Genomic DNA, 115,343 nt, shown 5'->3' on the forward strand with positions numbered 1-115,343 from the left:
CAGTTGCTTGTTGGTCGGGAGACCAACAAGGGCTTCTCACTTTCACACACACAACACGCCTTCGTTGGTCTCCCGACCAACGAATCTACCAATCCGCAGTATGTGTCAAAAAACCAAAGACATCAACGCCCGTCTGATAAAATACTGCTGAAGAATAATGATATTGCTCAGGTAAAGAACATAACCCCGCCTTAACAGGATTCTGATGAATATAATTGAGTTTCTGATCGAATACGTGTTTCGATCTTAATTCAATAGATAAAGGATTGCGTTGCCATAACTGGTATTTGCGATCGGCTTTACCTACCCTGAGTTTTTTCAGAAAAAGCGGATTATTAATTGTCAGATCTTTCTGCATCTGACGTGCTGTATACTTTAAAAAGTCCCGTTGTACGGCATTATGACTATGCCCTGGCAGTATTTGCCAGATCAGGTGAATATGATTTGACATTATTACAAATGCAAAAAGGCGGATGCGCTGCTTTGCACAAAGAAATCGCAGGCTGTTGAGTACAATGTCTTTGTATTGACAGTTGGCGAACAGAAACTGGTGTTTCCAAACAGATGCTGTAAAAAAACAGGGGTATTCTGTAATGATAGCTGGCATAACGTCAAGGTAAAGACGTGCCAACTTTGAGCAATGAGTTTTAAACGGTGGGATAAAGTGATTATTCCCTTGTTGGCCTTAAGACCAACAAGCGTCCGGTTTCTTTGATAGGTTAGGTCATCTTCGTACGTAACTCAAGGATGAGCAGGTCCGTTGGTCTGGAGACCAACGGTGGCGTGGTGCCGGATTGACAGGTTGTAAAATCTTCCGAACAGATGTGGCCTTCACAATGTATTTATGCACGCTCCTTACAATTGCTTGTTGGTCTCCACCATGTTGGTCTGGAGACCAACATGGGCTTGTTTTAAAAATCCTATCAAAACCCATATTGCAAACCCAACGACAGTCCAACCTGATGCAGCCGTTTGCGCTCGAGCATGTCGCTTGTCTGCGTTGGCATTATGCTGTACCGGATAGCCGGCTCAGCAAACACACGCAACCGCGACCGCGGATGCAGCATCAACCGCATGCCCGCATGCAGATCAAGTCCCTGCGCAACAGCAGCGCTGCTACGCTTACCTGCATTATCCGTATTAAATTCGCCAACAATATTGTTCTGGTATCTCCGCGCTATATGCACAACCGTCCCACCCTGTAATTGCAAGGACACTCCCCGTTTATCCATCAACCGGTATCCCGCCATTAGCGGTATGCTCCAGGTCTGATACCGGTTCAACGCCGCTATTTGTCTTGTGCCATATTCATAACTTTCTACCGTGTCATTCACCAGCACCGGCCCGCCAGGCTGACTGACCATTCGCTGTACGATGTTATAGTGCGTAATGACCTCACGACCTTCCATCGATATTTTTTCACTGAAGGTTGAGTATTGCACACCCGTCATCAATTGCCAGCGTGCGTTAAGTTGTTTTCCTACATTGATTCCTCCGCTCCAACCCATTTGCGGTTTCGAGTGAATACGGGAGGAGACGAACTCCTGTTTCATCAGCGGTGTTTCCTGCACACGGCTTACTTTATTTTGTGTCACCTGCTGAAACGGTAAAAAAGGTGAAACGTATAACTCGGCGAAATAAGTCTGACGACGCTTTGCCGCAACCGCGGCTGCAAGGTTTTCCGGTTGCAGATATACGGAGTCAATTGTCCATTCTTTGATTACAGCGGCTTCCGGCATGTTTATCGTCGCAACATCCTGCCCAATACGCTCTTCCGGTATTTTTTGAATCGAAACAGTATCGCTGTTATTGCCTTTATCTTCGGGAGGAAGCGCTGTTTGCGCTTTTTCAGCTGCATCTGTTGTTTCTTTGAGCGGCGCTTTTAAGATAATCGCGGGCTCAGTTGTTTTATAACTTCCAATCGGGTTTACCAATGTCTTTTGAATCGTCTTTTTGCCCGCTTTTTTTCCTTTTACAAATTCGCCGGATACGGCTGTTGCTATATCTCTTTCGCTATGATCATTGTCAGAGCTTTGTGCCGGCTGTTTTTCAAGTGTTGCCTGTTGTTGGTTAACCGTCACTGCTGGTTTGTCCTGCAAGCCGGTTGTGCCCGCTTCTTGTTTATCATTATTTTCTTTGTCTGCCGCCGCAATTTGTTTATTCCCCCTGGTTATCCCTGTATAACGCCAGGTACCGTAACCCAGCACCATTATCCCCGCCGCCAGCGGAATCCACCACCAGATCAAAAAGCGTCGCCGCTTCTTTTTCCTGCCGGTAATCTTTTCCCACGCATCGGCAGGCACAGGCGCCTCATGGGCTCCGGCCTTTTGCCGCATCCATTCATCAAAGGATTCGTGCTTCATACTTTGACACAATTCATTTGGTTACTAATAAGCGATTGCAACAGGCGTCTCGCTTTCAACAGTTGCGATCTTGAGGTGGAGGGTTGTATCGACAACAACTCTCCGATTTCTTCGTGACTATACCCTTCTATCACATGCAGGTTGAACACCAGCCGGTATCCTTCCGGCAGTTTACAAATGAGCCGGTGTATTTCTTCTTCCGAAATTTTGGACCACACCGCCGGATCTTCCACCGGCTGCTGCGCGGCGGGTATCGACGATTCATCCAGGTGCCATTTGCGTTTGCTGATCTCGCGTATCGCCACTCTTGCCACCAACCTGCGCATCCATCCTTCCAGGCTTCCCTCACCGCGGTACTGGTGCAGGTATTCGAATATGCGGATGAATCCCAGTTGTAAAAAGTCCTGCGCCTCCTCATAGTCCCGCGCATAACGCTGACACAGGGACATCAGTTTTCCTGCATACCTGTCAAACAGCATCCGCTGGCAGTCAGACCGCCCGCGGATGCACCCTTTTATTATATTTTCTTCTGTCAAGGACTCGGTTAGGATCTTGGTTAAACAGTTGGTTTTGGTTTCGGCGGCAACTTAGTTATTTCTTCTTACACGGAACTGGCAGTTCACGTTATACGGTGCACCACTCACAAAATCAAACATCTGGCCGCTGAAGCTACCGCTGATAAATCCACCCACGTTCCCGTATTCAGTTATATTGACCGACAAAGGCACCGTGGCAATGGCTCTTTCACCCGCAAATCCTTTGCAGAATACTTCCGTTATGTAGTGAGCGCTACCAATAGCTGTACCGCCATTAAATTGAAAACTGAAATCACGGTCAGGCGATATGCCGTGAACCAAAATCTGTGTCCAGTCGCTCGAAGTAGGCACAAGCAGGTATCCGGCCGGCTGTAAGGAAGGCTCGCTGGCCGTATAACTAACGCCATCAATTTCGTAAGTAAGGGTAGCGATGCTGCTTATCGCGCAGGCACTAAGCGTACCGAGATTCTGCTGACCGGTAAGCGTAATTGTTTGTGGCTCGCTCTGGCGTAAAGCTGCACGATCTACCACCACATAACTGGTTGTCGTATTTACACAAGCTACGCCGGAAAAACTGAAGCTGCCATTGTATATCGGAACGCGATGATTAAATCCTCCATCATAGAATTGAATGTAGCCATCGGTAACGGGGTTGTTGGCGCAATTCACTACCGTGCCCTGCACTGTCACCGCTCCCTGCCCCAGGTTGCCCTGGATGTCGCCAAGATCAACGTTGGCTGTAGTGGTGGTAACCGGAATAGAATATAATGAAGTAGCGCAACGCGTGGCCACATCGATTACCAGGTTGGATGATGCAGGCACCACCGCATTGATGTAGCCGGCGGCATCGGTATAACCAAATCGCCCGTAACCCGCCATCCAGGGCACACCTGTCGGCGTAACGATTACCGGCGTGTTGACGAGCGGCTGCGCAGCAGTGTTGACCACCCGTGCCCTGAGCATCACCACCGGCAAACCGGTAGCGGCTTCCCAGAAACTGAAGTGACTTACTTTGCCTGTATAGCTATTGCCGGTTTTGGTTGCCGTGAATTCTTCTTTCCAGAATCCATTCTTTTCATCCAGTGACCAGAGGCTTACATTTGCCGGAGCACGACTCTGCAGAGACGATATGATTGGAATAGTGATCGTGGCTTCTTTGCCGCTTGCGACCTGCAACAACTGACCTGCATCGCCGTGCAATTCTACCACCAGCATTCCCAGCGATGAAGTAAAACGCAACTTGTTGTCTTTGTTCAATCCTCGTGCATCGCCAGGCATGGCCGCCATTAATCCGGGATCGGCAGATGGATTGATCCATTTGGCGGATACGGACACTGCGCCTGTATAAGCAACGCCGGTGGCGGCAACAACCACGCCCTGCGCCGGCAGTTCCACACGCGCGCCGTCTGCGGTAGTTACGGCGCCGCCGGTACCCGCACTGATCGTACCGGTAACCGTGCGCTTCATCAGTTTCACTTCCACAAATCCATTGTCCGTAAGGCTGAATGCACGACTGGCATTATAGTAACCTGTGCGGGTAACACGGATAGCACTGCCCGAGACCGGAAGCAAAACATTGTTGAACTGGTAGAAGCCATACTGGTCGGTGGTGGTGGTATTGTCATCGGCCCATACCTGCACACCGGATACAGGCAAATTATTTTCATCCAATACAAAACCTTGTACGGAAGCCCTGGAACGGCTTATATAGTCTACAATCGTATCGTTTGGATGCGGATCGGGTTGATAATTTTCGTCGGAAAAGCCTTTGTGACAGCTGTTTAGCGACAGCATCAGCAAAGAAAAACAAAGGGTTACGGTTAAAAGCCTGAATAGGGTCATAAGTGTTGGTTTCCGGTAAGAGACCGGCGGAAGACGCGGCGTTGCCTCAATCCGCTATTTTTTTTCTCCGCACGTTAAACGTTGCTTTCTTTTTGCCTTCTATTAGCCGGAAGCCGGACGAACCGCATAAACCGGCACCAGGCTGACATCATTTTAAACTACAAAAAATCAACCATGGAAACAAAACGACTCCTCGCCGGCCGGCTCTGCCTTGCCATCGGCGCCACACTGCTTCTCTTTACTTCCTGTAAAAAAAACAACGATTCCGATAACGAAATAACCCAGGACGACGCCGCTGATGTAATGGTGCAGGCCGTAGCAGGCGACAGTGGCGGCTTTGCTTTACAAACCGAAACATCCGCACGCGTGGCAGGACGCACACCCCTCACCTGCGGACAAACCCGCGATACCACTTTCAGCGGTCAAAGTCTTCCCGGCGCACTCATCACCTGGAGTTACGATATACAAATGAGCCGCAGCCTTACCTGCGACAATGGCGTGCCGCAACAATTCACATTCAACTATACGGGACATAATACCTATGATGCTCCACGTATGTCGTCCAGCGACAACAATACCGTGAACCTCATTATTACCGGTCTGCAGCCAGCAGCTACCGGATGGATCATCAACCAGCAATATGTACGCAACGGCACACAACAGTCAAAGATCCGTCAGCGCCGTTCCTTCTCCAGCACGCTGACCATCACGGGCAGCAATATCGTCGTCAATAAAACAACGGAGAAAATCGTTTCGGGTACGGCCACGCTTCAATTTGTTGGACAGTCAAGCACCGGGCGCTCTGTACAGTACGGCGCAACCCTCACTTTCCATGGCAATAATACCGGCACGCTGGTATTTAATAACGGACATACGGTGCAGTTGCAATGGTAGGAAATAAGGCTTAAGGCGTAAGGTGAAAGGTGTATGGTGGAAGGTGTATCGCCGATTAGGCTCTCGAGGGGAACAGCCGTTGTAAGTTATAAGTTTTAAGTAATAAGTGAATTGCCCCTATTTCCACCCTGGTTCGTGTATACACGAACCAGGGTGGAAAACAAAAACAGCCGTGATGAGCGCTCTGCTCGTCGCGGCTGTTTTATTCACTATTGACCATTCACTTATTAACGATTTAACAAAACCGAAGGCATATCCGAATATCCACCACTGTATCTTTAAGATCACAGATCAATCAATGACCAACAGCGCGGCAGTTTTTTCAGGCGACATGCACTACACTACGACCACGATTTGCTTCTTTATCCATTAACATATGCCGTATGAAAAGAAATGTACTTATCCTTCATTTTTTACTCGCCACTTTTTGCACCACCTTCTTTTTTTCCTGTAAAAAAGATAAAGACGATCGCTTATCGGGCAGGTCGGCAGATATATTGGAATTGATCAAACGTTCCACTGCCAGCAATAGCGGAGGCTTTATTCACCTTGTTGAAGAAATGGCAATGCTTGCCAGCGTATCGCAGCTCGATTGTAATCACTATTCCGATACCACCCTGCATGGCGACAATGGCAATCCTTCACTCACTCCTTTTACTTATGATGTATTGGTGAGACGTGAAATGCTTTGCACGAGTGGTACACCAACACGGATCAGCTTTGCCGTACAGGGTAATCATGATTTTGAAACCATACGATTGAAAGATGAGAGCAGCGTAAATATGTCCAACATCATCGAACGTCTGACCAACGCTGATGCGGACTGGCAGTTCACGATCGTCTACGGACGCTCCGGAACAATTAAATCGAGGATGCGCGACTTAACCATCCGCAACAACTTCAGGATAAGCTCCGGTGACATCACCATCGATAAAACTTCTTTACGCATTAGCGGCGGCACCGCCCGCATAGATGTAATGTGGGAAGAAGGGGATCAGCCATCCCTTGTTTTTTCCGCCAACATCACCTTCCACGGCAAGAACCGGGCAACCCTTCAGTTTGAAGGCAACAACCATCAGCTACATTGGTAAATCAGCCAATGGCCTGTAGTGCATGTTCCGTGCTCCACAAGCTGGCGGCACCTACCAGGGTAGCATCTTCGCCAAGCCATGTCTTGCGGATTTCCGGATAAAGATTACGCCCGGCCAATTCATTGTTGAGCGGCGTGGCAAACAACTCAAATGCCCGGGCAATATTGCCACCGATCACCAGCAGCGTACCGGATATTTCCTGTATCAACGGGGCCAGGAATTGGCCGAGGCCCGTACCCATTTCAACAAAACATTGCCGCGCCTGGTAGTGGTCAACTGCCAGCGCAGCCAGTTCGCGAACGTTCGGTACGCTGACTCCGGTTAAATCTTTATAACGATTTAAAAGACCACGGTGTGAAAAGGATTCTTCCGCTATTTTACCAGCAAAAGGCTGTTGCCACAGGTTTGCATCCCAAACCTGATCCGCTGCCGCAATGGCACTTCCGAATCCGGTACCCAATGTGATGCCCACTACCTGACGATGGTTACGGGCAACGCCGCCGAACAATTCTCCCTGGAGAAAACACGCGGCATCATTGGTGAAGCGGATATTATCCGGTTCAAGGCCAACGGAGGCAGCTAAAAGCTGGCGGACATTCTCGCCATAAAGCGCCGCAAATTTGCCCTGGTCTCTCATCTGCGAAATACCTTGTTCATAATCGAATGGACCAGGCATTGCTACGCCTATCCTGCAAGGCGCTACCTGCGCCTTGCTAAAACATTCTTTGATAACCGTAGACCATTGGTCAATAATGGTTTCTTTGTCCGCACCGGCATCGATGCCTGCACGGTGCATACTGCCGGCCACAACGGTTCTTGAAGCCAGGTTCACCAATGATACTGTAATGTGAGATCCGCCGATATCAACACCGGCTACAATTGTTTCCATGGATCAGGTTTTTTCTTCTCGTAATTCGGTTTAACAGGCCCGTCACTTTTGAGGCGCGGACATGGAATAAGGCGCAGCAGCCTGCGATGTGCCGCGCTTAAGATCGGGTTGTGCCTGCATAATAAAATCAAGACGCATTCCTTTCATCAATGCGGCATGACTCAGCCAATTATTTGTATGTAACCGGCCGTTGGCTTTCAGCGACTGCACATATAAATTATTTTCATTGACAGCAGGTGCATTGATCTCAACCTGCTTTCCATTTTCCAGTTGCAAACGGATTTTCTTAAATAACGGCGCACCGATCACATATTGATCCGTACCGGGACATACCGGATAAAATCCCATGGCGGAAAACACATACCAGGACGAAGTCTGTCCGTTGTCTTCATCACCGCAATAACCATCCGGTTGCGGGAGGTATAATTTATTCATTACCTCTCTTACCCAATACTGTGTTTTCCAGGGTTCTCCGGCGTAATTGTAGAGATAGATCATGTGCTGGATGGGTTGATTGCCGTGCGCATATTGTCCCATGTTCATCACCTGCATCTCGCGTATTTCGTGAATCACTTTTTTATAATAGCTCTCATCAAATACAGGAGGCATTTTGAACACGGAATCCAGCATTTGTATAAATGATTTTCTGCCGCCCATCAGGTCAATCAGGCCCTGTATATCGTGAAATACACTCCATGTGTAATGCCAGCTATTCCCTTCTGTAAATGCATCACCCCATTTAAACGGATTGAAAGGAGTTTGAAAATTCCCGTCCTTGTTTTTACCACGCATTAGTTTGGTGGAGGGATCGTAGAGATGACGGTAGTTCTGGCTTCTTTTGGCAAACAGGTCTATTTCTGCCTGCGGGCGTTTCAATACTTTTGCCAATTGCCAGATGGTGAAATCGTCGTATGCATATTCCAAGGTACGCGCCGCATTTTCATTGATATTGACATCATAGGGAACGTAACCGAGTTCATTGTAAAATGAAACGCCTTTGCGTCCCACCGCTGTCAGCGGCCCTTCATTATTTGTGCTTTTGAGGATGCCTTCATAGAGTGTCTGAATATCATAGCCGCGTAAACCTTTGAGATAGGCATCCGCCACAACGGAAGCTGAATTATTACCGATCATGCTGTTGCGGTAACCGGGACTGCTCCATTCCGGCAGCCACCCTCCTTCTTTGTAAGCATTTACCAATCCTTCCTGCATCTCCGCATTAACCGACGGATAAAGCAAATTCAGCAATGGATAAAGTGAGCGGAACGTATCCCAAAAACCCGTGCCCGCATAGAGATAACCGGGAAGTGTTTTTCCATTGTAAGGACTGTAATGCACGGGCTTGCCGGACGCATCCAGTTCATAATGTTTTTGGGGAAATAACACACTGCGGTAAAGGCAGGAGTAGAATGTGCGCAGTTGATCCACGGAGCCACCTTCTACATCCACTTTCCCCAACACTTCATTCCATCTTGCTTTGGCCGTTGTTTTTATCTCGTCAAAGCTTTTGCTGCCGATCTCGCGCTGCAGATTGAGTGCCGCCTGCTCCGGGCTGATGAAGGAAGAAGACACACGCGCCTGCAACTGCTGACCGCGCATGGTTTTGAAACTGATAACGGCTCCCGTATGTTTGGCCTGCTTTTCTCCCGCACCCGGTACCAGCTTACCATCCTGGTAGATCCAGGAGGCGGAGAAAGGTTGATCAAGCTGAATAACGAAATAGTTTTTAAAATCATCGGGTACGCCACCGCGGTTGCGGGTGGTATAACCTTCGATCCGGCGTTGTTCCGGTAAAATCCGGATGAATGATCCTTTATCCAGCGCATCGATCACCAGGAAAGCACTATCCGTTTGCTGATAGGTAAAACGGAAAAATGCTGCGCGCTCGGTTGGCGTTATCTCCGTTACCACATCATGATCGGCGAGATATACCTTGTAGTAATAAGGTCGGGATTCTTCTGCTTTGTGCGAGAACCAGCTTGCACGATCGGTTTCTTTAAAAACCAACTTACCCGTAGCCGGCATCAGGGCAAACTGGCCGTAATCGTTGATCCAGGGTGAAGGCTGGTGCGTTTGTTTGAAACCAACGATCCTGCTCGAATCATAGGTATAAGCCCAACCATTACCCATTGGTCCGGTCTGCGGTGTCCAGAAGTTCATGCCCCATGGCAGGGCTATCGCCGGATAGGTATTGCCATTGGAGAACTCATGTTTCGATGCTGTTCCCATTAAGGGATTAACATGATCTACTACATTTTTCGTGCGGCTCACCTGCGCATTTAAGAGGGAGGGCAGCAGGCAAAACAGAAACAGGGTTTTCTTCATCTTTATTATTTTTTTACCGGCACCAGCAGAACTGCATCCGCCACAATGGTGCCATTGGCATTTTTATTTGTCACCGTAACGGTGGCTTTATCTCCGGCCGGCAATTGCCAGGTTCCCAGTGATACCCACTCACCATTGGTTTGTCCGTTTACGATCACATCGGCCAGGCGGATCGTGATTTCTTTTTTATTTTTTCCATCAAATATTTCCCAGTTGGTGACCGCAGAAGCTTTGGATATTTTGGGTAAGACGTAAGTGTATATTGTGTACTCTCCTGCCTTCGCGACAGCAGGTGTAAAGGTAACAGACCTTGGCTGATCCTGCACCGATGCGTACAAGGCATCCGGACCATAAGTGCCTCCCTTTTTTACCGACCAGCGTCCGTTTACTTTTATGCGCGACGAATCTGTATTATCGACCAGTATCTCCGGTTGTGTGCCATTGGATAAAGGATCCGTTCTTAATTGTTGTTGCAATTGTGCTACGTCCACCGATTGTACATCCGTTTTTTTATTGATGGCCTGAACGGCAGCCAGCGCAGCCGATTGCCCCAGCACCATGAACACAGGTTCCATGCGGATCGATCCGTAACTGATATGACTGGCAGAGAGACAGACCGGCACCAGCAGGTTGGTACACTGCGTACGTTTGGGCACCAGCGATCGGTAGGAGATCGGGTAAGGAGACAAACCGCCTTCTTCCACGTCACCTTCGTTTTTCACCATCCCGTTTATTACGAGCCGCTGTGTGTTGTGAGAATCCATACCGTAAGCGGCCATTCCGATCCCATCATTCACCACCACTTTTGATTGGCAGTTGGCCTGTGTCATCACATACTCACCAATCATGCGCCGTGCTTCGCGCACATACATCTGCGGACTCCAGTGACCGTTGTCGGTGTATTCATCTTTGGGATAGCCCCAGTCAAGCATGAAATGGCGGATGGGCGCGGGTATTCTCGGATCATGCCCGATAAAATACAGCAGCCCTTTGTTATACAATTCATGCTCTTTTTGAATGCGTGCACGCGTAGCATAATCACCATCCGGATAAGCCCAGTTCATACCGATCATATCGGTAGAAAAGCCGCCACCGTTGTTGATATCCGTCTTGTGATTGGGCATCAGGTCGAACTTGAGTATTTCGCGGATATCGTCCTGCACGGTAAGACGGGCGATATAGCGCGGTAAAATTTCATACCGGCTGGAATCATAACCCGGCGGTTTGGTAATAGGAATGCGGTTAGCGGGATCGTTGGTGAGGCAAATACGAAAATTATACGCCTGTACATGATTGTCGCCACTGCCGATCGGTGCCAGCACCGTGTCGCTGATACCCCACAACAATCCGCTTGAAGGGTCACCGGGAATTTTATACGGATCCACACCGTCAGGGATCTGGTTGCCGCGCTGCGGTGTTTTCGAGGGCTGCACTTGCACACCGTTGAAAGATTCATTATAAATGCTGCCGGCCTCGCGGCCCACGATATACGAAACGCCTGCCCTCGCCATCAGATCACCTTCATAACTGCAATCGATGAACACGCGGGCACTAATTGTTTTATTGGTAACAGGAGATACCGTTACATTCTCCAGAATGATCGATCTTATCTGTGTTCCTTCTTTACTGGCGGATACAATACGATGCTGATACAACACTTCCACATTCGCTTCGCGGATATATTGGTGGAATGTTTTCTCCGCAACAGATGGTTCAAATATCCATGATTCGAACTGTCCGTAATGTTTTCCCAACCGCCGGTAAAAGTCAATTCCCAGTCCCGTTACAGCATATTTGTTACCAATATCGGTATAACCCAACCCGCCGGAGGAAAGGCCACCGAGCCGATTACCGGGTTCTATCAGCAGCACCGTCTTGCCCTGTTTCTTCGCGGTGTACGCCGCTATCACACCGGCTGAGGTACCGCCGTAAATACAGATATCATATACTTTCTGGGCCGTTGCATTGAATACAACAACCAGCAGGCAAATCAAAAAAATGCTTCTTTTCATGTGATGCTTTTATTCTGTATAATTCAGGTCGCGGGTAAAGGTTTCTTCCATTTTCCACAGAGCCGACAGAGCCAGTAATATGGCAACGCCTCCGATCAATCCGGCGGAACCCAGCCGCCCGAAATGTTGTGCGCCCAACAGGAACAACGGTGTGAATACATTGACGCTGCCACGGACGAAATTGGGAACAGTGGTAGCAACCGTTGCACGAAGATTGGTACCGAACTGCTCCGCCGCGATGGTCACGAACAAGGCCCAATAACCAATGGCGTATCCCAGCAGGAGACAAAGGCCATAAAAAACAGTTGTGCTCGGCGAGCGTTGGCATAAATAAATAGCCATGGCCGCAGAAGTGAGCAACACAAAGATCAATACTGTTTTCCGGCGGCTCTTTAAGTACTGGCTTAACAATCCGCTGCTCATGTCACCGAGCGAAAGACCGATATAAGCAAACATGACAGCTTTGCCTGCATCCACAGGTGTAGTAAGCCCGATAGCCTGTGCAAACTCGGGCGAAAAAGTAATGAGAATGCCGATCACAAACCAGATAGGTAAACCGATCAGGATGCAGCGCAGGTATTTCATAAATCTCTTCCGTGAAGTAAACAACGAAAAGAAGTTGCCACGCTGTGTCGACCGCTCTTTTACTTCCTTGAAAATTCCGGATTCAAACACATTGAATCGCAAGATCAGCAGCAGCAATCCCAGGCCGCCGCCGATGAAATAAGCAATGCGCCAATCGTACATATCTGCTACGAAATAGGCCAGTACCGCACCCAGTACACCCACAGACGCCACAATGGTGGTACCATACCCGCGGATATTTTTCGGAAGTATTTCCGCAACCAGTGTGATGCCTGCACCCAATTCACCTGCGAGGCCGATACCCGCAATAAACCGGAGCAGCGCATATTGATTGATCGTGGTAACAAAACCATTGGCGATGTTTGCGAGGGAATACAATAAGATAGAACCGAACAAAACAGAAAGCCTTCCTTTTTTATCACCCAGCACGCCCCAGAACACGCCACCAATCAGCATGCCCAGCATTTGCATATTGATCAGGAACACACCCTGGTCCAGCAACTGATCTTCTGCAACATTCAATGACCGCAGGCTGGGGATACGGACAATACTGAACAAGAGCAGATCATAAATATCCACGAAGTAACCGAGGGCTGCCACGATAACAGGAACGGACAATAACTGACGGAGTGTTGATTTTTTTTCCATAAAATTTAAAGCCCTTCTTAGCTGAGTAGTTTTTGAAGATAAGCGGGATAACTTTCCTTGTCTGTACTGCCGTCACCCTTGGTGATGCTGTCGCCCAGGCAAACAATTTTACCGGCATTCAGGTTTTGACAAATAAGGTATTGACTAACGGCCAGTGCCAGGAACCGGTAACCGTTGCGCGTAGGATGCACGCCGTCGGGCTTCTGGCTATTGGCTTCGTTGCGCAACAGGCTGTCTTCTTCGGTTCCGATTTTGCCGACTTTTTCAAAAGGCATTCCGATATCAAAGAAATAAGCTTTGCGTGCCGCTGCCACCGAGCGGATCGTATCATTGACAGCTTTTCTTCTGCCCGACGGTCCTTCGGGTTGAAAGAACTCCGCCGGATGTCGGCTCAGCAAATAGGGCTCATAAAAAGGAAGAATCGTCATCAGCAGCAGTTTGCTGCCGGCACCCTGGATCTGTTCTGCCAGTTTCTCCAGGTTTGTTTTGTACTGCGGCAGGGGCACATGCTTGCCATTGTTCATGTCGTTGGTGCCGACCATCAGAATGGTGAGTGCGGGCTTGTGTGCAAGGCAATCCGTGTCTACCCGCTGCAGCAGATTTTTGGTATTGTTGCCATTAACGCCGGCGTTGATGATGGTAACGGGTTCGGCAGGCTGCTCATTGGAAAAATGATCGCCGGCTTTTGCCCATCCTGCAGGTGCCAGCGCGGCGGCCAGCAGGGCCGTTTGTCGGATAAAATTTTTACGATCCATGTTTATAATTCAAAAGGTGAATAGTGAATGGTCAATGGTGAATGGTCAATGGTGAATGGTGAATCGTCAATCGCCAATAAGGCTATTTTAACTATTACTTATTACTTACTACTTATTACTTACTACCTTACACCTTACGCCTTACACCTCCTACCTTCCCTCCGTGGACATCGACGGCGGCGCATCCTGCGGACGGGTGCCCCACTTTTTATCGGGCGTGGCGCTCATCTCCAACTCCAGTTTACCCCCTTTAATCAATTCTTCATGATAAAACCAGGGAGCGCTTAATTTGCGGCCATTCAACCGGGCTGAGCGGATATACCTGTTTTTATCCGAAACATTTTTCGCTTCGATCACGAATGTTTTGCCGGGATAATATTTTTCATCAAGGTGGATAGTGATCTTCCTGAATATCGGACTTCCTATTTCGTAGATGGGTTTAGTGGACCCACCACCATCCATCTGAAAAAGACCGATCGCGCTCATCACCAGCCAGGCGCCGCCTTGTCCTTCATCCTCATCGCCGGGCCATCCGTGTTGCGGGGTGAGGCCGTAATATTTGTTGATAATTTCCCGCACCCAATATTGCGTCAACCAGGGTTTACCGGAATAGTTATATAAATAGGCAGATTGCATACCCGGCTGATTACCGTGGTTGACGGCGGGCATGGGACTTCCATGCTGACGGAAATTCATCGTGGCTCCGTATTCAAAACCACGTGCCAGCCGCGCATTGAACGAATCACGACCCACCATGGCTATCAAGCCGTTCACATCATGCGGCAGGAAGAAGGAATATTGAAAAGCATTTCCTTCTACAAACCCCATCCAGGAATACCGCGGTTTCTCTACGTCGCGCATCGCGAGATAAAAATCCAGCCATTTACCATTGATATCTTTTCTCCGGAAATATTTAATCGTGCTATCGAATACGTTTTTGTAGTTATAAGCCCTTTTGATAAAATAATTATAGTCTTCCTCCTTGCCCAATGCTTTGGCCATTTGCGCCACATTCCAGTCGTCATACGCGTAATCGATGGTGTTAGATGTTGGTCCTTCGTCCGGTGAGCCAAATACTTTAAAGCGTGACCAGTTACTGCCATCGGGTACATACCCGAGCTGCTTGTAAAGATCGAGTTGCCGGTTGCCGACGAGTCCTCCGCAGGGATGTACTTCACCCTGTACATCCTGGTTTTTGCGCATGGCCTCGTATGCTTTCTGCGCATCAAAATCGCGGATGCCTTTCTGGTAAGCACTGTTGATGAGCGTCATCTCATGATGCCCCACCATGATGTCACAATATTCAAGACCGATCGGTCCGTTGGGCAGCCATCCGCCTTTATCATACATCTCCAGGAATGACCGCACCCAATTGGCCGTTACGCGCGGAGTAACCAGCGACCAGAGTTGATTGAGGTTCCACTGGGCACCCCAGAATGCGTCCGAGCCCAGCATGGGAGACGAGGGATCATTCAGTTGACGGATTTGTTCGCACATATCTACCCACTTGCCCGAAGCGTCACTGAAAGTGGTACGGGAACAATAAGCACGATAAAAGTTTGTATAGAATTTTCTCCTTTCGTCTTCTGTTCCGCCCTCCACTTCTATTTTGTTTACGATCTGCGCCCATTCGCTGCGTGCTTTGTTACGCACTGCTTCAAAGTCCCATCCGAAAGGATCGGATTCTGCCGCCAGGTTTTTGCGCGCTTCCTCCATGCTCACAAACGAAATACCTGTTTTCAATTGTATCTGCTCGCCTTCGGTAGTATGAAAACCAATGAACGCTCCTACATCACCATGTCCCCAGTTATAATTGTTGATGGTGTCGATGTCCTGGTTCACCCAGGTACCGAAGGAACGCATGGGTTTGTCGACCCTTGCCACAAAATAGATCGTGTAATCGTTGGACAAACTGGCAAACCAGTTAAATAGTTGTTGTTTGGAAAATCCTTCAATCTCATAATCGTTTACCTTCTTAATCGAAGCCCAGTCTACTTCGTAAGGATATTCGGTCGGAATTTTCAGGTCGAATAAAATACGGGAGGTGGAAGAGGCGGGAAACGTGTAACGTTGAAAACCGGTGCGGCAGGTGCTCGTGAGTTCCGCTTTTATTCCATAATCTTTCAGCAATACGCTGTAATAGCCGACAGATGCTCTTTCATCCGCATGGTCAAATCTTGAACGGTAGCCTGAATCGGGCTGATCGATCTTTCCGGGTTGTACTTTCAGCGGGCCGTTGGTGGGCATGGTCAGCAAACCTGCCATTGCCCAGCTATGGATATGACTGAAACCGGCAATATTGTTCGTGGCATAATTGTAACCGGCATGTGTGCCATCTTCTTTGTTATCTGGACTCAGCTTCACCATGCTGAAAGGTGTGGATGGTCCGGGGTATTGCATCCACCGTACCTCGGTAGTGCCGATCATGGGATCGATATAGTCCACCGCTTCACGGGGTTGTTGTGCATCAGCAGCGAAAGAGGTGATAATAAAAAACAGGCAAATGAAAATCTGGCGCATCGTTGATTATTTGGATGAACGCGATAATTTTTGTTCGTAGATGTATTGCAATACTTCGGCTTTCTTATGTTGACCGGCTTTAAAGCGTTTGTTCAGCAGAAGACCGGATCGTTTGCTCCAATCACTCAGTTCCTTTGAAGAAACCGCGTCATCCGGTTTGGCTTCCCACGCCGGCAGGTAACCGTTGAGCCCTGCAAATTGAATGGCACGGAACTGTGGATGACTGGTGGTAACGTCGCGGTAATAGATCAGGATTGATTGTTGATTGATGAGTTCTTCCTGGATCGCTTTTACGGGTAATTGCTGTACAGGTATTTTTTTATCGATTTGTTGCGACGCGGCAACACCCGCGGCCTGTCCGAGCGCCATCCAGCAAGGCTCCATGCGTAAGGTGGCGAGGCCCAGATGCGTAGCAGATGCCGGCACAGGCGCCAGCAGATTTGTGATACCAGGCGGAACGATCACGCCATACGGAACAGTATAGGGTGCGGTGGAATAACTTAAAAAACCATCCAGTGCGGTTCTTCCTTTTTCCCGTTTACGATTCGCATGGGAATCGATGCCGTAGTGACTGGCCGTAAGGCTTGTTGCATGAACAGGCGGGCGGCTGGTCTTATCAACCGGTGTGGCGTCCGAGGTACGGAAGAGATAAAGTCCTTTCATGCGGCGACCTTCGCGCACATATACCTGCCGCGGAAAATTATTGTTGTCGGTAAACTCGTCGGCCGCCAATCCCCATTGCAGGCATTCGTTGCGAAACCATTCCGGTAATTCAGAATCTGTTTGTCCGAAATACAATAATCCCAGTGTATAATTTTTCAGGCGTTCGGCAAAGCGGTCGCGCCATTCCCAGGAAGAAGTGGCCCAGGGCCAGTTTTCTTCGGGAAGATCGGTGGACACAAATGCACGGTGCTGATTATTGGCATCTGTTTTTCCGTTTGGTACGATCACTTTGTTTACCAGGCGTTGCATGCCCTGCGGCCTAAACTTTCCCTCCGGCGGTAATCCCTGGGAGCTGCGCCAACGGTTTGAATCACGTTGTTCGGTAGACATCTTTGCCCACTCCACACCGGCATGTTCACCGGTACGCACATCGCTGATGATTGAAACATATTCATCACGATTGTAGACGGCAGGTTTGGGAATAGCAATGCGTTTTGCGGGATCGTTGGTCAGGCACAACCGGTAATTGTAAGCCTGGATGGCGTTGTCGGCAAGATTGGTAGAGCCCGGCTCCTGCCCTTCGGCTCCCCACAATTTATATACCTGTCCGGCATAAGGTTCGTTGTACTCCGCTATTCCTTCGCGTCCTGTGGCGAAAGGAACGCCTGCTGCTGCGATAAGGTCGCCTTCATAGGTAGCGTCGATAAATACCTTACCATGATAAGTTTCGCGTTTATTAGTGGTGCGATTAAAGATATGAATGCTGCGGATGGTTTGTTTCTCCATCACCAGGTTGGCGGGATCGGCATCGAACTGCCGGCTGGTGAGTACGGTTACCGTTTTGGCTTCGGCGAGCATATCGAGCAGTATTTTTTCACCGACAGATGGTTCGAAATGATAACCATTGGTACAGTCTTTTACCTGCTGTGAATTGGCGCCGTAGGTACGGACATAATGGTTTTTGATGCGTGTGATGAACTCAAGAAATAATCCACCGGTTGCGCCACGTGTGATCAGATCTGTAGCGCCGAGGCCGTTCGCCACCAAACCACCAGGGTGGGAAGTGCGCTCGAGTACCAAAGCTGTTTTGCCGAGCCGTGATGCAGCAATGGCGGCCATGATGCCGGAAGGTGTGCCACTTACTACAATCAGGTCGTATTGTTGTGGCGTGTTCTGCGCATGCATGGATAATGCGGATGCGAGGAGTGCAAAAAGCAAAATATATTTTCTCATTATTGCTAATTCGTTTTAGCCATTGTTGAAAGAGTTTCTTTTTATGTCCTTACCGGCCGTTCTATGCAGAATCCCGCCGTACGATGCTTGTCTGGATTTTCACCTGCTTGCGTGCAGATTTTTTTGCCACCCCCATTTCTCCCATCAATATTTTCACGGCACCGCGGGCCATCGATTCGATCGGCTGACGGATGGCGGTAATGGCCGGTGTGCAAAGATCAAATACCTCGTTATCATCGAAGCAGACCACCGCCAGATCATCCGGTACATTCAACTGCAGATTCTTGATGGCCCGCAACCCAAGTATACCTACGTAGTTAGTGGCAAACAGCACCGCTTGGGGCTTTTCCTTTTCCAGGTAGGCCTGTATCCGTTCTACAGCATCTTCGCGCACCGAACTGTACGGCAGTTCGAGTAGTTGTTTTTTATTTTTGAAAAGTCCGTGTGCCGTCATTGTTTCCACAAAACCCAGCTTACGTTCTTTCATTTGTATCATATCGAGATCGACGGTCACAAAAGAAATCCGCGTATATTTTTTTTTCAGCAGAAATTCCACACCACTCACCACACCCTGGTGGTTGTCCACCATTACGTAGGGGCAATCGAGTCCGGGCAGGTAACGGTCGATCTGTACTACGGGAATATCCCGTTTCAGCAAAGCCGTCATCCGTTCTTCCATGCTGGCGTCCGGCGTAATGAGGTAGCCATCTACCTGCTGGCGTTGCAGCATGTTGATGAGTTCATCTCCTTTACCGGCCATGTTTTCCGTGCTGCAATACACCACGCGGTAACCAAAGCGGCTGGCTTCGTCTTCGATCGTTTTAGCGAGATTGGAGAAAAAGTGATTGGCAATGTCCTCCACGATGAGGCCGATAATTTTGGTCTGTCCGGTGCGGAGTGCCACGGCAATATTATTGGGTTGGTATCCCAGTTGTTTGGCTGCTTCCAATATCCGTTCAGTGAGTTCTTCACTGATGCGCATTTCCCGGCTGCGGCCGTTCAATGCAAATGACACGGTTGTGGGCGATACACCTACCAGTTTTGCCAGATCTTTCAGAGATGCCATACTCGTTTTTACAATTTCTCTTTGATTACTTTCTGTGTCTGCTCCGGGTTATGTTCCATTCGGATGCGCCACAACAATTCCTCAATATTAACTACAGTTGCCGTGTTATCCAATTTATCCACGCACCACTTAACGGGTTCCGCTCCTCTTGTGGCGGGCGGGGTTGCGTCTTTGCTGAATTTCGACCAGGCATGCACGATTGTCCAGTCGAAGCGTATTTTCTTATCTTCCGGTTGATTGATCAACGATGCAACAGTTGCCGGATCGCCCGAGCCTTTCTTTGTAAGATTGGCCCATAGCTGGTAATGCGCGGTAACGACCGGTATCTCTACCCCTTTTTTATTTTTTACCCAATATATTTTACCCTGGCCGCCATTGTATGGCGAATACTGCACGGCGATCATCCCGGTAAGTCCTTCTATCTCCTCCGCATACAATTGATAAGCGCGCTGTGCATCTTTGCTGTTCACATTTTTACAAATAAAACCAAATACCGTGGTACCTGTGCTTTTCATGCGGCTATTTATCCTTGCCGCATATTCCCGCAACAGGCTGTCGCGGCCAGGCCGGTCAATCGCAAACAGATCCGGATAATAATAACCGCCTCCGTATTCTACTACAGTTGAATGCGGTTGTTGCGTTCTTCTCAGCTCTTCATACACATCCGGCGCCGCTTGTGTAAGATTCAATACACAGGAGGTAAACGACAACCGGGTTGATGATACAGTCGGATTGGACCAATATTCTTTGTCATCGAGAAAATGTCCCATTGTCCACTGCATGTTGTCACCGTCGCTCATCACAAAGGAATGAAACCGGCCGGTATCTTTCCAGTTAATTGTGGCAGGATCCAATTTGACCAGTTGCTTTGGTGTAAACTTATCCGCATCAATTGAAAGCACCGCGAGATTCATGCACCAGTCGGATGCGGTATTGATCAACCCTTCGCGCGTGCAGGGAGCAATTTGTTTGAATTCATCGCCTTTGTTCCAGCCAATAACCGGTGAAAGCGGGCGGATCCGTTTGAGGACACGGTTAAATAAACTGTCCACACCATAGTATACCATAGCGCGATGCGCAATGGCATAATCGCGGTTGTTGGGATAGCCCGGTTGCGCAATGACGATCAGTGAATCATTCAGCCGGGGCGACAACTGATCATACAGGCTGTCTGTCCAGTTGAGTTTGCGCGCATCCTGTAATAGGGAAAGACCCGCTGCTTTTGCTTTTGCTTCCTGTTTTACATCGATCAATACGCCGTGCAGCAAAGAAGCATATACGGTAGCCACGTTGATATGATTATCCGCCTGCTGGATATCATACAAAATATACCCTTGCACGATTCCCTGTTTGCGGAATCGTTTCACCAGATCCCAGGTAGACAGCGAAGCCGTTTGTTTAAGGCCGGTACGCTTCAGCAGTTGCCGATAATAGGTTTCATACAGACCCCGTTCATGTTTTATCCATACGGCTTCTCCTTTTTTGCCTTCGTTGAGCGATAGCGCGGCGAGGCCCGCCAATGACTGCGCCAGGTTCATATCACGCACATGTCCGGCCGGTTCACATACCACGATGGCACGCGGCTTTGCCTGCACAGGCCACCATGTATCAATCTGTTGCTGCGCATTTGTTGCAATACCTGTAAAAAGGTACACGCTTAACAACAGTGTATGAAGAAAAAGCTGTTGCGATCTCATTTGCGCTTTTTAGGTTTTTCCAGGTCTTCCAATGTTTTGAGATCCGATTCCAGGTTTGCACCATATTTGAGTAATAATTGCCCTAATGCTTTTGCATCCACCTCCTGCACGGCTTTCTTTTCTTTAATAGCCATGGCTGCCGCAGCACCGGCCGCTTCGCCCATGATCATGTACTGCGGTTCCATACGGAGGCTGGAATACACCACATGGCTGGTGGATACGCAAACCGTTACCAGCAGGTTCGATATTTCTTTGCGCTTTGGTGTAAGAATCCGGTAGGGAATCTGGTAAGGGATATGTTTCATGCGCTCCTGTTCGGTGCGTTGCACACCTCCTTCATATTTAAGAATGCCTTTCTCATCGGCATAAGCCTGCACCCGATGCACATCCAGGCCGTAAGAACCGAGACCAACAGGATCGGGTTTCTGCATATCGGAAACCACGTCTTTTTGAATCATGACAAAATCTCCGCGCATGCGGCGTGCTTCGCGCACATACAACTCATAAGGCCAGTTGTTGTTGTCGGTAAATTCATCCTTCGACAACCCCCAATTGCTTACATAAGCTCTGAATGCATCGGGCAGGCGCGGATCATTGGCTAAAAAATAAATATAACCAGCTACATAGTCGATATGATCCTGCCATATTTCCGCACGCCGTTTGTAAGAGCCATCCGGGTAATCCCAGTTGCCGCCTACATAGTCAGCAATATTGAGGTCTGTTTTATCATTCGGAATTTTGCCGCTGATCGAAAATATCTGTTCGGCTGCTTTCTCCGCTCCTACCCGGTTGATCGTTTCCATCGTGCTGCGAAACAAATCGAGGTAGCGCGCGGGATCATAGCCGGCCGGTTTGCGGAAAGCCACCTGGTTGTTTTTGTTGCTCGTCAGTGAAAGACGGAAATTATAAGCCTGTGTTTTTTTATCGCCGTCGCCTATGGCTCCTGGTGATTTGGGTAATACATTCGGTAAAAGTTTTCCCTGCTCGTCATAGGCGCTGTGTCTTCCGTATCCTTCACGGATGCCCGCCGAATATTCATTGAAATCTTTCTGTGCTTCACGGCCCACGATGTAAGACACACCGGCAAAAGCCATGAGATCACCTTCATAACTGGCATCAATAAAAACTTTTCCGGCAAAAGCAGCACCGTTCTCCATCACGATCTCGGTGATCCGTCCGTTTTTCTTTTTTACACCACCCTTTTCTTTCAAACGGTGTTGATAGAATACCTGTATATTATTTTCTTTGATCAGATCGTTGAGGATCTTTTCGGCTACGTGCGGCTCAGGAAACCAGTACATGGTGTCTTTGTCTTTTCGGTAGATAGCGCTGGTGCGCACATATAATTCTTTCGCCAATCCACCGATCACCTCTCTCCGACCAATGTCAGTGCGGGACAAACCACCGGTTACCATTCCGCCGATATGATTTTTGGGTTCAAGAATCGCTACACGCTGGCCTTCACGCGCCGCACTCACGGCAGCCATTACGCCGGAGGCGGTACCGCCGTAGATCACTACATCAAATTCTGCCGGAGGATTGCCTGCGCGGCCGGCAACAGCTACAAGGACTAATATCGGTAAAAGAAAAAATCGTGACACAGATCGGAATATGTTTTGCATAATCAGGATTTATAACCGGTTATTGTTTTAATAATTCGGGTTCTGTTTGAATTCAGCTTTGTTGGTGGAAAGATCCAGTTCCGACTGCGGGATCGGGAACAGGTAATGTTTACTGGCATTGAAACTGGTACTCGTGTTAACGATTGTGGTAAAAGAAGCCGACCGTGTCAGTTCGAGGAAATACTCAAATTTTCCTGTACGCGCCAGGTCATACCAGCGTTGGAATTCGAAACAAAGTTCACGTGCCCTTTCCATTAAAATTTCATTGATGTTGATATCCGAAGCCACATAGTTTTTAAAGGTCGGCGTGGCTGATTCGGGAATAGGATTGCCGCCGGCATCCAGTCCACGGGCGCGCTGACGCACACGGTTGATGGCATCGAGACCTTCCTGCGAAATGGTACCGTTCTTCTTATAGTCGGCTTCGGCAAACATGAGCAGTACATCGGCAAACCGCAGTACGATCACGTTGTTCGGTGCATTGGAATACAGGTAAGGAGAAGTTTCCCTCCAGGAATTACCCCAACGGTATTTCGTCACGCCGCAACGTCCGAGCACGGTCTGGTTGTAACTGTCGGGTGAAAAAGTGGTACCCCAGATAAAAGTGAGCGTGGAAGGAACATTGTTCACCACGTTAACCAGCGAATCGCTGAGATTCCATACCCGGCGTTTGTCATAATCAACCGAGCGGACCGTAGGTTTATAATATTTGTAAAACTTGGGGACGTATACCAGGTTGCACTGACCGATCAGCGAATTGGTATAATAGGCAGGATTACCGTTGATACTGCCGCTGGCGATCATGCCATACTCTTTTGTCCATTGCGTACCATAAGGTACTACTGTGCTGAACTGCAGCTCGAAGATCGATTCCGCGTTGACGTTCTTGTTCTCGATCTTGAACACATCGCCATATACAGGCAGCAGGGCAGCTCCGCTGTTATCTTTCACATCTTTCAAAGTCGTCCAGGCCAGTGAATACAATTCATTGGTGGTTTGGGTTATGCCCGCATAGCCCGGAACTTTTGCCGCTTCTTTCGAAGAAGCCATGGTAAGGTATACTTTTCCCAACAGGGATTGGGCGGCCCAATGATTGGCATGTCCGTTGTTTGTTTTCTGTCTTGTAAGCACACCGGTTTCGGTTGTGTATTGCAGGTCGGCCACAATAAAATCATATACCTCCGCTATCGGCCGGCGCGGCAAGCCATAATCAAATGCACCGGTGATCGGTTCATCGATAATGGGTAATTCGCCGAAGGCCTGCACCAGGCGGAAATAAACATAGGCGCGCAGGAAACGGGCCTCACCGATGATCGTCTTGCGGTCTGCATCGCTGATGCTGGTCACTTTGTTCGCCGCGGCAATGATGGCGTTGGCGCGTGCGGCTATTTGAAAATGGCGGGTCCAGTACTCATAGATAGCGCCCTCACTGGGCGTAAACGTGTGACGGTCGAAATTGTATCGAACGCCGCTCGTGCCTTTGAACATCCCCTCATCGGTTCCAAGTTCGGTCATGAAAAGAGGTGTATTGGTATAAACGCCAAACAGATCTTTTACTGATGAATACATACCGACTACACCGGCATCAAGCGTGGTTTTATTCACGAAGAAATTATCGGCCGTATACTGTGTTTCCGGTTTTTCTTCCAGGAATTTGCTACAGGAAACCGTACCCATCAGCAACATACCTAATGCGGGAAGAAGCGGATATTTTTTAAAATGTTTCATATGCATCCGGTTTTTAGCAATGTTAGAATTGAAGTTTAAGTCCCACTGAATACACTTTGGAGCGCGGATAGGACGAGAAGTCGAGCGAAGGCATCAGGTCTCCAAAGCCTCCCTGGCGTGTGTTCACTTCGGGATCGTAGCCGGAGTAATTGGTTGCGATCAGCAGGTTCTTACCACTTACGAATAAGCCGAGTGAAGTGGCGCCGATGCGTTTCAGCGGCTTGCCGGTGATCGTATAGGAAAGTGTAACATCGGCCAGCCGGATATACGAAGCGTCTTCGATCCAGTCGGACAGCATCAGCAGTTCGCCGGGGCCGCCGGGCATGCGGTATTTATTGTTGGGATTACCTGCTTCTACCTGCGCGCCGGTAGTCATGTCGTACAGCGGTGGTCTCCATGAATCAGCCAGCACGGCGCTCATGTTGGTAGGGTTACGTCCCTGCTCTAATGTTACGCGGTTGGCATTGTATACTTTATTGCCATAGCTGTATTGAATCACCATGTTCAGGTTAAAACCCATGTACCCTATACTATTGGTAAAACCACCGGTGAACAAGGGTTGTCCCAAACCAAGTATCACACGGTCGTCGGCATTGATGATGCCATCGCCATTCTGATCGATGAAGCGGCGCGTACCCGGACGCACATCTGCCACAGGCTGGCCGTTGATAGAAGTAAGTCCTGATGACATGATCTCTTCACGTGTCTGGTAAATACCATCGGTTTTGTAACCATACCATTGTCCGATGGGCTGACCATTGCGGATGATGGCGGATGTACCCACACCGGATACCACACCCGGATCGATGCCGAGTTCTGCGCCAATCTCTATGGCTTTGGAACGGTTGACACCAATATTCGCATCCACCGACCAGTTGAAGAATTTTTTACGGAGAATAATAGCCCCGATATTCATTTCCACACCGCTGTTCTGAATAGAACCAAGATTGGTCCAGGTAGAACGGAATCCTGTATAACCGGGTGTTACTTTTTGAATCAACAGATCTTTTGTGCGTTTGAGATAACCTTCAATGGTAATGCTGATCTTGTCTTCAAACAAACCGAGGTCGAGACCGAGGTTGGTTTGGGTGGTAGTTTCCCATTTGAGGGAAAGGTTCTCCGGTCTTTCCACCACCACACCGTAATTCGGCGTATTGCCATTCATGGGTGAAAAATAAGTACCGATGGTTGACAAGGTCAGGTAAGAAGGAATGGCGGTATTGCCGCTCTGACCGATGGTAGCGCGAAGCTTCAGGTTTGAAACTGTTTTTGAACTGCGGAGAAAATTCTCATCCGATATACGCCAGGCAAATGCTCCCGAAGGGAAGTATCCCCATTTGTTGGTGCGGCTGAAACGCGAAGAGCCATCGGCGCGGAAGGTAACAGTAAACAAATACCGTCCTTTGTAACTGTATTCACCACGGGCAAGGAAAGAGGCCATCGACCATTTGGTGATGTTGTACGTAGGAATGATGGGAACGGTACCGTTCTGCAAACCGTATACGCCTAAAACCTCTACATCATAGTTTTGGTTCTCGGCAGTTATCTGGTTGACTTTGCTTGTTTCAAAAATGGCACCGGCAGTACCGTTGAACTGATGATCTCTTCCGATGCGGCCCCTGTAGTAAAGCAGGTTTTCATTCATAAAGCGGTTGCTGGTGGCGCGTGACAGCACCGCGCGGCCATTGAAGCGTGAACCTGCTGAAGTGAACTTCGGATAATAAGCATCGTTGTTGGTACCGATGGTAGTATAGTTACCGCTGACGCGGAAAGTGAAATTGTTGGTGATATTCCAGTCGATGGCGATACGCGTGATCCAGTCGCTGGTCTGGCGGGTATTGGTCACGTGTTTCGCCAATGTGTAAGGGTTGTTGCTGATGTAGCCGTCCACGTCTTCATTATCTTCCACGTCCGTTTGCGTAAGCGGATTGACGGGAGGTTTGGCAAGCATGCTTGCTACAACGGCATTGGAAGAAATACCGCCGTTGAATGAACCGGCAATATAACCGTCAGTGACGGTACGGCTTGCCGCAATATTGCTGGTAAGCGTAACTACTTTCGAAAGTTTTTGCTGCAGGTTGAAACGTCCGTTGTAACGTTTATAATTACTGAAGATCACCAATCCTCCCTGATCGAGATAACCGCCCAGGAAAGAGAACTTGGTATCTTTTGAGCCACCTGTTACACCCACGCGGTATTCCTGTACCATGCTGTTCTGGAACATGGCGCCCTGCCAGTCGGTGTTCACAGAATCGGGGCTGTTGTATTTATCCCAATCATGGTAAGTAGCATCGAGCGCCACGCCCCAGAAACCGCCGGGTGTGCCAAAAGGTGTATCGCGGAAATAAGTCAATCCGCCCTGGGTAGTTGCAGGAATATCCGGATTGGCAGTACTGGGCGGAGAATAAACGTAGGAAGAAGCGAGGTAGCGCGCGCGGGCATACTGACTTGAATTCATCAGGTCATACATCTTACCGGGACGCTGGAAGGCAACGTTGGTGTAAAGGTCGACACGTGTTTTACCGGCCTTTCCCATTTTTGTGGTAACAAGGATTACACCGTTTGCTCCGCGTGCTCCATACATAGCGGTACCCGAAGCGTCTTTAAGAATTTCTACGGATTCGATGTCACCCGGGCTGAGGGTATTGATATCGTCCTGCAGTACGCCGTCCACTACAAAAAGCGGGGCGCTGCTGGCACTGATGGAACTCGCACCGCGAATGCGGATCGTGTTTTCAGAACCCGGTGTACCATCGTTCTGAATGATCTGTACACCGGCCGCTTTGCCTTTCATGGCATCTGCCAGGGAAAACAACGTACGGTCCGTTAAGGCGTCTTTGGAAATGGATGAAACCGAAGCGGTGAGGTCTTTTCTTTTGGTAGAATTGTAACCGATGATCACTACATCATCAAGATCGCCGGGTTTGACGGTCATGGTTACATCTATCACGCGGCGTGTGCGCACACGTTCTATCACGGTTTCCATTCCCACATAGGTAAAAACAAGTGAAGAAGTGTCGGAGGTTACCGGTATGCTATAGCTGCCGGAAACGGAGGTAAGCGTGCGGTTATTAGTGGCATAACGCTCTCTGACGGTAGCGCCCTGCACCGGCGTGCCGTTTGATTCGCGGACGACACCGGTAACAATGATGGACTGCGCTTCGGCTGCTCCTTCGATGGCGAGGCTGGTGGCTGCTGCCAGCAGGAGGCGAAATACAAAAGCAGTTCTTTTTTTCATAAATGGCATTTAGAGAATAAGCAGATCGGTTGATGTCGGAGCGGATAAGGTGGAGTAAGTAAACAATCAATCTGCAGGCGGGGAAATGCCAGGAACAACAGGCAATAATACGTTAGACATGTGACAAGCAGTTTTGAGTAAAAAATACGTTGCTAATTCGTTTTAGCAAACCAAACTTAACAGAATTCATTAAATAAAAAAAGATTTTTTCTTTCTTTTTTTGAATCGCTGCCTGTTAACGGCCGCACGCATTCACCCAACACATTAAAAAAGAGAACCTTGTTGCGCTGCGGGAATTTTCGTTTTGCGCATTTTTTCCGCGGTTAGTAATGACCGCGTTTTAGTAAATGATGGAGTAATATGCCACAGCTCCGATTCCTGATAGCGCGATGCGACATAAATATTGGTAGTGCCCGCTTTTTCTTTGAACAAGCGTTCCACCAGTTGCGGATCGTTGTTGTTGCGGGACAAATGTGAAAGAATTAAATGACTTACCCCTTCCCCATGACGACAGAACAGATCAAGCGCCTGTGCATTGGATAAATGTCCCTGTCCGCCGCGGATGCGTTGTTTTAAAAACCAGGGATACTTTCCTTTTTCCAGCATGTCTTCGCAGTAGTTAGACTCCAGGAAAACCGCATTGCATTGTTTGAAATGAGTAATCACCTGTTCGCAGCAATGACCGATATCGGTGAAAACGCCCACGTTCACTTCTCCCGCTGTTATTACAAAACTGTAAGGATCGGCAGCATCGTGATGTTTGGAGAAAGGCAATACACGCAGGTGTCCGAAATCGATGGATTGTCCTGATACGAATGATCGCACCAATTCAGTTTCCAATGGTACGCGTGCCGAGCTGAGTGTAGGTTGTGTAATATATACCGGCCAGCGGTATTTCCGGGAAAGGCCGGGCAGGCCCGTGACGTGATCGGAATGTTCATGTGAAATAAAAAGGGCCTGCACCTTGTCCATTGAAAGTCCGAGCCGCGTCATGCGCTTTTCGGTTTCGCGGCACGACAATCCCGCGTCGATCAGCACCGCGCTTTCGGCGGTACCGACGTAATAACAATTGGCGTTGCTGCCGGAATTGAGTGAAGCTATGAACAATGACATGGAAGGACAAAATTAAGCATTCCGTCGTCCGGGACCGCTTACTCTGTCAAGCGGTTTTTTCCACATTGGTTTGGTGAACATCGCGCGTAAATAGTGCGCATTGAACAAAAGGATAGAAAATCCAATGATCGAATAAGCAATCAACTGCATTGCCGTTACCTTTTCCCCGAAATAAAAAATAGCCAATGCAAAATTGATCAAAGGATTGATATAAAGCAGAATGCCGACCGTGGAAGAATTAGCGCCCTGCAGCGCGTAAAGGTTTAGCATCAGCGGAATAATGGTGAAACATATAGCGATCAGCGAGGTCATGCCCAGGAAAAAGCCGTCCCAACCGGGATTGTGTCCCCATACCGGATAAAAGGGCAGCAGGCACAAAGCGGAAAAGGCCATTTGTATGGTGAGCAGAACAAATTTGTCTACCGGTCCTGCCCTTCGCTGGATAATCAGGTATAATGCGTAGGAAATAGCCACGATGAGGCTGAACGCCGTATCTGCGAAATGCCCGAGTGCGAGCATTACACAACTGACAAGGCTGAGTGCTACCGCTATCCATTGCTGCCAGCGTAATTTTTCCTTTAAAATAAAAAAGGCCAGTACTGTTGTGAGGATAGGACAAATGAGGTAGGAAAAAGAAGCCACCTTCACGCTTACGTGGTTCATCACGTAGATGAAGAAAAACCAGTTAGCGGTGAGCAAAGCGCCACCTCCGGCGGTAACAAGCCACCAGTTGCGCCGTTCCGCGGGTGTCATTTTGCGGAATAACTGAATGGTTTCTTTCCAGGCGGTGCGGCGGGCGAAGACACCGATCACCATCATGAGCGTGACACTGATAAACACACGGAAAAACAGGATGTCGAGGGAAGCATAGCCCGCCAGCGGGCGGATAGCCAGACTAAAGAATCCCCAGATAATAAAAGCCAGTAAAGCAGCGGCGAGATAGCGGAATGATTTCATGAAACAACCGGACAACCTCGTCCGGACCTCTGCGGCAAAGGTAGTGGTGAATCGGCAATCGTCAATCGTGAATGGTCAATCGTGAATCGTCAATGGCAATAACGAGATATACTTCACTCATTGATTATTCGCGATCCACTTCCCGGGTGTCGAAGGCCTCAACAGTCATTCACGATTGACGATTCACGATTCACGATATCTATCTCTTCGCCACATCCAGCTTACGCATAATCGCCTTCACAGTGCTATTGATCTCTTTGCTGCTGATATTACGGCTATCAAGTTGTTCAGTAGCCCAACCCTGCCAAACGGTTTTATCCGTATTAGCATCGATCATTGTGATGGTGATCGTTCCTTCTCTTGTAGGAACATTATAACTATCGTAGCCTACGAATTGCGAAGGATAGTAGACATTGATAAACCGGCGTGAATAGGGGCTGTAAAAGGTACGCGTGAACGGACGGGTATAAACGGGATCAGACTCCTGGCGAACCGAACGTTCGACCAATACGTCGTAACTCAGTACAATATCCGGATTGGTCGTGGACTCACGCCATCCTGTTTTTTGTAATTCCTGGTTTACGGCTTTGCGGATGCGCTGCTCGGTGAGATCGCTGGTTTTATTTCCCTTATCGTCTTTATCCAGCCAGGCAAATGTTTTGTAACGGCTGAAATCAGCGTTATCGTCTTTTTCTATATGTGCTGTGGGACCACAACCGGCCGCCAAAAAGACAAAGGCCAAACATGTACTCCACAGTTTAAAGTTGCGTAACATGTATTTTCTCCTTTTTTGTTAATAGAAGAGTAAGTTCTTCTTACTTATTAACGGAAAAAATAATGCCGCGGTTATTAAAGAGATGTGAAAATAGCAACCCGGCCAAACCGCCCTATGGCAAGCCAATTTCATAGTGACGCTCAGGTATCTGTACATTGGTGAAGCCTTTTCGCAACAGCTTCCTTTTAAACTCCTCCTGCACCTCGTATTCCCCATGCACGAGGAATAATTGCCTCACTTCTTTCGGATCCTGGCAGCTGAGCCATTGGCTCATATCTTCGTAGTCGCCGTGTGCACTCATGCTTCTGATCTGTCCGATGGTGGCATTTACCTGGTGCTCTACGCCAAAAATGCTGACCTCTTTTGCACCGTCGAGCAGCCGGCCACCTAAGGAGCGCGGTTCGCAATAACCCGTGAAAAGGATCGTGTTGCGGCCATTCTCGATATTGTTACTGATGTGGTGTTTTACTCGTCCCGCATCGGCCATGCCACTCGCCGAAATGATCACCATCGGCCCGTTCTGAAAGTTCAGCATCTTCGATTGCTCAACGGACTTGATATACTTAAGTCCTTTAAAGCTGAACGGATCATCGTCTGATTGCAGAATCTTTTGAATCTGCCGGTTGAAATATTGAGGGAAACGTTTCACTACTTCCGTGGCTTCAATACTTAAAGGGCTATCGACATAGTAAGGAAGATCGGGCAAACAGTTTTCCAATTCGAGCTGATTCAGCGCAAACAATAATTCCTGTGTACGTCCCACGCTGAAAGCGGGCATGATCAGTTTGCCTCTTTGCTCGATGCAGGCCTTCCTGATCCACTCGAGGAGAAGGTCGGGGGTTGTTACGGCAGGGTCATGGAGGCTGTTGCCATAAGTCGATTCCATGATGATATAATCGGCTTGCGGAAAAGTGTCGGGTGAGCGCAGGATCACATCGCGGTAGCGGCCGATATCACCGCTGAAGGTGATGGCGGTTTCTTTGCCATTCTCCGTTACTTTCAGGTGCACGCAGGCACTGCCAATGATGTGACCTGCATCGGAGAACATGGCTTTCACGCCATCGGTAACGTCGAACCATTCGCCGTATTCGACCGTATGAAAAAACTCCAATGCTTTTTGGGCATCGGCTAATGTATAAAGCGGCCGCAGATAAGGAATGTCTTCCGCTGCTCGTTTTTTATTCTGAAACTTCACCTCGCCCTCCTGGATTTCCGCAGAATCTTCGAGTAAAATATGTGCGAGGTCGCGCGTGGCGGGTGTACAGAAGATTTTTCCGTGAAAACCATCGCCCACGAGTTTGGGTATAAGACCGGAGTGATCGATATGTGCGTGTGAAAGAATGAGCACATCTACTTCGGAAGCGGTAAATCCGAAATCGCGGTTCAATGCGTCCGTATCTCTTCCCATGCCCTGGTACATGCCGCAATCGAGTAAAACTTTTTTACCATTTTTCAAGGTCAGCAAATGTTTGGAGCCGGTAACGGTACGCGCGGCGCCATGAAAAGCAATCTTCATACGTCTTGTTTAATTCGGTGAAACAATCGTGGTCTCTTTCTGGCGAAAAGACCAGGTGATATGAAAGCGGGCGAGCTCTTCGCCGGCAGCGTTGCGGCCGACAGATTCGGCACGAACGGTGCGTGATTCGCCCGTAGCGATCGCTTCTTCGATCGCCTGGCGGATCAATTCGCCATCGCTGCAGGTGAAAATGGAAATCCCTTTGGCTTTGCGGGTATAAGCCGCTTCGAGCCCTGTCACGAGCATGGAAACAGCCGGACGTCTGCCGTAACACTGTGCCATGGCCAATACGCCGGTGCTCATTTCCGCTGCCATGGCCAGACAGGCAAAATAAGTAGAGCGAAAAGGGTTCCTGGTAAACCATTTATACGGCACCGACACTGCGCAACGATCGTTATCGACCGTACGGATGCGTACCCCGGAGAAAAAAGCCGCGGGCAGGCGGGTCAGCAAAAACCAACGATACTTGAGCGGATGGCGGATAATGGCCAGAAACCGGTTGGTGCCAGTATGCATAGGCAAAAATTATTTCCCTTTATACGAAGCAGGATCGAGTGCGGCCACTGTCCAGGCTTTCAGGAATGCCAGGACTTTAGCTTTACCATAACCTGTTCCATCTTCCAGGTATTCGGAATTTTGTGTGTGCAAAAGATTTCCTTTTCCATCCAGGATGAGGAATACCGGAAAGCCGAAGCGCTGCGGAAATTTATACTTTGCGAGAATAGCTTCGTTGGTGTTTTCCTTACTGTAATTAAGGTGATAAACGACAAAAGATGATTTGATCAGCGAGTCGATGGTGGGATCAGTTGTGGTAAAATGATTGAACCGGCGGCACCAGATGCACCAGTTGCCGCCTACCTGCACGAGTACATGTTTATTTTCCTTACCCGCCTGTGAAATAATCTTGCCGAGCGCCTCCTCTGCATTTTCGTTGGGCCGGTAAAGTTCCTTATCCTGCGCGGAAACGGTTATACTAAAAAAGAGCGCAAGAAAGGAACAGATATAAATACGCATTATTTTTGCATTTGTTTGTTACAAAATTGTCGTCCGGTGACGGTTAGCAGCGGCAATTTAAACATTTTACCCCTCTTTCCAACCATTGTCTATCAGTCTGGTAGAACGGCTATCCTTTTTTGGCATCTGTATTGCTAATTTTAATAAAACGTAAAACATGAAGAGAATTTATCTCCTGGCAGTTCTGGTAATGGCGGTAACGCTTTGGTCTTGCTCCAGCACCAAGAAGCTGCAAAAAGGCACATTGAAAGGTAACTGGACGGTAACCTCAGCGAGAATCGAGGGTGTTACGGGAAATGCCCAGCTGAAGACGACCGCATTTGACGATGTGCCGGTTGAATGTTTCAATGGCAGCCAGTGGAGTTTGCCCAATAACGGGTTTGGCACCTATAATATCACCTCGGCCGGCAATGGCTGTATGGCGGGTGAGCGCCGGATTGTATGGTCGGTACGTACGATCAACGGCATCGATTATTTCAACTTCAAGAAAATGGATGGTGTAAAAAACAGTAAGGCCCATCAGGTAGAGGATGGTTATTCACTGGAAGTAACCTCTGTCGGAGATGGAGCATTTACGGCGCGTTCACCGATCGCGTTTGAAGGACGTACGATCTATATTGTTTACAACTTCGTGAAGCAATAACACCTAAACATAAAAGAAGAAAGGTCGCCCGCTGGCGGCCTTTTTTTATTGGGATACGGAAATGTTTTTTTCGGGTAGTACAACTTAAATACTTATCTCCCGGCTATCGGCGCCTCGTGACAGTAGCTTTGGGAAAAGGAGGAGAAGATGAAGATATTGATAGGTGTATTAACAGGCATATTGATCATGACAGGAGTTATTTGGTGTTTCCGTCAGGCAGAACAGCGCCAGGCCACAGAGATAGGGCATGCATACAAATCGAGAAGTAGTGAAGAGCTTTATCAGGAGAAGATTGCTGCACTCAACAAACGGCTGGATGACATCCTGATTTTCGGAGGAGTTATCGTCACACTATTACTTGCTATAAATGCAGGTGTATTTGTGAATGCAGAGCGACAGGTGGAGAGCTTTATGCAGAAGAACTTTCACCATTATCATGACCAGATCAAGATCACTGTTGGAAAAGCTGAAAGGATGCTTGAAGAGGCTGAAGACAAATTGAACGGTTAAATGCCGGATGAAAAACTGGCTTAAAAAAAATCAGATTATGAAGAAAAGAGTAACAGTTCCTGAAATGACCAATGAAGATTTGGATATTCTCTATCAAAGGATAGAAAAAAACCATGCGCGTCCCGAAGAATATGAAATACTTGATCAATTCGTTTCCGCAATAGGCCATGAAGGACACCTTCAAAAGAAAATGAAAAAATTTGGCATTTATGACTATAAAGAATTGATCGAGCGACGAAAGCTGGGATATGAGAGTGAAACTAACAGGATGACGGGTGCTGCACAAGGTGTAGTGAGGTCTTTTAAAAGGTATAACAATCGTCGTCTACACGCAAAGTGTTCGTTTGCATGCATGAAAATACAGCCGGTAAAACCTGTACCACTAATTTAATACTTCGTAATAACCGATACGTAATTGACCAAGTCATTGTTGCCGGGTTATCGCGCAGTTCAGCACTTATCGCAAAACAGACAGCCGCATTCCTGCGGCTGTCATTAATCATTCTTGTAGAAATAAGTTTATTGCTTGTCAAATGCCACGACCGTTGCGGCCAGTTCGGCATCGCCTTCTGCTGCCTGTAGCGCAATGCGCCCATCCGCTACGCTGCCATACCGCGCGGCACGCGATTGTTTGCCTTGTAACGCAGCATTCACTTTATCAGCATAAGTAGAGCCGGGTGCCGAAGCGATAGATTTATTCAGCGCGTTATAATCCAGTTCCTTTTTACTAACCACAATGGCGATGTAATCACGATTGCCGATCGTGTCGGCCTCCATCGATTGCCCTTTTGGAAAAAGACGATACCCCGTAATGCCACAGTAGGCCGAGTGCTTCGATTTTGTTTGCCCCTGCGCCAGGTAAGGAAACAATACATAAGAACTTCCGTCCTGCTCCTGGCCGAAGATGTAGATGTAACATTCGGTCGTATTCTGTACTTCCATTTTGAATCGTGTTCCCGGACGGATCGGTGTTACGGTGCTGAAGCTGTTTCCATTTTCCGCACGCAGGCGGATGTATTGCTTCGTTTCGTTGTTCACCAATCCTATTTTGCATTCCAGGGGAATGGCCGCCACATTCGCGCTTTGGGGAAGCGGATCTATGCCATAAGCCTCCCGCGCATAGGTTTTGAAATCACCGTATCGCACCCAGGCGATACCATCTTTACCCCAGTTACCGCCCCAGCTATTCATGATTTCAAACGCACCGCCAAACTTCCGGTCGTCGTACCCGATGATGCACATGGCATGTCCGCCCATTCCCACCTGCGACGCATCCATTCCCTGTGGTGTCCACAGTTCTTTTCCCATCATGTCCTGCATAAAACTCTGGCCTACCATCATTCCGATCACCACCGGCGCATCTCCGGCCAGGTGTTCTTTGATGGAACGGATATTGATCGATTGCGTATTTCCGTTTGTCAGCCGTGTAAATCCATGGATCGTATTGCTTCTTCCATTTGAAAACTGACCGCTGGGATCGCGGTTGCAATCATCATCACGATAAGGATACTGGCTTAACGGAACGCCGCCATTTTTTTGCATCGCCTCCATAGCCAGTTGGATGTAAGATCCCTGGCAACCATCGAGTTTGATCTGGTTGTACAGGTAGGATGGGCTGAATACGATCTGGTCGGGTTCCTGGTGCGTAGCGGCAGAGGTGAGAATCGTTTGTGCGGCGTAGGCACTGCTCCAGGCAACGCAGCTTCCCTGCTGTCCCTGGTCGCCTCTGGCAGGTGCAAACCGGCGCAGCGACACCGCTTCAGGCAGCGGATTTTTATTGGCATCGTCCTCCAGTCCTTCGTATACCGAAGCTTTATTAAACTGATCCGGACTGAAACTATAGCCACTTTTGGAAAATAATGTTTGTGCCTGCTGGGCCAGCTCACCGAGATTGCAGTTGCCACGTCCGAGCAGGAAATAAGCACCGGCGGCCAGTGCGAGAAGAAGAATAATGCCTTTTCCCTTAAAAAGCCCTAACAGCAGCGGCAGCAATGCGCCCAGTCCGCCGCCCGGCCCCGATGGCCCACGGCCTCCTCCACCCCCATTGTCGTCATTATAATCATTTTGGTTCTGATCCTGTGGATCGTCGGTCATTCTTATCGGCATAAACGGGTATTTGTGATAAATGTAACAAGTTCGTCCGATATGCAAAACAGCCGGAAAAAAGAAGGATCTGTCTTTTTTTCGTCACGCTTGCATCTTTTTCGCGGAAGTTTCGTCAAATTTGAACTATGAGCATGCACCCTTTCCTCAAATCATCCCTGGCGCTTGTACTGGGACTCGGCCTGTCACAGGCTGCTGATGCACAACAACAGGCACAAAAAGTGACCGGCAAACTGCAATTCGAGCCGGGTCGTACTATCCAGATAAAAGTGGATCAGACCAGTACCATGACGCAGGACGCGATGGGTCAGACAATCGATTTCAAAACCAGCGGCGTTACCATTCACAGTTATAAAGTCACCAATGCTACCGAAGATAACAGCACGCTGCATCACTCGGTGCAACGCCTGGCTTTTAATTTCGAAGGTATGGGTGCCAAACGCAGTTTTGACTCGGATAACAAAAAAGATATGTCGGGCGAATTTGGAAAGCCCATAGCCGATGTATTGAACAAATCTTACGACGTAATCATTGACAAGAGCGGTAAAACATTGATGGCCCGCCCCGAAAAATTTGAAGCCCCCGCTTCCGACGACCGGTCAGCCGTTATCCTCAACCAGGTGCGCGACATGACGGATGTAGTGAACCCTCCGGCACGCGGCAGCAACAGTTTTTTCAAAGTGCTCCCCGACAAAGAAACGGGTATCGGCGACAGTTGGAGAGACACTACCCTTACTCCCTCTGAATCTGCTCTCACTGTCTATACCTTATCAGCCATCACCGACTCAACTATTATTGTTGACTTCAAACGTTCTGCGGCCATCAACATGACTTTGCAGATCATGGGCTCCGAGGCGCTTAATAAGCAGAACCAGGTTTCCACCGGACAGATCATTCTCGATCGCGCAACCGGATTGATGAAAGAAAAAACGATCAACACCGATTCAAACGGCACCACCGAAGTAATGGGAGCATCCCTTCCCGGCAGCGGCAAGATGACGATCCGCATGACGGTAGAGTACTTGTAGAAAAGTCAAAAGTATTAAGTATTAAGTGGCGACCACGGCTATTGAGGATCGCTCTGAAAAACATCAGCCGCAGCGAAGTATGAACTTGCTGCGGCTGTTTACTTATAACTTATTACTTACAACTTAATACTTATTCAAGTCCGGCACGTTTCGCTATGTCGCGCCAGTCATAATAATGAAACACGCGGCCATTACTCATCGCCACAAATACCCCTTTGGGAAATTTATCATTGAGCGGAATACTCGTTACCTCTGATCCATCACTCTCATTTGCCAATACCGGCACTTCGGCAACCAGGTCATGCTGATGAGGATTGGTCTTACTGCCCTCACGCGGATAAATCATGAAACTGTTCGACTGCTGGTTCGATACCAGGATATAACCCGTGGCCGGCCCGGTTTTGTAAATCGAAATTCCTTCGTGATCTGATTTGAACCCGGTGGTACCAAACACACCGAGTTCATTGTTATTATTCGCTGCAGGATCGGCGATGTATTTGTGCACACCATACCGCTCATCTGAATAATAAACATAGCCGAGTTCATTGTCCACGGCAATGGATTCAATTTCCTTGAGGCCGCTGTAGCGGCCAAATTCACGTACTTTCTTCAACGCTACTTTCCCTTTATCATCCACCAACTGGTATTGCCAGAGATAGCCTTCGGCAGGACCCGTCTTGCGACCGGCGATCACAAATATGGCCTTATCCGAAGGACGCGTGTAAAACGCAACCCCCATCGGATCTCTTTGTTTTTCTCCGGCAAATACATCGATACCGATGTTGTTATCCAACGGGGCCAGATCGGGTAAGGAAAAAAAACGGAGCTTATTTGTTTCTCTTTCTGTTACGACAGCGATATCTACCGGTTTACCCGCAAGCAGAAAACCATAAGCGATATCAATATTATTCGGGCGCTGCAATCCCACCACTTTACGAACGATACGTCCGTTGAGATCGAATGCATAAATGCCACCATTGGTTTCCTTATCGGTGCCAACGATGAGGCTTGCGGCAGGATCGGCCGGATTGATCCAGATAGCGGGGTCATCTGTATCAAACACTACTTTTTCCGTCACCACTACCGGCCTCACTACATCGGCCGCAGGCATTTGCTTAGCGCCGTTACAAGCAGCCAGCACCGCAATAGCTGCGATGCCGGCGATCTTATTGATCAGTTGTTGCATATGAGATAATATTAACGGCTTAAGTCAAATTTAAGACCGAGGTTATAACGCGGACCGTAGTATTCCAATTGCGCCGTGCGGTCTTTGGCTCCCTGGTAGTAACGCAGCGGCTGATTCGTCAGGTTGTTAGCCTCGGCGAACAAACGCAGTTTGCCCGTGATGGCATAAGATGCGTTTGCATCCAGGAAAAATTGTTTATCGTAGTAACGATCGTTGAAAGCATCCGCGTTGTAACCGGCGTCATCACTGTCATCCACATAGGCAGAAGTGAAATTGCCGGAAACACGTACCACTACTTTTTTATTTTCATAAGAAAGCGAAGCATTGAAAATGTGCGGAGCAGCGCCAGGGAGTTTTACATCGCTGCGAATCTTTTCCCCGTCAACATAAATTCCTTCGGTGGTTGAATGGGTGTAGGTATAGTTCAGGTAAATACCGAATCCTTTCCACAAACCCGGCAGGAAGTCGAACTGCCTTTGCAACGCAATTTCAGCACCCCATACCTGCGCACCGGTTCCGTTGCGGCGTTGTGCAAAGTCCCAGTTTTCACCCACTGCGATCGGGTTGCTCACGCCGGGAAAATCAGCCGCAAATTTTGACTGTGTATACTGATTGTCGATATACGAATAGAAGAATTTGTCGATGCTTTTGTAGAACACACCGGCAGAGATCAGCCCCACAGAGCGGAAATACTGCTCCGCCATCAGATCAAAGTTGGTTGCTCTTACCGGCTCCAATGAAGGATTACCGGCAGACAGTTCCAGGTCATTCGGATTGATGTTGAAATAAGGAACCAGGTCGTAGTACTTGGGACGAGCCAGTGAGTTGGTCCATGCACCTTTCAGGATAAGGTTGTTGTTGACGCGGTACTTGAGGTTGATGGAAGGCAATACATCGGTGTAATTGTTTTTCAGTGTAGCGGTGCCTTTCAGGTCTTCTTCGTCTTCAACGATGTTACCGGTGTAATTGATCGACGTGTGTTCAACCCGTACACCCAGGTTCACAGAAAACTTCGCTGTAATGTCATGTTTCAATCCAACATATCCTGCAGTGATGGTTTCTTTTGCGCGGTAGTTACCGGCGAGGTATTCGGCGGGCTCGTCTGTTTCATCAAACAGTGAACGATCGCGGAAATTGAGACCACCGAGGAAACGCGGGTCAACAAATTCGCCGGCCACATATTTGTTGCCGGGATAGAAATTGTAGCTGGACCGGTCTACCAGCGGCAGCAGGGAAATGTTGGCAAACTGAGCGGCATTGGCGCCCAGGGCTTCATAGGAATAAAATGTATTGTTGCGCTCTTTGGTCTTCGTACGCAGACGGCCACCGAAATACAACTGACCAGAGCGGTTGGTGATCAAAGAAACAGGCAGTTCGAATTTCAATTTGGCATTCAGGTCTTGCTCAAACTGGTCCTGGAACTGGTTGGTTAATTCATTCAGACGGGTATAGTTCTGCATTGCGGTGAGGTCCGTGAGTACGGGTGTTTCCGGATCACTGATGTTTTGTGACACGGTAATGCTGCGGCGACCGAGGGAAATATAACGTTCTTCCGGACGTTTTTCCGAAGCCTTCGCATATTGCACACTCCACTTTGCGGCCAGTTTGCCCCAGAGGTGTTCGCCACGGATAGCGGCCGTACGTACGCGCTGGTCTTCGAGGCGGCGGCCATCGTTGCGGCCGCTGTTGATACCTCCTTTGGTCTGACGCAATACTTCGCCATTGCGGTAGCCTGTGATATCACCATCGGAATTATAGATGAGGTCGGCGGGATTGGGATTTTCCGCATCGCCTCTGTAACGGTGACGGAGACGGAAACGATTTTCCTTGTCGTCACGCCAATTGTAAGTACCGGTAAGATAGATGGTATTGAGCGCGTTGATACGATAATCCACTGTTGCAGAAAGGTTGCGGCGGATACGTGTTACATCGTATACACGAACATCATGATCGCTCACGAAAAGTTTGCCATTGGCATCTTTGCTCCATACGGCTTCCACGTTATCGGAACCGTATACATTTTTATTGATCGTACCGTTCACTACAAATCCAAGTTGCTGGTTGCGTGTGCGGCTGCCAATGAGCAGGCCGGCCGTGCCGATAAAACCATTGCGGATGCTGTTGTAGCCGCCGGCGATGGTTCCTGCGATACGCAGGCCGTTGGGTGTAGCGCGGGTGATGAGGTTGACAGAACCACCGATCGCGTCGGCGTCCATATCGGCTGTGAGTGTTTTGCTTACTTCGATGGTTTGCACCATGTCGGCAGGAATGAGGTCCATCTGCACGCGGCGGTTATCGCCTTCAGCAGAAGGAACACGCTCACCGTTCAGCGTTACGGCGTTGAATTCAGGTCCCATACCACGCACGATGATATTACGTGCTTCACCCTGGTCGTTTTGCATGGTGATACCGGGAACACGTTTAACGGCATCGCCGATATTGGCATCGGGGAAACGGCCGATCTGATCGGCGCTTACGATGTTGGTGATATTGTCGCTGTTCTTTTGCTGGTTGAGTGCGCGGGCCTGTCCCCTGAGACGGTCGCCCATTACGATTACTTCCTTATCGGTGGTAACGCCGGGGCTCAATTTTTCAACGAGCTCCATGGTCGTACCGGAGAGTTTTACGTTTTTTTCCAGGGTAGCAAAACCGATATAAGAAATAGTGAGGTGATAATCGCCTGCGGGTAAAGCTGCGAAAGTAACTTCTCCGTTGCTGTTGGTATAACCACCGTTATTGCCGGGAGAAAGTGTAATAGACGCGCCTGGTAAAGCGAGATTTTGTTCGTCGCTAACGCGAATGCGAACCGAAGTTTTTTGAGCCTTTGCATTGAACGCAAACAGGCATGCCAGTACAGGCAGAAGCCGGAGGATATTTCTCATACCGCTTGTTGGTTGATTTGCGGCGAAAGTAGCTGGCTTGTGTAATGGTAATGTTAGCGGAGTGTGATGGATTTGTTAAGGAGGGAGTGAAGCAGCCGTATTAAGTATTAAGTAATAAGTAGTAAGTAATAAGTAGTAAGTTTTGGTGAAAGGCGTAAGGAGTGAGGCCATTCACGATTGACGATTCACCATTGACGATTCACTCCCGAGGCTTCGGGATGACGATTCACTATTGACCATTCACTATTGACCATTGACGAACGCCTCAGGGAGCGCTCAATTTACCTATGGTGCTAGCGGCACCTGCCCCCGTAACAAATCTTCAAAATTGCTTCGCTCGCGTATCAGTTTAACTTCATCCCCGTTCACCATTACTTCAGCCGGTTTGTAACGTGAATTGAAGCTGGAAGACATTTCAAAGCCGTATGCACCGGCGTTGAGGAATACCAGCAGGTCTCCTTCTCTTACCTCGGGAAGTTCCCGGTCCCAGGCAAAAGTGTCTGTCTCGCAGATATTGCCGACCACGGCGTAATTTTTCGCCGGTCCCTGCGGGTTGGAGATATTGATGATACGGTGGAATGAATCATAGAACATGGGACGGATCAGGTGATTGAATCCGCTGTTGACGCTTACGAATATAGCGGCGGCCGTTTCTTTTATCACGTTAACGGATGTAATAAAGTAACCGCATTCGCTTACAATAAATTTACCCGGCTCGAACCAGATCTGCAGCGCTTGCGCAACAGGATGCGCACCGAAAGCTTCTTTCACTTTTTGCGCCAGCAAAGGAATATCGGTTGCACCATCACCTTCTTTGTAAGGCACTTTGAACCCGCCGCCCAAATCGATCGAACGCAGTTCGGGAAAATGATGTAGGATATCGAACAACACACCGATGCCTTTTACAAACACTTCCACGTCTTTAATCTCACTGCCGGTGTGTATGTGCAGGTTGGTGATGTGTAAATTATGTTCGCGGATAAGGGCCAGCAATTCTTCGAGCTGCTCTACCGGTATACCGAATTTACTTTTATCATGCCCCGTTGATATTTTCAGATTTCCGCCGGCCATGATATTCGGACGAAGCCGCAGGCCAACCGGATAATTATGCCCGAACCGCTTTCCGAATTTTGCCAGGTTCGAAAGGCTGTCGATATTGATATTGACGCCGAGCGAAACGGCCTCTTCTATTTCGTCGAAACTGATACCGTTACTGGTATACAAAACACGCTGCGCAGGAAACCCTGCATGCAGTGCGAGTTTCACTTCATTGATGGAGCTGCAGTCTACATTAGCGCCAAGGTCGCGCACAAAGCGCAGGATGTGAATGTTCGTAAGCGCCTTACAGGCATAGAAGAAAACAACGTTGCTTCCATTGAATGCTGTGGTTAGTTGCTTGTATTGTTCACGGATTTTATCGGCGTGATAAACATACAAGGGCGTACCAAATTGTGCAGCGAGTTGTGTCAGTTGTTCCGGAGCTAATTGAGCCATAGCTGGCGAAGATAAAAAAAGCGCGGCTCTGTTTCATCAGCGCCGCGCAGGAAAAACTATTTATGAACAAACGTTTAGTTGTCGTCTTCGTTTTCTTTCGCAATCAGTTCGCCGTTTTCTGTAACGGAGAGCAGCGTATCATCTTCGGTTTCTGCATCGGGGTTGGCGGTATGTTCTTCTTCTCCGTCGAAATGTTCAGCATCTGCCTGCATATCTTTCATGATGGTGGGCTCTACCATTTGTTCGGCGAGGACTTCTTTGATTTTTGGCAGATCATCTGCGGTATTGATACCGAAATAATCCATGAAAGTTTTAGAAGTAGCGTATACCAATGGATGACCGGGCATTGATTCGTTGCGGCCGGTGATGATGATGAGTTCTTTTTCGAGGAGTTTCTGCACGGCATAATCCGAGCTTACACCACGGATCGCTTCGATCTCGCCTTTGGTCACCGGTTGTTTGTAGGCGATGATGGCCAGGGTTTCGAGTGCCGCGGCAGAAAGACGTTTCAGGAATTTATCACCGTTGAGCTGCGCAATGGTTTTGTGATAGTCCTTTTTGGTAAGGAACTGCCAGCCGCCACCACTCTGGCGTAATTCAAACGGATAAAATTCTGATTTGTATTTTTCGGTTACACCATCGATGCCTGCTTCGATCTGGTCGAGGGTCAGTTTATCTTCCATGAAGCCGAAAGCATTGTTGAGCAATTCGGTCAGTTCAAGCGAAGTCAGGGGTTTGTCACTCGCGAAGATCAGCGCTTCAATATGGGGTATCAGGTTTGTTATTTCCATGTCACCTATCGTGTTTTCAAAATCCAACCGGTTGCCCGGTATATTCACTATATCGAACGGCCAAAATAGGCATTATGGTGTAATGCATCAAAGAAGGTTACTGACATTTTGCAACCTGTGCTGTGGATTAAAATAACGAAGCAGTCTCGTCCCGGATTAACCTTGCAGGGCAGCGGCGCCGCTCACAATCTCGGTCAGTTCCGTGGTGATCGCAGCCTGTCTTGCTCTGTTATAGGAGATCTTCAGGTTGCGGAGCATTTCGTTGGCGTTTTCGCTCGCTTTGTCCATCGCTGTCATACGGGCACCATGCTCGGAAGCATTGGAGTCCAGTACGGCTTTGTATAATTGTGTGTTGAGGATCTTCGGCATCAGTTCGGCTACCAGTTCCGCTTCGGATGGATCGAAAATGAAGTTGGCTTTTTTATTATCGCCTTCTTTTTTCTCCACGCGGGGAATAGGCAGGAAGCGTTCTGTGACAAAACGCTGTGTAGCGGCATTCTTGAATTGGCTGTACACAATTTCCACTACATCATATTCTTTCTCTTCAAAAGCTTTCATAGCCGCTTGTGCAGCTTTTTGTACACCTTCGAAAGTGAGGTTGAGGAAAATATCTTTATAAGTGGCATCTGCACGGTAACCGTTCTTCAGGAAGTGTTCGTAACCTTTTTTACCGATGTTCCAGATGGTCACATTGCCTTTGCGGTATTGCTCTGTATACTTTTCGTTGATCAGGGCTTTGGTCATTTTGATCACGTTGGTATTGAAAGCCCCTGCCAGGCCGCGGTCGCTGGTGATGGCGATCAGCAGTACTTTTTCAACAGGACGTTCGGAAGCGAGTTTCATTTCCACATCACCTTCGCTGTTGCTCACGATATTGCTGAGCATATCCTGCAATTTGTTGGCGTAGGGACGCATCTGTATGATGGCATCCTGGGCACGGCGCAATTTGGCCGCACTCACCATTTTCATTGCCTTAGTGATCTGTTGTGTGCTTTGAACGGACTTTATTCTGTTGCGTACTTCTTTTAATTGACCAGCCATGGTAATCAGTAATTTTTAGAAGGACTTATCGGCCCTTTCGTTTCGGCGGCAAAAGTACGGGTTAGGAGGCATATTTTATATATCCGGCCGTAATTTACTTACCCATGATGTGGATAACAGGTCAGAAATTCCAGGTGAGCCCGGCATGCCCTGCTCCGGCGGTGAGCTCTACCCCGCTGAGCTTCTTATCCAGCCAGCGGCCGTGTTTGGATTGTATGTGATACATAATGCCGTCAAACAGCAGCAGTGCGCCCCCCTGGAGGATCAGGCTGTTGCCATATCCGCGGAACTGGTCGCGTTTTTTGCCGGTATGGCGGTTGGCCCGCTCGTGGAGGTATAAGCCGCCGAGCATATAAACGCCGTCGAATCCCGCGTTGAAAAGAAAGGTTTTTTCAATGCCGTTCTGGGTGCGTACAGAGCCGGCAAATGTCATCTTTTTTCCCTCATTTTTCCTTGATTCCCAATAACTTAATTGCCCCAGCGTCAGGTTTACCACGTTGAAATAGGCATTCATTTTATGAAAATATTTTGCTTCACCGCTGGTGGTACTGCCCAACACCAGTCCGCCGGCAATATTGGCTGCAGCCCAACTGCTGAGCACCAGCATGCCGTGCTGCAGCTTTTTCTCCCGTTTCAGGTTGAATGAGTCGAGGGAGTTTTTTTGTGCAAAAGCCCACGTGGAAAGGAGGCAGAGGCTGAGGATAAGTAGTTTACGCATATGTGTCAGTTGTGAATGGTGAATCGTCATCCTGAAGTGTCGGGAGTGAATAGGTCAATAAGTGAATAAACAGCCTCGCTGTTTACTTATTACTTACCCCTTATTACCTTAAACCTTACACCTTAAGCCTTATACCTTAAGCCTTCCTCCTTCCTTTCTCACCTTAGCAAAAATTCCCGCTTCAGCCGGTAATTAAGGTACAATGCACCGCCTTCCGGCGTGGTGTCCTTTAAGTTACGTTTTATATCCGTGCTCAGATCTAAATAAACCGGGCCTTTTTTTAATACTGTCAGTTCCTCCGCCGGCACCACAATTCTGCCCTGCTTCACCTTTTCGATGCGCTCGATGCCATTTCCCCGGAAAGAGGTATCCGTCATCATCAGATGCAGCCGCTCCCCCTCTTCCAATCCACCTATTTCCAGCACCAGATCTTTCCCCGCAGACATACTGTCAGGAAGCAATCCCAGCTGAAAAGGGGTATAGGTAAATTGTTCCGTGTATTTTTTTCCCGCCGGACCGGTAAAAACAATTTCATGTTTCCCCGCAAAGGAATCAGTGGCGATGTCGGCTTCGTAATAGGCTCCGTTGAAGCGGGAACTGTCAACGTTCAGCATTTTCCCGTCCAGCGTTACCCGGCTGGGATCTTCGAGTACCAGCGTGGTGCCGCCGGATCCGGCAAAACGATACTGTAAACGGACCGTGGTGCGCCCTGTGGCTTCGTCTCCCGAAATCCGGTAATCAAAATAAATCGTCTCCGGATTTACATCTTTTGCTTTCCCGATCTCTTCGTTGTTACAGGCCGCCATCCCCACAATCGCAGATACAACCATTAATACTATCAGCTTTTTCATATTTACCATTTTTTAACGCAACCCAGGCGTGTTTATCAACACTGTTCTTATAGTCAACTACCGTACTAAGTCGTATCTTTGCTCCCTTGTGGATAATCCACTGGCTGTCAAATTGGCTCATGGGAAGCCATAGCACCCTTTTTGACAACACAAATATTCACAAATAACGTTATTTAGCAATACCCAATAACACTTAATCATGTTTGGTTTTATCTCGAAATTACTGGGGGGGAGCAAGTCCGAAAAAGACGTAAAAAAAATACAGCCGATGGTGGGCAAAACCAACGAGTATTTTGCTTCTTACCAATCTCTTTCCAACGATCAGCTTCGCAACAAAACACAGGAATTCCGCACCCGCATCAAGGAGCATCTGACTTCCATCGACCAGGAAATTGCTGCCCGCAACGAAGAGGCTGCCGGACTTCCGTTCAACGATCTGACAGGCAAAGACAATATCTACCAGGCGGTAGACAAACTGAAAAAAGACCGGGATAAAAAAATTGAAGAAATATTGGAGCAAATCCTGCCCGAAGCTTTCGCCGTTGTAAAGGAAGCTTCCCGCCGCTTCAAAGAAAATACCCAGCTGGCTTCCACTGCCACGCCACTCGACCGCGAGCTGAGCGTGAAAAAACCTTATATCCGCATTGAAGGTGATCAATCCTTTTTTGCCAATACCTGGACTGCAGCAGGTGGCGAAGTGACCTGGAACATGGTTCACTACGACGTGCAGCTGATCGGTGGTGCCGTACTGCACTCCGGCAAGATCTCCGAGATGGCAACCGGTGAAGGTAAAACGCTCGTGTCCACTTTACCCGCCTACCTCAATGCACTGGCCGGTGAAGGGGTGCACATTGTAACCGTGAACGATTACCTGGCCCGCCGTGACCAGGAATGGAACGGCCCGCTTTTCGAATGGCTCGGCCTCCGGGTAGATTGTATCGACAAACACCAGCCCAACAGCGAAGAACGCCGCCAGGCCTACCTCGCCGATATCACCTACGGTACCAACAACGAATTCGGTTTCGACTACCTGCGGGATAACATGGTGCATTCCGCCAATGAAATGGTGCAACGCAAACATCATTTTGCCATGGTGGATGAGGTTGACTCCGTACTGATCGACGATGCCCGTACACCACTCATCATTTCCGGCCCCGTTGCCAAAGGCGATGACCAGCAATACCATATTCACAAACCACGCGTACAGCAACTCTTCCAGGAACAGGAACGCATCGTTCGTGCCTCACTCAACGAAGCAAAAAAACTGTTCGAGAAAGGCGAAGACGATCCCAAAACAGGTGGTCTCCATCTTTACCGCGCTTACCGAGGCCTGCCGAAATACGGCCCGCTGATCAAATTCCTCAGCGAACCCGGTATCAAAGTAAAAATGCAGAAGGCCGAGAACTTCTACCTGCAGGATCAGCAACGCAACATGCACGTGGTAGATTCAGAACTTCTTTTCCATATCGACGAAAAACAAAATTCCGTAGACCTCACCGAAAAAGGACTCAACACCATCACACGCTCCGGTGAAGACCCCGAATTTTTCGTGCTTCCCGACATCGCGGTGAAACTGGCCGAAGTGGAAAAGGGCGCTGACAGTCCCGACGAAAAATTACAGCAGAAAGAAGCCCTGCTCAACGAATATTCACAGAAAGCCGACCGTATCCATACCGTACAACAATTACTGAAGTCCTACGCCTTATTTGAAAAAGACGTAGAGTACGTGGTAATGGACGGCCAGATCAAGATCGTAGACGAACAAACCGGCCGTATTCTCGATGGACGTCGTTATTCCGACGGTCTGCACCAGGCACTGGAAGCAAAAGAAAACGTGAAGATCGAAGCAGCTACACAGACCTATGCAACCATCACGCTGCAGAACTACTTCCGTATGTACCACAAACTTGCCGGTATGACCGGTACCGCAGAAACAGAAGCGGCAGAGTTGTGGAGCATTTACAAACTGGATGTGGTAACCATTCCTACCAACAGAGCATTGATCCGCCAGGACAAGCAGGATCTTGTTTATAAAACAAAACGCGAAAAGTATAAAGCGGTGATCGATGAAGTGGAAGCGCTGCGCAATGCCGGTCGCCCGGTGCTGGTAGGTACCACTTCGGTTGAGATCAGTGAATTGCTAAGCCGTATGCTGCAGCAAAAGAAGATTCCGCACAACGTACTGAACGCAAAACAGCACGCACGTGAGGCGCAGATAGTAGTGGAAGCCGGTCTGGCCGGAGCCGTTACCATCGCCACCAACATGGCCGGTCGTGGTACCGACATCAAACTCGGCCCGAATGTGAAAGAAGCGGGTGGTCTGGCCATCATCGGTACAGAACGTCACGAAAGCCGCCGTGTAGACCGCCAGTTGCGTGGTCGTGCCGGCCGCCAGGGTGACCCCGGCAGCTCTCAGTTTTACGTTTCACTGGAAGATGACCTGATGCGTATGTTCGGCAGCGAACGTATCGCCAGCATGATGGACCGCCTGGGTTACAAAGAAGGTGATGTGATCCAGCACAGCATGATCAGCAACAGCATCCAGCGTGCACAGAAGAAAGTAGAAGAAAACAACTTCGGTATCCGTAAGCGCCTGCTCGAATATGATGACGTGATGAACAAACAGCGGAACGCCATTTATGGCAAACGCCAGCACGCCTTGTTCGGTGACCGTCTTTCACTCGATATCGACAACGCCTTTGCCGTAGTAGCCGAAGGACTGGTAACCAGCTTCCGCGAACAGGCCGACTATGAAGGCTTCAAACTGGCCGTAATCGTACACTTTGGCATTGAAACAGCCATTACGGAGGAGCAATTCCTGAAAACCAGCCAGGATGAGCTGATCTCACAATTATATAACGAGTCTGCAGGACGCTATAACGACCACAAACAGACATTGAAGCAGCAGGCGGTGCCGGTGTTCAAAAACATCCGTCAGACACAGGGGGCACATATTGAAAATGTAGTGGTTCCCTTCAGCGACGGCCGCAAGCAACTGAACGTGGTGGCGTCACTCGATAAAACCCTGGAAACCGAAGGAGAGGAACTCAGCGCGTCATTGGAAAAAACCATCAGCCTGGTGGTGATCGACGATGCCTGGAAAGAGCACCTCCGCGCCATGGACGACCTCAAGCAGAGCGTACAAACCGCTTACCTGGAACAGAAAGATCCCCTGGTAATATATAAGGTAGAAGCATTCCGCCAGTTTAAGAACATGGACGCTGAAGTAAACAAGGACATCGTTTCCTTCCTCTCCCACTCCAACATCCCGGTACAGGAGCAGAATGCACCGGTCCGCGAAGCCCGCATAGAAAAGACCGATTACAGCAAAATGCGCGCAAACAAAGACGAGATCGACGCCGCTGGCCAGGATTATGCCGCCAATGAACGTGATATCCTGGACAACAACGGACCGGCCGTAAAACAGGAACCCGTGAAAGTAGCACCCAAGATCGGACGCAATGAACTTTGCCCCTGCGGAAGTGGTAAAAAATACAAACACTGCCACGGAAAAGACGAATAACAGCCCTTTTTTAGGTTGATAAATATCATGAAATCAGGCCCGTAGAAAAAAAATCTGCGGGCCTTTCTTATGCTATATTATTGGTTTTCACCTAGTTTTCAGAAAAGTGATTTTACGGACTGAGACGAAGCGTAGTTTTACTATTTGGAAATAGTAAATCCTGCAATACATTTGCCTCATCTTACGATTTACGGCTGCGAAAAACGCAGGAAATACTTCGGAAAAGATGCGGAAAATCCGACGCAAAAACAGGATAAAAACGATCTCAACCCTAACTGAAAACGATATGAAACAAATTTCTACCCTTTTTACTTTAGTTGCTTTAAGTGTTTCCTCTTTCTTTGCCCAAAAGGCATCTGCACAAACTGTTTACGTCAACAATGGTAGTTCTACTAACTACAATCTGCTCCCCGGCGACAGCCTTTGCATCAAATCCGGAACTTACACAGGTAATATTACGAGCTGGAATGCCGGCGCAAAAATCTCTGTTGAGCAGGGTGCTACTTTCAGACCCAACAGCCTCCAGAACTACGTTTTCAAACTGATCGTACGTGGTAATGCCACACTGCCTAACTTCAGCACCCTGAACGGCTTCAGCCTGGAGAACTACGGCAATATTACCGTTACCGGTTCTGCCCAGATGGCGCAAAGCGCTCAGACCTTCAATAACTACTTCGGTGCTACCATCACCTTCAATGGCGACTTCGCCATGAACATCAGCGGTGGTCACTTCATCAACCAGGGTGATATGGTTGTTAACGGTAACTTCAGCATCAACTCTGCCGCTACCTTCGCCAACCGCCGCAGCATTGTGGTAAATGGTAATATCAATGTAAACGGTGGTACCCTGACCAACCTCGGCCGCTTTTATGCTACCGGCAAAATGACTTTCGCTTCCAGCAGCGTATTTCAGAACAACTGCCGCGCTATTGCCGATAATGGAATTGAAATCTCTAACTCATCTGCAACTGTTTATAATAACGGTCTGCTGTGGTCAACCGTAAGCAAGAACAACTCTTACTTTACCAACAGCGGTACATTCATCTCTACTGCAAATGCTTATGTGAAAGCAGCTAACCTGACCAACTGGGGTACGATCCGCGGTGCTGGTTACTTCTACTTCACTGGCACTACCATCGGTGGTGGTAACATTGGTACGGCAGGTAATACATCAGATACCATCCGTGTATACGACGTAACCCGCTCCAACCCCAACACCATTTTCGATTCTCATAATTCAAATGTTTATCCTAATGTTAAATACCAGGTATTTAACGCTCCTGATACCCTGAATGCATCAATCGGTGCTTGTGCTCCTGAAACTGCTACATTGCCCCTTGCTGTTAAGTGGAACTACTTCCTCGTTAACCTGAGCAACAATGTACCGGTGCTGGAATGGTCTGCACAACTGGACAACTCTACCAACTTTGAAGTTCAGCGCAGCTATGACGGCAACAATTTCTCTACTATCGCAGTGGTACTGTCTTCTGAGGAAATGCAGAAATACCAGTATGCCGATCAGCAGGTAAACACACAGGTTAAAGTTGTCTACTATCGCATCCGCGCAGTAGAACCCAGCGGCTACGTGAAGTTCTCTGATGTTCGCAGTGTGCGTTTCGCCAATACTACCAACACCACCGTACAGGTTACTCCTAACCCTTTTACAAGCCAGTTTAGTATCGGTTACACTGCAGCAGCCCGTGAAAATGTACAGATTCGTGTCATTAACCTGTCTGGTCAGGTAATGGTTACACGTTCAGCCACCATGAACGCAGGTTTCAACAGCCTGACCATTACTGAAGCTTCTTCATTGACAAAAGGCATGTATCTGGTACAGATCGTGAGTGAAAATCGCGTAGTCGCTTCTGAGAAACTTCTGAAACAATAATAAACGAATTCAGCTTTGGACGGTTGAGAACAAAACGCCCCCGGTTTATCCGGGGGCGTTTTAATGTGTAAATATGCAAATGTGCCGCCTTCGGCGGGGCATGTGGAAATGGTTTTAGCTGCGCTCCTCCTTCTCCGGAGCTCGATTGGTATCAACGAGCATTCACTAATCATTGTCGTTAACTAAAACGCTATATACTACCCCGGTTATTACAAACTTTGGTCACTTATTCTTTCATTTACACACTTTCACATTTACACATTTAAAAAGCTCCGTTTCCGGAGCTTTTTAAAATCACTTTATCCCATACTTCTTCTTATACCTTTCATACAACTGTGTCTGCTTGTTTTCCAGGCTTACTTTACGGCCCTGGATAAACACATCCGTTACAAGACTGGTGCGCATATCCAGCAGATCACCCGCGCTGATCACAATGTTGGCGTCTTTCCCTACTTCAAGAGTGCCCGTACGATCTGCAATGCCTAATATTTTGGCCGGGTTCAATGTCACCGACTGCAGCGCTTCTTCTTTCGTAAGACCATAAGCCGCTGCCGTTCCGGCATTGAAAGGAAGATTACGGTAGCGCGATTCACCATGATCATCGTTGATCGCAAATAAAACACCCGCTTTCTGGAGGATCGCCGGCGTTTTATAAGGCTGATCTACGTCGTCGTCTTCCAGCGTAGGCAGGTTGTGCATGGGCGACAGGATCACGGCAATGTTGTTTTCGCGCAGCAGATCGGCGATCTGGTAGCTTTCACTACCGCCAACGATTACCACATCCACGCCAAATTCTTTCGCGAAATCAATAGCCACCAGCATTTCCTTTACAATGCCCGCGTGCACAAACAGCTTTTGTTTTTTCTCAAACAACGGACGCAGCGATTCAAACCGCAGGTTTGTTTCGGCATGCGTTTTTTCCGCCAGGTAAGCTTTCGCTTCGCGGAAAAATTGTTTTACGGCTTCTACACGGGCCAGTGCCTCTTTAATCGGATCATTTTGCCCCTGCATTCCACCGCCACCGAAACGTCCTCTGCGCTGCAACAAGGAAGGAAAATTGAGGTGAAGCGCACCATCCAGTTGGTAAGCGGCGTCTTCCCAGTTCCAGGCATCGAGTTGTACCACGCTCGAAGTGCCCGTCAGCAATCCACCCTGCGGACTTACTGAAGCCAGCAGAATTCCGTTTGCTTTTAAGGTATTGATGATACGCGAATCCGTGTTATAAGCCACAATCGAGCGCACGCTCGTGTTCCAGTCGCCCAATTCGCGGAAGTCGTTGGAACCGCGCACACCACTGCTGATTTCTTTTAAACCAAGATCCGTGTCCGGCAGGATCATACCGGGATAAACCTGTTTACCCGCAGCATTGTACACGCGTACATCGTCCACCGGAATGGGAATATTGGTCCCTACCTGCTCTATTTTTCCATTGTTGATTTTGATCGTGCCGTTGTTGATCACCTGTCCGTTGCCTACGTGAATAGTGGCGTTGGTGATAAAACTGAGTCCTTTGTATTCCGGAGCGGGATATACATCGTCCTGTGCCGACGCTACTCCACCGGCCAGCAGCAAGGCGATGATCGCTGTTATATTTTTTTTCATCCTTGTTTTTTTTATTGGTGATTTGCCTCGTTTTCTTCGTGTTCGTCTGTTTCCAGTAAGCCCACACGATGATCGTATTCTTCGCAGTGCAGTACAACCTGCGGTGTTGGTCTTGCAGGACCTGCCGTGCCGGAGCTGCGTCCTTCAGCGATCATTTTTTGCACCAGCCTGTTTTTCTCGGCTGCAATACGCACGCGTGCTGCTTCGTCTTTCTGACGATCGAAATACACCGTTCCGTCCACGATCGTGTAAAGTGCTTTGGCATAAATGCTCAGCGGATGATCGCTCCACAATACGAGATCAGCATCTTTTCCTTCACGGATACTACCCACCCATTTGTCGATATGCAGTGCTTTGGCAGGATTGAGCGTCACCATTTTCAAAGCATCCTCTTCACTCACACCACCATATTTAATAGCTTTCGCTGCTTCCTGGTTGAGGCGGCGGGCCATTTCCGCATCATCGGAATTAATACACACGTTCAGGCCCACTTTGTGCATGATAGCGGCGTTGTAGGCGATCGCATCCTGTACTTCCATTTTATAAGCCCACCAATCGGAGAAGGTAGAAGCATTTGCGCCACGCTCTTTCATTTTGTCTGCCACTTTATACCCTTCAAGGATATGGGTAAACGTATTCACCTTGAAGCCATATTTATCGGCCACGCGCAACAGCGCAGTGATCTCGCTTTGTACATAAGAGTGGCAGGTAATGAAGCGTTTGTTTTCCATGATCTCTACCAGTGCATCGAGTTCGAGATCGCGGCGGCGGAGATTTTTTGCGGTCTTGTCGTCGCGGTAATCGCGTGCACGCTGGAAGGCATCGGCCAATACTTCTTCTACGCCCATGCGGGTATCGGGGAAGCGGCTGTTGCCTTGTGTGGCAGCAGTGCGTTTTACGTTTTCGCCTAAGGCAAATTTGATAAACGGATCGGCTCCTTTGAATTTCAGTCCTTCATCATCGGCACCCCAGCGCAGTTTGATGAGTTGGGTCTGGCCGCCGATCGTATTGGCAGAACCGTGCAGGATATGCGAAGTGGTTACACCACCGCTCAACTGACGATAGATATTCACGTCGTCGGGATTGAGGTTATCACCAATGCGCACTTCTGAGGTTACCGATTGTGCGCCCTCGTTGATGGAGAATGCGGCGATATGTGAGTGTTCGTCGATCACACCTGCTGTCAGGTGTTTGCCGCTGCCGTCGATCACGGTTGCGCCTGCTTCGGAGAGATTGCGGCCGACTTTGGCAATTTTACCATTGCGTACAACCACATCAACGCCTTCGAGCTTACCATCCTTTTCATTGGTCCATACCGTTGCGTTGCGGATCAGCAGGGATTGCGCTACCGGAATGGTGTCGTTTCCGTAGCTGCCAAACGGATAGGTTACATGTGCCATGGCTGATGGCGTTCGTTTGCGGCCCGTATCAGGTGCCGGTGTGCCGGCCTGCTGGTAAACGGCTGTCCAGGAGATTGTTTTACCCAGTGTGTCTACACCGGTTCCCTGCCAGCCGTTGCCGATACGGGCACCGCTGAGGCGGATACCGGATGCATTGCCTGCTGCTCCGGGCCTGCCCGCACCACGGCCGCTGCTCCTGGGCGACAGTGTGAGGGATACCAGTCCGGCATTATAGGCAAACTTGGCCGTCAGTGTGTCTTTGCTCCATACGGTTGCGCTGGAAGCTGATTTGATATCGAGATTATATTCGGTGGTGCCGCCTGCACCGCGCAGGGTAAGTTTGTAAAGGCCTTGTATTTCCCATCCTTCGGGACGTACGTTGTAGCGCTCGCCCTGCACCCAGTTCTCCACTATCTGGGTTCTTTCCTGGAAAATATTTCCGGTAGTGATGAGGAAGTTGGCGAGTTTGCCGGCGTCCAGGCTTCCTACTTTATCATATACACCGAGCAACATGGCGGGTGTGCGCGTCAGGGCGTCCATGGCACGTGATTCGGAAAGTCCGTACTGAATGGCTTTGCGCAGGTTGGGCCAGAATTGTTTGGCGTCGCGGAGATCGGAGGTGGTGAGAGCAAAGCTGATTCCTGCTTTTTCCAATGCCGCGGCATTGCCGGCTGCCAGTTCCCAATGCTGCAGGTCACCGAGTGACACAAAACGTGCATCCGCAGGATCTTCTACATTCTGCGCTTCGGGATAGTTCAGGGAAATGATGAAGTTTGCTTTGGTAGCGGCGATCTCTTTGATGCGCTGGTATTCGTTGCTGCCACCTTTGATGATGTATTGCACACCAAACTCATCACCGATGCGGTCGGCACGGATCTCGCTCCATTTATCGCCGGCCTCAAATATCTGCGGCAGTGTCTGGCTCGCGTTCCATGCGTCGAGACTCAGGTTAAGGCCTTCGCTTGCGGGACGGTTGCGGTACCAGGCTGCATCGATATAGGTCTGACGCAACAGGGCCACCGCCCCCATGATAGAACCGGGATAGCTCTGGGAGGAAGTGCCTTTGCTGAAGGAATAATGTGCCGAAGCTTTTTCTTTGACCACTACTTTGTTGTCGCGGATGGCAGCAAGCGTTACCACGGCACCTGTGCCGCGTGCGATACCATCTTTCTGATGGGTAAGCACGGTGCCGAAACCGATATCGCGCAACGGCTTTGCTTTGCTGTCGTCTACTGAAAAAAGATCGATGCCATTTACCTCACTGCGGATGGCCTGGTTCCAACCCACGGCGCCTTTGGTAGAAGAGGTAAATTGTTGCGGAGCAAAAAAACCTCTTTCTCCCGGCTGGCGTTGCGGCGTGGCAATACCATAATCGCTGTAGATGTCGATCAGGGAAGGGTAGATGAATTTGCCGCTGCAGTCGAGTACGACGGCGTCTTTGGGAAGGGATACACCTTTGCCTGCGGCAACAATGCGTCCGTCGCGGATCAGCAGGGTTGCCTCCGTGACGGTTGTTTGTCCGTCTTTGACAAGTGTGGCGTTGGTGAAAGCGTAGCAGCCGCTGCGCGGGTCAGCCAATCCGTTGACCGGAAAGGTGGTTGTCTGGGCATTCAGCAGGCGCGTACAGGATAGAACAAGAAAAAGCAGACCTGCGCGTAGCAGGCATTCTGGTTTGGTCATCGCCATTTGTTTTAATGTTAGAAAAGCTTCCGTAGCGGTGTGTGCAGTCGATCGTGGTGCCAATTTAAAGCAATTAGCGCATAAATCGAAAGCCGTTCAACACAAGAACCCAAAACAAGGGTTTCTGCCCGGTTTACTTATCTTTGGAACTTTCTAAACTGAATGATCTATGGCTGCTGCCAGTTCACAAACGATGCTTCCCGACTTCTCGCTCTCTCCCCGGATCGACCAGGTGGGCGTGGAAGAAAGAGCTGCACGCTTTACTACACGTAGTATAAAAAAAGAAAGCAAGCTCAACGGCCTGAAGCTTATCCTCAACATGATCGACCTTACCACCCTCGAAGGCAAGGATACCGATGGAAAAGTAAAACAGCTTTGTTATAAAGCCATGCACCTGCACGATGCCGTACCCGGACTACCCACGGTAGCGGCAGTATGTGTATATCCGTCGATGGTGAAAGTAGCCCGCAAGGCGTTGGAAGGTTCGGGTATCAAAGTAGCGTCGGTATCGACAGCCTTCCCGAGTGGACAAGCCCCGCGCGATATCAAACTGCGCGATACGCGTTTCGCCGTCAGCGAAGGTGCGGATGAGATCGACATGGTCATCAGCCGCGGACGTTTTCATGCAGGAGAATACAATTTTGTATTTGATGAAATAGCCGCAATCAAAGAAGCCTGTGGTGATGCACGCCTGAAAGTGATCCTGGAAACAGGTGAACTCGGCACTTACGACAAAGTCAGAAGAGCCAGTGACATCGCAATGTATGCAGGCGCTGATTTTATCAAAACATCAACCGGTAAAATTCAACCGGCCGCTACGATGCCCGTAACACTCGTGATGCTCGAAGCCATCCGTGATTTTTATTATAAAACAGGAAAAATGATCGGCATGAAACCTGCCGGCGGCATTTCCAAATCAAAACTCGCACTGCATTACCTGGTAATGCTGAAAGAAGTGCTGGGCGAAGACTGGCTGACGAATGAATGGTTCCGTTTCGGTGCCAGCAGTCTCGCCAATGATGTGCTGATGCAGATTGTTAAGGAACACACGGGTGTTTATCAGAGTGCGAATTATTTTTCCGTGGATTAGGAATAAGGTAGAAGGTGGAAGGCGTAAGGTATAGGGTAGTAAGTAGTAAGTAATAAGTAGTAAGTAGTAAGTAATAAGTATTAAGTATTAAGTAATAAGTATTAAGTAAACAGCCATTGACGATTGACGATTCACCATTCACTATTCACCATTCACGATTGACGATTCACGATTGACTATTCACGATTTTTGACCCTTCGATAAACTCAGGGTAACACTTTTTGAATTTACCTCATGGCAGTAACGCGTAAAAAAGCCGCTCCTAAAAAAAGCAGCACCAAAAAAAGCAATACAGTAAAACTGAAGTTTGACACCGGCTGGTCGTATGATCCGGCACCGGAAAGCCGCTCTGCGGCTACCATCAAACCACAGTATGATCTTTTCATCAACGGCCAGTGGCAGAAGCCTTCAGGCAAAAAATACTTTGCCACCACCAATCCCGCTACGGAAGAAAAGCTCAGCGAAGTAGCCGACGCCAACGCCGCAGATGTCAATAAAGCCGTGAGCGCCGCCAGAACAGCCTACGATAAAGTATGGAGTAAAATGCCGGCGCGCGAACGGGCTAAATATATTTTCCGCATCTCCCGCATGGTGCAGGAAAAAGCACGCGAACTGGCCGTGATCGAAACGCTCGACGGCGGCAAACCGATCCGCGAAAGCCGCGACTTCGACGTGCCAACCGCCGCCAATCATTTTTTCTATTATGCCGGCTGGGCCGACAAACTCGAATACGCTTTTCCCAATCGCCAGGTAGCACCACTCGGTGTAGCCGGACAAATCATTCCGTGGAATTTCCCGCTGCTGATGGCCGCGTGGAAAATTGCACCGGCACTGGCAACAGGCAATACCGTTGTACTGAAACCCGCCGAAACTACTCCCCTCACCGCGCTGAAACTGGCCGAGATCATCCAGGAAGCCGACCTTCCCCCGGGCGTGGTAAACATTATTACCGGTGCAGGTGCCACAGGTGCCGCCATCGTCAGTCATCCCGATGTAAACAAAATCGCTTTTACCGGCAGTACGGATGTAGGCAAACTGATCCAGCGTTCCATCGCCGGCACCAATAAAAAAGCCACACTCGAGCTCGGTGGCAAAGCCGCTAATATCATTTTTGAAGATGCACCGCTCGACCAGGCCGTGGAAGGAGTGATCAATGGTATTTATTTCAACCAGGGGCATGTGTGCTGCGCAGGTTCACGCCTTTATGTACAGGAGTCAGTAGCCAAAACAGTTATCCGCAAACTCAAGGACCGCATCGAAACGCTCATCGTGGGCGACCCGATGGATAAGAACACCGACATTGGCGCCATCAACAGCAAGCAACAACTCGAAACCATTCACCGCTATCTCGATATCGGGCGCCGCGAAGGTGCTGAAATGTGGGAAAGCAGTTGCCCGCTGCCGCGGAAAGGTTACTTCTGCCGACCCACCTTGTTCACCAATGTGGCGCAAAGCAACCGCATTGCCCAGGAAGAAATTTTCGGCCCCGTGTTATCCATTCTCACCTTCCGCACGGATGACGAAGTGATCGAGAAAGCCAACAATTCACCATTTGGCCTGAGCGCCGGCGTATGGACAGATAAAGGCTCTAAAATTTTCAACCTTACGCGCCGCATGCGCGCGGGTGTGGTTTGGGCCAATACATTTAACAAATTCGATCCGAGCTCACCTTTTGGTGGTTATAAAGAGAGCGGCTTCGGCCGCGAAGGCGGGCTGCACGGATTGATGCCGTATGTGGACATAAAGTAAACGTGAATCGTCAATCGTCAATCGTGAATGGTCAATCGGTGAATAGTGAATGGTCAATTGTGAAAATGAATGAATGGCTTTTCAAATTTTCAAATCATCAAATTATCAAATTAACATGCGCCTGGAAGTTTTGAAAACATATAAACTCTACATCGGAGGTCAATATCCACGTACGGAATCAGGCCGCTATTATATTGCCCGCAACAAAGCCGGCGCGCAACTGGCCAATGTATGCCTGGGTTCCCGCAAAGACTTCCGCAATGCCCAGGTGGCTGCACGTGGCGCTGTGGCCGGATGGAGCGGTCGCGCCGCTTTCAACCGCGGACAAATCCTCTACCGCATTGCCGAAATGCTCGAAAGCCGCCGCGCCCAGTTCATCGACGAACTGTTGTTGCAGGATCTTTCGCAGGCAGCCGCCGAAGCCGAGGTGAACACCAGTATCGACCGCCTTATTTACTATGCGGGCTGGTGCGACAAATTCCAGCAGCTTTTCAGCGCGGTGAATCCCGTAGCCGGTTCCTTTTTTAACTTCTCGGTACCCGAGCCCACCGGCGTGGTTTCCATTATCGCTCCGCAAAACAGTCCCCTGCTGGGCCTGGTGTCCGTTATTGCACCGGTCATTGCCGGAGGCAATACCTGCATCGTGCTGGCTTCCGAGCAAAAACCGCTGAGCGCCATCACTTTTGCCGAAGTACTGGGCACGTCCGATCTGCCCGGCGGTGTGGTCAATATCCTTACCGGTTCGGTAAAAGAACTGGTTTCCTGGTTCTCCGACCACATGGACGTAAATGCAACCATTTATTGCGAAAATGATTCTTCTGTGCAGTCATCCATCCGCGAAAAATCGGCGCTCAACCTGAAACGCGTGTTCTTTTATGATAAAAAAGACTGGAACAGCGAAGAGGGACAATCGCCTTATTTTATCCTGGATACACAGGAGATCAAGACTACCTGGCATCCGATCGAAAACATCGCGGGAGCCGGCGGCGGATATTGATCCGCAAAAACTGGTAAGAAATTTGCCTAAAAACGAACTATGAAAAAAGTCATCATTGGTTGTTTCCTCCTGCTGCTTACCTGTTTTGCCGCACAGGCACAAACGGAAATCGCGTCCGACAGCAATACCGTAGTCATACACAAAGACCCGCGTATCGATCTGCTGGTAAAAAAGCAGGCGCAGATCAATGAATATACCACCCGCGATTCCCGCCGCACGGCCAAAGGGTTCCGCCTGCTCGTGATCAGCACCAACAGCCGCGATGAGGCCATTGCTGCCAAAACAAAAGTCTATACTTATTTCCCCGATATGAAGACCTACATGTGGCATCAGTCTCCGTACTACCGCGTGAAGGCCGGCAACTTCAAAGACCGTAAAGAAGCGGAAGACTACCGCAAGAAACTGCTGGAATATTTTCCCAAAGGCGTATTTATTATGAACGATGTGGTAGAAGTGAAGCCCGAAAAAACGTTTGACGACGCTGAATACTAGTTCCTCCCTGTTACCGGATTATCAGCTATTTTTGCGTCATGATCGCGAAAATCAAGGAACTGGCGGCGGCCTATGCGCCTGAGTTTATTGCCGTCCGGCACCATCTGCATGCTCACCCTGAATTAAGTTACCAGGAATACGAAACATCCGCTTTTGTACAATCCAAACTGCGCGAACTGGGCATCCCGTTCGAAGTGAAGGCGGAGACCGGCGTCATCGGCCTGCTCGAAGGCCGCAATCCGGGCAGCCGGGTGATTGCGCTGCGTGCCGATATGGACGCGCTCCCGATCCAGGAAGAAAACGATGTGCCTTACCGCTCCTTAAATGATGGAGTGATGCACGCCTGCGGCCATGACGTGCACACTACCTGCCTGCTTGGCGCTGCCAAGATCCTGCACTCACTGCGCGATGAATGGGAAGGAACCGTGAAACTCATTTTCCAACCCGGCGAAGAAAAAAATCCCGGCGGCGCCAGTCTGCTGATCAAGGAGAACGCATTGGAAAATCCCGTTCCTTCCGCCATCTTCGGATTACACGTACATCCCGGCCTGCCGGTGGGAAGATTGAGTTTCCGCGGCGGCAAAGTGATGGCCAGCGCCGATGAATTGTATATTACCGTTAAAGGAAAAGGCGGACATGCCGCGGCCCCACACCTGTGTGTCGATCCGATCCTGATCGCCTCGCACCTGGTGGTGGCACTGCAACAGGTTGTCAGCCGCCGCAACGATCCGCATAATCCTACCGTTTTATCCATCACCGCTTTTAATGGAGGCACCACCACCAACGTGGTACCCAATGAAGTGAAGCTGAAAGGCACTTTCCGCGCGATGGACGAAACCTGGCGCTTTAAAGCACACGAACTGATCCGCAGTGTAGCACATGGTGTTGTAGAAGGAATGGGTGGTGAACTGGACCTGCTCATCGACGTGGGGTATCCCTGCGTATATAACAATGAACAACTGAATGAGCTGGCGCGGCAGAAAGCCATGGAATTTGCAGGGGAAGACAAAGTGGAGGAAACGGAAAAACGCATGGGGGCCGAAGACTTCGGTTATTATTCCCAACTCATCCCCGGTTGTTTCTACCGTCTCGGGGTGATGAACCAGGAAAAAGGCATCACAGCCGGTGTACACACGCCCACTTTCAATATCGACGAAAGCGCTATTGAGATCGGCATGGGCATGATGGCCTGGCTCGGAAGCAGCGTTGAATTTGACCAGTAAACCGGCGCGCCGGCGGTTAGTTATTTTATAACTACCTTGCACCCCGCTTTTACTAACGAACGATTGCCAATAAACTACTTTTATGACCAAAGATGAACTTCGCAGACAGCAGGCCCTGGAATATCACGCGAAAGGAAGGCCTGGGAAAATAGAGGTGATCCCAACCAAAGAAGCTAAAACCCAGCGCGACCTGTCGCTGGCTTACTCTCCCGGTGTGGCCGTGCCCTGCCTGGAAATTGCCGCCAACAAAGAGAACGTTTACAAATACACCGCCAAGGGCAACCTGGTAGCCGTTATCAGCAATGGCACCGCAGTGCTCGGTCTCGGCGACATCGGCCCCGAAGCCGGTAAACCCGTGATGGAGGGAAAAGGTGTACTCTTCAAAATATTTGCCGACATCGACGTGTTCGATATCGAGATCGATGAAAAAGACCCCGAGAAATTCGTACAGATCGTAAAGGCATTGCAACCGACTTTCGGTGGCATCAACCTCGAAGACATCAAAGCGCCGGAATGTTTCTACATCGAACGTGAACTGAAGAAACAAATGGATATTCCGGTAATGCACGACGATCAGCACGGAACGGCCATCATCAGTGCCGCCGCGTTGCTCAACGCCCTGGAAATTCAAAAGAAAAAGATCGAAAAGATCAGGATCGTGGTGAATGGTGCCGGCGCTGCCGCCATGGCCTGCGTACTGCTTTATGTTGCCCTGGGTGCCAGGCCGGAAAACTTCATGATGTTTGACCGCAAAGGTGTGCTGCATAAAAACCGCCAGGACCTGGACGAGTTTAAACAACCTTTTGCCAATGCCAAAGGAGAAATGACGCTCGACGAAGCCATGAAAGGTGCCGACGTATTCATCGGACTGAGTGCCGGTAATACCGTAAGCAAGGACATGGTGAAAAACATGGCGAAAAATCCGATCGTATTTGCCATGGCCAACCCGGACCCCGAGATCAGCTGGGAAGATGCCACGGATGTGCGCAAAGACGTGATCATGGCTACCGGCCGCAGCGACTACCCCAACCAGGTAAACAACGTACTCGGTTTCCCTTATATCTTCCGCGGTGCACTCGACGTGCGCGCCCGTCAGATCAATGAGGAAATGAAACTGGCCGCCGTCAAAGCGCTGGCCGAGCTCGCCAAAACGCCCGTTCCCGATATCGTGAACATGGCCTACAATGAAAAAGCCATTGTATTCGGCCCCAACTATATTATTCCCAAACCGCTCGATCCACGCCTGCTCGCAACCGTTGCACCAGCAGTGGCCCGCGCCGCCATGGAAAGCGGAGTGGCACAACATGCTATCGTCGATTGGGATGGCTACGCAGAGCAACTCAACAAACGCCTCGGTATCGACAACCACGTATTGCGTGTGATCGGTAACCGCGCCCGCCGCGATCCCAAGCGTATCGTGTTTGCCGAAGCCGACAATATCAAGATTCTCAAAGCGGCTCAAACCATCTACGACGAGGGCATCGGGTATCCGATCCTGCTGGGTGAATACAACCGCATCAAAGCAATTGCCGACTCCGCCAATATCGATATCGCCGATATGCCGGTCTTCGATCCGCGTTCGGATGAAATGGAGGAGAAACGCAACCAATACGGCGAACTATTTTTCCAGAAGCGCGGCCGCAAAGGGTACAACGCCTATGAAGCACGCAAGGTGATGAAAGACCGCAACCACTTCGGTTGTATGATGGTGGAATTCGGTGATGCCGATTGCATGATTTCCGGGCTTACCAAAAACTATCCCGATACTATCCGTCCGGCTTTGCAGATTATCGGCACCGAAGAGGGAGTGGACAAGATCGCAGGCATGTACCTGATGATGACCAAAAAAGGGCCGATGTTCCTTGCCGATACCACGGTTAATTTCAACCCTACCGCACAGGAACTGGCCGAAATCATCCTGCTTACGGCGAAAGCTGTCCGCAACTTCAACATCATTCCGCGCATTGCCTTACTTAGTTATTCCAACTTTGGCAGCAGCAATTCTCCGGAAGCCCGATTGGTAGCGAAGGCGCGCGAGATCGTAAAAGAACGCATGCCCTCACTGCTGGTGGATGGTGAAATGCAGGCCAACCTCGCATTTAACAAAGAACTGCTCAAGGAAAACTACCCGTTCAGCGAACTGGTGGACAAAGATGTCAACACTTTGATCTTCCCCAACCTGGCCGCGGGGAATATTACCTACAATATTCTGAAGGAAATAGGCGCCGCCGATGCTATTGGTCCCATTCTGCTGGGTCTCAAGAAACCGGTACACGTTTTGCAACTTGGTAGTTCTGTGCACAATATCGTGAACATGGCGCTGATAGCCGTAGCCGATGCGCAGATCAAATGCAAACACTTTTCCACCGACGAGGAAGTAAAAAAATCAAAGTGGTGGAAGAAGTTTAAGAAAGTGAGTAAGGATATGTAATGAGAGGTAGAAGGTCTAAGGCATGGGGCATAAGGTGACAGTAAAACAGCCGCCCGATACTTCGGGCATAAGTTTTAAGTAATAAGTTATAAGTAAAACAGCCTTTACAGGGGTGATAGCAAACCCGTCACTTTGGCTCATGTATGTACAAACCGAGGCGACCCATTCACCATTGACGATTCACCATTGACGATTCACGATTCACGAATTTGACTTTTGAATTAAATAAAAAACCAGACCCTGAATCTCTTCACTAACATAGGCCGGTATTTTCTGATGTTCCGCGGTATGTTCGCACGCCCGGAAAATGGAAAGATGTATTGGAAAGAATTCATGCATCAATGCAATGATATCGGCATCGGTTCGCTGGGTATCGTCACCATCATTTCCGTGTTTATCGGTGCGGTGAGTACGATCCAGACGGCTTATCAACTGGTAAGTCCGTTGCTCCCGAAAACCATCATTGCGCAGATTGTGCGTGATACGGTAATTCTCGAATTTGCCCCTACCCTTACCTGTATCGTACTCGCCGGTGTAATCGGCAGTAAGATCGCAAGTGAATTGGGCAACATGCGCGTAAGCGAACAGATCGACGCACTCGAGATCATGGGCATCAACACCAAAGCCTACCTCATAGCTCCCAAGATAGTGGCAGGTGTATTGATGATCCCTTTGCTGATCATTATTTCCATGACGCTGGGCATCTGGGGCGGTCGCCTGGCCGGCGTTGCGGCAGGTATTCTCTCCGGAGAAACCTATGATCGCGGCCTGCTTGACGGTTTCAAAGCCTACAACGTATTTTTCGCGTTAGCTAAAAGTTTTGTATTTGCCTTTATCATCTGCAGCATACCCGCGTTTTACGGATATTATGTAAAAGGCGGTGCGCTGGAGATCGGCCGGTCGAGTACCAAGGCCGTGGTAGTGAGTTGCGTATTGCTGCTTATTGCCGACTATGTACTCTCCGCATTGCTCCTGTAAGCGTGCCTTACCGATATGATCGAACTGAAAAACATACAGAAAAGTTTTGGCGACAAGCCCGTCATCAAAGATGTAAGCGCCACCATGAAAGCTGGTCAGTGCAACCTGATCATCGGCTCGAGCGGTAGCGGCAAAACCGTATTGATGAAATGTATGGTAGGTTTGTTCGAACCCGATGGCGGCCAGGTGTTATACGACGGAAAGGATTTCTTTTCGTTGAATCTCGATGAGAAAAAAGAGATCCGCAAAGAAATCGGCATGCTGTTTCAGGGGTCTGCACTTTTCGACAGCCAGACCGTACAGCAGAATGTAATGTTTCCGCTGGATATGTTCACCAACGACTCGCATGCAACCAAGCTCAAGCGCGCCAATGAAGTGCTGGATCGCGTGAACCTGAAGGATGCCAATAAAAAATTCCCAGCCGAGCTCAGCGGTGGTATGAAAAAGCGTGTAGCGCTTGCCCGTGCCATCGTACTCAATCCGAAATACCTCTTCTGCGACGAGCCCAACTCGGGCCTTGATCCGCTTACTTCCATGGTCATCGACAAACTCATCCAGGAAATCACCAAGGAATACAATATTACCACGGTCGTCAATACCCACGACATGAACAGCCTGATGGAGATAGGTGACTACATTCTTTACATGCACCAGGGAAATAAAGAATGGGAAGGAAGTAACAAAGAAATAATCTTCAGTAAAAATGAGCGGCTCAACGAGTTCATTTTCGCTTCCGAGTTCCTCAAAGATGCCAAGGAAATGCGGATGCTGGAGGAAACCGGCAAACTGCCGGATGAAATACGGGAGAAACCCGCAGAATAGCCTTCTATTCTTCGCTTTACGGGGCCATTATTTTACCACATTTTCCCGTACTTTTGCCCCACTTTTTCACCCAAATACTATTTCGCCATGAGCGTACTTGTAAACAAGAGTTCGAAGATACTGGTGCAGGGTTTTACCGGCACTGAAGGCACTTTCCATGCTACCCAGATGATCGAATACGGCACCAACGTGGTAGGCGGTGTTACCCCCAACAAAGGTGGCACTACACACCTGGACCGTCCGGTGTTCAATACCGTAGCGGATTGCGTGAAAGCTACCGGTGCTGATGTAAGCATCATCTTCGTTCCCCCGGCATTTGCTGCCGACGCTATCATGGAAGCCGCCGACGCAGGTGTTGGCCTGGTGGTTTGTATCACCGAAGGCATTCCTGTACAGGACATGGTACGTGTGAAAAGTTTCCTGCAGAGCACAAAAACACGCCTGATTGGCCCCAACTGCCCTGGCGTGATCACTGCCGGTGAATGTAAAGTAGGTATCATGCCTGGTTTCGTATTCAAAACCGGCCGCATTGGTATCGTTTCCAAATCCGGTACCCTTACTTACGAAGCGGCCGATCAGGTTGCCAAAGCTGGTCTGGGTATCTCTACCGCTATCGGTATCGGTGGCGACCCTATCATCGGTACGCCTACCAAAGAGGCGGTTGAACTGTTGATGAACGATCCTGAAACCGACGCCATCGTAATGATCGGCGAAATTGGTGGTGGCATGGAAGCCGAAGCGGCCAATTGGATCAAAGCTGACGGTAACAGAAAACCGGTTGTAGGTTTCATCGCCGGACAAACTGCGCCTCCCGGCCGTCGTATGGGCCACGCCGGTGCCATCGTAGGTGGTGCTGATGATACTGCAGAAGCAAAAATGAAGATCATGAGCGAATGTGGTATTCATGTAGTGAATAGCCCTGCTGATATTGGGAAGAAAATGGCGGAGGTTTTAAACAAGTAAAGACGTGAATGGTGAATGGTCAATCGTGAATAGAGGTTAATAAATATTGACGATTCACAATTGACCATTGACGAACTAACTTCGGAATTAATAAAAGAAAAGCTGGTCATAAGACCAGCTTTTCTTTTATTCGTTACTTCCGGCGGATAAACCGGTCAAGTTCCGTTTTACTGCTGTAGCTGAGTTGACTTGACACCAGGTAGTAGTTGTGTTTGTCTACGGTGTTGGCATAAGCCACTTTCGCCAGTTCCAGTTTATTACTTTCGATACCGAAGAGGTCTACCAACTCTGAAACCTGGCTGGCACTGAGGCGGTTTGCTTTTACCACCTGTACGGCAGACTTCATTTTATTGGTTTCTCTCCACTCCTTACTGATGGATGCAATAACACGGTCGAAATCGCGGTTGCTCATTGCAGGACCATACGCTTCGTTGTTATCATAGTCGCCCCATGAGCCATCACGATCGTATTGGTAATCGCGGCCATCGGACCAGTTGTTATTACCACGGCCGTTGTTCATACGTGTTTCCTGTACGCTTGTGCGGCCGTTGCGGTCGATGCTGATCATCACGTGGGTCTTGTTACGGATATTGATGCTCGTACTGTATACCACGGCATAGCGTTTGCCAACGATAGAGAAGAAGCCTCCGTTTTGCTGGCGGTACACCTTGATGGTATGGTTACCGGCTTCAAGGTTGGTGATGCTGATAGCGCTGCCGTTAGGTTCAAAACGTTTGCCGTCAAGTACCACACGGATGTCTTCATTACCTGTCGATTTTACCGTGAGCATACTTTTGTTGCGGGCATCTGTAGCGAAACTGGTAATGCTCATCATCAGGAAAGCTGCAAGTGTAAAAATTGTTCTCATGACTTTTCGTTTTTATTGTTTTGAACAATGGTGTTCGAACAATAAATTCCAAAGCAAATGCCATCGAATCTTAAAAGGCCGCAAGAAAAAGTTAAAGCAATTTTTTAAAAAGATAATTTCTTTAAAAGCCTTACCTGTATTGCATTTCAACAATTGTTATTTCCTTTTAACAAGCAGGAAAAAGTGCGCGCTGATAATCTTTTACCTGAAAAATTGTTAACGCTTTTCGTTAAGAATAAATAAAGTTTTTTATGCCATTAAACCTTTTATTTTTTATACCGTCTATGCAACGCTTCACTCCCTGCAACTGTCCCTGCCAAAGGGATTCTGCGCTTAATTAAAATTGGCACGTTTATGAAAAAACGGTCCGCCGCGCATCTTTACCCTGCACAAGTTTCTTACCTTGTAAGTAATTCAATGATTCAAACCATGAAGAAATTCAGCTTTTTTTGTCTCCCTCTTCTCCTCCATATCCTTTTTGCCATGAATGCATCAGGCCAGACAATCAAGAACTACGACCCGGAATGGAAAAAAGTAGATGATTTTATCCGAAAGGGACTGCCAAAGTCAGCCCTTGAAGAAGTGGAAAAGATCTACGTTCTGGCCGTCCGCGACAAACAGGAAGCCCAGATCATCAAGGCGCTGGTATACCGCGTAAATGTACAGGACGAAACGCGGGAAGACAATGCAGCACAGGCCATCAAAGAATTGGAAAAGGAATTAGCGGGAAAAAGCCCGGCCGTTCAGTCCATTCTGCACAGCCTGCTTGCCGGCGTTTACCAGGGTTATTACGACGAACATCGCTGGGAGCTGAGAAACCGTACTGAAACCACCGATTTTAATAAAGAAGATGTGGCCACCTGGACCAGCGGTGATCTTTATACACGGATCATTTATCATTACCGCCAATCCATCGCCAACGCTAAAGTTTTACAGCAAACCGTACTGGCGCCTTACGATGCCATCATCAACAAAGGCAATGTGCGTCATCTGCGTCCCACCTTGTACGATCTGCTGGTCCATCGCGCACTCGATTACTTGCAGGCAGCCGATTACGAAAGCAACCGTCCCACTTATGCCTTTGAAATGGATCTCGCTTCAGCGTTCGATCCCGCGGCAGATTTTATTCACCGCCGCTTCGGTACGCAGGACACCACCTCACCAGGTTACCTTTCCCTGCTGATTTATCAGCAATTACTTGCTTTCCATATCAACGATGCCAAACCCGACGCACTTATCGATGCCGATATCAGACGGATACAATATGTGTACGGCCGGTCCACCCATCCGGATAAGGAACAACTTTATTTTAATTCTATCAACCATCTTGCTCATCAGTACAACCAGACACCAGCCGCATCGCAGGCATGGTACCTGACAGCCGTTTTTTATCAGCAACAGGGACAACAATACAAGGCTTATGGTGATAGCACCCATCGCATGGACCTGGTGAAGGCGCGCGACATCTGCCGTCAATTGGTTGCACAAAAAGATTCATCCGAAGGAAAAGTAAACGCTGCCAACCTGCTTCGTCAACTGGAAGAAGAAGAACTTAACTTCCGCCTGGAAAATGTCAACCTTCCCGGTCAGGCTTTCCGTTCGCTGATCACATATAAAAACGTAGGAAAACTTTATCTCAAACTGGTGAAATCCACTCCTGCGCTTCGTCAGCAACTCGAAGGAAAAGCCGACGCACAATACTGGCCGCTTATATTAAAAGCAGAAACCGTACGCACCTGGGAGCAGGACCTGCCGCAGTCCGGCGACCTGCAAAGCAATACGGTTGAAATAAAGGTTGACGGCCTTCCGGTCGGAGAATATTACCTGATCGCTGCTGCAGGCAAAGATCCGCTGCAACGTTCGCATCCCATTGCCTCCCACCTCTTCTATGTTTCCGGTATCAGCTACATCCTCAACGACAATGATCTGTTTGTACTGGACCGCGACAAAGGTGCCGCACTTGCCGGCGCCAAAGTGCAGGTATGGGAAAAGAAATACGATTACCAGCAGGCAAAATATATCTCTACCAAAGGCAAATTATATACGGCTGATAAAAACGGTTTCGTCAAACTCGACTCCGCTACCGGCAAGGTCAACGACAGCCGGTACTCCAACTATTCGTTCCGCCTCGAGGTTACTTACCAACAAGACCGGTTGTTCATGGAAAATGAGGTGAACCGGTATTTCTATTACCGGTCGGGAGATGATGAATTGGAAAAAGACTTTGTACGCTCGGTATTTTTATTCACCGACCGCAGTATTTATCGCCCCGGACAGATCATTTATTTCAAAGGCATCGGTACGATCCGTAAAAAAGGAGAAACGAAACCCGCTATTCTTACGCAATACAAAACGCAGGTCTACCTGAAAGATGTGAACGATCAGATCGTAGATTCCATGAAGGTGGAAACCTCTGCCTTTGGCTCTTTCTCCGGCCGCTTTACATTGCCATCAACCGGTCTTAATGGAGCGTTCACCCTGGAGATGGCCAATACAGAAGGATCGGCCAGCTTCAATGTGGAAGATTATAAACGTCCGAAATTTGAAGTAACCTACGACACCTTGAAAGGTACTTATACCATCGACGACGAGATTGTCGTAAAAGGTATTGCCAAAGCCTATGCGGGCAATGCCGTGGATGGCGCGCAGGTAAGTTACCGTGTGGTACGCCAGCCCCGTTTCCCTTATCCCTGGCTGTTCAGCCGCTGGTGGTTCCCGCCGACAAGATCGCAGGAGATCGCACATGGAGAAACGACTACGGATGCGCAAGGCAATTTTGTGATCCGCTTCAAAGCGATCGCCGATAAAACGATCGATAAAAAACTTGAACCCTTATTTACGTACACGGTAACCGCCGATGTAACCGATATCAATGGCGAAACGCGCAGTGGTGAAGAATCTGTTTCCGTAGGTTATAAATCCATCTGGATCGAAAGCCGCATTCCGGAAACGCTGCCAGCCGACAGCCTGAAGAATCTTTTTGTACTTACCAAAAATACCGCCGGCACATTTGAGCAAACAACCGTGCGCGTAAAGATCAGCCGTCTCCAGGAAGAAAAACGCCTGATCCGTCCCCGCCTGTGGGACCGCCCGACACAATTCGTGTTGAGCCAGGCTGCTTATGTGCAGACATTCCCCAACGATGAATACAACAACGAAACCGACCAGGCACAATGGGCAACAGCCGGTGTTGTTTGGGAAAAAACAGATTCTACCAAAGCCAACGGCAGTTGGATATTGAAAGACGCCAAATTCCAACCCGGCTTCTATGTAGTGGAAGTAGTAACCTACGACAAAAAAGGCGCGGAAGTAAAAGACAAAAAATATATCCGTCTTTACGATCCGAAAGCCAAAACTATTCCCGGTACTGATTACCTGTGGGTAGACGGAACAAAGAGAACCGAACCAGGCGAGACCGCACAATTGAAAATCGGTACTTCTGCCGGTGAAGTAAATGTAATCCAGACCGTACTCAAAGCCGGTCAGCAAAAAGAAACCTACTCTTTCTTCCGTTTGAATAACGAAAAAAGGGAATTGCTGTTCCCCGTAACGGAAGCCGACCGCGGTGGTATCAGCGCATCTTATGTATTTGTAAAAAACAACCGTGTATTCCAGCACCAGGAAACCATCTATGTGCCATGGGATAATAAAACACTGGAAACAGAATACATCACTTACCGCGATAAAACATTACCCGGCAGCCAGGAACAATGGAAAGTGAAAATCAAAGGACACAAAGGTGAACAGGTAGCTGCAGAAATGCTCGCCTCGATGTATGATGCATCGCTCGATCAGTTTATGCCACATTCATGGAGTACACCATCACTGTGGCCCTCCATCGGCTCGCAGGGTGCATGGCAAAGCCATGAAAACTTCGATGCCGGCAATTCCCGCTTCCGTTACCGCGATTACGGACGCCAGATCTACCTGCGCAAGCAATACGATTACCTGGTATCGATCAACCTGTTCAACAACCGTGTGTACATGAGGGCGCGCAAGGAAGTGATGGCGGCGCCGAGTGCGGTGGATATGAACGGATTGGTGGTTGCCGAACAAGCCGGCAATGCTGATACCATGGCCTTCGCATTTACTACGTCGGGAGGAAAAGCGAAAGATGAAGAAAAACAAGAACAACAGCCGCCGGCCGAAGTACAGATACGCCGCAACTTGCAGGAAACAGCTTTCTTCCTGGCCGATCTGAAAACAGATAAGGATGGCAATATAACCTTCAGCTTCACCATGCCCGAAGCACTCACGCGTTGGAAATTGCAAACCTTGAGTCATACGCAGGAACTGGCCTTTGGTTACAGTTCTCGTGAACTCATTACACAAAAAGACATCATGGTGCAGCCGAATCCGGTTCGCTTCCTGCGTGAAGGCGATAAACTGGAATTCAGCGCCAAGGTGGTCAACATGACGGATAAAGAAATAACCGGCACCGCCGAGTTCCGTCTCTTCGATGCCGCTACCAACGAACCGGTAGATGGTCAGTTCAAGAGCATGGTGGCCGATCAGTATTTCACGGTTGACGCCGAAGGCAGCGAATCGTTGAAGTTCCCCGTTGAAGTGCCGTTCCAGTTTGCACGTCCCGTTATCTGGCGTGTGATCGTGCGCGCAGGCAACCAGAGCGATGGTGAAGAAAACAGCCTGCCTGTACTGACCAACCGCATGCTGGTGACAGAGTCATTACCCATTTGGGTTAAAGGCAATGGTACCAAAAATTTCAAGTTCGATAAGCTTTTGAAAAGTGGTAACAGCGAAACATTGCAACATCAGCGCATCACTGTTGAATACAGCAGCAATCCTGCCTGGTATGCCGTGCAGGCATTGCCTTACCTGATGGAATATCCCTACGAATGCGCAGAACAAACATGGAACCGCTACTATGCTAATTCATTGGCGAATAATATTGTTGGCTCATCACCACGCATCCGCCAGGTTTTTGAACAATGGAAAATAAAAGACACGGCTGCCCTGCTCAGCAACCTGCAGAAAAATGAAGACCTCAAAGCTGTGTTACTCAGCGAAACACCCTGGGTATTGCAAGCGCGTACCGAAGCAGAGCAGAAGAAAAACATCGCGCTGCTGTTCGACATGGTACGCATGAGCAGTGAATTGCAGAAAGCTTATCAGAAATTGAGTGAACTGCAAAGCTCCAACGGCGGTTTTGTGTGGTTCAAAGGCGGACCCGATGATCGTTACATGACACAGTATATCGTAACCGGCATTGCGCATCTGCTGAAATTAAATGCAGTGACAGGAGAGCAGAAAGATCAGCTCAACGCAATGGCACAGCGCTCTCTCGACTACCTCGATCGCAAGATCAAAGCCGATTACGATGAACTGATCCGTTTTAAAACAGACCTGACCAGATATGTTCCCGGTCATATGCAGGTACAATACCTGTATATGCGCAGCTTCTTCCCGGCCAATCCGATCCTAACCGAAGCACGTAAGGCTTATGACTACTTCCGTAGCCGTACGATCGCTACCTGGACCGGCATGGACAAATATCGCCAGGGAATGATAGCGCTGGCACTGCATCGTACCAACGATACAAAAACACCGGCCGCCATCCTGCGTTCATTGAAAGAAACATCTATCGTCAACGAAGAGCTCGGCAGATACTGGAAAGATCAGCGCCGCGGCTGGTGGTGGTACGAAGCGCCGATTGAACGTCAGGCCTTGCTGATCGAAGCATTCAGCGAAGCAGGAAAAGATACGGCGACCGTAGATGAACTCCGCACCTGGCTGCTCCGCAATAAACAAACCAACAGTTGGGAATCGACCAAAGCCACCGCAGAAGCCTGTTATGCATTGTTGTTGCGTGGCACCAACTGGCTGGCGGAAACACCTTCCGTACAGATCAAACTCGGCCGGACAACCATTGCTCCTTCTACCGAAGATGTTCAGGCGGGCACCGGTTATTTCCGCCGCGAGATCGAAGGATTGTCTGTCCGTCCCGAGATGGGCAATATCGATGTAACGGTTGCCAATGCGAAGACAAGCAGCTGGGGTTCCGTATACTGGCAGTATTTCGAAGACCTCGACAAGATCACTTCTGCCGCTACGCCGCTTCAACTGAACAAGCAATTATTTGTTGAACGCAACACAGACAAAGGTCCTGTGCTTACACCGGTGCGCGAAGGCGACGCCTTGAAAGTAGGCGATAAACTTAAAGTCCGTATTGAATTGCGTGTTGACCGCGATATGGAATATGTGCATATGAAAGACATGCGCGCCTCCGGTTTTGAACCCGTAAATGTATTGAGCGGCTACAAATGGCAGGGAGGTCTTGGCTATTACGAAAGTACCCGCGATGCTGCCACACATTTCTTCTTCAACTTCCTCGGCAAAGGCACGTACGTATTTGAGTATCCTTTGTTCGTAGCACAGAACGGCAACTTCAGCAATGGCATTACACAGATCCAGTGTATGTATGCGCCGGAGTTCACCGCACACAGTGAAGGAGTGAGAGTGCAGGTAGGGAATTAATTTGATGATTTGAAAATTTGAAGATTTGATAAAGGGTTCGCAGCAATGCGGGCCCTTTTTAATTCAAAAGAGAGAGTAGGCAATAAGGTAACAAAGAGAATAAATAAATGCTTGATTCACGATTTTCCTTTTTTTGAATTTTGACTTTTGAATTTTGAATTATCTTGCCTTTTAAATGCAAACGGACGTTCTTATCATCGGTCAGGGAATCTGCGGCAGTTTTTTGTCGTGGTACCTGCTGGCGCAGGGAAAAGAAGTGATCGTGATCGATGAAGAACGCGCTTCCAGTCCTTCGAGAGTGGCGGCGGGATTGATCAATCCTGTTACAGGACGACGCATGGTTACGGCATGGATGGTGAAAGAATTATTTCCGTTTGCCAATAAAGCTTATACTGATTTCGGTGCGCAACTTGGCATACAAGCCATCTCCCGCAAAGATGTCGTCGATCTCTTTCCCAATCCCTTTATGCGGGAAAGCTTTTTACAAAAATTAACCGAGGGCAACGAATACATTCATCGCGTTGACGACGAAACGCATTTTGCCAATTGGTTCAATTATGAATTTGGCGCGGGATTGATCGGCCCGGCCTACGCCGCATATCTTGATCGGTTATTGCCGGCCTGGCGTGCTGAGCTGAAGCAACAGAACCGTTTGCAGGAAACTTCGTTCGACATAAACGCTTTACAGGTTGAACCGGATGAGATAAAGTATGATGGCATTCATGCAAGACAAATCATTTTCTGTGACGGACCTGCGGGCATGCATAATCCATTTTTCCAGGCATTGCCTTTCTCGCGTAACAAAGGAGAAGCATTGATCGTAGAAATTCCCGAATTGCCGCAGGACCACACCTATAAAAAAAGCATGCTGCTGGTGCCATTGTCGGAACCGGGATTATTCTGGTTTGGTTCCAGCAATCATTGGGAATTTGCCGATGAGCAACCAACCCCTTCTTTTCTTGAAAACGGTAAAAATCTGCTGAGACAATTGCTGAAAGTACCTTTCAACATTGTTGACCACCGTGCAGGTTTGCGTCCGGCTACCCTGGAGCGGCGACCGTTTGTGGGCTTTCATCCGCTTCATCCATCCGTTGGCATACTGAATGGCATGGGCACCAAAGGCTGCTCCCTCGCTCCCTACTTCGCACACCAGTTAGCCCAATATATCGGTGGCAATACAGCCGCTATCGATCCGGTGGTGGATGTGAATCGGTTCAGGAGAATCCTGGAGAGACAATGAGACAATTAGATAGTTTGAAAATTTGAAAATCAATTTTCCAATCCCGTTACCTAATTTTCAACTCTTCAAATTGTCTAATTAACTTCCAGCCTTTCCCCAACTTAACCTTCGTCCCTCTAACCTTCACCCGGTGTTGCTGAAATAGACCCGGTCGTTGCTCGGGATAGAGCGTGATCTTTTGCATATTGTCGGCGCGGATATACCGTACGTCGCCGGGATAACGGAAAGGCGGATATCCATTGAAAAAGAAAGTCAACGTGTCGGTGGCAGCAAAGTCCTGCGCGAAGAAAAACAGGCTGTTGCCATAATGCGGTTTTAATTTATCCGGGTAAAATACAATATGCCGCACAGGCACCGGCTCTCCGGCAGAATCTACAAACGTAAAAGAAGAAATGTTGGTAAACATACCCAGCGAGTCCTCGAAGCGTGGCAGCGGCGCCACCGGTTCGCTTTGCAGAAAGATATCGCGTCCCTTGGCCGTCCAGGTGCCGGATGTTGCAAACACCCTGCGCAAGGTATCGTTGTTGAAAATCAATCCCTGATTTCCCGGCGTATAATTCAGGTAAAACTTATGCGCACTGTCCAGCACCAGGGAACCATTGCCCGGACGGCGGGAACGATAGGTTCCCACAGGAGAACTTACCTGGCAGGCAGTCAATAGCAGCGATAGAAAAGCAACAAGTCGTAAGGACATGGTCGGGGCAAAGATACTATGTGAACGCCTCCCGGCCAATGCAGCCGCAAGGTCGGCCGGTTTTCCTATCTTTGCGCGCGGCGAAACCAGCAGTGGCAGGCTTTTTACCCCTGCTGCCGGATTTGTGCCTAACCTTTCATCGACAACCATTTTAGTCACGATTTATATGTACAGAACGCATACCAACGGAGAACTCAGACTTTCCCATGCAGGACAAACCGTAACACTCGCAGGATGGGTGCAGACCGTCCGCAAATTCGGCAGCATCACTTTTGTGGACCTTCGCGATCGCTACGGCATTACCCAGCTTCTTTTTGGTGAAGAACTTAATAAAGAACTCGAAAGCCAGCCACTCGGCCGCGAGTTCGTGATCCAGGTATCGGGTGCAGTTTCAGAACGTACCAACAAGAACCCCAACATTCCAACCGGTGACATCGAAATACTGGTAAGCAATTTTACCATTCTTAATAAATCCGCCGTTCCGCCGTTCACCATCCAGGACGATACCGATGGCGGCGATGATTTACGGATGAAATACCGCTACCTCGACCTGCGCCGCAATGCCGTGCGCAAGAACCTCGAGCTGCGTTATGCCGTAAACCGTGCGGCCCGCAACTACCTGCACAACCAGGGCTTCATGGACATCGAAACGCCTTTCCTGATCAAATCAACGCCGGAAGGTGCCCGCGACTTCGTGGTGCCTTCACGCATGAACCCCGGACAATTCTACGCACTGCCGCAATCGCCGCAAACATTCAAACAACTGCTGATGGTAAGCGGCTACGACCGTTACTACCAGATCGTAAAATGTTTCCGTGATGAAGACCTGCGTGCCGACCGCCAGCCCGAATTCACACAGATCGACTGCGAAATGGCTTTCGTAGAACAGGAAGACATCCTGAACATGTTTGAAGGACTGGTAAAAACGATCTTCAAAGATGTAAAGCATATCGACTACACCGAAACCGTGCAGCGCATGACATGGGAAGAAGCCATGTGGACATACGGCAACGACAAACCCGATATCCGTTTCGGTATGCAGCTCTGCAACCTTAAATTTCCCGGGCACACTTTCCCCGGCCGTAAAAATATTGCGGAGCTGATCAATGGCGCCGACTTCAAAGTATTCGATGAAGCAGAAACCGTGATCGCCATTGCAGCACCCGGGTGCAGCGAATACACACGCAAGCAAACCGACGAACTCACCGAATGGGTAAAACGTCCGCAGATCGGCATGAAAGGACTTGTATTCATCAAATGCAATGCTGATGGTAGTTTCAAAAGCAGTGCAGATAAATTTTACAGTGAAGAAAAACTGAAAGCCATCGCCGAAGCCACCGGTGCCAAAGCCGGCGACCTGGTACTGATCCTCGCCGGTGCCGAAGAGCGTACCCGTAAAGCTACCAGCGAACTCCGCCTCGAACTGGGCAAACGCCTCGGCTTCCGCAAAGACGATGAATTTAAATTACTGTGGGTACTCGACTTCCCGCTGTTTGAATACGATGAAGAAGGCAACCGCTGGGTAGCCCGTCACCATCCGTTTACTTCGCCCAAGCCCTCGGATATCGATACCATGATCAGCAATGATCCATCTATTCCGAATGCGGCTGAATACCTCAAACATCCGTATGCGGGCATCCGTGCCAATGCCTATGATATGGTATTAAATGGAAATGAAATCGGCGGAGGCTCCATCCGTATCTATCAACGTGAGCTGCAGGAAAAAATGTTTGCCGCGCTGGGTATGGATGAAGAAGAACAGCAACACAAATTCGGCTTCCTGCTGGGAGCGTTTGAATACGGTGCGCCGCCACATGGAGGTATCGCATTCGGATTCGACCGTTTGTGTTCGATCCTCGGCGGAAGTGAAAGCATCCGTGACTTCATCGCCTTCCCTAAAAACAACAGTGGTCGCGACGTGATGCTCGATGCACCGGCTGCTATCGACAACAAACAATTCGACGAATTGCAAATCCGTCTTGATTTGAAAGGAGAATAATCAGGCGTAATAAAAATCCTCCGGTATGCTGGCGCCGAACCATTGCGACAAACGAAAATGATGGCGCCGGTATATGCGGCGGGGAAACAACACGGTATATCCTTCGTCTTTGTAGGATTTAAGGATGACATGGCTCTCATCAAAAAGGTCGTATACAAATTGCAGGCTCCTGCTTCCGGACGGTTTTGCGTCCTCGGGTACGTTCCCATTATCAAAAGGTCCATCTTCATAAATACGCAGATCATCGAGAATCATGACGTCGCTGTTACCGGGGCGAAGGCGTTTGATGATCTGCAGTTCCTTCATGAGCGGCAACCGTAACTCTTCTTCGTCGCAATCATCGTAAGCGGTAAGGCCGGCATCGGCCCCTGGGAAATGTGCATCGAGCCAGAAGACACCGTTTCCTTCGATTTGCGGCAATGTTTCTTCGAGTGCTGAAAGGCTATCGGTCGTGAGGATTTCGATGCGGGATTCCTGTTCAAAACGCCTGCGGGCGGCATCGGCGAGTTCGGGTACAATCTCCACCGATATCATTTTACGGAAAGGTGCAGACAATGCATAAGCCAACGCATCCCCGCGGAAGGTGCCGGATTCAAATAAAAAATCAAGATTGTATTCCCGGGCGATCCTTTGCAGATCAAAACGGTGGAGCATTCCCATATTTCAAATTCAAAAGTGAAAAGAGTGAATGGTCAATGGTGAATAGTGAATGAAGCAGCCGGCATTCGACAATCGTCAATCGTCAATCGACAATCGTCAATCGTCAATCGTGAATCGTCAATAAGGCTATCTTACTTATTACTTACTACTTATTACTTACTACTTATTACTTATTACCCTACCCCTTATACCTTACAACTTAAAACTTACAACTTATTACTCTACCATCCAAATATCCTTCTTTTCCCTCCTCCTTTCTGTATGATGATACCGATGGAAGTAACCGTAAACTCATTCAATTGCAGCTTAAGATGCACGTCTTCGCTATGAGGAAACACATCCACTGCATAATCTTCGGGCAGGCCTCCCAATGAATAATCGAATTCTTCCACCAGGTGACCTTCTCTCCGCAATTCTTCCGCCAGTTGTTCCAGGTCACGCATGCGGAAGATAACAGTGCTGCCGGTATCCAGTGTTTTATCGTTGGAAGAAATATTAAATTCCGTGGTATGTACGGCCCAACCGCCGCGCTTGAGTGTTTTTAGTTGATTTTTTAAAAATGCCAGCCCGAGTTCGATGCTGCCCAGGTGTTCGAAAGAACAACTCGACCAGTTGAAATCGAAACCGCGCAGATCTTCCGGAATATTGTTCATGTCTACGGCACGATAAGACACATGTTTATTCAATGTGGCATCGTCGGTGAGTCCGCGCTTATTCAGCGATTCTACGCCGAAGCACAATTGGTCACCATTTTCCCAACCTTTCTCCTTGCCCTGTTCGGGAAATATATCTGTTGCCAGGATATCGCATCCGTAATTGGCAAAGATCGAAGGACCGGGCTCGGTGCCTACGGCAAATACCAATCCTTTCTTTCCCTGCGCAATGCATCCCCTCTCCCACAATGCCTGCATCACATACACAAATTCCCATTGCTTGCGATGGTAACGTGCGGGCTCGTTGAGTTCTTTCACCCAACGTTTAAACCACTCAGTATGCCAGTCGCGCGCCTTACACAATTCCGATTTGCGGCGCGGCGTTTCATACACGAGTGATGTATTCCATTCACGTTGCGGAGTAAGCGCAACAGGCTCCAGTATTGAATTCATAATAATGATTGATATACCTGAATATATTGAGCAGCATTTTTATCCCAATCAAATTGCGAAGCACGTTTGATCAAGGCGGCTGACAGATCGGTTGACTGATAACGTTGCATGCCGGATGCAAACACCTGCTGCATGTGTTCGCCGTCAAATGATGAAAAGTAAAAGGCTACATCGCCACCGATCTCCGGCAGGGAAGTGCGGTTGGACAGGAAAAGGGGTTTGCCAAAAATCATGGCTTCTACAACCGGGGCACCAAAACCTTCGGCGAGTGACGGATGCACGAATGCCAGACAGTTGCGCAAATACCAGGCCTTATCCGCTTCCGATACGGGGCCTGTCAGGCGTAAACGATCGGATACGCCCATATCACTGGCGAGCTGCTGCATTTTAGTGATATAATCAGGCTCATCCAATCTTCCGGCTACTACCAATTCAAGCTCCGGATTATGATGAAGCAGGGGCAGCAACGAATGGTAGTTCTTTTTAGTATTCACATAACCCATACCAAATAAAAAAGGTCTTGATACCAGCGGCTGCTGGAACGGAATGGTATCACTTTCTACCCGGTGGGTACCATTGTGTATCACATATAGGGGCTTGTTGCCTACTTTGCAATTTTTTAACACATCCCCTTTCGTAAACTCCGATATACATACGATGGCGTCGCTGCGGTCAATCAGTGATTGTGTATGGGAGATGCTGCGCCGTTGCTCTTCCGGCGATTTGCCTTCGTGCAAAGGATTGAGATCATGAATGGTCAGCACCACTTTGGTATCCGGATGCTTGCGTTTGTCTGGAATAACGCGCCCTGATTGAAAAGGTGCATGCCACACCTTGCAACCATGCAGAAAAGGCTTCCAGAGTTTATGCCATTTCTTTTCTACAATCGTATGACTACCACCACCGAACGCATCTTTCTCAGCAGGAGGAACGTACATTTTCATCGGTTCTTTTCCTACCGCTTCCAACTGCTTGTTTACAGCCAGACCAATGTTAAGACAATAATGATATAATCCTGAGTGGGGGAACCGCATCAGATCACAATCAAGAATAATTGAAGCCATATAGGGAGTTATAGTTGGATCAAAGCCTTCGCAAAAGAACGCATATATCTTGCCACTTTAGTTAGAAAACTTCAAAAATTATCGTCTCAAAAAATAAAGTTTACCTCGTGCAACGGTAATTAAAAGCACGTTGTCACGGTGATCAGAGTAGTCAGGTATGACTTTTGCTCCTAAATGGAAGTTTTGCCTGCCACACCATTTTTTTCCACCACGATTGGCTTTGATTTTACTAAACGCTCTGAAATGAAGAATATCATTTTTGATTGCGAACGCATGAAGTATGCTGATACGGGTCTGTACCATTATTGTTTAAACCTTGGCAGGCACCTCGAAAAGAAATTGGAACACAGTGAGCACCTCACTTACTTCGCTCCTTCATCCGTACGCCCGGCACTCAATGACCATGCAGGACATATTTCCCAAAACTCGTTACAGAAGTTCTTCATGCCCTCTACAAGAGGATTCCATATATGGCATTCCACTTACCAGAGTTCGTCTTATATACCGCAACGCAACCGCAGGATCAAAGTAGTGCTCAGCATTCATGATCTTAATTTTCTTTATGAAGGAAAGTCAGAGGCGAGGCGGGACAAGCATTTGCGTCACCTGCAGCAGAACATCAACCGCGCGGACGTAATCGTCTGCATCTCCGAATTCTGCCGTAAGGATGTATTAACGCATTGCGACACAGGCAACAAGCCGGTGTATGTTATTCACAATGGCACCAATACTTTGAAAATGCCTGGCCTGTCGCGCAACTCTTATAAACCCGAACGCCCTTTTCTCTTTTCATTGGGCGTTATCTGCCGCAAGAAAAATTTCCATGTATTACTTCCTTTGCTGGAACAAAACCAGGACATGGAATTGCTGATCGCGGGGCGCCCCGATGATCCTGAATACATGCAGTTTATACACCAGTCTGCCCGGCAGTTGAAAGTGGACAACAATCTTCGCCTGCTGGGTAATATTTCCGAGTACGAAAAATCATGGTACTACCGTAATTGTTATGCTTTTGCGCTGCCATCGATTGCGGAAGGATTCGGATTGCCCGTAGCAGAAGCCATGTCTGTCGGTAAACCCGTATTCCTCTCCGACCGCACCGCTCTTCCGGAGATCGGTTCGGATCTGGCTTTCTATTTCCGTGATTTTACTGCACAACACATGCAGAAAGTGTTTACCTCCGGTATGCAGCAATACAGGGATGAAAACATGCACAACGCAATACGGCAACACAGCGAATCGTTTTGCTGGGACAAAGCCGCCGCTGAGTACCTGAATATTTACAGAACCTTATATTAAACCCTTGTTAGACGCCACCACCTGAAGTATGAAAGTATATCGCCGACTGTTAGTATATGCCCGGCCATTCAGCCGGTTTATCGTGCCATTTTTCGTATTTACCTTACTGGGCGTATTTTTCAGTGTGTTCCAGTTTGCGCTGATCATCCCTTTGCTCAACTTTTTATTTGATCCGGTTAACACCGCAGATGCTGCGAAATATGCCACAGCACCTGACTTCCATTTCTCCGCTTCTTTTTTCAAAGATTATTTTTACTACCTCGTCTATTCCTTCAAGACCAGCAATCCTGCCTATGCTTTATATTTCCTGGCAGGCATGATCGTAGCGGCGGTGATTCTTACGAATATCTTCCGTTACCTGGCACAACGTTGCATGATCAATGCGCGTACGCTGCTCGTAAAAAGATTAAGAGAAGCCCTGTTTGATAAAATCAATCGCCTTCATCTCGGTTACTTCACCAAAGAACACAAGGGTGATCTCATCTCGCGGTTGAATACCGACGTGTATGGTATCGAAGGTGCCGCGGCCAGTTCTATCGAAGTGTTGTTCAAAGAACCTTATGTAATGATCGGTTACTTCGTAGCCCTTTTTGCCATCAGTGCAAAGCTGACCCTGTTCACGCTGCTGATTATTCCCATATCGGCAGTCGCCATTGCCGCCATTACCAAAAAATTGAAACGCGAAGCCAAAGAAGTACAGGCATCTGCCGGCCGCCTGCTCACCCTCATCGATGAAACATTGATGGGCATGCGCATCATCCGTGCATTCAATGCTACCGGCTTTGTGCTGCGTCGTTTTTCACAGGAGAATGATTTTTACAGAAAGGCCAGTCTTGCCTCGTTCAGTAAACGTGAACTGGCTCCTGCCTTCTCCGAAGCGGCAGGCGTTATTGTTGTAGCCTGCATCCTTGTATACGGTGGCGGGTTAGTGCTGGCGCCCGGCGGCGGGCTGCAGGCAGGTGCGTTCATTGCCTTCATTGCCATCTTCTCGCAGGTGATCCGTCCGGCGAAGGCCATCGTAGTAGCTCTTTCCAATATACAAATGGGACAGGCTGCGGGTGAACGCATTCTCGAGATCCTCGATAAACCGGTGGAAGTGGCAGATCGCCCGGGTGCTGTTCCGCTGACTTCCTTTGAAGAAAGCATAGAACTGCGCAATGTCACTTTTGGTTATACCGACCGCACCGTGTTGAAAGGAATTGACCTGGTGGTACAGAAAGGAAAAACGATTGCCCTCGTCGGCCCTTCCGGCGTTGGTAAATCCACCATTGCAGACCTGGTTCCGCGCTTCTATGATGCCACCGGTGGCGAAGTGCTCATCGACGGAAAAAATGTAAAAGACTATACGATGGAATCCCTGCGCAGTCACATGAGTTTTGTAACGCAGGAGATCATCTTGTTCAACGATACCATTTTCAACAACATTGCCCTCGGACAACCCGATGCAAAAATGGAAGACGTGATTTATGCTGCCAAAGTAGCGAATGCGCACGAGTTCATCGAACAAACAGAAGACGGTTATCAGACCAACATCGGTGACCGCGGCATCCGTCTCTCCGGCGGCCAGCGTCAGCGCCTGAGCATCGCCCGCGCCGTATTTAAAAATCCTTCCATTCTTATTCTCGATGAAGCCACTTCGGCACTCGATACCGAATCGGAAAAATCCGTACAGGAAGCGCTCAACAACCTGATGCGCGGACGTACCACGCTCGTTATTGCACACCGGTTAAGTACGATCAAGGAAGCGGATGAAATTATTATCCTGCAGGATGGCGAGATCGTGGAAAGAGGCAGTCACGATCAGTTGATCGAATCGAAAGAGAGCATTTATCATCGTCTTACGCAATTACAGCGCATCGCTTAATGATCAGGAAGGCATTTCCTTTGACAGGCGTAATTGTCTCCGCTGGCGGTAGATAATATAAACGCCGCCGATCACGAGGGCAAAGGCAATGATGCGGAAGAAATTCTTTTCGATAAATGATTGACGGTCGCCGCCCGCGGCCATACGCTTTTCACATTCGGTAATAAGCAAATGTACCCCGGGATAATTACCGTTGATGTTCAGCACTTCTCTGAATTTACTCAAAGCCTTACGATAATAACTCTGGTAAAAAAACTGCAACCCCTGGTTAAAGACCTGGCTGGCGTGGCTTACACGCGGCTTTACTTTAACGGAATCGATGAACTCCTGTATTACAGGCAGGGGTATGGCGAAATTAAAACCGCTGGCCAGTGTACCCGTGCGTTGTTCGAGTGAGCCAAAGGTGGCAAGGCCAATCACGTCGCCTTTTTCATCGCAAACCGGGCTGCCGCTGCTGCCATGTGCGATCAATGCATCCATTTGTATCACGGGCCAGCCTCCTACTGATTTTTTTACAGCGCTCACCACACCCGATGTCAACGTTGGTTCGGTAGCCGCATCGAGCGCCAGGAATACGTTATTGCCCGCAGGTTCCGGAAAACCCAGCACCAATACGCGGCTGCCAATACGCGGCTGGGTGCTGTTGCTGATACGCAATACCGGAAGATTGCGCACGTCATTTATTTTCAGAATAGCCACGTCCTTGCCCGGCATCGCTTTTCCCTTTATCAACACCTCTGCTGGTTTTTTGATCCGCGCCATGTGTTCATCACCGTTGTCGATACGGTACAATACATTCAATTCTTTGCGCAGGTTGTTCAGCACCAGCGGCGACATACGGGAGTAAACAAAACTGTACACATCATAAAGCAGGTTGCGTTGTTCTTCACTCAAGGTCATCTGCCAGGCAGATTCCAGTGCATTGATATTGGCATCCGTTACTTCCTGGAAAGTAGACAGCAAAAATTTCCGGCGGATAAATGCGCTGTCGCGTTCGATCACATGGCAGTTGGTGATAAGATGCCCTTCACCGGTAATGAAGAAACCCGTGCCATTGGACAATACGCGGTGCTGTTGCGTGTAATATTCGGTGGTCGGGGAAAAGTAGCGGATGGGGTTGGCATATAGTTCCCGGATCACGATATCGAGTTTTTGTTCACCGGAGAGACCGCCGCCATGATCCAACCGTTTCACCGAATCAACCAGGCGGTTGAAGGTCGGTTCATTGACGGCCACTTTGTTGGCATAAACCGTTGCAGAATAGACGGCCTGCACCATGGCAATACCGGGTGCGTTACGCGCATAGTTTTCCTCTACACTGATCCCCTGAGCGTTTGATCCTCCGGAAATGAACAGCCCGATAAAAAAGCTGATCAGACTCCGGGCAATTATTCTTCCGGCCCGCATGTTTAATAACATATTTTCAAAATACGAAAAAAGGTTTAAGGATTATGGCGTGAGGTATAAGGGAATAAGTTTAAAATATTTAGTAAACATCCATAGCCATCACAAGACCCGCTCCCGTGGTTCGTGTATACACGAACCGGTAAAGCGGACCTCTACTTGTTATTGACTATTGACCATTCACTATTGACTTAAAAAAAAGCATCTTTCGCACAATTTTACCACTGTTCCTGCGTATATCTGAACTAAAACCATACCTGCCGGGCCAAAACAGGAATAATTATTGCTTTTTTGCTCCGTAAGGATTTAATTTTCCAACCTAAACCTTTTGCATGAAAAAACTCCTGCCCCTGCTTATGCTTGTAATGACGGCTGCCAGTTGCGTAAAAGATAACGACAGCAAAAACGTACCCGATACCCAGATCAATGTTTCATACGGCAGTCATGCCCAGCAAAAAATGGATATTTACCTGCCGCCGCAACGGAGCAGCAGCACCACAAAAGTGCTGGTAATGATCCACGGCGGCGGATGGTCAGGTGGCGACAAAAGCGATTTTACCGCGGGCATTGCCGGCGTTCAGCAATTATTGCCAGGCTATGCCATTTTTAATATCAATTACCGCCTTGCGGCTACCGGTAATGTAAATCCTTTTCCTGCCCAGGAACAAGACGTGAAAGCCGCGATAGAATATATTTACAACCGCCGGGAGCAATTCCAGATATCGGAAAAATTTGTTTACCTGGGAGCCAGCGCCGGCGGACACCTGGCATTGTTACAGGGATACAAACATACCAGCCCCGTGCGCCCCAAAGCGATTATTGACTTCTTTGGTCCCACGGATTTAACCGCTTTATATAATAACAGTGCACTCGCAGCCCTGCTATTGCCACAAGCCCTGGGCGGAACGCCCACGTCCAATCCCACCCTTTATCAATCCAGCAGTCCGATCAATTATGTAACGGCCCAGTCTTCTGCCACCATGATTTTACAGGGCGGTATCGACGATCTTGTTCCGCCATCGCAATCAACCGCATTGCGCGACAGACTGAATACGGCCGGCGTTGCCAACCAATATGTATTTTATCCCAATGAAGGACATGGCTGGGGCGACCCCAGTGCTACCGATTCTTATCTGAAGATTGCCGCATTTCTGCAAATACACAATCCCTGATAAAAACAGGTTTCGTTTTTACTAACGGAATCAGTATATTCGATATAACGGTTGCACACATCAATGATGTGAGGCAACCTTTTTTTTATCGCCAACTGACTGTCATGAACGGAACGCAATTATTTGAGCAATACCTCCCGTATGCCGGGACATGGGATGAAATGTGTACCGGTGAACATATCCGGGACCAATACAGCCAGGTCTTCAAAGACATCAGCCAGTTGTCCACCGAAGTGCTGCTGCAGAAAGACAGACAGGCCGGAGAGTTGTTCATGAACCAGGGCATCACTTTCACCGTGTACAGCGATGATGCGGGAATTGAAAAAATATTTCCCTTTGACATCATTCCCCGTATCCTTACGGGTGCGGAATGGCGGCACATCGAGCAGGGAATCGCACAGCGGTTAAAGGCACTCAATCTTTTCCTGAAAGACATTTACTCGGAACAACAGATCATCCGCGATGGTATTATTCCCGCAGAACTGATCGCGAGTTGCCCGCACTACACGCGCGAAGTATATGGCGTACGCGTGCCACATGACCTGTACATTCATATTTCGGGTATCGACCTGATCCGCGGGCAGGATGGTACATTTTATATATTGGAAGACAACCTGCGTACACCGTCGGGCGTGTCTTATATGCTGGAAAACCGGGAGGTAACCAAACGCATATTCCCCGGCATGCTGACCGCAAGCCGCGCACGGATGGTGAACAATTATCCGCTGTTGCTGCATGAAATCTTAGGCAGTCTCTCGCCGGGACATCTGTCCAATCCTACCATGGCGTTGCTCACACCGGGCGTTTATAATTCTGCTTATTTCGAACACACTTTTCTTGCGCGGCAGATGGGCATTCCGCTGGTAGAAGGAAGAGACCTTGTGGTAGACAATCACAAGGTATATATGAAAACGACAGCCGGACGTCAGCAGGTGCATGTGATCTATCGCCGCCTCGACGACGAGTACCTCGATCCGCTGGTATTCCGTCCGGATAGCGTATTGGGCGTACCGGGGCTGATCAGCGCTTACCGCAAAGGAAACGTCGCTATCGTGAATGCCGTAGGCAATGGTGTGGCCGATGACAAAGCCGTATATGCTTACGTGCCGGCCATGATCAAATACTACCTCAACGAAGACGTCATCCTGCCCAATGTGCCCACCTACAGCATGGAAGACAGAGAGGCACGTGAACATGTATTTGCCAACATGGAAAACATGGTGATCAAACGCACCAATCAGTCGGGCGGTTATGGTATGGTAATGGGCGACAAAGCATCGGAAGAGGAATTGAAAGCCGTGAAAGAAGCCATACTCGAAACACCACGTGAATTCATTGCGCAGCCCATCATTAAGCTATCAACCGTTCCCTGCCTGATCGATGGCAAGCTACAGCCGCGGCACGTGGATCTTCGTCCTTATGCGTTGTGCGGTCCGGCCGGCATCCGCATTGTACCCGGCGGCCTCACCCGTGTAGCACTCCGCGAAGGATCGCTGGTAGTGAATTCATCGCAGGGAGGCGGAAGTAAGGATACCTGGGTGGTGGACCTGTGAGGTAGAAGGCGTAAGGCCCGACACTTCGGGCTAGGGCATAAGGTAAAAAAAAGGCAATAAATGAATAAGTCAATAGGTCAACGACTTATTCACCTATTCACTTATTGACGATTCACGATTGACCATTCACCCTTTTGAATTTTGACTTTTTAATTCTGAATTTCCCACCGTATGTTAAGTCGAATCGCTGACTCTTTATTCTGGCTCAACCGTTATATGGAACGTTCGGATTGCCTTACGCGCATTATCCGCACCAGTTATATTCTATCTTTTGACGCAAGCGAAAAAGCCGACTTTACCTGGCGGGATGTATTGCAACTCTGTGGTGCCACACAGGAGGAGGAAGTGCTCGAACTCGGACGTCAGATGGAAACCGCCCTGGACTACCTCATCTGCAATACGTCCAACATCAACTCCATCCGTGTACTCGTGTCGCGTGCGCGGGAAAATGCGCGTGGTGTGCAGGACAACATTACCAAAGAAGTATGGGAAGAGATCAACCAGCTTTACCATGTAGTGAATGCACCAACCGTAACGCAACAGATCACAGGTCTGCGTGCACTCGAGATCATCGACAGGCTGGATCAGTGCAACACACTTTATTACGGCGTAGCCGACAACACCATGCCGCGCGGGCAGGGGTGGAATTTCATGAACCTGGGGAAATTCATTGAACGGTGTATTCTCACCATCGACAACAGCCTCGCTCATTTTGGGAAAATTCAATTTGAGCTGGGAGCGGCTCAGGATATTTTATTCTGGCGGCACTTGTTGCTTTCTCTTTCCGGTTATGAATTGTATTTAAAAAAATACACCCGCGGCCTGCACAACATGAATGTGCTCGATCATATTTTGTTCAACCAGGATTTTCCACGATCGCTCATCTACTCGCTCAGCCGCATACGCCGTTATCTCGACTTCATCATCGACGACACAAAAATGGAAGGAAGTGAACGGCTGCAAAAAAATTTTGGCAGAATCTGCAGCAAAGTGGAATTTGCCGACCTGAACACTATCCAGGAAACCGGCGTACAGGGATTTTTGTACCCGCTGCGCCAGGATCTTGTTGAATTTTCCAATCAGTTAACGAGGATCTATTTTTCTTACGCCTAAGAACCTTTCATGCCTGTTTTTAATATCCATCACATTACCAAATACGAATACGACCGGCCGGTAAAAGAAAGCGTAAACGAAATACGGATCTATCCCTACGCCTGCAACGAACAGGAAGTATTGCACCAGCAGATCAATATCACTGAACATCCCGAGGTACTGGGCATCACCGACTATTGGGGCAACCAGGTGGGCATGTTCAACCTGCTCTCTTCGCACCGAGAACTGGTAATCGAAAGCAAGATGGTGATCCGCACCCTCAGCACCGGAGAAACGCCCGCCGCCAACCCCGCTACCCGCGAACAACTGCGCCAGGAAATAACCGGCAACCTGCGTTTACTCGAGCTGGCGCAGGTTCAGGCCGCCGATCTGCGCGTAACGCTGGAAGCCACCGTCAGCGAATTCTTTGTTCCCGGCATGACCGTAGCAGCTATTGTAGAAAATTGCAGCCGTTTTATTTTCTCCCACTTCAAATACATCAAAGGCATTACCAACATCGAGACAACCGTGAGTGAAATATTGGAACACCGCTCCGGTGTATGCCAGGATTTTACCCATGCCATGCTTGAGTTGCTGCGTTACCTGCATATCCCCTGCCGTTATATAAGCGGATATATTTGTCCAAACCGGAATGGCATGCGTGGCGAAGGCGCCACCCACGCCTGGATCGAAGCCTGGATTCCCGGCAGCGGCTGGTGCGGCATCGACCCAACGAATAATGTATGGGTGACCAATCACCACGTAAAACTGGCCGTCGGCCGGCACTTCAACGACTGTACGCCGGTCAAGGGAACATTCAAAGGACCAGCACGCCAGTCGCTTTCCGTATACGTGTCGGTGGGCTATGAAGACGGGCACACCTTCGAAGAAATCAACAACGTACAGATGGAAACGGTCGAAGGAAAAGAAGTTCCCGAAGAATACATCGCCCCTTTCCCGGCGCAGCAACAGCAATAACAGGAAAATGGCGCTGCGCATTGAAAAAATAGTGACCTTTGCAGGCACAGATGACCCCGCTCGCAGAACGTATACGCCCCACTACATTGGATGATCTTGCCGGACAGCAACACCTGGTCGGTAAAGGCAGCATTTTGCGTACAGCCATCGAAAAAGGCAAAGTGCCTTCGATGATCCTCTGGGGACCTCCCGGCACCGGCAAAACCACAATGGCCAACATCATTGCCCACACGCTGGACGTTCCGTTTTTTACCCTCAGCGCCATCAGCGCCGGCGTAAAAGATGTACGTGAAATAATAGAACGCGCCAAACTGCAACCCGAAGCCATCCTGTTCATCGATGAGATCCACCGGTTCAACAAAGGACAACAGGATGCCCTGCTCGGCGCTGTGGAGAAAGGAACCATCACGCTTATTGGTGCCACCACCGAAAATCCCTCGTTCGAAGTAAACAGCGCCTTGCTCAGCCGATGCCAGGTATATGTATTAAAAGGATTGGAAGAAAAAGACCTTGTACAACTCCTTCAATCAGCCCTGGAAAAAGACGAACTGCTCCGCCAGCGGGAAGTAACCCTGCAAGAGACCGGCGCACTGATTAATATTTCCGGAGGTGATGCGCGCAAACTGCTCAATCTTTTTGAACTCGTGATTGAATCGGCAGGTGCCGCCGGCAAGCCGGTCGTCATCACTGATAAACTCGTGATGGACGTGGCACAGAAGAAAGTGGCGCGGTACGACAAAAGCGGCGAGCAGCATTATGATATCATTTCCGCTTTTATCAAATCCATCCGTGGCAGCGATCCGAATGGTGCGGTCTATTGGCTCGCGCGGATGATCGAAGGCGGCGAAGATGTAAAATTCATTGCCAGAAGACTGGTCATCTCCGCGAGTGAAGATGTGGGCAACGCCAATCCCAATGCCTTGTTGCTGGCCAATGCCTGTTTCGATGCGGTCAATAAGATCGGGCATCCTGAATCACGCATCATTCTCTCGCAATGCGCAGTGTACCTCGCCACCTCGCCAAAAAGCAACGCTTCTTATATGGCCATCAACGATGCCATAGCAGCGGTGCAGCGTAGGGGTGACCTGCCCGTGCCTTTGCATCTCCGCAACGCGCCTACCAAACTGATGAAAAACATCGGGTACGGCCAGAACTATCAATACTCGCACAACTACAGCAATAACTTTTCTGCGCAGGAATACCTGCCGGATGAATTATCGGGCACACGTTTTTATGATCCGGGGAAAAATGCACGGGAAGACGAACTCCGCCGTTACCTCAAACAACTCTGGAAAGACAAATACAATTATTAATGACCATCCGCTGGACACTCAAAACATTTCAGGAATTAACGCCTGACGAACTGTATGCCGCTCTCCGCCTCCGCTCTGAAGTATTTGTGGTGGAGCAGCAATGTGTGTTTCTTGATATGGATAATAAAGACCAGCCCTGTCATCATTTGCTGGGCTGGCAGGGCAATCATCTGGCAGCGTGTACGCGCATCGTGCCTCCGGGTCTTTCCTATGATGACTATCCTTCTATCGGAAGAGTGGTTACTTCACCCGCGGCACGCGGCCAGGGAATGGGTCGTATACTGATGGAAGAAAGTATTCGTGTAACGGAAGCATTATATGGTAAACGTGCGATCAGGATCGGTGCACAGCTTTACCTGAAAAAATTTTACGAAAGCCTTGGTTTTGAGCAATCAAGCGAGGTATATGACGAAGATGGAATTGATCATATAGAAATGACAAGACCCTGATCCGTGGCAGGGGCTAATCGTAAAACCCCGAAGTATAACAACTCGATTTAGGAGTTATCTGCAAGAATTTGTTAACAAAACTAGTGGCAGATTTTTTCTTTCTCTACTTTAGCGTCGAAACCAATAAGAGAAACCGAAAAAATCTAATATCTATGAAGCAAGCTGTACTTATGGCGCGTGCCATCGTACTACCCCTGCTCCTTATTTCCTTCGCTACCAGGGTTAATAGCCAAAATTATTCAGAAACAAGTCAATGGGAAGTTGGTATAGGACTCGGTCCTATGGTATTTCTGGGCGACCTCGGAGGATCCGCCGGCATTGGCCGATCGTTTGTAAAAGACGTCGATTTCCCGCTGATCAAACTTGGCAAATCAATTCATGTAAGTTATAGTCCTGCAGATTTCCTGGCTTTCCGTTTTGCGTTGAACCAGGGTGTGGTAGAAGGTAATGACGCTTATGCGCCGAATAAGGGTGGCCCCGAAGTGGATCGTCTGCAACGCAATCTCAGTTTTAAATCAAACATCTGGGAAGCCTACCTCGCAGCGGAAGTTTATCCTACTGTATTCATCGAACGTTATGAAGGCCTGGCCGGCAAATTCCGTCCTTACGGAGTGATCGGTATAGGAGCATTCCGTTTCAATCCCAAAGCCCAGCTCGATGGTGAGTGGGTGGAACTCAAGCCGCTCCGTCTTGAAGGACAGGGAATGGCTGAATATCCCGAAAGCAAACCTTACAGCCTCATCCAGATGGAGATCCCGATGGGACTTGGCTTTAAGTATTATATCAAAGACAACATGTATGTAGGTCTTGAAATATTGCACCGCAAACTTTTCACCGACTATGTAGATGATGTGAGCACGGGTTATATCGATCCTGTTCACTTCAGCACCTATTTGTCTGCGCAGGATGCAGCCCGTGCCAACCGTTTATATTACCGCGGCACTTATTCATCTGCGGTTTCCAACCCTGGTAATATCCAGACATTCCAGCGTGGCGATCCCAAAGACAACGATGCGTTCTTTACAACGCTTGTACGTTTTGGTGTACAGCTCAACAGCCAGAAAGGTCCGGGTGCACGGGCCCGTAAACAACTGCGCTGCCCGGTTTATTATTAAACCATCAACTTTTTGTCCCGGCACAAGCGGAGCAGAAACCTTAATAAAATCTGATACCCTGGTTGAATAAACCTAATCCGTTCTCTATTGGTACTCTTAATTTGTAATCCATTTTATTAAACACTTTCTGCCCGCCGCCCCGGGATATTCCCCACGTGTAGTTCTTTTTATACCATAACTAAGGCCCCGTAAGACGACGGTTGATCCTTTATCCGGATGAAAAACTAACAACTCCGAAAAAAGATTTTACCTGTTGCTCTTACGGGTTTTTTATTGCCTGTGCATGCTGTGTTCATAAACTTCCGGCTCTGGTCTGATGATATCTGGAAAAATGATATTACATTAGGAGTAACATTAACGTCCTGGCGCATTCCAGGGGCGGATGCCGAAAAGCCAATGAGTAGGCGAATTACCTTAAACCCAACCTTTGTTTATGGAAAATCTCAATTTCCACAAGCGCAAACTCTACGCGCTGATTCTGGCCGCTGTTGGCCTGATTGCATTAATTCTTCCCTGGATATCTATTAGTTTCGGAGGATTCGGTTCGACCTCAGTCAACGGCTTCCGCAGTTGGGGTATGTTGACCCTCGTAGGCGTAGCCGGCGTAGCTGTTGCAAGCCTTATGGGCAACAAACTCTCGGATTTTGACGAAAACACGCGAAAAATAGCGCTGGGCTCTTTCGCTGCGATAGCGGCAGGTGCCCTGATCTTTTTCCTTCGCATACAAACGGCAGACGGAGGTGAATTTGTCAGCACAGGCATTGGCGTATGGCTTGCACTGGCCGCGGGTGTACTCGGTCTGCTCTGGATGCTGGGCCGCGTAAAACTGCCCGATATCAAAAAAGACGATCCGACATCTCCCAATAATCCGCCTTCCAATTTTTAAACCAATACTACCTGCTATACAAAAGGTCCGCACAAGCGGACCTTTTCGTTTTAAGTTAAACAGCCGGTTATAAGTAAATGCATAATTCACCATTCACTATTCACTATTCACCATTGACCATTGACGATTCACCATTGACGATTCACCATTCACCTCAGCTCCTCCTTCAGAAACCTCGCCGTATGGCTCTCCGGATGTTTCGCCAACTCCTCCGGCGTTCCTTCAAACAACAGCTTTCCTCCCCCATCACCACCTTCAGGCCCCATGTCTATTACATGATCCGCCACTTTGATCACATCCATATTGTGTTCGATCACCAGCACCGAATTGCCGCGGTCGACCAGCTTCTGCAATACATCCAGCAAATGACGGATATCTTCAAAATGCAAACCGGTTGTTGGCTCATCCAGGATATAAAAAGTTTTGCCCGTATCGCGCTTGGCCAGTTCGGTCGACAGTTTCACACGCTGCGCTTCTCCCCCGCTCAGGGTTACTGCGGATTGGCCGAGCGTGATATAACCAAGCCCCACTTCTTCCAGCACTTTGATCTTGCGGTATAGGAAAGGCACCGGCTGGAAAAACTCCACAGCCTCTTCCACCGTCATTTCCAATACATCGGCGATCGATTTGCCTTTGTAACGGATCTCCAGCGTTTCGCGGTTATAACGTTTGCCGTTGCATTTTTCACAAGGCACATATACGTCGGGTAAGAAATTCATTTCGATCACACGCATACCACCTCCTTCACATACTTCGCAACGTCCGCTTTTTACGTTGAATGAAAAACGGCCGGCATTGTATCCGCGGATCTTGGCTTCGGGTATCGAAGCAAATAAGGTTCTGATCTCCGTAAAGAATCCGCAATAGGTTGCCGGATTGCTTCTCGGTGTACGCCCGATGGGCGACTGATCGATCTCAATCACTTTATCGATATGCTCCAGTCCCTTGATCGATTTGTATTCCAACGGCGTGATGCGTGTGCCGAAGGCATGATGCGAAAGGATCGGATATAATGTTTCGTTGATCAGGGTAGACTTACCGCTTCCGCTTACGCCACTTACCACGATAAATTTTCCGAGCGGAAATTTCACGTTTACTTTCTGCAGGTTGTTACCGTTGGCACCTTTCAGCTCCAGGAATTTACCATTGCCCTTGCGGCGTTCGGCGGGCACTTCAATACGGCGTTTACCATTGAGATAACCGGCCGTGATCGTATCCAGTTTTAGTAATTGTGATGGCTTCCCTTGTGCCACGATCTGTCCCCCATGGTGGCCGGCTTTCGGCCCCACATCGATCAGGTGATCTGCCGCAAGCATGATGTCTTTATCGTGTTCTACCACCAATACGCTGTTGCCTATGTCACGCAGGTTCTTCAGCGCTTCGATCAGCCGGTGGTTGTCTCGCTGATGCAAACCGATCGACGGCTCGTCAAGAATATAAGTGATACCCTGTAGTTGTGAACCGATCTGCGTAGCAAGGCGTATCCGCTGCGACTCGCCACCACTCAGTGTTTTGGAAGAACGATCCAGCGTGAGATAAGTCAATCCCACATCCAGCAGGAATTGAAGCCGCTCGCGTATTTCTTTGAGAATATCTTTACCGATTGTTTTTTGCCTGTTCTCGAGGCGCAGTTCGATGCCGTCGAGCCAGGCCGCAAGATTATCGAGGTTCATGGCGCTGAGTTCGGATACATTGCGGCCATCTATTTTAAACCACAGGCTTTCTTTTTTCAAACGGGCGCCACCGCAGGATTCACAAGGCATCAGTTGCATGTATCCTTCTGCCCATTCGCGAAGCCCTTCGCTGTAGCCGTTGTTGAACCAGCGCTTCAGCATATGGATAATGCCTTCGTAGGGCGCGTCGGCATCTGCCTGGTAATTTTCAAAATCAATTTCAGACTCATTGCCTTCCGCATTTCCATACAATAAAATATTCAGCGACGCTGCGGGAAGATCCTTGATGGCTTTGGTAAGCGATATTTTATTCTTCTTCGCTACGTCCTGCATCTGCTTGTATACATGCGCTTCCCTTTCTTCGCCCAAAGGAGCAATACCACCTTCGCTGATGCTGAGGGAGGTATCCGGAATCACCGCTTCATGATTCACGTGAAAAGTTGTACCAAGGCCTTTACAAACGGGACAGGCACCATAGGGTGAGTTAAAGGAAAAAGAATTGGGTGAAGGCTCTTCGTAAGAAATACCGGTATCCTCACACATCAGCAGCTTACTGTATTGTACCACTTTCGACTGGTCGTTCACCAGCAGGAATAATAAATCTTTACCCAGTTTAAGGGCAGACTGCACGCTTTGACTGAGGCGTGTACGCATATCATCGGTTACCTGCATGCGATCGACGACAAGCTCGATATCATGGATCTTGTAACGGTCTACCTGCATCTTGGGCACGATGTCGGTAACCTCACCATCGATACGGACTTTCAGGAAACCTTTCTTGCGGATGTCTTCAAACAATTCGCGGTAATGACCTTTACGGCCGCGGATGAGTGGCGCCAGCAGGCTGATTTTCTTGCCATCGTATTTTTTAAAAATATCAGCTACAATTTCTTCCTCGCTCCACTTCACCATTTTCTTACCGGTATTGTAAGAATAAGCTTCGCCTACACGTGCGTACAACAACCGGAAGAAGTCGTATACTTCGGTGATGGTACCAACAGTCGAGCGCGGGTTCTTGTTGGTTGTTTTTTGTTCGATGGAAATAACAGGAGACAAACCGGTGATCTTGTCGACGTCGGGTCGTTCCATATCGCCGATAAACTGCCGTGCATAAGCGCCGAAGGTTTCCATATAACGTCGCTGACCTTCTGCATAGATGGTATCAAAAGCGAGTGAGGACTTACCGCTGCCACTGATACCGGTGATCACGACCAGTTCATTCTTTGGAATGGATATATCGATATTGCGAAGGTTATGTACGCGTGCACCAAAAACTTCTATGGCCTCTCCAACACCGGGCTTGCTGCTACTTTCTTTCGTTTGCTTCATAAATATATAAGGAGGGAAAGGTGCAAAGATACTACGCAAAAGCTCCACAAAAAGGGCGTAATCTGCCAAAATGCGAAAGACTGTTTTTGAAAAAATCCGTAAGGTTATCCACCAAAACCGGTTTTTGGCATAATATTTAAATAGGTGTGTGCGACACCAGGTTATTTAATAAATCTAAAATAGTTAATCTATGAAAAAGAATGCCTTATATACAGCCGCCTTCCTGTTTTTGTTCGGCGCTGCTCAGGCTCAGACCGGAGACTCACTGACTACAACCGCAATGCCTTCCAGCACTGCTCAAGTGTATGCTAACTATAAACCCAAGTCTGCTGAGTTGCTGCCCATGCCCGGCGCGTTGACCACTGAAAAAGTATTCCCTGCTATTGGTAAATACCAGGTAACTGATAAAGACGGTAATAATGTTGACCTGACCGTTACCATCGATCCTGAAAACAAAGGGATTGTATGGATTGAAGGTCTTCCTCAGGGAAAAATAAAAGCATTCCTGAAAAAATCTCCCGCAGTATATAAAATTCCTGCACAAGCTCCTGCAGCTGACGAAGCTGTAGTAGAAGAAACACAAGCTGTAGAAGCAACAGCCGGTAAAAAAGCAAAAACTCCTGTAAAAGCTGCGGCCAAAACAATTCCTGAGGGAACACTGATCTATGATCGTGACAACAACACAGTGAATATTGTACTCGGCACCAAATACAATGAAGAAGATCCTGCTGCTGTATTTGCAACAGCAGAAGAAAAAGCAGCGGCAGAAGCTGAAGCGGCTCCGGCAGCGAAGAAATCAGCCAAGAAGCCCGTTAAAAAAGCTCCTGTAGCAAAAACATGGAAATATACAGGTACAAAAATCATGGAACCTGTTGCGGAAGCTACCACTGATGAGGCCATGCCTGCCACACAAGCACCTGCACAGCCACAGCAATAACACACGACTGACGAATATAGCTGTCTGAAAAAATCAAACAGCCAATAATGAAAGAGGTTGTATCTGAAAAGATGCAGCCTCTTTTGTTTTAATGAAGAAAGGGCGTATAAAAACAAATAAAATATTTTAAGATTTCTTTGCATAAACGAATGAAAATGTGCAGCTATTTTTGCCCCGTTGAATTCTAAACCACTGCCAGCGGCGATTTTTAAGTCGGTGTAACACATTTTAAATCAAGGGAATACCGACCCCATTCTGCATTGGCATACTTTTGGCCCCCTGAACCAGGACATTTCAAACGCAAATTTTTTTATTATGAGAAAAGTAAACAAGTACTTTATGGCGCTTGCCCTCGCTGGCCTCTTCCTGGGCGGATGTAATTCAATGAACAAAACACAAAAAGGTGCGGCTATCGGCACGGGTGGCGGCGCAGTGGTAGGTGGTATCATCGGGCGCGCGGCTGGTAATACTGCGCTTGGAGCCATCATCGGCGCAACCGTAGGTGGCGTTACCGGTGCGGTGATCGGTAAGAAAATGGATAAGCAGGCTGAAGAAATCAAAAATGAAGTACCTGGTGCAAAAGTAGAACGTGTGGAAGAAGGTATCGTAGTTGAATTCAGCAGTGCTGTATTATTCGGCTTCGACCAGTCAGATCTCTCTGCAACAGCCAAGTCAACCCTGAACGACCTGGTAAAAATCCTGAAAAAATATCCTGATACCGACGTGGAGATCCAGGGTCATACAGACAACCGCGGTACGGAAAAATACAACCAGGCATTATCTGAAAGAAGAGCATCAACGGTATCAAACTATATCAGTGCCAGTGGTATTCCCCTCGAGCGTCTGAGCACAATCGGTTATGGTCTTACCAAACCCAAATACAGCAATGATACTGATCAGGGCCGCGCACAAAACCGTCGCGTGGAATTCCTGATCACCGCCAACGAAAAAATGAAAGCTGACGCGCAGAAAGAAGCCGGACAATAAGGTATAAGGTTGAAGGCGTAAGGTCTCAGGGTCAAGTAATAAGTTGTAAGTATTAAGTAGTAAGTATCGAAAACATGTTACAAGCCGTGCAGATCATTGACGATTCCACCATCGACGATTCACCATTGACTATTAGCCTTCCTTCATTTTCGTTTTAACCAATCATTTTAATATGAAACAAATCAAGTTAATCCTTCCCGTCCTCGCATTAACTATCCTGGGAATGAGCGCAAGTGCACAAACTACCTTCGGCATCAGAGCCGGTGTAAACTTCTCTAACCTCAACGGCAAAGATGCCGACGACGACAACCTGGAAAACAGGATCACAACAGGATTTCATGCAGGTGTTAACGCTGAAATTCCGGTTGCTGAAGATTTCTATTTGCAACCCGGACTGTTGTTCTCGCTCAAAGGTGCTAAAACCGACAAAGATGCACTGATCGATGGTACCTATCGTTTAGGCTACATTGAATTACCCGTTAACTTCCTGTACAAGCCCGTATTGGGAACCGGTCGCCTGTTACTGGGTGTCGGACCTTACTTCGCTTACGGTGTTACCGGTAAATTCAAAAACAACGATGGCGACGACGTGGACATCAAATTTGAGGAGGCGCCCGACAATCCGCTTAACTACGATGGTCTCTACTCGAAGCCTTTCGATGCCGGAGCCAACGTATTGTTTGGTTACGAATTCGCCAACCGCCTGTCTGCACAACTGAATGCACAACTCGGCCTGGTGAATACCAACGCCTATGGCGGCGACGCAAAAGTTAAAAACACCGTATTCGGTATTTCCCTGGGCTATCGCTTCGGAGGAAAATAAAAATTGTCTATCAGCTCAGCAAATGTCATGGAGCCACCTTCGGGTGGCTTTATGCTTTTTTGGTGGAATGATATTTCTCGTTATCTTTGCGCCAGTTCTTTCAATCACTTATCAAGAAAGGCTGAGGGTAATGGCCCGCAGACGCCTTGACAACCTCTCCTGGTTTTACCAGGAAAAGGTGCCAATTCCAACCCCGGAAACGGGGACAGATAAGTCAGATTCCAAGCTTTATTACAATGCCTCACCGCAAAATATATTAGCTCATCTGAATTTATCGGGTGAGCTTTTTTTATGCCCACCCGGCCGTTGTTCTCCCCTCTCTGCAAGTGATCCCAATTAAATTGTAAAAACAGGTTATTGTACTGTTGCCCGTGAACCGCATCCATGACGAAGCGTTATGTGTCTTCATCTGTTACCGGCATCACCATACAAACAAACACCTGTTCATTTTTAACGGTTAAAAAATTTTAACAAACAAAAATTTGGGAAGCTGGAAAAATGTCTAGTATCTTAGTAGAGTAATCATCATGCAACAACACAACAGAAATATTATTTCTTTCTTCAGCCAACTGGCTTGTTGTCGTTGTATTTGTTGTATGCCGTAAGGCATATACTACACTCTACCCCGGAAGGGCGCGTTACCCCTGCATCGTTACGCAACATTTTTCCTCAACTTTCACTTACATAAAAAACCTAGTTATTATGAGCAACGCACTCCGCTTTGAAACGCTGCAATTGCATGCCGGTCAACAAGCCGATCCCACTACCAATGCACGCGCCGTTCCTATTTACCAGACAACCTCTTATCAGTTCAACAATACTGAACATGCCGGCAACCTTTTCGGCCTTCGCGAATTCGGTAACATTTACACACGCATCATGAACCCGACAACCGACGTGTTTGAAAAACGTATCGCCGCACTCGAAGGAGGTGTTGCCGCACTCGCTACGGGATCAGGACAAGCTGCACAGTTTATCGCCCTCAATAATATCCTCCAGGCCGGCGATAATTTCATTTCCACCCGCTACGTATATGGCGGCACTTACAATCAGTTCAAAGTTGCTTTCAAACGCCTCGGTATTGAAGTACGCTTTGCAGATGGCGACAATCCAGAAAGCTTTATACAACATATTGACAAGAACACTAAAGCCATCTATCTCGAGACCATCGGCAATCCTCGACTGAATGTTCCCGATTTTAAAAAATTCGCGGACCTCGCCAAAGAATATGATCTGCCACTGATTGTCGACAATACATTCGGTGCCGGTGGTTATCTCTTCCGCCCGCTCGAACACGGTGCCAACGTTGTGGTAGAATCCGCTACCAAATGGATTGGTGGTCACGGCAGCAGCATCGGCGGCGTGATCGTTGACGGTGGTAATTATAATTGGGGAAATGGCAAGTTTCCGCAGTTCACCGAACCTTCCGAAGGTTATCACGGGCTGAAGTTCTGGGATGTATTTGGTGAAGGCAACCCGCTTGGCCTGCCCAATATCGCCTTCGCTATCCGCGCACGTGTGGAAGGCCTCCGCGACTTCGGTCCTTCCCTCAGCCCTTTCAATTCTTTCCTGTTGTTGCAGGGCCTGGAAACATTGTCGCTGCGTGTGGATCGCCATGTACAAAACACACTCGCACTGGCACAGTGGCTCGAACAACACGATCAGGTTGAGTTTGTATGGTATCCCGGTTTGGAAAGCAGCCCTTATCATGCGCTTGCACAGCAATACCTCACACGTGGCGCCGGTGGTGTGCTGCAGTTTGGTATCCGTGGCGGTGTGGAAAATGGCCGCAAGTTCATCGACTCCCTGCAACTCGTAAGCCATCTTGCCAATGTAGGTGATGCCAAAACACTGGCTATTCATCCGGCTTCTACCACACACGAGCAATTGTCCGACAGCGAACGCGAAGCATCCGGTGTATTGCCCAACCTGGTACGCATCAGCGTAGGTATCGAACACATCGACGATATCAAAGCCGACTTCGAACAGGCATTTTCTAAAGTTTTCGCTAAAGACCTTGTAGCCTGATCATGGAATCAGTATTCAGATACGAACAACCTTTTGAACTCGAATCGGGCATTTCCCTGCCTTCGTTTCACCTGGCGTATACAACCTACGGTCAGTTGAATGCAGACAAGTCCAACGTGGTATGGATATTCCACGCGTTGACGGCCAACAGCAGTCCTGCCGAATGGTGGCCGGGACTGGTGGGCGAAGGCAAGTTCTTTGATCCCGAACGTTACTTTATCATTTGTGTCAACAAACCGGGAAGCCCGTATGGCAGTATTTCACCGCTGAGTATTAATCCGGCAACAGGTGAACCTTATTACAGCGACTTCCCGGTTTTCACGATCCGCGACATAATCCGTACTTATCGCCACCTGCGATTGCATCTCGGCATCGAACGGATTCATATCGGGCTCGGTGGCAGCACGGGTGGTATGCAGTTACTCGAATGGGCCATTGAAGAACCTTCCCTGTTCGAATACATTGTTCCTATTGTAACCAATGCTGCCTTGTCACCATGGGCCGTGGCTTTCAACGCTTCGCAGCGCATGGCCATAGAAGCCGACAGTACCTGGCTGGAAAGACGTGAAGATGCCGGTCAAAAAGGATTGGCCGCCGCGCGCTCCATTGCCCTGCTCTCCTATCGTCATTACAATGGCTATGGCATCACGCAGCCGCGCGACAAATCTTTTGTTCCGCTGTCCAAAGATGTACGTTATGCCGCTGATAACTACCAGCGTTACCAGGGATTGAAATTGACCAATCGTTTTACGGCGCTTTGTTATTATCGTCTTTCGCAAAGCATGGACAGTCATGACGTGGGGCGTAACCGCGGTGGTGTGGAAGAGGCTTTATCGCAGATACGTGCAAAAGCATTGGTCATTGGTATCCGGTCGGATGTGTTATATCCCATCACTGAACAGGAATACCTGCGCGATCATATCAAAGATGCGGATCTGCTGAGCATTTCCAGTGATTTTGGTCACGATGGTTTTTTGCTTGAATATGAAAAAATAGAAACGGCGCTGAAGAAATTCATCCGTGCCGAAAATGTATCGCCTCTTAAAATTGTCACCAATAAATACCGGTAATGCCACGGGCACAAAGGCATAAAAACAACTCGCAACATGGAAACGCATAAACAACTCGGCATCGGCCTCTTCGGATTTGGTGTGGTAGGTGAAGGCCTTTACAAAGTTTTACAACAAACACCATCACTCAGTGCAAGACTGAAAAAAGTGTGCATCCGCAACCCGGAGAAACAACGCAATGCCCCTGCAGAACTCTTTACCACCGACCGTTCCGTTCTTCTCAACGATCCTGAGATCAATGTAATCGTGGAGGTGATCGATGATGCCAATGCTGCCTTCGCCATTATAACCGAAGCGTTGAAAAATGGTAAGGATGTAGTAAGCGCCAGCAAGAAAATGATTGCAGAACACCTGGATGAATTGCTCGCGCTGCAACAACAAACCGGCCGTTCTTTGCTCTACGAAGCTGCCGCCTGCGCCTCTATTCCTGTTATCCGCAATCTCGAAGAATATTACGACAACGATCTGCTGCATTCTATCCGAGCGATCGTCAACGGCTCTACCAATTTCATTCTTACCAAAATGTTTGAAGAGGGATTGGATTTCCGTCAGGCCTTATTACTGGCGCAACAATTGGGCTTTGCCGAAAGCAATCCATCACTCGACGTGGAAGGTTATGATGCAGTGAATAAATGGACATTCCTGTTGACACACGCTTATGGCATTACCGCGTCTCCGGAAAATATTTTATTCAATGGCATCCAGAACATCCACGCCGGTGATGCAGCGGTTGCGCTGGCCCGTCACCAACAGATCAAACTGGTAGCACAGGCGCAGAAATTACAGAACGGCCAGGTTGCCGCCTTTGTACTGCCGCAGTTTGTAAAGCAGGACGACCATCTTTCGTTTGTAAAAAATGAATACAATGGTGTGGTAATCGAAAGTGGTTTCGCCGACAAACAATTCTTTTACGGAAAAGGTGCGGGTAGCCTGCCTACCGCATCGGCCGTGCTCAGTGATATCGCTGCGTTGCGTTATCAATATAAATATGAATACAAGAAACTCTACCATCATCAGCCGCACACGCTGAGCGAAGAAGTATACCTGCGGGTGTATGTAAGTTTCGAAGACTGGAAATATATTCCGCGTGAAAAGTTCGAGTGGATCGAGGAATGGCATGCACAGGAGGAAAGAAAATACCTTGTTGGCGTAATCGGTTTCCGCGAATTGAAAGATCAGACATGGTGGAAGGACAATAATACCTCATTGATTCTTGCACCCGATCCCGTTATCGAAACCGTTGAGATCCGTAAGCTCAAGAAGAAGAGCCTGGAACTGGCAGGTCTCGCACTTTAAGGCAAATAACAAATCCCCGGCCGTTGGCCGGGGATTTGTTTTCAATAAGTCAATCAGTGAAGGAAAGTTACTCCCTTGGTTCGTGTCAATCCAACTTCACGCCACCGTTGGTCTCCAGACCAACGGGCCTGCTCAGCCTTGAGTTATGTACGAAGTTAGCCTTAACCCATCAATGCTACCTGACGCTTGCTTGTTGGTCGGGAGACCAACAAGGGCGAATAGTCAATCAGTGAATGAAGGTTTCTCCCTTGGTTCGTGTATACACCATAAGTGTTCGGAAGATTTTAAACCCTGTCAATTCATCATCACGCCACCGTTGGTCTCCAGACCAACGGGCCTGCTCAGCCTTGAGTTATGCACGAAGTTGGCCTTAACACATCAATGCTACCTGACGCCTGCTTGTTGGTCGGGAGACCAACAAGGGCGAATAGTCTATCAGTGAACATGAATGAAGGTTTCTCCCTTGGTTCGTGCATACACCATAAGTGTTCGGAAGATTTTAAACCCTGTCAATCCAACATCACGCCACCGTTGGTCTCCAGACCAACGTGCCTGCTCGCCTTGGGTTATGTACGAAGCTGGCCTTAACCCATTATTGCTACCTGACGCTTGCTTGTTGGTCAGGAGACCAATAAGGGCGAATAGTCAATCAGTGAATGAAGGTTTCTCCCTTGGTTCGTGTATACACCATAAGTGTTCGGAAGATTTTAAACCTGTCAATCCAACATCACGCCACCGTTGGTCTCCAGACCAACGGGCCTGCTCAGCCTTGAGTTATGCACGAAGTTGGCCTTAACACATCAATGCTACCTGACGCCTGCTTGTTGGTCTGGAGACCAACAAGGGCGAATAGTCAATCAGTGAATGGATCCCTCGAACTGGTGGTCCCTCGAGAGGCCGAAGTATTGGCTTCAGGGACCACCCTTCCTCATGGTTCGTGTATACACGAACCATGAGGAAAATCTTCATTTACTTTATTCACCTATTGACTTATTCACTGATTGACTATTCGCCAAACCACGCATAAAATTTCTTCAACCCTTCTTCCAATCTTGTCTGCGGATGATAGTTCAGCAACTGCTGTGCTTTGCTGATGTTGGCAAAGGTGCGTGGTACATCGCCGGGTTGTTCCGGTTCGCGGCGGATGATTGCTTTTTTTCCGGTCACGGCTTCAATGGCCGTTATTAATTCCGAAAGTGTAACTGTATAGTTGTTTCCGAGATTGATCACTTCAAATCCCGAACCGGTATACTCCATTGCTCCGATGATGCCCTGCACCGTGTCTTCCACATAAGTATAGTCCCTGCTGGTACTGCCATCGCCGTACACCGGAATTTCTTTTCCTTCTGTAATGGCTTTGGTAAACTTGTGAATAGCGAGATCGGGGCGCTGGCCGGGGCCGTACACGGTAAAGAACCTCAGCGCGATAAAACGGATACCATACAATTTGTGATAAACGTGCCCCATCATTTCTCCGGATAATTTCGTGCTGGCATAAGGACTGATCGGCATCAGTTGCTCCTCTTCCGACCAGGGATAATGATCGTTAACACCGTACACACTGCTGCTGGAGGCAAACACAAACTGCCGGATTTCTTTTATCCGGGCCAGCTCCAGCATATTCTGCAGTCCGATTACATTGGCCTGCTGATAGGCCAGCGGATTTTCAATACTGGGACGTACGCCGGCTTTGGCCGCCAGGTGCACGATCACATCGACGTTACTGTCGATACGGGCTGCCAGTTGTTCACCGGTAAAGGCGGATATATCCAGTTCCAGCAATTCAAAACGCGGATCGGCGCTGAACTGTGCCAGGTTGGCGTCCTTATAAGAGCGCGGGTAGAACGGATCGAAATTATCGATACAGGTAATGCGCAGGGGTTCGGTGCGCTGCAACAGCGTTTTGATGAGGTTGCTTCCGATGAAACCGGCTCCGCCGGTGATAAGGTAGTGTTTCATGCGTCTATTGCGGCAAAGTTAGCATAATGGCTGATGACACAAAAAAAGAGCCCGGAGGCTCTCTTTAAAGGGACTACATACACTTAACGTCACCAAACATTCCGGGGGCAGGAGTCGTCATACTTGTTGTTGAGTAAAAAGCCAAGGATGATCTCGTGCGTACCCTTACTGAAATTATTTAACCGGGAGGTGGTATAATCATAAGCATAACCCACATTCACCGTATTGGAAACATTTACACCCAGCATGCCATTGAAACCATCTTTGTAACGGTATCCCGCACCTACCCAGAGAAAATCCTGGTATTGCAGTTTTACATTGGCCTCGATCTGCGTAGGCATCGGGTTGATATACTTCACCATGACGGAAGGAATGAGGTTGAAATCATATCCTACCAGGAACCGGTAACCCGCCGTGGCAAAGATGTGTGGCACGCTCTTTCCTTCTTTCGGGCGGATGGCATTATTGGAAAAATCAATTTTCGATGGTACGATCTGTTGTGCAGACAATCCGATAAAGTAATCCGGTGAATACAGGTACAATCCCGCCATCATATCAAAACGGGTTTTATTCAGCACGCCATTCTGCGCATACACAGCCGGATCCACCACGGTTGATCCGAAATCCAGTTTCTCGGCATCCAGACTGATACGGCTGATGCCGGCACCAAATCCGCCTGACAGGCTTGTACGCGGCGTAAGACCGATGTGATAAGCATAGGTCCCATACGCAGAAAAATTACTGAGCGGGCCGGTTACGTCGTTGATCACCTGCAATCCCACACCATGGTGCGGCTCTGCCGAGGTATAATCCTGCCAGTATTGTTTCCCCCGCGGGTTCTCGCCCGGTACTTCAAAAGAAGTGGCCGTGGTGCGGTAATCTTTTTTTCCAATCGGTCCATGGATCGTGAGATAACTGGTCACAGGCGCATCCTGTATACCGGTCCATTGATGCCGGTGGCTCAATTTGATGTCGGTATAATTCTCGATACCTGTAAGTGCGGGGTTCACAATATACTGGTTGAGTATATACTGCGTGTAATGCGGTTTCTGCTGGGCACGTGCTGTAAAAGCAATCAACACACAGCTTCCAAGGATTAACAGCTTCTTCATCACAAATTCCGGGTTTTATAAAAGCGTCCCGGCCTATGGCCGGCCGGGACGTCCAGGTTAGTTTTTCAGCACTTTGAACTCGGTACGGCGGTTTTGCTCGCGTCCGTCAGGGTTATCCGTTCCGTCAGGATTTGTGTTGGGAGCAATCGGTTGTGCTTCGCCATAACCTTTCGATTTCAGGCGGCTTTCTGCCACCCCTTTGGCAACGAGATAAGCAACTACGCTGCGTGCCCGTGCTTCAGACAGTTTTTGGTTGTACTTGTCAGTACCCTTGCTGTCGGTGTGCGCACTGATTTCAATTTCCAGTTCAGGATAGGTTTCCATCATACGTACCAGTTCATCCAGCGCGGGATAAGACTCGGGCTTCACTTCCGATTTGTCGTATTCGTAATAAACATTTCTTACGATGAATGATTCGTTTACTTTCGGCGGCTCAGGCAACAAACAAAGAACGGGGTTGGTAATACCTTCTTCTTCGATATCAGCCGGCACCTGCATACGGATCGAGTTGGTCAGGAAGCCGGGTGCTGATGCTTCCACTTTCAGCGGCTGGTAATCTTCCAGGGTAAAATGATAAGTACCATCTGCACCGATCGTGGCATTGTAAACGGTAGTGTTGGATACCGTATCGATTACCGCAAGTGTAGCGCCGGGCAATTGTTTGCTGCCATCGCAGGAAACAACCTTACCGGAGATCTGGCGCAGCGGGCGGATTTTTTGCAGATAAAATAATTCGAGGCAACAGGCCGCATCACGGTCAGAACTCAGCAGGATCTTTTCCAGCATGTTCTTCGGTCCACCTTTGCTCACCAGATAAATATCGTCTTTCACAGAGTTCACGGGATAGCCGAGGTTCTGTGCTTCCTGAAACTGTCCGATAGCACCTTTGCTCTGGAAGAAATCGAATCCTCCCATGCCTACTCTTCCTTTGCTCGAGAACACTAGTGCCTGGGAAGGCTCATGATAATAAGGTGCCTGGTCATCATATGATGTGTTCACCTGATCACCTGCGTTCACCGGAACGCCGGGTTTACCGGTTGCATCGAGTTCGGCATACCAGATATCAAATCCGCCTTTGCCACCGGCACGATTGCTCGAGAAGAAAAGATATTTTCCATCAGCCGTTACAAAAGGCTCCTGGCTGCTTGAGCCAGCTTCGTTGACAGAGGCGTCCAGCTTTTGCGGTTCGCTCCAGCCATTGGCATTTTTTACGGATGAATAAATAGCCGCTTGTTTTTTGGCACCAGTGCCTGTCCAGCGCGTGATGAACAGGGTTTGTCCATCCGGGGTAGCGGCGGTTACACCCTGCTCGATGTCACGGGGTTGATTGATGTTTACTTTGGTCACACCAGTGATACCGGTTTCAGTGAAAGCCGCCTCATAAATTTTATTCGTATAATCTTTTTTCTTTTCACTGCTGTCAGCCGGACGCGTGGAGGTAAAATAAAGCGATGAGTTGTTGACCCAAACCGGCGCATAACTTCCTCCGAGTGTATTGAGATCGGCAGGTGCTTTGGTCAGCGTATAATACTTGATGTCTTTCTTTTTCAGTTGCGCCTGTATAAACTGCAGATTAACGATTTCCCTTTGCGCTTCCTTGCGGTAAGCGTCCTCATTGGTATAGCTACTGATGAAATTTTTAAAAGTCGCCTCAGCTTCTTCGTAGCGCTCCAATGCCCGCAACATGGTACCGAGATAATAAGCGGCCTGCGGAAATTTATCTGCGCCGATCTCCAAAGCCTGGCGATAGTAAGGTTCTGCCTTGGCGGGATAATTCAGCATACGGTAGCTTTCGGCTATCCGCCAGATACCAACTTCCTGGTTGGTAGGCCTGGCCGTTGTTTTGGCAGAAACGGTCTGCGGGGTATACGGACTGAACTCCTGGCGGCCGCCTGTTTTACCGGTATTAAAATATTTTTCATAGTACTGAGCCGCCGAATAGTAATCGCCTTTTTCAAAATATTTATTGGCAGCATTCAGGTAATCGTACACAAACTGCCCGTGCACTGTCATAGCCAGCATCCACACCGCAGCAGTAAAGAGTAGTTTTTTCATCCGTATGTAGTGTTACTTGTTTGAGTAGTTGTTATTGTGAACGGTGATAGCAAAACAGCATCAGAGGCGCGGACAGACAAATTCAATCTCCGGTGTCTTGGTCGCTTTTCTTCCAATGAACGTGAGTGATATTTCAAAGCTGTTGGCACCATTCGTCATTTTACCTAAATCCGATGTATTGATGTCATAGCTCGCACCCAGCACCATGTTCTTATAAGTGAAACCGATAAAAGGTGAAATCGCATCTTCGAAACGGTAGTTGGCGCCCAGCATCAGGTCTACTTCGGATGTTGCTTTGTAAGTGGCATAAGCACCTACCATTTTTTCCTGGGCTGTTCCCTGGCGTGCGTACAACAGGTTTGGCGTAAGGCTGAACATTTCATTGATGGTCAGACGTACACCCGCATGCGCCGTGTAACGCATCGGGATCTTCCCTTCGCCGTTGGCGCTGAACTTATCCTCGGGGCGTGTAAGGTGTGCGGTTGAAAAACCTGCGAATACGTTTGCTTTTTTACCTGGCTCCGCGTCGAAGTACATGATACCTGCGCCTACATCGAAAGTACCGGCAGATGTGCGCGTGATCAGGTCTTGTGAAGCGCTGCCCGGATTGTAGCCCGTGATAGGATTCCACTGGTCGCCGAAGGTGAGCTTGCTGCGGTCCCAGCGGCGCTGGATCAATCCGGCCTGTATACCGAAGGTGATACGTTGCGTTTCATTGCGGCCAAAACGTACACCGGTATAAGATACGTTACCATAAGCTGTTGTGTAATTGTAACCACCATTACCGGCAGTCTGGTTCAAAACACTCACCCCGACATTGATGTTCTTCTCGGTGGTAAACTCCAGCGAAATGCCCGGTGTTGAAAACGGGCTGCTGATATTTCCCCACTGATTCCGGTAGATGCCGGAAACCCTGTACTGTTCGTCGAAAGCGCCTGTCAATGCAGGATTGAGCCAGGCCGGGTACACATAATACTGGGTAAAGTGCGGATCAATCTGCGCATGCAGTTGGTTGAAACTGCCGCCCATTACCCATAACAACATCGCAAGCCGGTAAAATTTTCTCATTGTCGTTGTTTTTATAAAACCGGGACGCCTTTGGACGAACGTCCCGGTTGGTTATTCATGATGCTCTGTTTCTTAGCGGATCACCGTTACTGATCCGGTTTGTGGTTTAAATCCGTTTTCCAATTTGATCACGTAGTAATAAGTTCCTACAGGCACGTCTTTGCCTTTGTATGTTCCATCCCATGGCGTATTGTATCCCACCGTGTAAAATACCTGCTGCCCATAGCGGTTGAAGATCTCCACGGTCGCGCCGGGATAATCCGTCAGGTTCGGGATCAGCCAGCGGTCGTGAATGTTATCACCATTCGGAGAGAATACGTTGGGCACTCTGATCGGTTGCAGGATCTTCACGGTCAGCTCATCCGTTGCCGTACAGTTATAGTCTCCTGTTGCGGTCAGGGTATAAACCTGGTCGGCCGTTGCTGTTATCGTCGGATTGAGGATGGTTGCATTATCCAGTCCCGCCGCCGGTGTCCAGTTGAATGTAAGTGATTGAGAGTTGGCCGTTGCTTCAAAGCGGACAGGCGTTCCCATTGGCACTACAAATGAACGGCCGGCATCAATTTTCGGCTGCAGGTGCACACGCACGGTGCGCACAAACGGGTCGGATACGCAACCTGCGTTGTTGCTCACGGTAAGTGTTACATCATAAGTACCTGGGTTGGCAAATTGTTTTACAGGATTTGCCGAAGTGAATACAGGAGAGCCGTCATCAAAATCCCATTTCCAGGAAGTGATGGTACCAACGTTATTGGTGCTCTGATTGATAAAATCCGTATTGGTTCCCTGGCAAAGCTCTGAAGGGTTTACAGCAAAGTTGGCTACCGGTTTTTCATAAAAATCATCTACGACTACCGGTGCGCTGGTGTGCTCACATCCGAAAGAAGAATATGCAGTAAGTGTTACCGGATAGCTTCCTGCCCCTGCATACGTGTACGAAGGATCTTTAACGGTTGATGTACCCGTGCCATCACCAAAATTCCACAGATAAGTTGCCGCACCTGTGCTGGTGTTGGTAAAGGAGGCGCTGCCCGGCAGACAGATATCACCGGGCGGCGTAAAGGAGGCTACCGGTAAAGGATGTACTGTGATGGTCTGACTTACCGGAAGGCTGGTACAGTTCTGATCGCTTACTGCAGTCAGTTGCACCGTATAGTTACCGGCAGTGGCATAGGTTACATCAAAAGGCGCATCATTCGTATAGCTCGGCGTAGAGCTGTTGCCCAGGTTCCAGTTCCATGTCTGGATAGCACCCGAACTGATCGTGGATGTGCTCTGGAAAGTAACATCGTCATTCAGACACACACCCGGAGTTGCCGTAAAGGAAGCAACCGGACGCGGATATACATTGATGGTGGATGTGATTGTTGACGTACAACCACCTGCCGAAGTAAAGGAATAAGTAATAGTGTGTGTACCCGAACCGGCAGTGGCAGGATTGAACATACCCGCAGCCGTTGTACCGGGACCACTATAAGTGCCTCCTGTCTGCGTTACACCGGCCACCGTAGCGGTAGCAGATGCAATGGAGAAGGCAGGAGCGCTTTCGCATACATTACTCAGCGCAGGATAAGTAACCACCGGCGTTACGCCAAGCACCGCCTGTACCGTTGTTTTATCGCGGCAGCCATCTGCCGAACCGACCTCGAGTTCGATATCGTAGGTGCCTTCGCGGAAACGGTGTACCGGATTTTCCAGGGCCGATGTATTGTCGTTACCGGAGCTTGCATTTGGATCATCGAAGATCCAGGACCATGACGTAGCGCCGGTGCTGGTGCTCGTAAACTGCAAGGAACCATCTGCCGCCAGACATCCTGAAGGGAAGGTAAAGGCGGCAACCGGTTTGGCATATACTTCAATAGTGCTGGTAGCGGTTGAAGGACAGCCACCCGCAGAAGTGAATGAATAAGTAATGGTATGTATACCGGCACCCGCAGCAGCAGGATCAAACATACCTGCGGCCGTTGTGCCTGGTCCGCTGTAAGTACCACCGGTCTGTGGAACACCTCCAACAGTGGCAGTAGCGGTAGCGACGGAAACAGCGGCTTCATTGACGCAGATACCGGCGAGCGCAGGATAAGTCACCACCGGTGTGAGTGCAAATGCCTGCGTGCGTGTGATCGTATGCCGGCATCCGTTTTGCGAAACCGCTTCGAGACTGATATCATAGCTGCCTTCCTGGAAATTGTGGGAAGGTTCAAAAGCAGTTGACGTATTGGGATTAGCCGGTGTAGCCGCTGGGTCATCGAAATTCCAGGACCATGTAAGCGTAGCGGGATCTTCTCCAACGATGGTTGAGGTATTATCAAAAGTTACCTGTCCGCTTGCAGGAAGGCAGGCGCCAGCCGGAATAGTAAATGCCGCTGTCGGACGCGGATGCACTACTATCGTACGGGTAGCCGTGATCACGCAATTAGCCGTTGAAGTAAAGGTATAAGTGACGACGTGTGAACCCGCACCCGCTGTTGCCGGGTTGAATGTGCCGTTCGATGCATCCACACCCGCACCGCTGAATGCGCCTGTACCGGGAACGCCATTGGTAACCGTAACGGCAGGAAGAGCAAATGCTGCCTGGTTTTCACACACCGCAGCCACCGCAGGGAAATCGAGTACCGGCGAAACATTAAAGGTGGCCTTGATGATCGTGTCTTTCACACAACCTTCGGAACTGGTAACGATGTAATTGATATCATAGTTGCCATAAGCTGTATAAATATGTGTAGGACTTACGGCGGCAGATGTATTCGGGTTGGCCGGCGTGGCATTGGCATCACCAAAATTCCAGCTATGACTGATAAGCGTCTGACCGTCGGGTGTAGTGGTGTTATTGGTAAACTGTACTTCACCGGTTACGGGTAAACAACCGGCTGGATAAGCAATATCGACGCGGGGTTTAGCGTGAACGTTTACTATTGTTTCAACGGTATCGCTAACGCAAAGCGGGCTTACACGTACCACATGTTTAACGGTGTAAGTGCCATAATCAGGATAAGTAACTGTCGCGGGAGTGGCAGTAGTCAGATCAGACGTGCCGCCATTTCCAAAATCCCAATACCAGCCATTGACCGGAGCAGTTCCGGCATAAGAGGCAGTGGGTGTGAAATTAACCGTATTGTCTTCGCAGATAACTGGTGGAGCTACCGCAACAGCTGAAACCGGCGGAGCAAACACGGTAATATCCTTTGTGGTATCCGAAGCACAACCTTCTGCTGTTACAACAGATAACTTGACCGGCTGTGCAGCACCGGCGGTAAAAACATGTAAAGTATCCTTGCCCGTGGTGGTAGCGCCACCCGGGAAAGACCAGTTCCATGTATTCAGGGTAAAGCCATCGGTTGTAGCGTTTACGGCATGCAGGAAAACCGTATCCAATGAACAGCCGGTAGGATGGTCAATGGAGAAATCGGCTTTAGGTTTTGGTTTTACTTCAATATAAATTTTAACCTCTTCCGTATTGTTACAGTTCTCGATACTTGGGTGTGTAGCGAGAATCGGAATTTCATGTTCGCCGGGTGTATTAAACAGGTAGGTGCCGGGCAACGTATACTTATAATACGTGACGCCATTCACCAATTGTGTGCCTGTAGAGGTGGGCGAATTATCTATCACATCGGCAGAAGGTGTAACGATACCGGCGAGCGTACTGAGTTTCCATTCCATACGTGTCGGCTGATAGGCCATGAGTGCGGAAATGGTTACCGGCGTCTGCTCACAGGTAAATTCATGTTGCGGATGAGTGGGATCGAGCGGGTTTTGAATGGAACTGTAGGCATTCAGGTTGTTGATGAGCGTACCCCCGTTATAGCCATAACTTTCTACCGAACCAATACCGTAAGTAATGGATGTAAAGGCGGAGTCGCTGGAAACGACGGACTGCGATTTGCTGGCCAGCCAGCGTCTTACCACCACTGTATATCTTGGGTTTTGCGGGTGAGTATAGGTATGTCGTTGTACGGCAGGTATGGCACTCAAGGGATCACCGTCGATGCGCAGGGAAGAGAGTGCTGTGCCATCGTTTGGAATGATGAGCGTAAGATAATTGGTATTGATGTTCTCTTCATCGTTTCTGTAAAAGCCTACACGCTTGGTTGCTTGTTCAATCGGACTGATATAGATCATTTCCGGATCGCCATCACCACTTGTATTGGGGCAACCACCAGTCGATGGCATATACTGTGCGACCATGATGGGTTTATCCGCTTCAATGTAATCGGCAGTACCGGAGTTGTATTCGTAATAATCTCCTCCGATCAGCGTACCGATGGGAATTTGTGTGCCATTTCTTTTTACTACCGTAGTGGGATCTTTCACCAGTATGCGGTAGATATTTGTCATGAAGCTGTTTGCTCCTGCTGAATTGCTTGTAGGCGCTGTAAAATATCGTTTACCCCATGCCTGTGAGGGAAAACATTGCTGCATAATGAAGTCGCCACTGCCGCCATTACCCGAACAGGCAAGACCGGTACGGCTGGTACCGGCAAATACAGCAATGGGATAACAAATACCCGCCGAGTTGGCAATACTTCTGATCTTACTACCGGTCAGATCTCCCGCCGTTACACGTGCAATTGCCTGGAATGATTGTCCC

At 48.9% G+C, this 115,343-nt stretch carries 80 protein-coding genes and 1 riboswitch (1 of these 81 cut by a window edge); of the genes, 36 read left to right on the top strand and 44 right to left on the bottom strand.

Annotated elements, in window-relative coordinates; all coding sequences use genetic code 11:
- Nucleotides 1–85: 85 nt before the first annotated feature.
- The 4 genes from H608_RS0117170 to H608_RS0117185 form a co-directional block, all read right to left on the bottom strand.
- Nucleotides 86–607: an REP-associated tyrosine transposase gene (locus tag H608_RS0117170; RefSeq protein WP_028788768.1), complete on the bottom strand. Its 522-nt coding sequence runs from the start codon at nucleotides 605–607 to the stop codon at nucleotides 86–88.
- Nucleotides 608–923: 316 nt separating this feature from the next.
- Nucleotides 924–2,363, bottom strand: a complete 1,440-nt coding sequence (locus tag H608_RS0117175; RefSeq protein ID WP_028788769.1) for a hypothetical protein — start codon at nucleotides 2,361–2,363, stop codon at nucleotides 924–926.
- A complete protein-coding gene (locus H608_RS0117180) occupies nucleotides 2,360–2,842 on the bottom strand; it encodes an RNA polymerase sigma factor (protein ID WP_155990225.1) in 483 nt (160 codons plus the stop codon). Before H608_RS0117180 ends, H608_RS0117175 begins: the two co-directional genes overlap by 4 nt.
- Before the next feature lie 108 nt (nucleotides 2,843–2,950).
- Nucleotides 2,951–4,741, bottom strand: coding sequence for a carboxypeptidase-like regulatory domain-containing protein (locus H608_RS0117185; RefSeq protein ID WP_155990226.1), 1,791 nt, complete (start codon nucleotides 4,739–4,741; stop codon nucleotides 2,951–2,953).
- Nucleotides 4,742–4,915: 174 nt separating this feature from the next.
- Between H608_RS0117185 and H608_RS0117190 the strand changes: the two genes are divergently transcribed.
- Together H608_RS0117190 and H608_RS0117195 are read left to right on the top strand one after the other, a co-directional pair.
- Nucleotides 4,916–5,635, top strand: a complete 720-nt coding sequence (locus H608_RS0117190) for a hypothetical protein (RefSeq protein WP_155990227.1) — start codon at nucleotides 4,916–4,918, stop codon at nucleotides 5,633–5,635.
- Between the two features lie 383 nt (nucleotides 5,636–6,018).
- Nucleotides 6,019–6,726 carry a hypothetical protein gene (locus tag H608_RS0117195; RefSeq protein WP_028788773.1) on the top strand — a complete coding sequence of 236 codons (708 nt, stop codon included), beginning with the start codon at nucleotides 6,019–6,021 and terminating at the stop codon, nucleotides 6,724–6,726.
- Between the two features lies 1 nt (nucleotide 6,727).
- Here H608_RS0117195 and H608_RS0117200 read toward each other — a convergent pair whose 3' ends face one another.
- From H608_RS0117200 to H608_RS0117285, 18 genes are all read right to left on the bottom strand, one after another.
- The gene (locus H608_RS0117200) at nucleotides 6,728–7,615 is read right to left on the bottom strand and encodes an ROK family protein (RefSeq protein WP_028788774.1); all 888 of its coding nucleotides are present in this window, start codon (nucleotides 7,613–7,615) and stop codon (nucleotides 6,728–6,730) included.
- A gap of 42 nt (nucleotides 7,616–7,657) precedes the next feature.
- The gene (locus tag H608_RS0117205; RefSeq protein ID WP_028788775.1) at nucleotides 7,658–9,940 is read right to left on the bottom strand and encodes a GH92 family glycosyl hydrolase; all 2,283 of its coding nucleotides are present in this window, start codon (nucleotides 9,938–9,940) and stop codon (nucleotides 7,658–7,660) included.
- Nucleotides 9,941–9,945: 5 nt separating this feature from the next.
- Nucleotides 9,946–11,952 carry an FAD-dependent oxidoreductase gene (locus H608_RS0117210; protein WP_028788776.1) on the bottom strand — a complete coding sequence of 669 codons (2,007 nt, stop codon included), beginning with the start codon at nucleotides 11,950–11,952 and terminating at the stop codon, nucleotides 9,946–9,948.
- A gap of 9 nt (nucleotides 11,953–11,961) precedes the next feature.
- On the bottom strand, nucleotides 11,962–13,185 hold the full coding sequence (locus H608_RS0117215; RefSeq protein ID WP_028788777.1) for an MFS transporter: 1,224 nt from the start codon (nucleotides 13,183–13,185) through the stop codon (nucleotides 11,962–11,964).
- A gap of 17 nt (nucleotides 13,186–13,202) precedes the next feature.
- Nucleotides 13,203–13,940, bottom strand: a complete 738-nt coding sequence (locus H608_RS0117220; protein ID WP_028788778.1) for an SGNH/GDSL hydrolase family protein — start codon at nucleotides 13,938–13,940, stop codon at nucleotides 13,203–13,205.
- Between the two features lie 150 nt (nucleotides 13,941–14,090).
- On the bottom strand, nucleotides 14,091–16,460 hold the full coding sequence (locus H608_RS0117225; protein ID WP_028788779.1) for a GH92 family glycosyl hydrolase: 2,370 nt from the start codon (nucleotides 16,458–16,460) through the stop codon (nucleotides 14,091–14,093).
- 6 nt (nucleotides 16,461–16,466) lie between these two features.
- Nucleotides 16,467–18,356 carry an FAD-dependent oxidoreductase gene (locus H608_RS0117230; protein ID WP_028788780.1) on the bottom strand — a complete coding sequence of 630 codons (1,890 nt, stop codon included), beginning with the start codon at nucleotides 18,354–18,356 and terminating at the stop codon, nucleotides 16,467–16,469.
- A gap of 61 nt (nucleotides 18,357–18,417) precedes the next feature.
- A complete protein-coding gene (locus H608_RS0117235; protein WP_038008903.1) occupies nucleotides 18,418–19,422 on the bottom strand; it encodes a LacI family DNA-binding transcriptional regulator in 1,005 nt (334 codons plus the stop codon).
- 8 nt (nucleotides 19,423–19,430) lie between these two features.
- The gene (locus tag H608_RS22760) at nucleotides 19,431–21,119 is read right to left on the bottom strand and encodes a GxGYxYP domain-containing protein (RefSeq protein ID WP_071836971.1); all 1,689 of its coding nucleotides are present in this window, start codon (nucleotides 21,117–21,119) and stop codon (nucleotides 19,431–19,433) included.
- Nucleotides 21,116–22,741 carry an FAD-dependent oxidoreductase gene (locus H608_RS22765; RefSeq protein ID WP_051268412.1) on the bottom strand — a complete coding sequence of 542 codons (1,626 nt, stop codon included), beginning with the start codon at nucleotides 22,739–22,741 and terminating at the stop codon, nucleotides 21,116–21,118. The genes H608_RS22760 and H608_RS22765 overlap by 4 nt, the downstream gene beginning before the upstream one ends.
- Before the next feature lie 27 nt (nucleotides 22,742–22,768).
- Nucleotides 22,769–24,469, bottom strand: a complete 1,701-nt coding sequence (locus H608_RS0117250) for a RagB/SusD family nutrient uptake outer membrane protein (protein ID WP_038008906.1) — start codon at nucleotides 24,467–24,469, stop codon at nucleotides 22,769–22,771.
- A gap of 22 nt (nucleotides 24,470–24,491) precedes the next feature.
- Nucleotides 24,492–27,707, bottom strand: a complete 3,216-nt coding sequence (locus H608_RS0117255; RefSeq protein WP_028788783.1) for a SusC/RagA family TonB-linked outer membrane protein — start codon at nucleotides 27,705–27,707, stop codon at nucleotides 24,492–24,494.
- 264 nt (nucleotides 27,708–27,971) lie between these two features.
- The gene (locus tag H608_RS0117260) at nucleotides 27,972–28,820 is read right to left on the bottom strand and encodes an MBL fold metallo-hydrolase (protein ID WP_028788784.1); all 849 of its coding nucleotides are present in this window, start codon (nucleotides 28,818–28,820) and stop codon (nucleotides 27,972–27,974) included.
- 12 nt (nucleotides 28,821–28,832) lie between these two features.
- On the bottom strand, nucleotides 28,833–29,777 hold the full coding sequence (locus tag H608_RS22770; protein ID WP_071836972.1) for an EamA family transporter: 945 nt from the start codon (nucleotides 29,775–29,777) through the stop codon (nucleotides 28,833–28,835).
- Nucleotides 29,778–29,976: 199 nt separating this feature from the next.
- On the bottom strand, nucleotides 29,977–30,519 hold the full coding sequence (locus H608_RS22775; protein WP_162142890.1) for a DUF4136 domain-containing protein: 543 nt from the start codon (nucleotides 30,517–30,519) through the stop codon (nucleotides 29,977–29,979).
- Between the two features lie 145 nt (nucleotides 30,520–30,664).
- The gene (locus tag H608_RS0117275) at nucleotides 30,665–32,068 is read right to left on the bottom strand and encodes an MBL fold metallo-hydrolase RNA specificity domain-containing protein (protein ID WP_028788785.1); all 1,404 of its coding nucleotides are present in this window, start codon (nucleotides 32,066–32,068) and stop codon (nucleotides 30,665–30,667) included.
- A gap of 9 nt (nucleotides 32,069–32,077) precedes the next feature.
- A complete protein-coding gene (locus H608_RS0117280; protein WP_028788786.1) occupies nucleotides 32,078–32,584 on the bottom strand; it encodes a DUF4442 domain-containing protein in 507 nt (168 codons plus the stop codon).
- 9 nt (nucleotides 32,585–32,593) lie between these two features.
- Nucleotides 32,594–33,082 (bottom strand): thioredoxin family protein, encoded by a 489-nt coding sequence (locus H608_RS0117285; protein ID WP_028788787.1) that lies wholly within the window; start codon nucleotides 33,080–33,082, stop codon nucleotides 32,594–32,596.
- Nucleotides 33,083–33,239: 157 nt separating this feature from the next.
- Here H608_RS0117285 and H608_RS0117290 point away from each other — a divergent pair, with 157 nt between their 5' ends.
- The 3 genes from H608_RS0117290 to H608_RS0117300 all read left to right on the top strand — a co-directional run bounded on the left by H608_RS0117290 (nucleotide 33,240) and on the right by H608_RS0117300 (nucleotide 34,626).
- Nucleotides 33,240–33,725 (top strand): lipocalin family protein, encoded by a 486-nt coding sequence (locus H608_RS0117290; protein ID WP_028788788.1) that lies wholly within the window; start codon nucleotides 33,240–33,242, stop codon nucleotides 33,723–33,725.
- 147 nt (nucleotides 33,726–33,872) lie between these two features.
- Nucleotides 33,873–34,235 carry a hypothetical protein gene (locus H608_RS0117295; protein ID WP_028788789.1) on the top strand — a complete coding sequence of 121 codons (363 nt, stop codon included), beginning with the start codon at nucleotides 33,873–33,875 and terminating at the stop codon, nucleotides 34,233–34,235.
- A gap of 37 nt (nucleotides 34,236–34,272) precedes the next feature.
- Complete coding sequence (locus tag H608_RS0117300) at nucleotides 34,273–34,626, top strand: hypothetical protein (protein ID WP_155990228.1); 354 nt, start codon at nucleotides 34,273–34,275, stop codon at nucleotides 34,624–34,626.
- 128 nt (nucleotides 34,627–34,754) lie between these two features.
- On the opposite strand, the gene H608_RS0117305 is transcribed toward H608_RS0117300, so the two are convergent.
- On the bottom strand, nucleotides 34,755–36,341 hold the full coding sequence (locus tag H608_RS0117305; RefSeq protein WP_028788791.1) for a C1 family peptidase: 1,587 nt from the start codon (nucleotides 36,339–36,341) through the stop codon (nucleotides 34,755–34,757).
- A gap of 125 nt (nucleotides 36,342–36,466) precedes the next feature.
- Between H608_RS0117305 and H608_RS0117310 the strand changes: the two genes are divergently transcribed.
- On the top strand, nucleotides 36,467–37,366 hold the full coding sequence (locus H608_RS0117310; RefSeq protein WP_028788792.1) for a DUF6263 family protein: 900 nt from the start codon (nucleotides 36,467–36,469) through the stop codon (nucleotides 37,364–37,366).
- Nucleotides 37,367–37,496: 130 nt separating this feature from the next.
- Here H608_RS0117310 and H608_RS0117315 read toward each other — a convergent pair whose 3' ends face one another.
- The 7 genes from H608_RS0117315 to H608_RS0117345 form a co-directional block, all read right to left on the bottom strand.
- Entirely contained in the window at nucleotides 37,497–38,552 is a 1,056-nt protein-coding gene (locus H608_RS0117315; RefSeq protein WP_038008909.1) for a phytase, read from the bottom strand.
- Between the two features lie 11 nt (nucleotides 38,553–38,563).
- Nucleotides 38,564–41,434, bottom strand: a complete 2,871-nt coding sequence (locus H608_RS0117320; RefSeq protein ID WP_051268415.1) for a TonB-dependent receptor — start codon at nucleotides 41,432–41,434, stop codon at nucleotides 38,564–38,566.
- 285 nt (nucleotides 41,435–41,719) lie between these two features.
- Complete coding sequence (gene lysA, locus H608_RS0117325; protein ID WP_028788795.1) at nucleotides 41,720–42,928, bottom strand: diaminopimelate decarboxylase; 1,209 nt, start codon at nucleotides 42,926–42,928, stop codon at nucleotides 41,720–41,722.
- Between the two features lie 74 nt (nucleotides 42,929–43,002).
- Complete coding sequence (gene scpB, locus H608_RS22780) at nucleotides 43,003–43,719, bottom strand: SMC-Scp complex subunit ScpB (RefSeq protein WP_038008912.1); 717 nt, start codon at nucleotides 43,717–43,719, stop codon at nucleotides 43,003–43,005.
- A 156-nt stretch (nucleotides 43,720–43,875) separates the two neighbouring features.
- Nucleotides 43,876–44,760: an ATP synthase F1 subunit gamma gene (gene atpG / locus H608_RS0117335; RefSeq protein ID WP_028788796.1), complete on the bottom strand. Its 885-nt coding sequence runs from the start codon at nucleotides 44,758–44,760 to the stop codon at nucleotides 43,876–43,878.
- A 121-nt stretch (nucleotides 44,761–44,881) separates the two neighbouring features.
- Nucleotides 44,882–45,478 carry a DUF6992 family protein gene (locus tag H608_RS22785; RefSeq protein ID WP_071836975.1) on the bottom strand — a complete coding sequence of 199 codons (597 nt, stop codon included), beginning with the start codon at nucleotides 45,476–45,478 and terminating at the stop codon, nucleotides 44,882–44,884.
- A 158-nt stretch (nucleotides 45,479–45,636) separates the two neighbouring features.
- Entirely contained in the window at nucleotides 45,637–46,329 is a 693-nt protein-coding gene (locus tag H608_RS0117345; RefSeq protein ID WP_155990229.1) for a hypothetical protein, read from the bottom strand.
- A gap of 199 nt (nucleotides 46,330–46,528) precedes the next feature.
- On the opposite strand from H608_RS0117345, the gene secA reads away from it, so the two are divergent.
- Both secA and H608_RS0117360 read left to right on the top strand, forming a co-directional pair.
- Nucleotides 46,529–49,852 (top strand): preprotein translocase subunit SecA, encoded by a 3,324-nt coding sequence (secA, locus tag H608_RS0117355; RefSeq protein WP_028788799.1) that lies wholly within the window; start codon nucleotides 46,529–46,531, stop codon nucleotides 49,850–49,852.
- 286 nt (nucleotides 49,853–50,138) lie between these two features.
- On the top strand, nucleotides 50,139–51,740 hold the full coding sequence (locus H608_RS0117360) for a T9SS type A sorting domain-containing protein (protein ID WP_162142891.1): 1,602 nt from the start codon (nucleotides 50,139–50,141) through the stop codon (nucleotides 51,738–51,740).
- A 294-nt stretch (nucleotides 51,741–52,034) separates the two neighbouring features.
- Here the strand turns inward: H608_RS0117360 and H608_RS0117365 are convergent, their stop codons facing one another.
- Together H608_RS0117365 and H608_RS0117370 are read right to left on the bottom strand one after the other, a co-directional pair.
- On the bottom strand, nucleotides 52,035–53,342 hold the full coding sequence (locus H608_RS0117365) for an amidohydrolase family protein (RefSeq protein ID WP_028788801.1): 1,308 nt from the start codon (nucleotides 53,340–53,342) through the stop codon (nucleotides 52,035–52,037).
- An 11-nt stretch (nucleotides 53,343–53,353) separates the two neighbouring features.
- The gene (locus tag H608_RS0117370; RefSeq protein ID WP_038008916.1) at nucleotides 53,354–56,422 is read right to left on the bottom strand and encodes an amidohydrolase family protein; all 3,069 of its coding nucleotides are present in this window, start codon (nucleotides 56,420–56,422) and stop codon (nucleotides 53,354–53,356) included.
- A gap of 169 nt (nucleotides 56,423–56,591) precedes the next feature.
- Between H608_RS0117370 and deoC the strand changes: the two genes are divergently transcribed.
- The 9 genes from deoC (at nucleotide 56,592) to sucD (ending at nucleotide 67,167) form a co-directional block, all read left to right on the top strand.
- Nucleotides 56,592–57,512: a deoxyribose-phosphate aldolase gene (deoC, locus tag H608_RS0117375; protein ID WP_028788803.1), complete on the top strand. Its 921-nt coding sequence runs from the start codon at nucleotides 56,592–56,594 to the stop codon at nucleotides 57,510–57,512.
- A 234-nt stretch (nucleotides 57,513–57,746) separates the two neighbouring features.
- Nucleotides 57,747–59,261, top strand: coding sequence for an aldehyde dehydrogenase family protein (locus tag H608_RS0117380; protein ID WP_028788804.1), 1,515 nt, complete (start codon nucleotides 57,747–57,749; stop codon nucleotides 59,259–59,261).
- A gap of 115 nt (nucleotides 59,262–59,376) precedes the next feature.
- Nucleotides 59,377–60,258, top strand: a complete 882-nt coding sequence (locus tag H608_RS0117385) for an aldehyde dehydrogenase family protein (protein ID WP_155990230.1) — start codon at nucleotides 59,377–59,379, stop codon at nucleotides 60,256–60,258.
- 39 nt (nucleotides 60,259–60,297) lie between these two features.
- Nucleotides 60,298–60,750 (top strand): SPOR domain-containing protein, encoded by a 453-nt coding sequence (locus tag H608_RS0117390; RefSeq protein ID WP_028788806.1) that lies wholly within the window; start codon nucleotides 60,298–60,300, stop codon nucleotides 60,748–60,750.
- A gap of 38 nt (nucleotides 60,751–60,788) precedes the next feature.
- Nucleotides 60,789–61,973, top strand: coding sequence for a M20 metallopeptidase family protein (locus H608_RS0117395; RefSeq protein WP_028788807.1), 1,185 nt, complete (start codon nucleotides 60,789–60,791; stop codon nucleotides 61,971–61,973).
- A gap of 82 nt (nucleotides 61,974–62,055) precedes the next feature.
- Entirely contained in the window at nucleotides 62,056–64,404 is a 2,349-nt protein-coding gene (locus H608_RS22790; RefSeq protein ID WP_038008917.1) for an NADP-dependent malic enzyme, read from the top strand.
- A 315-nt stretch (nucleotides 64,405–64,719) separates the two neighbouring features.
- Complete coding sequence (locus H608_RS0117405; RefSeq protein WP_245565774.1) at nucleotides 64,720–65,382, top strand: MlaE family ABC transporter permease; 663 nt, start codon at nucleotides 64,720–64,722, stop codon at nucleotides 65,380–65,382.
- 15 nt (nucleotides 65,383–65,397) lie between these two features.
- A complete protein-coding gene (locus H608_RS0117410; RefSeq protein WP_028788809.1) occupies nucleotides 65,398–66,204 on the top strand; it encodes an ABC transporter ATP-binding protein in 807 nt (268 codons plus the stop codon).
- 87 nt (nucleotides 66,205–66,291) lie between these two features.
- Nucleotides 66,292–67,167, top strand: a complete 876-nt coding sequence (sucD, locus tag H608_RS0117415) for a succinate--CoA ligase subunit alpha (protein ID WP_028788810.1) — start codon at nucleotides 66,292–66,294, stop codon at nucleotides 67,165–67,167.
- A gap of 133 nt (nucleotides 67,168–67,300) precedes the next feature.
- Here sucD and H608_RS0117420 read toward each other — a convergent pair whose 3' ends face one another.
- Nucleotides 67,301–68,035, bottom strand: coding sequence for a proline and serine-rich protein 1 family protein (locus H608_RS0117420; RefSeq protein WP_028788811.1), 735 nt, complete (start codon nucleotides 68,033–68,035; stop codon nucleotides 67,301–67,303).
- A 354-nt stretch (nucleotides 68,036–68,389) separates the two neighbouring features.
- Between H608_RS0117420 and H608_RS0117425 the strand changes: the two genes are divergently transcribed.
- Both H608_RS0117425 and H608_RS0117430 read left to right on the top strand, forming a co-directional pair.
- A complete protein-coding gene (locus H608_RS0117425; protein WP_245565775.1) occupies nucleotides 68,390–74,530 on the top strand; it encodes an alpha-2-macroglobulin family protein in 6,141 nt (2,046 codons plus the stop codon).
- Between the two features lie 175 nt (nucleotides 74,531–74,705).
- A complete protein-coding gene (locus tag H608_RS0117430; protein WP_028788813.1) occupies nucleotides 74,706–75,770 on the top strand; it encodes an NAD(P)/FAD-dependent oxidoreductase in 1,065 nt (354 codons plus the stop codon).
- 46 nt (nucleotides 75,771–75,816) lie between these two features.
- Here the strand turns inward: H608_RS0117430 and H608_RS0117435 are convergent, their stop codons facing one another.
- On the bottom strand, nucleotides 75,817–76,464 hold the full coding sequence (locus H608_RS0117435; protein ID WP_155990231.1) for a hypothetical protein: 648 nt from the start codon (nucleotides 76,462–76,464) through the stop codon (nucleotides 75,817–75,819).
- A 166-nt stretch (nucleotides 76,465–76,630) separates the two neighbouring features.
- Between H608_RS0117435 and aspS the strand changes: the two genes are divergently transcribed.
- Entirely contained in the window at nucleotides 76,631–78,463 is a 1,833-nt protein-coding gene (gene aspS / locus H608_RS0117440) for an aspartate--tRNA ligase (protein ID WP_028788815.1), read from the top strand.
- On the opposite strand, the gene H608_RS0117445 is transcribed toward aspS, so the two are convergent.
- From H608_RS0117445 to H608_RS0117455, 3 genes are all read right to left on the bottom strand, one after another.
- Nucleotides 78,464–79,123, bottom strand: a complete 660-nt coding sequence (locus tag H608_RS0117445) for a hypothetical protein (protein WP_028788816.1) — start codon at nucleotides 79,121–79,123, stop codon at nucleotides 78,464–78,466. It abuts the gene before it with no gap.
- A 221-nt stretch (nucleotides 79,124–79,344) separates the two neighbouring features.
- Nucleotides 79,345–80,229: a class I SAM-dependent methyltransferase gene (locus H608_RS22795; RefSeq protein WP_211227079.1), complete on the bottom strand. Its 885-nt coding sequence runs from the start codon at nucleotides 80,227–80,229 to the stop codon at nucleotides 79,345–79,347.
- Nucleotides 80,226–81,293 (bottom strand): glycosyltransferase family 4 protein, encoded by a 1,068-nt coding sequence (locus H608_RS0117455; protein WP_028788817.1) that lies wholly within the window; start codon nucleotides 81,291–81,293, stop codon nucleotides 80,226–80,228. The genes H608_RS22795 and H608_RS0117455 overlap by 4 nt, the downstream gene beginning before the upstream one ends.
- A 243-nt stretch (nucleotides 81,294–81,536) precedes the next feature.
- On the opposite strand from H608_RS0117455, the gene H608_RS0117460 reads away from it, so the two are divergent.
- A complete protein-coding gene (locus H608_RS0117460) occupies nucleotides 81,537–82,592 on the top strand; it encodes a glycosyltransferase family 4 protein (RefSeq protein WP_162142892.1) in 1,056 nt (351 codons plus the stop codon).
- Nucleotides 82,593–82,620: 28 nt separating this feature from the next.
- Entirely contained in the window at nucleotides 82,621–84,456 is a 1,836-nt protein-coding gene (locus H608_RS0117465) for an ABC transporter ATP-binding protein (RefSeq protein ID WP_028788819.1), read from the top strand.
- A 3-nt stretch (nucleotides 84,457–84,459) separates the two neighbouring features.
- Here H608_RS0117465 and H608_RS0117470 read toward each other — a convergent pair whose 3' ends face one another.
- The gene (locus tag H608_RS0117470) at nucleotides 84,460–85,875 is read right to left on the bottom strand and encodes a S1C family serine protease (RefSeq protein WP_081658937.1); all 1,416 of its coding nucleotides are present in this window, start codon (nucleotides 85,873–85,875) and stop codon (nucleotides 84,460–84,462) included.
- A gap of 317 nt (nucleotides 85,876–86,192) precedes the next feature.
- Between H608_RS0117470 and H608_RS22800 the strand changes: the two genes are divergently transcribed.
- The 8 genes from H608_RS22800 to H608_RS0117510 all read left to right on the top strand — a co-directional run bounded on the left by H608_RS22800 (nucleotide 86,193) and on the right by H608_RS0117510 (nucleotide 94,418).
- Entirely contained in the window at nucleotides 86,193–87,032 is an 840-nt protein-coding gene (locus tag H608_RS22800) for an alpha/beta hydrolase (RefSeq protein ID WP_051268417.1), read from the top strand.
- A 104-nt stretch (nucleotides 87,033–87,136) separates the two neighbouring features.
- Complete coding sequence (locus H608_RS0117480) at nucleotides 87,137–88,585, top strand: circularly permuted type 2 ATP-grasp protein (protein ID WP_028788821.1); 1,449 nt, start codon at nucleotides 87,137–87,139, stop codon at nucleotides 88,583–88,585.
- Nucleotides 88,586–88,756: 171 nt separating this feature from the next.
- Entirely contained in the window at nucleotides 88,757–89,698 is a 942-nt protein-coding gene (locus H608_RS0117485) for an alpha-E domain-containing protein (protein ID WP_028788822.1), read from the top strand.
- 9 nt (nucleotides 89,699–89,707) lie between these two features.
- Nucleotides 89,708–90,655, top strand: coding sequence for a transglutaminase family protein (locus tag H608_RS22805; protein ID WP_038008924.1), 948 nt, complete (start codon nucleotides 89,708–89,710; stop codon nucleotides 90,653–90,655).
- A 38-nt stretch (nucleotides 90,656–90,693) separates the two neighbouring features.
- The gene (locus H608_RS0117495; RefSeq protein ID WP_245565776.1) at nucleotides 90,694–91,968 is read left to right on the top strand and encodes a replication-associated recombination protein A; all 1,275 of its coding nucleotides are present in this window, start codon (nucleotides 90,694–90,696) and stop codon (nucleotides 91,966–91,968) included.
- Nucleotides 91,968–92,417, top strand: a complete 450-nt coding sequence (locus H608_RS0117500; protein WP_028788824.1) for a GNAT family N-acetyltransferase — start codon at nucleotides 91,968–91,970, stop codon at nucleotides 92,415–92,417. The genes H608_RS0117495 and H608_RS0117500 overlap by 1 nt, the downstream gene beginning before the upstream one ends.
- A 152-nt stretch (nucleotides 92,418–92,569) precedes the next feature.
- Nucleotides 92,570–93,532, top strand: a complete 963-nt coding sequence (locus H608_RS23810) for a hypothetical protein (RefSeq protein ID WP_155990232.1) — start codon at nucleotides 92,570–92,572, stop codon at nucleotides 93,530–93,532.
- Between the two features lie 433 nt (nucleotides 93,533–93,965).
- A complete protein-coding gene (locus tag H608_RS0117510; protein ID WP_028788825.1) occupies nucleotides 93,966–94,418 on the top strand; it encodes a hypothetical protein in 453 nt (150 codons plus the stop codon).
- A gap of 149 nt (nucleotides 94,419–94,567) precedes the next feature.
- Here the strand turns inward: H608_RS0117510 and uvrA are convergent, their stop codons facing one another.
- Nucleotides 94,568–97,420, bottom strand: coding sequence for an excinuclease ABC subunit UvrA (uvrA, locus tag H608_RS0117515; protein WP_028788826.1), 2,853 nt, complete (start codon nucleotides 97,418–97,420; stop codon nucleotides 94,568–94,570).
- Between the two features lie 190 nt (nucleotides 97,421–97,610).
- On the opposite strand from uvrA, the gene H608_RS23815 reads away from it, so the two are divergent.
- The 6 genes from H608_RS23815 (at nucleotide 97,611) to H608_RS0117545 (ending at nucleotide 104,561) form a co-directional block, all read left to right on the top strand.
- The gene (locus H608_RS23815; protein WP_051268420.1) at nucleotides 97,611–98,357 is read left to right on the top strand and encodes a hypothetical protein; all 747 of its coding nucleotides are present in this window, start codon (nucleotides 97,611–97,613) and stop codon (nucleotides 98,355–98,357) included.
- A 315-nt stretch (nucleotides 98,358–98,672) separates the two neighbouring features.
- On the top strand, nucleotides 98,673–99,344 hold the full coding sequence (locus H608_RS0117525; protein ID WP_028788827.1) for a YiaD family glycine zipper/OmpA-like lipoprotein: 672 nt from the start codon (nucleotides 98,673–98,675) through the stop codon (nucleotides 99,342–99,344).
- Between the two features lie 172 nt (nucleotides 99,345–99,516).
- On the top strand, nucleotides 99,517–100,167 hold the full coding sequence (locus H608_RS0117530) for a porin family protein (RefSeq protein ID WP_028788828.1): 651 nt from the start codon (nucleotides 99,517–99,519) through the stop codon (nucleotides 100,165–100,167).
- A 105-nt stretch (nucleotides 100,168–100,272) separates the two neighbouring features.
- A riboswitch (SAM riboswitch) is annotated at nucleotides 100,273–100,383 on the top strand.
- 486 nt (nucleotides 100,384–100,869) lie between these two features.
- Entirely contained in the window at nucleotides 100,870–102,195 is a 1,326-nt protein-coding gene (locus tag H608_RS0117535; RefSeq protein ID WP_028788829.1) for an O-acetylhomoserine aminocarboxypropyltransferase/cysteine synthase family protein, read from the top strand.
- A 2-nt stretch (nucleotides 102,196–102,197) separates the two neighbouring features.
- Entirely contained in the window at nucleotides 102,198–103,265 is a 1,068-nt protein-coding gene (locus H608_RS0117540; RefSeq protein ID WP_038008932.1) for a homoserine O-acetyltransferase family protein, read from the top strand.
- Nucleotides 103,266–103,301: 36 nt separating this feature from the next.
- The gene (locus tag H608_RS0117545) at nucleotides 103,302–104,561 is read left to right on the top strand and encodes a homoserine dehydrogenase (RefSeq protein WP_028788831.1); all 1,260 of its coding nucleotides are present in this window, start codon (nucleotides 103,302–103,304) and stop codon (nucleotides 104,559–104,561) included.
- Between the two features lie 1,005 nt (nucleotides 104,562–105,566).
- Here the strand turns inward: H608_RS0117545 and H608_RS0117550 are convergent.
- From H608_RS0117550 to H608_RS22825, 5 genes are all read right to left on the bottom strand, one after another.
- Nucleotides 105,567–106,520: a GDP-mannose 4,6-dehydratase gene (locus H608_RS0117550; RefSeq protein WP_028788832.1), complete on the bottom strand. Its 954-nt coding sequence runs from the start codon at nucleotides 106,518–106,520 to the stop codon at nucleotides 105,567–105,569.
- Between the two features lie 89 nt (nucleotides 106,521–106,609).
- Nucleotides 106,610–107,632 (bottom strand): PorP/SprF family type IX secretion system membrane protein, encoded by a 1,023-nt coding sequence (locus H608_RS0117555; protein WP_028788833.1) that lies wholly within the window; start codon nucleotides 107,630–107,632, stop codon nucleotides 106,610–106,612.
- A 57-nt stretch (nucleotides 107,633–107,689) separates the two neighbouring features.
- Nucleotides 107,690–109,687, bottom strand: coding sequence for an OmpA family protein (locus H608_RS0117560; RefSeq protein WP_028788834.1), 1,998 nt, complete (start codon nucleotides 109,685–109,687; stop codon nucleotides 107,690–107,692).
- A 60-nt stretch (nucleotides 109,688–109,747) separates the two neighbouring features.
- Nucleotides 109,748–110,755 (bottom strand): PorP/SprF family type IX secretion system membrane protein, encoded by a 1,008-nt coding sequence (locus H608_RS0117565; RefSeq protein ID WP_028788835.1) that lies wholly within the window; start codon nucleotides 110,753–110,755, stop codon nucleotides 109,748–109,750.
- A gap of 72 nt (nucleotides 110,756–110,827) precedes the next feature.
- On the bottom strand, nucleotides 110,828–115,343 hold the 3' portion of the coding sequence (locus H608_RS22825) for a PKD domain-containing protein (RefSeq protein WP_211227081.1). The gene runs 650 nt beyond the window's last position; 4,516 of the gene's 5,166 nt are visible here — the last part of the coding sequence; its start codon lies beyond the right edge, outside the window; its stop codon occupies nucleotides 110,828–110,830.

The organism is Terrimonas ferruginea DSM 30193, assembly GCF_000425585.1.
Lineage (GTDB): Bacteria > Bacteroidota > Bacteroidia > Chitinophagales > Chitinophagaceae > Terrimonas > Terrimonas ferruginea.

Coding starts and splice junctions, on each gene's coding strand:
- H608_RS0117170 (WP_028788768.1), bottom strand. CDS start 607: ATGCCAGCTATCATTACAGAATACCCCTGTTTTTTTACAGCATCTGTT.
- H608_RS0117175 (WP_028788769.1), bottom strand. CDS start 2,363: ATGAAGCACGAATCCTTTGATGAATGGATGCGGCAAAAGGCCGGAGCC.
- H608_RS0117180 (WP_155990225.1), bottom strand. CDS start 2,842: ATGCTGTTTGACAGGTATGCAGGAAAACTGATGTCCCTGTGTCAGCGT.
- H608_RS0117185 (WP_155990226.1), bottom strand. CDS start 4,741: ATGACCCTATTCAGGCTTTTAACCGTAACCCTTTGTTTTTCTTTGCTG.
- H608_RS0117190 (WP_155990227.1), top strand. CDS start 4,916: ATGGAAACAAAACGACTCCTCGCCGGCCGGCTCTGCCTTGCCATCGGC.
- H608_RS0117195 (WP_028788773.1), top strand. CDS start 6,019: ATGAAAAGAAATGTACTTATCCTTCATTTTTTACTCGCCACTTTTTGC.
- H608_RS0117200 (WP_028788774.1), bottom strand. CDS start 7,615: ATGGAAACAATTGTAGCCGGTGTTGATATCGGCGGATCTCACATTACA.
- H608_RS0117205 (WP_028788775.1), bottom strand. CDS start 9,940: ATGAAGAAAACCCTGTTTCTGTTTTGCCTGCTGCCCTCCCTCTTAAAT.
- H608_RS0117210 (WP_028788776.1), bottom strand. CDS start 11,952: ATGAAAAGAAGCATTTTTTTGATTTGCCTGCTGGTTGTTGTATTCAAT.
- H608_RS0117215 (WP_028788777.1), bottom strand. CDS start 13,185: ATGGAAAAAAAATCAACACTCCGTCAGTTATTGTCCGTTCCTGTTATC.
- H608_RS0117220 (WP_028788778.1), bottom strand. CDS start 13,940: ATGGATCGTAAAAATTTTATCCGACAAACGGCCCTGCTGGCCGCCGCG.
- H608_RS0117225 (WP_028788779.1), bottom strand. CDS start 16,460: ATGCGCCAGATTTTCATTTGCCTGTTTTTTATTATCACCTCTTTCGCT.
- H608_RS0117230 (WP_028788780.1), bottom strand. CDS start 18,356: ATGAGAAAATATATTTTGCTTTTTGCACTCCTCGCATCCGCATTATCC.
- H608_RS0117235 (WP_038008903.1), bottom strand. CDS start 19,422: ATGGCATCTCTGAAAGATCTGGCAAAACTGGTAGGTGTATCGCCCACA.
- H608_RS22760 (WP_071836971.1), bottom strand. CDS start 21,119: ATGAGATCGCAACAGCTTTTTCTTCATACACTGTTGTTAAGCGTGTAC.
- H608_RS22765 (WP_051268412.1), bottom strand. CDS start 22,741: ATGCAAAACATATTCCGATCTGTGTCACGATTTTTTCTTTTACCGATA.
- H608_RS0117250 (WP_038008906.1), bottom strand. CDS start 24,469: ATGAAACATTTTAAAAAATATCCGCTTCTTCCCGCATTAGGTATGTTG.
- H608_RS0117255 (WP_028788783.1), bottom strand. CDS start 27,707: ATGAAAAAAAGAACTGCTTTTGTATTTCGCCTCCTGCTGGCAGCAGCC.
- H608_RS0117260 (WP_028788784.1), bottom strand. CDS start 28,820: ATGTCATTGTTCATAGCTTCACTCAATTCCGGCAGCAACGCCAATTGT.
- H608_RS22770 (WP_071836972.1), bottom strand. CDS start 29,777: ATGAAATCATTCCGCTATCTCGCCGCTGCTTTACTGGCTTTTATTATC.
- H608_RS0117275 (WP_028788785.1), bottom strand. CDS start 32,068: ATGAAGATTGCTTTTCATGGCGCCGCGCGTACCGTTACCGGCTCCAAA.
- H608_RS0117280 (WP_028788786.1), bottom strand. CDS start 32,584: ATGCATACTGGCACCAACCGGTTTCTGGCCATTATCCGCCATCCGCTC.
- H608_RS0117285 (WP_028788787.1), bottom strand. CDS start 33,082: ATGCGTATTTATATCTGTTCCTTTCTTGCGCTCTTTTTTAGTATAACC.
- H608_RS0117290 (WP_028788788.1), top strand. CDS start 33,240: ATGAAGAGAATTTATCTCCTGGCAGTTCTGGTAATGGCGGTAACGCTT.
- H608_RS0117295 (WP_028788789.1), top strand. CDS start 33,873: ATGAAGATATTGATAGGTGTATTAACAGGCATATTGATCATGACAGGA.
- H608_RS0117300 (WP_155990228.1), top strand. CDS start 34,273: ATGAAGAAAAGAGTAACAGTTCCTGAAATGACCAATGAAGATTTGGAT.
- H608_RS0117305 (WP_028788791.1), bottom strand. CDS start 36,341: ATGCCGATAAGAATGACCGACGATCCACAGGATCAGAACCAAAATGAT.
- H608_RS0117310 (WP_028788792.1), top strand. CDS start 36,467: ATGAGCATGCACCCTTTCCTCAAATCATCCCTGGCGCTTGTACTGGGA.
- H608_RS0117315 (WP_038008909.1), bottom strand. CDS start 38,552: ATGCAACAACTGATCAATAAGATCGCCGGCATCGCAGCTATTGCGGTG.
- H608_RS0117320 (WP_051268415.1), bottom strand. CDS start 41,434: ATGAGAAATATCCTCCGGCTTCTGCCTGTACTGGCATGCCTGTTTGCG.
- lysA (WP_028788795.1), bottom strand. CDS start 42,928: ATGGCTCAATTAGCTCCGGAACAACTGACACAACTCGCTGCACAATTT.
- scpB (WP_038008912.1), bottom strand. CDS start 43,719: ATGGAAATAACAAACCTGATACCCCATATTGAAGCGCTGATCTTCGCG.
- atpG (WP_028788796.1), bottom strand. CDS start 44,760: ATGGCTGGTCAATTAAAAGAAGTACGCAACAGAATAAAGTCCGTTCAA.
- H608_RS22785 (WP_071836975.1), bottom strand. CDS start 45,478: ATGCGTAAACTACTTATCCTCAGCCTCTGCCTCCTTTCCACGTGGGCT.
- H608_RS0117345 (WP_155990229.1), bottom strand. CDS start 46,329: ATGAAAAAGCTGATAGTATTAATGGTTGTATCTGCGATTGTGGGGATG.
- secA (WP_028788799.1), top strand. CDS start 46,529: ATGTTTGGTTTTATCTCGAAATTACTGGGGGGGAGCAAGTCCGAAAAA.
- H608_RS0117360 (WP_162142891.1), top strand. CDS start 50,139: ATGAAACAAATTTCTACCCTTTTTACTTTAGTTGCTTTAAGTGTTTCC.
- H608_RS0117365 (WP_028788801.1), bottom strand. CDS start 53,342: ATGAAAAAAAATATAACAGCGATCATCGCCTTGCTGCTGGCCGGTGGA.
- H608_RS0117370 (WP_038008916.1), bottom strand. CDS start 56,422: ATGACCAAACCAGAATGCCTGCTACGCGCAGGTCTGCTTTTTCTTGTT.
- deoC (WP_028788803.1), top strand. CDS start 56,592: ATGGCTGCTGCCAGTTCACAAACGATGCTTCCCGACTTCTCGCTCTCT.
- H608_RS0117380 (WP_028788804.1), top strand. CDS start 57,747: ATGGCAGTAACGCGTAAAAAAGCCGCTCCTAAAAAAAGCAGCACCAAA.
- H608_RS0117385 (WP_155990230.1), top strand. CDS start 59,377: ATGCGCCTGGAAGTTTTGAAAACATATAAACTCTACATCGGAGGTCAA.
- H608_RS0117390 (WP_028788806.1), top strand. CDS start 60,298: ATGAAAAAAGTCATCATTGGTTGTTTCCTCCTGCTGCTTACCTGTTTT.
- H608_RS0117395 (WP_028788807.1), top strand. CDS start 60,789: ATGATCGCGAAAATCAAGGAACTGGCGGCGGCCTATGCGCCTGAGTTT.
- H608_RS22790 (WP_038008917.1), top strand. CDS start 62,056: ATGACCAAAGATGAACTTCGCAGACAGCAGGCCCTGGAATATCACGCG.
- H608_RS0117405 (WP_245565774.1), top strand. CDS start 64,720: ATGTATTGGAAAGAATTCATGCATCAATGCAATGATATCGGCATCGGT.
- H608_RS0117410 (WP_028788809.1), top strand. CDS start 65,398: ATGATCGAACTGAAAAACATACAGAAAAGTTTTGGCGACAAGCCCGTC.
- sucD (WP_028788810.1), top strand. CDS start 66,292: ATGAGCGTACTTGTAAACAAGAGTTCGAAGATACTGGTGCAGGGTTTT.
- H608_RS0117420 (WP_028788811.1), bottom strand. CDS start 68,035: ATGAGAACAATTTTTACACTTGCAGCTTTCCTGATGATGAGCATTACC.
- H608_RS0117425 (WP_245565775.1), top strand. CDS start 68,390: ATGAAAAAACGGTCCGCCGCGCATCTTTACCCTGCACAAGTTTCTTAC.
- H608_RS0117430 (WP_028788813.1), top strand. CDS start 74,706: ATGCAAACGGACGTTCTTATCATCGGTCAGGGAATCTGCGGCAGTTTT.
- H608_RS0117435 (WP_155990231.1), bottom strand. CDS start 76,464: ATGTCCTTACGACTTGTTGCTTTTCTATCGCTGCTATTGACTGCCTGC.
- aspS (WP_028788815.1), top strand. CDS start 76,631: ATGTACAGAACGCATACCAACGGAGAACTCAGACTTTCCCATGCAGGA.
- H608_RS0117445 (WP_028788816.1), bottom strand. CDS start 79,123: ATGGGAATGCTCCACCGTTTTGATCTGCAAAGGATCGCCCGGGAATAC.
- H608_RS22795 (WP_211227079.1), bottom strand. CDS start 80,229: ATGAATTCAATACTGGAGCCTGTTGCGCTTACTCCGCAACGTGAATGG.
- H608_RS0117455 (WP_028788817.1), bottom strand. CDS start 81,293: ATGGCTTCAATTATTCTTGATTGTGATCTGATGCGGTTCCCCCACTCA.
- H608_RS0117460 (WP_162142892.1), top strand. CDS start 81,537: ATGAAGAATATCATTTTTGATTGCGAACGCATGAAGTATGCTGATACG.
- H608_RS0117465 (WP_028788819.1), top strand. CDS start 82,621: ATGAAAGTATATCGCCGACTGTTAGTATATGCCCGGCCATTCAGCCGG.
- H608_RS0117470 (WP_081658937.1), bottom strand. CDS start 85,875: ATGTTATTAAACATGCGGGCCGGAAGAATAATTGCCCGGAGTCTGATC.
- H608_RS22800 (WP_051268417.1), top strand. CDS start 86,193: ATGAAAAAACTCCTGCCCCTGCTTATGCTTGTAATGACGGCTGCCAGT.
- H608_RS0117480 (WP_028788821.1), top strand. CDS start 87,137: ATGAACGGAACGCAATTATTTGAGCAATACCTCCCGTATGCCGGGACA.
- H608_RS0117485 (WP_028788822.1), top strand. CDS start 88,757: ATGTTAAGTCGAATCGCTGACTCTTTATTCTGGCTCAACCGTTATATG.
- H608_RS22805 (WP_038008924.1), top strand. CDS start 89,708: ATGCCTGTTTTTAATATCCATCACATTACCAAATACGAATACGACCGG.
- H608_RS0117500 (WP_028788824.1), top strand. CDS start 91,968: ATGACCATCCGCTGGACACTCAAAACATTTCAGGAATTAACGCCTGAC.
- H608_RS23810 (WP_155990232.1), top strand. CDS start 92,570: ATGAAGCAAGCTGTACTTATGGCGCGTGCCATCGTACTACCCCTGCTC.
- H608_RS0117510 (WP_028788825.1), top strand. CDS start 93,966: ATGGAAAATCTCAATTTCCACAAGCGCAAACTCTACGCGCTGATTCTG.
- uvrA (WP_028788826.1), bottom strand. CDS start 97,420: ATGAAGCAAACGAAAGAAAGTAGCAGCAAGCCCGGTGTTGGAGAGGCC.
- H608_RS23815 (WP_051268420.1), top strand. CDS start 97,611: ATGAAAAAGAATGCCTTATATACAGCCGCCTTCCTGTTTTTGTTCGGC.
- H608_RS0117525 (WP_028788827.1), top strand. CDS start 98,673: ATGAGAAAAGTAAACAAGTACTTTATGGCGCTTGCCCTCGCTGGCCTC.
- H608_RS0117530 (WP_028788828.1), top strand. CDS start 99,517: ATGAAACAAATCAAGTTAATCCTTCCCGTCCTCGCATTAACTATCCTG.
- H608_RS0117535 (WP_028788829.1), top strand. CDS start 100,870: ATGAGCAACGCACTCCGCTTTGAAACGCTGCAATTGCATGCCGGTCAA.
- H608_RS0117540 (WP_038008932.1), top strand. CDS start 102,198: ATGGAATCAGTATTCAGATACGAACAACCTTTTGAACTCGAATCGGGC.
- H608_RS0117545 (WP_028788831.1), top strand. CDS start 103,302: ATGGAAACGCATAAACAACTCGGCATCGGCCTCTTCGGATTTGGTGTG.
- H608_RS0117550 (WP_028788832.1), bottom strand. CDS start 106,520: ATGAAACACTACCTTATCACCGGCGGAGCCGGTTTCATCGGAAGCAAC.
- H608_RS0117555 (WP_028788833.1), bottom strand. CDS start 107,632: ATGAAGAAGCTGTTAATCCTTGGAAGCTGTGTGTTGATTGCTTTTACA.
- H608_RS0117560 (WP_028788834.1), bottom strand. CDS start 109,687: ATGAAAAAACTACTCTTTACTGCTGCGGTGTGGATGCTGGCTATGACA.
- H608_RS0117565 (WP_028788835.1), bottom strand. CDS start 110,755: ATGAGAAAATTTTACCGGCTTGCGATGTTGTTATGGGTAATGGGCGGC.